General features: G+C 74.4%; 112 protein-coding genes, 3 pseudogenes and 2 riboswitches (1 of these 117 cut by a window edge). Of the genes and pseudogenes, 53 read left to right on the top strand and 62 right to left on the bottom strand.

Going from position 1 to position 110200, the window contains the following annotated elements; genetic code table 11:
- Nucleotides 1-625 carry the 3' portion of a class I SAM-dependent methyltransferase gene (locus FXF50_RS24530; RefSeq protein WP_148431225.1) on the top strand. 167 nt of this gene lie to the left of the window's left edge, so 625 of the gene's 792 nt are visible here — the last part of the coding sequence; its start codon lies off the left edge, out of view; it ends in the stop codon at nucleotides 623-625.
- 9 nt (nucleotides 626-634) lie between these two features.
- Here FXF50_RS24530 and FXF50_RS24525 read toward each other — a convergent pair whose 3' ends face one another.
- Nucleotides 635-1726, bottom strand: a complete 1092-nt coding sequence (locus tag FXF50_RS24525) for a UDP-N-acetylmuramate dehydrogenase (RefSeq protein ID WP_148431224.1) — start codon at nucleotides 1724-1726, stop codon at nucleotides 635-637.
- 70 nt (nucleotides 1727-1796) lie between these two features.
- On the opposite strand from FXF50_RS24525, the gene FXF50_RS24520 reads away from it, so the two are divergent.
- The 8 genes from FXF50_RS24520 to FXF50_RS24485 all read left to right on the top strand — a co-directional run bounded on the left by FXF50_RS24520 (nucleotide 1797) and on the right by FXF50_RS24485 (nucleotide 9767).
- Complete coding sequence (locus tag FXF50_RS24520; protein WP_148431223.1) at nucleotides 1797-2552, top strand: maleylpyruvate isomerase family mycothiol-dependent enzyme; 756 nt, start codon at nucleotides 1797-1799, stop codon at nucleotides 2550-2552.
- Between the two features lie 197 nt (nucleotides 2553-2749).
- Complete coding sequence (locus FXF50_RS24515) at nucleotides 2750-4060, top strand: ABC transporter substrate-binding protein (RefSeq protein ID WP_148431222.1); 1311 nt, start codon at nucleotides 2750-2752, stop codon at nucleotides 4058-4060.
- A gap of 69 nt (nucleotides 4061-4129) precedes the next feature.
- A complete protein-coding gene (locus tag FXF50_RS24510; protein WP_148431221.1) occupies nucleotides 4130-5119 on the top strand; it encodes a carbohydrate ABC transporter permease in 990 nt (329 codons plus the stop codon).
- Nucleotides 5116-5949 carry a carbohydrate ABC transporter permease gene (locus tag FXF50_RS24505; protein WP_148431220.1) on the top strand — a complete coding sequence of 278 codons (834 nt, stop codon included), beginning with the start codon at nucleotides 5116-5118 and terminating at the stop codon, nucleotides 5947-5949. Before FXF50_RS24510 ends, FXF50_RS24505 begins: the two co-directional genes overlap by 4 nt.
- The gene (locus FXF50_RS24500; RefSeq protein WP_148431219.1) at nucleotides 5946-7313 is read left to right on the top strand and encodes a GH1 family beta-glucosidase; all 1368 of its coding nucleotides are present in this window, start codon (nucleotides 5946-5948) and stop codon (nucleotides 7311-7313) included. The genes FXF50_RS24505 and FXF50_RS24500 overlap by 4 nt, the downstream gene beginning before the upstream one ends.
- Before the next feature lie 19 nt (nucleotides 7314-7332).
- A complete protein-coding gene (locus FXF50_RS24495) occupies nucleotides 7333-8340 on the top strand; it encodes a LacI family DNA-binding transcriptional regulator (protein ID WP_148431218.1) in 1008 nt (335 codons plus the stop codon).
- A 48-nt stretch (nucleotides 8341-8388) separates the two neighbouring features.
- Nucleotides 8389-8820 (top strand): RidA family protein, encoded by a 432-nt coding sequence (locus tag FXF50_RS24490; RefSeq protein ID WP_148431217.1) that lies wholly within the window; start codon nucleotides 8389-8391, stop codon nucleotides 8818-8820.
- A gap of 41 nt (nucleotides 8821-8861) precedes the next feature.
- Complete coding sequence (locus tag FXF50_RS24485; RefSeq protein WP_148431216.1) at nucleotides 8862-9767, top strand: GNAT family N-acetyltransferase; 906 nt, start codon at nucleotides 8862-8864, stop codon at nucleotides 9765-9767.
- Here FXF50_RS24485 and FXF50_RS24480 read toward each other — a convergent pair.
- Both FXF50_RS24480 and FXF50_RS24475 read right to left on the bottom strand, forming a co-directional pair.
- Nucleotides 9764-10279: an O-acetyl-ADP-ribose deacetylase gene (locus FXF50_RS24480; RefSeq protein WP_148431215.1), complete on the bottom strand. Its 516-nt coding sequence runs from the start codon at nucleotides 10277-10279 to the stop codon at nucleotides 9764-9766. The genes FXF50_RS24485 and FXF50_RS24480 overlap by 4 nt on opposite strands.
- A 1-nt stretch (nucleotide 10280) precedes the next feature.
- Nucleotides 10281-11075, bottom strand: a complete 795-nt coding sequence (locus FXF50_RS24475; protein ID WP_148431214.1) for an EI24 domain-containing protein — start codon at nucleotides 11073-11075, stop codon at nucleotides 10281-10283.
- Nucleotides 11076-11112: 37 nt separating this feature from the next.
- Between FXF50_RS24475 and FXF50_RS24470 the strand changes: the two genes are divergently transcribed.
- Nucleotides 11113-12132 (top strand): YafY family protein, encoded by a 1020-nt coding sequence (locus FXF50_RS24470; RefSeq protein ID WP_148431213.1) that lies wholly within the window; start codon nucleotides 11113-11115, stop codon nucleotides 12130-12132.
- On the opposite strand, the gene FXF50_RS24465 is transcribed toward FXF50_RS24470, so the two are convergent.
- On the bottom strand, nucleotides 12123-13037 hold the full coding sequence (locus FXF50_RS24465) for an SDR family oxidoreductase (RefSeq protein WP_148431212.1): 915 nt from the start codon (nucleotides 13035-13037) through the stop codon (nucleotides 12123-12125). The two genes, FXF50_RS24470 and FXF50_RS24465, sit on opposite strands and share 10 nt — an antisense overlap.
- A gap of 76 nt (nucleotides 13038-13113) precedes the next feature.
- Here FXF50_RS24465 and FXF50_RS24460 point away from each other — a divergent pair, with 76 nt between their 5' ends.
- Nucleotides 13114-13785 carry a DNA polymerase beta superfamily protein gene (locus tag FXF50_RS24460; protein WP_148431240.1) on the top strand — a complete coding sequence of 224 codons (672 nt, stop codon included), beginning with the start codon at nucleotides 13114-13116 and terminating at the stop codon, nucleotides 13783-13785.
- Between the two features lie 32 nt (nucleotides 13786-13817).
- Here FXF50_RS24460 and FXF50_RS24455 read toward each other — a convergent pair whose 3' ends face one another.
- The 5 genes from FXF50_RS24455 to FXF50_RS24435 all read right to left on the bottom strand — a co-directional run bounded on the left by FXF50_RS24455 (nucleotide 13818) and on the right by FXF50_RS24435 (nucleotide 17168).
- Nucleotides 13818-14555, bottom strand: a complete 738-nt coding sequence (locus FXF50_RS24455) for an alanyl-tRNA editing protein (RefSeq protein ID WP_148431211.1) — start codon at nucleotides 14553-14555, stop codon at nucleotides 13818-13820.
- A gap of 11 nt (nucleotides 14556-14566) precedes the next feature.
- Complete coding sequence (locus FXF50_RS24450; protein ID WP_148431210.1) at nucleotides 14567-15454, bottom strand: alpha/beta fold hydrolase; 888 nt, start codon at nucleotides 15452-15454, stop codon at nucleotides 14567-14569.
- Nucleotides 15451-15771: a DUF2516 family protein gene (locus FXF50_RS24445; RefSeq protein ID WP_148431209.1), complete on the bottom strand. Its 321-nt coding sequence runs from the start codon at nucleotides 15769-15771 to the stop codon at nucleotides 15451-15453. Before FXF50_RS24445 ends, FXF50_RS24450 begins: the two co-directional genes overlap by 4 nt.
- Nucleotides 15772-15843: 72 nt before the next feature.
- Nucleotides 15844-16557, bottom strand: coding sequence for a hypothetical protein (locus FXF50_RS24440; RefSeq protein ID WP_148431208.1), 714 nt, complete (start codon nucleotides 16555-16557; stop codon nucleotides 15844-15846).
- The gene (locus tag FXF50_RS24435) at nucleotides 16554-17168 is read right to left on the bottom strand and encodes a helix-turn-helix domain-containing protein (RefSeq protein ID WP_148431207.1); all 615 of its coding nucleotides are present in this window, start codon (nucleotides 17166-17168) and stop codon (nucleotides 16554-16556) included. Before FXF50_RS24435 ends, FXF50_RS24440 begins: the two co-directional genes overlap by 4 nt.
- 111 nt (nucleotides 17169-17279) lie before the next feature.
- Between FXF50_RS24435 and FXF50_RS24430 the strand changes: the two genes are divergently transcribed.
- Complete coding sequence (locus tag FXF50_RS24430; protein ID WP_255510174.1) at nucleotides 17280-18077, top strand: alpha/beta fold hydrolase; 798 nt, start codon at nucleotides 17280-17282, stop codon at nucleotides 18075-18077.
- A 14-nt stretch (nucleotides 18078-18091) separates the two neighbouring features.
- Here FXF50_RS24430 and FXF50_RS24425 read toward each other — a convergent pair whose 3' ends face one another.
- From FXF50_RS24425 to FXF50_RS24410, 4 genes are all read right to left on the bottom strand, one after another.
- A complete protein-coding gene (locus FXF50_RS24425) occupies nucleotides 18092-19051 on the bottom strand; it encodes an asparaginase (protein ID WP_148431205.1) in 960 nt (319 codons plus the stop codon).
- Between the two features lie 94 nt (nucleotides 19052-19145).
- On the bottom strand, nucleotides 19146-19973 hold the full coding sequence (locus FXF50_RS24420) for a 3-keto-5-aminohexanoate cleavage protein (protein ID WP_148431204.1): 828 nt from the start codon (nucleotides 19971-19973) through the stop codon (nucleotides 19146-19148).
- A 118-nt stretch (nucleotides 19974-20091) separates the two neighbouring features.
- Entirely contained in the window at nucleotides 20092-21204 is a 1113-nt protein-coding gene (locus FXF50_RS24415; protein WP_148431203.1) for a folate-binding protein YgfZ, read from the bottom strand.
- On the bottom strand, nucleotides 21201-21629 hold the full coding sequence (locus FXF50_RS24410; RefSeq protein ID WP_091317473.1) for a Fur family transcriptional regulator: 429 nt from the start codon (nucleotides 21627-21629) through the stop codon (nucleotides 21201-21203). Before FXF50_RS24410 ends, FXF50_RS24415 begins: the two co-directional genes overlap by 4 nt.
- Before the next feature lie 67 nt (nucleotides 21630-21696).
- Between FXF50_RS24410 and FXF50_RS24405 the strand changes: the two genes are divergently transcribed.
- Nucleotides 21697-22545, top strand: a complete 849-nt coding sequence (locus tag FXF50_RS24405; RefSeq protein WP_148431202.1) for an aminotransferase class IV — start codon at nucleotides 21697-21699, stop codon at nucleotides 22543-22545.
- Between the two features lie 103 nt (nucleotides 22546-22648).
- Here the strand turns inward: FXF50_RS24405 and FXF50_RS24400 are convergent, their stop codons facing one another.
- Nucleotides 22649-23239, bottom strand: coding sequence for an FABP family protein (locus FXF50_RS24400; protein ID WP_091317468.1), 591 nt, complete (start codon nucleotides 23237-23239; stop codon nucleotides 22649-22651).
- Entirely contained in the window at nucleotides 23233-23337 is a 105-nt protein-coding gene (gene mtfM / locus FXF50_RS30155; RefSeq protein WP_046570768.1) for a small membrane protein MtfM, read from the bottom strand. Before mtfM ends, FXF50_RS24400 begins: the two co-directional genes overlap by 7 nt.
- A gap of 12 nt (nucleotides 23338-23349) precedes the next feature.
- Here mtfM and FXF50_RS24395 point away from each other — a divergent pair, with 12 nt between their 5' ends.
- From FXF50_RS24395 to FXF50_RS24385, 3 genes are all read left to right on the top strand, one after another.
- Nucleotides 23350-23724: a DsrE family protein gene (locus FXF50_RS24395; protein ID WP_148431201.1), complete on the top strand. Its 375-nt coding sequence runs from the start codon at nucleotides 23350-23352 to the stop codon at nucleotides 23722-23724.
- Between the two features lie 85 nt (nucleotides 23725-23809).
- On the top strand, nucleotides 23810-24190 hold the full coding sequence (locus FXF50_RS24390; protein WP_148431200.1) for an SCP2 sterol-binding domain-containing protein: 381 nt from the start codon (nucleotides 23810-23812) through the stop codon (nucleotides 24188-24190).
- Nucleotides 24187-26241, top strand: a complete 2055-nt coding sequence (locus tag FXF50_RS24385) for a glycogen debranching N-terminal domain-containing protein (RefSeq protein WP_148431199.1) — start codon at nucleotides 24187-24189, stop codon at nucleotides 26239-26241. The genes FXF50_RS24390 and FXF50_RS24385 overlap by 4 nt, the downstream gene beginning before the upstream one ends.
- A gap of 55 nt (nucleotides 26242-26296) precedes the next feature.
- Here the strand turns inward: FXF50_RS24385 and FXF50_RS24380 are convergent, their stop codons facing one another.
- The 7 genes from FXF50_RS24380 to FXF50_RS24360 form a co-directional block, all read right to left on the bottom strand.
- Nucleotides 26297-27076 carry a hypothetical protein gene (locus tag FXF50_RS24380; protein ID WP_255510177.1) on the bottom strand — a complete coding sequence of 260 codons (780 nt, stop codon included), beginning with the start codon at nucleotides 27074-27076 and terminating at the stop codon, nucleotides 26297-26299.
- 84 nt (nucleotides 27077-27160) lie between these two features.
- On the bottom strand, nucleotides 27161-27298 hold the full coding sequence (locus tag FXF50_RS29425) for a hypothetical protein (protein WP_187399798.1): 138 nt from the start codon (nucleotides 27296-27298) through the stop codon (nucleotides 27161-27163).
- A 14-nt stretch (nucleotides 27299-27312) separates the two neighbouring features.
- Entirely contained in the window at nucleotides 27313-27636 is a 324-nt protein-coding gene (locus FXF50_RS24375; protein ID WP_148431197.1) for a DUF1416 domain-containing protein, read from the bottom strand.
- A gap of 5 nt (nucleotides 27637-27641) precedes the next feature.
- Nucleotides 27642-28490, bottom strand: coding sequence for a sulfurtransferase (locus FXF50_RS24370; RefSeq protein ID WP_091317455.1), 849 nt, complete (start codon nucleotides 28488-28490; stop codon nucleotides 27642-27644).
- 204 nt (nucleotides 28491-28694) lie between these two features.
- Nucleotides 28695-28772, bottom strand: a complete 78-nt coding sequence (locus FXF50_RS30310; RefSeq protein ID WP_311202345.1) for an Ms5788A family Cys-rich leader peptide — start codon at nucleotides 28770-28772, stop codon at nucleotides 28695-28697.
- An 83-nt stretch (nucleotides 28773-28855) separates the two neighbouring features.
- Entirely contained in the window at nucleotides 28856-29641 is a 786-nt protein-coding gene (locus FXF50_RS24365) for a DUF2993 domain-containing protein (protein ID WP_148431196.1), read from the bottom strand.
- Nucleotides 29642-29724: 83 nt separating this feature from the next.
- Nucleotides 29725-30777 carry a hypothetical protein gene (locus FXF50_RS24360; RefSeq protein WP_148431195.1) on the bottom strand — a complete coding sequence of 351 codons (1053 nt, stop codon included), beginning with the start codon at nucleotides 30775-30777 and terminating at the stop codon, nucleotides 29725-29727.
- A 251-nt stretch (nucleotides 30778-31028) separates the two neighbouring features.
- Here FXF50_RS24360 and FXF50_RS24355 point away from each other — a divergent pair, with 251 nt between their 5' ends.
- The 7 genes from FXF50_RS24355 (at nucleotide 31029) to pstB (ending at nucleotide 38184) form a co-directional block, all read left to right on the top strand.
- Nucleotides 31029-31742, top strand: coding sequence for a response regulator transcription factor (locus tag FXF50_RS24355; RefSeq protein WP_091267462.1), 714 nt, complete (start codon nucleotides 31029-31031; stop codon nucleotides 31740-31742).
- A 165-nt stretch (nucleotides 31743-31907) separates the two neighbouring features.
- On the top strand, nucleotides 31908-32777 hold the full coding sequence (locus FXF50_RS24350; RefSeq protein WP_148431194.1) for a polysaccharide deacetylase family protein: 870 nt from the start codon (nucleotides 31908-31910) through the stop codon (nucleotides 32775-32777).
- Nucleotides 32778-32843: 66 nt separating this feature from the next.
- Nucleotides 32844-33770, top strand: coding sequence for a mycothiol synthase (gene mshD / locus FXF50_RS24345; protein ID WP_148431193.1), 927 nt, complete (start codon nucleotides 32844-32846; stop codon nucleotides 33768-33770).
- 298 nt (nucleotides 33771-34068) lie between these two features.
- Nucleotides 34069-35172, top strand: a complete 1104-nt coding sequence (gene pstS, locus FXF50_RS24340) for a phosphate ABC transporter substrate-binding protein PstS (protein ID WP_148431192.1) — start codon at nucleotides 34069-34071, stop codon at nucleotides 35170-35172.
- A 44-nt stretch (nucleotides 35173-35216) separates the two neighbouring features.
- A complete protein-coding gene (pstC, locus tag FXF50_RS24335; protein WP_148431191.1) occupies nucleotides 35217-36302 on the top strand; it encodes a phosphate ABC transporter permease subunit PstC in 1086 nt (361 codons plus the stop codon).
- On the top strand, nucleotides 36299-37387 hold the full coding sequence (pstA, locus tag FXF50_RS24330) for a phosphate ABC transporter permease PstA (RefSeq protein WP_148431190.1): 1089 nt from the start codon (nucleotides 36299-36301) through the stop codon (nucleotides 37385-37387). The genes pstC and pstA overlap by 4 nt, the downstream gene beginning before the upstream one ends.
- 20 nt (nucleotides 37388-37407) lie before the next feature.
- Nucleotides 37408-38184 (top strand): phosphate ABC transporter ATP-binding protein PstB, encoded by a 777-nt coding sequence (pstB, locus tag FXF50_RS24325; protein ID WP_091317434.1) that lies wholly within the window; start codon nucleotides 37408-37410, stop codon nucleotides 38182-38184.
- 107 nt (nucleotides 38185-38291) lie between these two features.
- On the opposite strand, the gene FXF50_RS24320 is transcribed toward pstB, so the two are convergent.
- Nucleotides 38292-39119 carry an NUDIX domain-containing protein gene (locus FXF50_RS24320; protein ID WP_148431189.1) on the bottom strand — a complete coding sequence of 276 codons (828 nt, stop codon included), beginning with the start codon at nucleotides 39117-39119 and terminating at the stop codon, nucleotides 38292-38294.
- Nucleotides 39120-39242: 123 nt separating this feature from the next.
- Between FXF50_RS24320 and FXF50_RS24315 the strand changes: the two genes are divergently transcribed.
- Nucleotides 39243-40211, top strand: a complete 969-nt coding sequence (locus FXF50_RS24315; RefSeq protein ID WP_148431188.1) for a Gfo/Idh/MocA family protein — start codon at nucleotides 39243-39245, stop codon at nucleotides 40209-40211.
- A gap of 43 nt (nucleotides 40212-40254) precedes the next feature.
- Here FXF50_RS24315 and FXF50_RS24310 read toward each other — a convergent pair whose 3' ends face one another.
- The 3 genes from FXF50_RS24310 to FXF50_RS24300 all read right to left on the bottom strand — a co-directional run bounded on the left by FXF50_RS24310 (nucleotide 40255) and on the right by FXF50_RS24300 (nucleotide 43000).
- A complete protein-coding gene (locus FXF50_RS24310) occupies nucleotides 40255-41259 on the bottom strand; it encodes an inorganic phosphate transporter (protein ID WP_148431187.1) in 1005 nt (334 codons plus the stop codon).
- Nucleotides 41260-41263: 4 nt separating this feature from the next.
- Nucleotides 41264-41890: a DUF47 domain-containing protein gene (locus FXF50_RS24305; RefSeq protein WP_148431186.1), complete on the bottom strand. Its 627-nt coding sequence runs from the start codon at nucleotides 41888-41890 to the stop codon at nucleotides 41264-41266.
- Nucleotides 41891-42010: 120 nt separating this feature from the next.
- Nucleotides 42011-43000, bottom strand: coding sequence for a PPK2 family polyphosphate kinase (locus FXF50_RS24300; RefSeq protein ID WP_148431185.1), 990 nt, complete (start codon nucleotides 42998-43000; stop codon nucleotides 42011-42013).
- 117 nt (nucleotides 43001-43117) lie between these two features.
- Here FXF50_RS24300 and sigJ point away from each other — a divergent pair, with 117 nt between their 5' ends.
- The gene (gene sigJ / locus FXF50_RS24295; protein WP_148431184.1) at nucleotides 43118-44071 is read left to right on the top strand and encodes an RNA polymerase sigma factor SigJ; all 954 of its coding nucleotides are present in this window, start codon (nucleotides 43118-43120) and stop codon (nucleotides 44069-44071) included.
- Nucleotides 44072-44078: 7 nt separating this feature from the next.
- On the opposite strand, the gene FXF50_RS24290 is transcribed toward sigJ, so the two are convergent.
- A complete protein-coding gene (locus tag FXF50_RS24290; protein WP_148431183.1) occupies nucleotides 44079-44585 on the bottom strand; it encodes a DUF402 domain-containing protein in 507 nt (168 codons plus the stop codon).
- A gap of 97 nt (nucleotides 44586-44682) precedes the next feature.
- Here FXF50_RS24290 and FXF50_RS24285 point away from each other — a divergent pair.
- A pseudogene (locus FXF50_RS24285) lies at nucleotides 44683-46851 on the top strand (ATP-dependent DNA helicase); the annotation flags it as partial.
- Nucleotides 46852-46904: 53 nt separating this feature from the next.
- Here the strand turns inward: FXF50_RS24285 and FXF50_RS24280 are convergent.
- A complete protein-coding gene (locus tag FXF50_RS24280; RefSeq protein WP_148431239.1) occupies nucleotides 46905-48185 on the bottom strand; it encodes an AI-2E family transporter in 1281 nt (426 codons plus the stop codon).
- A 172-nt stretch (nucleotides 48186-48357) separates the two neighbouring features.
- Here FXF50_RS24280 and FXF50_RS24275 point away from each other — a divergent pair, with 172 nt between their 5' ends.
- On the top strand, nucleotides 48358-48705 hold the full coding sequence (locus FXF50_RS24275) for a co-chaperone GroES (protein WP_148431181.1): 348 nt from the start codon (nucleotides 48358-48360) through the stop codon (nucleotides 48703-48705).
- A 79-nt stretch (nucleotides 48706-48784) separates the two neighbouring features.
- Nucleotides 48785-48952 carry a hypothetical protein gene (locus FXF50_RS29420; protein WP_187399797.1) on the top strand — a complete coding sequence of 56 codons (168 nt, stop codon included), beginning with the start codon at nucleotides 48785-48787 and terminating at the stop codon, nucleotides 48950-48952.
- A 24-nt stretch (nucleotides 48953-48976) separates the two neighbouring features.
- Here FXF50_RS29420 and FXF50_RS24270 read toward each other — a convergent pair whose 3' ends face one another.
- A complete protein-coding gene (locus tag FXF50_RS24270) occupies nucleotides 48977-50461 on the bottom strand; it encodes a PrsW family intramembrane metalloprotease (RefSeq protein ID WP_148431180.1) in 1485 nt (494 codons plus the stop codon).
- Between the two features lie 23 nt (nucleotides 50462-50484).
- A riboswitch (SAM riboswitch) is annotated at nucleotides 50485-50605 on the top strand.
- Between the two features lie 51 nt (nucleotides 50606-50656).
- Between FXF50_RS24270 and FXF50_RS24265 the strand changes: the two genes are divergently transcribed.
- A complete protein-coding gene (locus FXF50_RS24265) occupies nucleotides 50657-51919 on the top strand; it encodes an aminotransferase class V-fold PLP-dependent enzyme (protein ID WP_148431179.1) in 1263 nt (420 codons plus the stop codon).
- Between the two features lie 126 nt (nucleotides 51920-52045).
- Here the strand turns inward: FXF50_RS24265 and FXF50_RS24260 are convergent, their stop codons facing one another.
- The gene (locus tag FXF50_RS24260) at nucleotides 52046-53311 is read right to left on the bottom strand and encodes an aromatic acid exporter family protein (protein ID WP_148431238.1); all 1266 of its coding nucleotides are present in this window, start codon (nucleotides 53309-53311) and stop codon (nucleotides 52046-52048) included.
- A gap of 67 nt (nucleotides 53312-53378) precedes the next feature.
- Between FXF50_RS24260 and FXF50_RS24255 the strand changes: the two genes are divergently transcribed.
- Nucleotides 53379-54014, top strand: coding sequence for a metal-dependent phosphohydrolase (locus FXF50_RS24255; RefSeq protein WP_148431178.1), 636 nt, complete (start codon nucleotides 53379-53381; stop codon nucleotides 54012-54014).
- Here the strand turns inward: FXF50_RS24255 and FXF50_RS24250 are convergent.
- The gene (locus FXF50_RS24250) at nucleotides 53986-54303 is read right to left on the bottom strand and encodes a DUF4031 domain-containing protein (RefSeq protein WP_187399796.1); all 318 of its coding nucleotides are present in this window, start codon (nucleotides 54301-54303) and stop codon (nucleotides 53986-53988) included. The genes FXF50_RS24255 and FXF50_RS24250 overlap by 29 nt on opposite strands.
- 58 nt (nucleotides 54304-54361) lie before the next feature.
- Between FXF50_RS24250 and FXF50_RS24245 the strand changes: the two genes are divergently transcribed.
- On the top strand, nucleotides 54362-55762 hold the full coding sequence (locus FXF50_RS24245) for an FAD-binding oxidoreductase (RefSeq protein WP_148431177.1): 1401 nt from the start codon (nucleotides 54362-54364) through the stop codon (nucleotides 55760-55762).
- Nucleotides 55763-55765: 3 nt separating this feature from the next.
- On the opposite strand, the gene FXF50_RS24240 is transcribed toward FXF50_RS24245, so the two are convergent.
- Both FXF50_RS24240 and FXF50_RS24235 read right to left on the bottom strand, forming a co-directional pair.
- Nucleotides 55766-56242 carry a hypothetical protein gene (locus FXF50_RS24240; protein ID WP_255510173.1) on the bottom strand — a complete coding sequence of 159 codons (477 nt, stop codon included), beginning with the start codon at nucleotides 56240-56242 and terminating at the stop codon, nucleotides 55766-55768.
- Between the two features lie 95 nt (nucleotides 56243-56337).
- Nucleotides 56338-58152, bottom strand: a complete 1815-nt coding sequence (locus tag FXF50_RS24235) for a glycerol-3-phosphate dehydrogenase/oxidase (protein ID WP_148431237.1) — start codon at nucleotides 58150-58152, stop codon at nucleotides 56338-56340.
- Between the two features lie 79 nt (nucleotides 58153-58231).
- Between FXF50_RS24235 and FXF50_RS24230 the strand changes: the two genes are divergently transcribed.
- The 3 genes from FXF50_RS24230 (at nucleotide 58232) to FXF50_RS24220 (ending at nucleotide 62074) form a co-directional block, all read left to right on the top strand.
- Nucleotides 58232-60775 carry a S8 family serine peptidase gene (locus FXF50_RS24230; RefSeq protein ID WP_148431175.1) on the top strand — a complete coding sequence of 848 codons (2544 nt, stop codon included), beginning with the start codon at nucleotides 58232-58234 and terminating at the stop codon, nucleotides 60773-60775.
- A gap of 43 nt (nucleotides 60776-60818) precedes the next feature.
- A complete protein-coding gene (locus FXF50_RS24225; protein ID WP_148431174.1) occupies nucleotides 60819-61748 on the top strand; it encodes a GNAT family N-acetyltransferase in 930 nt (309 codons plus the stop codon).
- Nucleotides 61749-61831: 83 nt separating this feature from the next.
- A complete protein-coding gene (locus FXF50_RS24220) occupies nucleotides 61832-62074 on the top strand; it encodes a hypothetical protein (protein ID WP_148431173.1) in 243 nt (80 codons plus the stop codon).
- A gap of 66 nt (nucleotides 62075-62140) precedes the next feature.
- On the opposite strand, the gene groL is transcribed toward FXF50_RS24220, so the two are convergent.
- From groL to FXF50_RS24205, 3 genes are all read right to left on the bottom strand, one after another.
- Complete coding sequence (gene groL, locus FXF50_RS24215; protein WP_091317388.1) at nucleotides 62141-63763, bottom strand: chaperonin GroEL; 1623 nt, start codon at nucleotides 63761-63763, stop codon at nucleotides 62141-62143.
- Between the two features lie 275 nt (nucleotides 63764-64038).
- The gene (locus FXF50_RS24210) at nucleotides 64039-65325 is read right to left on the bottom strand and encodes a hypothetical protein (protein ID WP_148431172.1); all 1287 of its coding nucleotides are present in this window, start codon (nucleotides 65323-65325) and stop codon (nucleotides 64039-64041) included.
- 116 nt (nucleotides 65326-65441) lie between these two features.
- On the bottom strand, nucleotides 65442-65645 hold the full coding sequence (locus FXF50_RS24205) for a cold-shock protein (RefSeq protein ID WP_067305333.1): 204 nt from the start codon (nucleotides 65643-65645) through the stop codon (nucleotides 65442-65444).
- A gap of 224 nt (nucleotides 65646-65869) precedes the next feature.
- Between FXF50_RS24205 and FXF50_RS24200 the strand changes: the two genes are divergently transcribed.
- Nucleotides 65870-66388 (top strand): GNAT family N-acetyltransferase, encoded by a 519-nt coding sequence (locus tag FXF50_RS24200; protein ID WP_148431171.1) that lies wholly within the window; start codon nucleotides 65870-65872, stop codon nucleotides 66386-66388.
- Nucleotides 66389-66446: 58 nt separating this feature from the next.
- Here FXF50_RS24200 and paaN read toward each other — a convergent pair whose 3' ends face one another.
- The 4 genes from paaN to FXF50_RS24180 form a co-directional block, all read right to left on the bottom strand.
- Nucleotides 66447-68120, bottom strand: a complete 1674-nt coding sequence (gene paaN, locus FXF50_RS24195) for a phenylacetic acid degradation protein PaaN (RefSeq protein ID WP_187399795.1) — start codon at nucleotides 68118-68120, stop codon at nucleotides 66447-66449.
- A gap of 52 nt (nucleotides 68121-68172) precedes the next feature.
- Nucleotides 68173-69192 (bottom strand): GNAT family N-acetyltransferase, encoded by a 1020-nt coding sequence (locus FXF50_RS24190; RefSeq protein ID WP_148431169.1) that lies wholly within the window; start codon nucleotides 69190-69192, stop codon nucleotides 68173-68175.
- Nucleotides 69193-69486: 294 nt separating this feature from the next.
- Nucleotides 69487-70776 carry a threonine synthase gene (gene thrC / locus FXF50_RS24185; protein WP_148431168.1) on the bottom strand — a complete coding sequence of 430 codons (1290 nt, stop codon included), beginning with the start codon at nucleotides 70774-70776 and terminating at the stop codon, nucleotides 69487-69489.
- A 12-nt stretch (nucleotides 70777-70788) separates the two neighbouring features.
- A riboswitch (SAM riboswitch) is annotated at nucleotides 70789-70921 on the bottom strand.
- A 93-nt stretch (nucleotides 70922-71014) separates the two neighbouring features.
- On the bottom strand, nucleotides 71015-71980 hold the full coding sequence (locus FXF50_RS24180) for a DMT family transporter (protein ID WP_148431167.1): 966 nt from the start codon (nucleotides 71978-71980) through the stop codon (nucleotides 71015-71017).
- A 90-nt stretch (nucleotides 71981-72070) separates the two neighbouring features.
- On the opposite strand from FXF50_RS24180, the gene FXF50_RS24175 reads away from it, so the two are divergent.
- A complete protein-coding gene (locus FXF50_RS24175; protein WP_148431166.1) occupies nucleotides 72071-72376 on the top strand; it encodes a helix-turn-helix transcriptional regulator in 306 nt (101 codons plus the stop codon).
- 51 nt (nucleotides 72377-72427) lie between these two features.
- On the top strand, nucleotides 72428-73066 hold the full coding sequence (locus tag FXF50_RS24170; protein ID WP_148431165.1) for a DUF4232 domain-containing protein: 639 nt from the start codon (nucleotides 72428-72430) through the stop codon (nucleotides 73064-73066).
- 80 nt (nucleotides 73067-73146) lie between these two features.
- Here the strand turns inward: FXF50_RS24170 and FXF50_RS24165 are convergent, their stop codons facing one another.
- From FXF50_RS24165 to FXF50_RS24155, 3 genes are all read right to left on the bottom strand, one after another.
- Nucleotides 73147-73590: a DoxX family protein gene (locus tag FXF50_RS24165; protein ID WP_148431164.1), complete on the bottom strand. Its 444-nt coding sequence runs from the start codon at nucleotides 73588-73590 to the stop codon at nucleotides 73147-73149.
- Nucleotides 73591-73707: 117 nt separating this feature from the next.
- Nucleotides 73708-74586 (bottom strand): ABC transporter permease, encoded by an 879-nt coding sequence (locus FXF50_RS24160; protein WP_148431163.1) that lies wholly within the window; start codon nucleotides 74584-74586, stop codon nucleotides 73708-73710.
- Nucleotides 74586-77456, bottom strand: a complete 2871-nt coding sequence (locus tag FXF50_RS24155; RefSeq protein WP_148431162.1) for an alpha/beta fold hydrolase — start codon at nucleotides 77454-77456, stop codon at nucleotides 74586-74588. Before FXF50_RS24155 ends, FXF50_RS24160 begins: the two co-directional genes overlap by 1 nt.
- Nucleotides 77457-77831: 375 nt before the next feature.
- Here FXF50_RS24155 and FXF50_RS24150 point away from each other — a divergent pair, with 375 nt between their 5' ends.
- Genes FXF50_RS24150 through FXF50_RS24120 form a run of 7 tightly spaced genes read left to right on the top strand, consistent with a single transcriptional unit; the run spans nucleotide 77832 to nucleotide 86171 of the window.
- Entirely contained in the window at nucleotides 77832-79001 is a 1170-nt protein-coding gene (locus FXF50_RS24150) for a hypothetical protein (protein WP_148431161.1), read from the top strand.
- Complete coding sequence (locus FXF50_RS24145; RefSeq protein WP_148431160.1) at nucleotides 78988-81705, top strand: ATP-binding protein; 2718 nt, start codon at nucleotides 78988-78990, stop codon at nucleotides 81703-81705. The genes FXF50_RS24150 and FXF50_RS24145 overlap by 14 nt, the downstream gene beginning before the upstream one ends.
- Entirely contained in the window at nucleotides 81702-82166 is a 465-nt protein-coding gene (locus FXF50_RS24140) for a roadblock/LC7 domain-containing protein (protein ID WP_091317354.1), read from the top strand. The genes FXF50_RS24145 and FXF50_RS24140 overlap by 4 nt, the downstream gene beginning before the upstream one ends.
- Nucleotides 82163-82606, top strand: a complete 444-nt coding sequence (locus FXF50_RS24135) for a DUF742 domain-containing protein (RefSeq protein WP_148431159.1) — start codon at nucleotides 82163-82165, stop codon at nucleotides 82604-82606. Before FXF50_RS24140 ends, FXF50_RS24135 begins: the two co-directional genes overlap by 4 nt.
- Nucleotides 82584-83348, top strand: a complete 765-nt coding sequence (locus FXF50_RS24130) for an ATP/GTP-binding protein (RefSeq protein ID WP_187399794.1) — start codon at nucleotides 82584-82586, stop codon at nucleotides 83346-83348. The genes FXF50_RS24135 and FXF50_RS24130 overlap by 23 nt, the downstream gene beginning before the upstream one ends.
- Before the next feature lie 45 nt (nucleotides 83349-83393).
- The gene (locus FXF50_RS24125) at nucleotides 83394-83879 is read left to right on the top strand and encodes a hypothetical protein (RefSeq protein ID WP_148431158.1); all 486 of its coding nucleotides are present in this window, start codon (nucleotides 83394-83396) and stop codon (nucleotides 83877-83879) included.
- Nucleotides 83880-83924: 45 nt separating this feature from the next.
- Nucleotides 83925-86171, top strand: coding sequence for an AAA family ATPase (locus FXF50_RS24120; protein ID WP_148431157.1), 2247 nt, complete (start codon nucleotides 83925-83927; stop codon nucleotides 86169-86171).
- 10 nt (nucleotides 86172-86181) lie between these two features.
- On the opposite strand, the gene FXF50_RS24115 is transcribed toward FXF50_RS24120, so the two are convergent.
- The 16 genes and pseudogenes from FXF50_RS24115 to FXF50_RS24040 form a co-directional block, all read right to left on the bottom strand.
- Nucleotides 86182-86535: a gas vesicle protein K gene (locus FXF50_RS24115; protein WP_222866099.1), complete on the bottom strand. Its 354-nt coding sequence runs from the start codon at nucleotides 86533-86535 to the stop codon at nucleotides 86182-86184.
- The gene (locus tag FXF50_RS24110) at nucleotides 86532-86753 is read right to left on the bottom strand and encodes a gas vesicle protein (RefSeq protein WP_148431156.1); all 222 of its coding nucleotides are present in this window, start codon (nucleotides 86751-86753) and stop codon (nucleotides 86532-86534) included. Before FXF50_RS24110 ends, FXF50_RS24115 begins: the two co-directional genes overlap by 4 nt.
- Entirely contained in the window at nucleotides 86744-87544 is an 801-nt protein-coding gene (locus FXF50_RS24105; protein ID WP_148431155.1) for a GvpL/GvpF family gas vesicle protein, read from the bottom strand. Before FXF50_RS24105 ends, FXF50_RS24110 begins: the two co-directional genes overlap by 10 nt.
- A 152-nt stretch (nucleotides 87545-87696) precedes the next feature.
- A pseudogene (gene gvpJ, locus FXF50_RS30305) lies at nucleotides 87697-87852 on the bottom strand (gas vesicle protein GvpJ); the annotation flags it as partial.
- Nucleotides 87853-87898: 46 nt separating this feature from the next.
- Nucleotides 87899-88246, bottom strand: coding sequence for a gas vesicle protein (locus tag FXF50_RS24095; protein ID WP_148431153.1), 348 nt, complete (start codon nucleotides 88244-88246; stop codon nucleotides 87899-87901).
- Nucleotides 88243-88590, bottom strand: coding sequence for a gas vesicle protein GvpG (locus tag FXF50_RS24090; protein ID WP_148431152.1), 348 nt, complete (start codon nucleotides 88588-88590; stop codon nucleotides 88243-88245). Before FXF50_RS24090 ends, FXF50_RS24095 begins: the two co-directional genes overlap by 4 nt.
- Nucleotides 88591-88594: 4 nt before the next feature.
- The gene (locus FXF50_RS24085) at nucleotides 88595-89350 is read right to left on the bottom strand and encodes a GvpL/GvpF family gas vesicle protein (protein ID WP_148431151.1); all 756 of its coding nucleotides are present in this window, start codon (nucleotides 89348-89350) and stop codon (nucleotides 88595-88597) included.
- A gap of 214 nt (nucleotides 89351-89564) precedes the next feature.
- Nucleotides 89565-89786: pseudogene (gene gvpJ, locus FXF50_RS30300) on the bottom strand (gas vesicle protein GvpJ); the annotation flags it as partial.
- Nucleotides 89783-91027 (bottom strand): SRPBCC family protein, encoded by a 1245-nt coding sequence (locus FXF50_RS24075; protein ID WP_148431149.1) that lies wholly within the window; start codon nucleotides 91025-91027, stop codon nucleotides 89783-89785. The gene FXF50_RS24075 and the pseudogene gvpJ (FXF50_RS30300), both read right to left, overlap by 4 nt.
- A gap of 2 nt (nucleotides 91028-91029) precedes the next feature.
- On the bottom strand, nucleotides 91030-91500 hold the full coding sequence (locus FXF50_RS24070) for a hypothetical protein (protein ID WP_255510172.1): 471 nt from the start codon (nucleotides 91498-91500) through the stop codon (nucleotides 91030-91032).
- A gap of 290 nt (nucleotides 91501-91790) precedes the next feature.
- Nucleotides 91791-92300 carry a GNAT family N-acetyltransferase gene (locus FXF50_RS24065; RefSeq protein ID WP_148431148.1) on the bottom strand — a complete coding sequence of 170 codons (510 nt, stop codon included), beginning with the start codon at nucleotides 92298-92300 and terminating at the stop codon, nucleotides 91791-91793.
- A gap of 151 nt (nucleotides 92301-92451) precedes the next feature.
- A complete protein-coding gene (locus tag FXF50_RS24060) occupies nucleotides 92452-93354 on the bottom strand; it encodes a hypothetical protein (RefSeq protein WP_148431147.1) in 903 nt (300 codons plus the stop codon).
- Between the two features lie 88 nt (nucleotides 93355-93442).
- Complete coding sequence (locus FXF50_RS24055; RefSeq protein WP_148431146.1) at nucleotides 93443-93877, bottom strand: DUF3263 domain-containing protein; 435 nt, start codon at nucleotides 93875-93877, stop codon at nucleotides 93443-93445.
- A 100-nt stretch (nucleotides 93878-93977) separates the two neighbouring features.
- Nucleotides 93978-94994, bottom strand: coding sequence for an ABC transporter permease subunit (locus FXF50_RS24050; RefSeq protein WP_148431145.1), 1017 nt, complete (start codon nucleotides 94992-94994; stop codon nucleotides 93978-93980).
- Complete coding sequence (locus FXF50_RS24045) at nucleotides 94991-95911, bottom strand: ATP-binding cassette domain-containing protein (RefSeq protein WP_187399801.1); 921 nt, start codon at nucleotides 95909-95911, stop codon at nucleotides 94991-94993. The genes FXF50_RS24050 and FXF50_RS24045 overlap by 4 nt, the downstream gene beginning before the upstream one ends.
- Before the next feature lie 228 nt (nucleotides 95912-96139).
- Nucleotides 96140-96925, bottom strand: a complete 786-nt coding sequence (locus FXF50_RS24040; RefSeq protein WP_148431144.1) for a DeoR/GlpR family DNA-binding transcription regulator — start codon at nucleotides 96923-96925, stop codon at nucleotides 96140-96142.
- Nucleotides 96926-97125: 200 nt separating this feature from the next.
- On the opposite strand from FXF50_RS24040, the gene FXF50_RS24035 reads away from it, so the two are divergent.
- The 3 genes from FXF50_RS24035 to nagA are packed head-to-tail and all read left to right on the top strand — an operon-like array spanning nucleotide 97126 to nucleotide 100090.
- Nucleotides 97126-98055 (top strand): SIS domain-containing protein, encoded by a 930-nt coding sequence (locus tag FXF50_RS24035; RefSeq protein WP_148431143.1) that lies wholly within the window; start codon nucleotides 97126-97128, stop codon nucleotides 98053-98055.
- Complete coding sequence (locus FXF50_RS24030) at nucleotides 98052-98984, top strand: ROK family protein (protein ID WP_148431142.1); 933 nt, start codon at nucleotides 98052-98054, stop codon at nucleotides 98982-98984. Before FXF50_RS24035 ends, FXF50_RS24030 begins: the two co-directional genes overlap by 4 nt.
- Nucleotides 98981-100090: an N-acetylglucosamine-6-phosphate deacetylase gene (gene nagA, locus FXF50_RS24025; RefSeq protein WP_148431141.1), complete on the top strand. Its 1110-nt coding sequence runs from the start codon at nucleotides 98981-98983 to the stop codon at nucleotides 100088-100090. The genes FXF50_RS24030 and nagA overlap by 4 nt, the downstream gene beginning before the upstream one ends.
- Before the next feature lie 15 nt (nucleotides 100091-100105).
- On the opposite strand, the gene FXF50_RS24020 is transcribed toward nagA, so the two are convergent.
- Entirely contained in the window at nucleotides 100106-101317 is a 1212-nt protein-coding gene (locus tag FXF50_RS24020; protein WP_148431140.1) for a DUF4032 domain-containing protein, read from the bottom strand.
- Nucleotides 101318-101454: 137 nt separating this feature from the next.
- On the opposite strand from FXF50_RS24020, the gene FXF50_RS24015 reads away from it, so the two are divergent.
- Together FXF50_RS24015 and FXF50_RS24010 are read left to right on the top strand one after the other, a co-directional pair.
- Entirely contained in the window at nucleotides 101455-102189 is a 735-nt protein-coding gene (locus FXF50_RS24015; RefSeq protein WP_187399800.1) for a phosphatase PAP2 family protein, read from the top strand.
- Nucleotides 102190-102198: 9 nt separating this feature from the next.
- Complete coding sequence (locus tag FXF50_RS24010; protein ID WP_148431138.1) at nucleotides 102199-103440, top strand: APC family permease; 1242 nt, start codon at nucleotides 102199-102201, stop codon at nucleotides 103438-103440.
- Between the two features lie 6 nt (nucleotides 103441-103446).
- Here FXF50_RS24010 and FXF50_RS24005 read toward each other — a convergent pair whose 3' ends face one another.
- Entirely contained in the window at nucleotides 103447-105231 is a 1785-nt protein-coding gene (locus FXF50_RS24005) for an NAD-binding protein (protein WP_255510171.1), read from the bottom strand.
- An 87-nt stretch (nucleotides 105232-105318) separates the two neighbouring features.
- On the opposite strand from FXF50_RS24005, the gene FXF50_RS24000 reads away from it, so the two are divergent.
- The 4 genes from FXF50_RS24000 to FXF50_RS23985 all read left to right on the top strand — a co-directional run bounded on the left by FXF50_RS24000 (nucleotide 105319) and on the right by FXF50_RS23985 (nucleotide 109248).
- The gene (locus FXF50_RS24000) at nucleotides 105319-105810 is read left to right on the top strand and encodes an MSMEG_6728 family protein (protein ID WP_148431137.1); all 492 of its coding nucleotides are present in this window, start codon (nucleotides 105319-105321) and stop codon (nucleotides 105808-105810) included.
- Nucleotides 105811-105848: 38 nt separating this feature from the next.
- Entirely contained in the window at nucleotides 105849-107378 is a 1530-nt protein-coding gene (locus tag FXF50_RS23995; protein ID WP_148431136.1) for an FAD-dependent oxidoreductase, read from the top strand.
- 72 nt (nucleotides 107379-107450) lie between these two features.
- Complete coding sequence (locus FXF50_RS23990; protein ID WP_148431135.1) at nucleotides 107451-108593, top strand: hypothetical protein; 1143 nt, start codon at nucleotides 107451-107453, stop codon at nucleotides 108591-108593.
- Nucleotides 108594-108807: 214 nt separating this feature from the next.
- Nucleotides 108808-109248, top strand: coding sequence for an HNH endonuclease (locus FXF50_RS23985; protein ID WP_148431134.1), 441 nt, complete (start codon nucleotides 108808-108810; stop codon nucleotides 109246-109248).
- A 70-nt stretch (nucleotides 109249-109318) separates the two neighbouring features.
- Here the strand turns inward: FXF50_RS23985 and FXF50_RS23980 are convergent, their stop codons facing one another.
- A complete protein-coding gene (locus tag FXF50_RS23980; RefSeq protein ID WP_148431133.1) occupies nucleotides 109319-110086 on the bottom strand; it encodes an enoyl-CoA hydratase/isomerase family protein in 768 nt (255 codons plus the stop codon).
- Between the last annotated feature and the right edge of the window lie 114 nt (nucleotides 110087-110200).

Raw genomic sequence — 110200 nt, 5'->3', positions numbered from 1 at the left:
GCGCGCCCGGCTGGCCGCCGCGGTCCGCGCCGACGTCCGGGTGGTCGGGCTGGAGATCGATCCGGTACGCGTGGCCGCCGCCCAGCCGGCCGCCGACCCGCCCGGGCTCACCTTCGCCCGGGGCGGCTTCGAGCTGGCCGGGCTGCGCCCCGCCCTGGTCCGCGCGTTCAACGTGCTGCGCCAGTACGACGAGGGTGAGGTGGCCGACGCCTGGCGTACGGTCACCGGGCGGCTCGTGCCGGGCGGGCTGCTGGTCGAGGGAACCTGCGACGAGCTGGGGCGGCTGGGCGCCTGGGTGCTGCTCGACGCCACCGGCCCGCGCACGCTGACCCTGGCCGCGAAGCTCACCACCCTGGCCAGCCCGGCCCAGTTCGCCGAGCGGCTGCCCAAGGCGCTCATCCACCGCAACGTCCCCGGCGAGCCGGTCCACGACCTGATCCAGGCCCTGGAGGCCGCCTGGCAGTCCACCGCCGGCTACGCCCCCTTCGGCCCCCGCGACCGCTGGACAAGAACCGTCGCCGCCGTGAAGGCGGCAGGCTGGCCCGTCCTGGATCGCCCGACCCGCTGGCGCCGAGGCGAGGTGACCCTCCCCTGGGCCAGCGTCGCCCCCACCACACCCAGTTGACCCGAGGGGTCAGATGGTGCAGTTGATCAGGACGGGTTCGGGGTGGAGGGTCACCCCGAAGCGGGTCTGGACGCCGTCGCGGATTTCTCGGGCCAGGGCGACCAGGGCGGCCGTGCTTGCCGTGCCGGTGTGGTTCGTGAGGGCCAGGGTGTGCTTGGTGGAGATGGCGACGCCCTCGGGGCCGGTGTAGCCCTTGCCGAAGCCGGCCTTGTCGATCAGCCAGGCGGCGCTCACCTTGACCGTGTCTCCCGGGCACGGCCAGGACGGCGCCTCACCCAGGTCGGCGGCGCGCTCCCGGAGCAGCTCGTACGCCTCCCGCTCCAGCACGGGGTTGGTGAAGAACGAGCCCACCGACCACGTGTCCGGGTCCTGCGCGTCGAGCACCATGCCCTTGCCGGCGCGCAGCCGCCGCACGGTGGCCCGGGCGTCGGCCAGCGGCACCCGGTCGCCCACCTCGACGCCGAGCGCGCGGGCCAGTTCGGCGTAGCGCACCGGGCCGGAGAGCGGGGAGCGGCTGAGCCGGAAGTCGACCGAGAGCACCACCCAGCGGTCGCTGTACTTGAAGATGCTGCCCCGGTAGGCGAACCCGCAGTCCGCCGCCGCGATCCGGACCACCTTCCCCTCGGTCCGGTCGTACGCCGCCACGGCCACGATCGTCTCGGCGACCTCCTGGCCGTACGCGCCGACGTTCTGGATGGGGGTGGCGCCGGCCGAGCCGGGGATGCCGGAGAGGCACTCCAGGCCCGACCAGCCGCGCTCGACGGTGGCGGCGACCAGGTCGTCCCAGGGCTCGCCGGCCTCGACCCGTACGGTGACCGTGTCGGCGTCCTCGGTGACCACCCGGAACCCCCGGGAGCGGATGAGCACGACGGCGCCGGGGAAGCCCTGGTCGCCGATCACCACGTTGCTGCCGCCGGCCAGCAGGAGGACGGCCTGTTCCCGCGCCTCCGCCTCGCGCACCCGCCGGACGATGTCGTCGGCGCTGGTGGCGATCTCCAGCCGGCCGGCGGGGCCGCCCAGGCGCAGCGTGGTGTAGCGCGCCAGGGTGGCGGGGTCGGTCGGGTCGGCTCCGGTCGTCGGTTCGGCGTAGACGTCTGACACGCCTTTCACCCTAGGCTGAGGGGTAGCCGCGGCACCCACTGGTGGCCCGGTCACCCCCGGGAGGATGGCGATGAGCAGACTGCACGGCACGAAGGACTTCTGGATCGGCGCGTTGCGGACGGAGGGTCCCGCCTTCGCCGCCGCCGTCGCGGAGGCGCCCCCCGAGACACCGGTGCTGTCCTGTCCCGGCTGGACGGTCTCCGATCTCGCCCACCACCTCGCCCGGGTCTACGTGTGGGTCCGCACCGTGGTGACCGCCGGCACGGCCAGCCGCCCGGAGCGGCACGACCCGGAGCCGCCGGCCGGCCTGACCCCGGCGCAGTGGTACAGGCAGGAGTACGAGCGGCTGCTCACGCTCTTCGAGGCGCTGGACCCGGAGGCCCCGGCCTGGAACTTCGCCCCGCAGCCGAAGAAGGCGGCCTTCTGGCCGCGCCGGATGGCGCACGAGACCGCGGTGCACCGCTGGGACGCCCAGCTCGCCATCGGCGCGGGTGAGCCGATCGAGGCCAAGCTCGCGGCCGACGGGGTGAGCGAGGTGCTGGACACCTGGCTGCCGGCGGGCCGGCGGATCCAGCCCGGCCAGTGGCACGGGGTGGTCCAGCTGACCGCCATCGACGCCGCCCAGGAGTGGTACCTGCGGCTGCGGGGCGAGGGGATGGCCCTGCTGGACACCGCGACGATCCTCGACCACGACGACCACCACGCCCGCGCGCAGGTCACCGGCACGGCCAGCGACCTGCTGCTGGCGGTGATGGGCCGGATCAGCTTCGACGCTCTCGGGGTGGCCGGCGACCGCCGCCTGCTCGACGGGCTGCGGGTGGGCTGACCCGCCGGAGGGTCTACCGGGAGATCAGGCGGAGAGCGGCGTTTCCCACCGGAGCGCCACTCTCCGCCTTTTTCCGGACGCTCTGAGAGCGCTCTCTTGACAGGGTCGGAGGCAACCACCACCCTGTCGTGAGAGCGCTCTCTGAGTACCGGAACCACCCGCCACCACCCGATACACCTAGAGGGGTCAGATAAGAGATGGTCACCTTCACGCGTCGCCGCCTGGCCGCGGTGGCTCTGGTCGCCACCACCGCGCTGCTGGGCGCCACCGCCTGCGGGGGCGGTGACGACGAGGCCGCCGCCGACGGCCCGGTCACGCTCACCGTCGACGTCTTCGGCCAGTTCGGCTACGACGAGCTCTACAAGGAGTACATGGCCAGCCACCCCAACGTGAAGATCGTTGAGCGGGGCACCGGCAGCAACCTGGACGAGTACTCGCCGAAGCTCACCCAGTGGCTCGCCGCGGGCAAGGGCGCGGGCGACATCGTCGCCATCGAGGAGGGGCTGCTCGTCGAGTACAAGGCCAACCCCCAGAACTTCGTCAACCTGCTCGACCACGGCGCCGCCGACCTGAAGGGCAACTTCCTGGACTGGAAGTGGAACCAGGGGCTCACCGCCGACGGCAAGCAGCTCATCGGCCTCGGCACCGACGTCGGCGGCATGGCCATGTGCTACCGCAAGGACCTGTTCGCCAAGGCCGGCCTGCCCACCGACCGCGAGGCGGTCTCGAAGCTCTGGCCCACCTGGGCGGACTACATCAAGGTCGGCGAGCAGTTCAAGGCGAAGAACACCGGCGCCTCGTTCCTCGACGCCGCGACCAACACGTTCAACACCATCCTGCTCCAGACCGCCGGCAACACCACCGGCTACAGCTACTACGACACCAGCAACAACCTGGTCGTCGACAGCAACCCGGCGGTCCGGCAGGCGTACGACACCACCATGGACATCATCGACTCGGGCCTGTCCGGCAAGTACGGGTCGTGGTCGGAGGAGTGGGTCTCCGCGTTCAAGCAGTCGAAGTTCGCCACCATCGCCTGCCCGGCCTGGATGACCGGGGTCATCGAGGGCAACGCCGGTCCGGGCGCCAAGGGCAGGTGGGACATCGCCCAGGTCCCCGGCAACGGCGGCAACTGGGGCGGCTCCTTCCTCGCGGTGCCGAAGCAGGGCAAGCACCAGGCCGAGGCGATCGAGCTGGCGAAGTTCCTGACCAGCGCCAAGGGCCAGATCGGCGCGTTCAAGGCGAAGGGCCCGCTGCCCTCCTCGCCGCAGGCGCTGGCCGACCCGGCCATCGTCGACTCGACGAACGCGTACTTCTCGGCGGCCCCGGTCGGCAAGATCTTCGCCGAGGGCGCCAAGAGCCTGAAGCCGGTCTACATGGGCCCGAAGAACCAGGCCGTGCGCACCGAGGTGGAGAACGCCGTCCGCACCGTGGAGCTGGGCAAGCGCAGCCCGGAGCAGGGCTGGACCGACGCGGTCGGGAACGCCAAGAAGGCCGCTGCCAAGTAACCCGAGCCAGGCGTGCGGGCGGTCCCCGGTGACGGGTGCCGCCCGCACGGCGGAAAGGAGTCCCGGGCCATGGCAGTCCAGCTCGACGCCCGCCCGCCGGTCCAGCCGGCGCACCGTGTCCCCCGCCCCTCCCGGGGCGTCCGGCTCAGCCGGTTCGACACGAAGTACTCGCCCTACCTGTACGTCGCCCCGTTCTTCCTGCTCTTCGGGGTCTTCGGGATCTACCCGCTGGTCTACACCTTCTGGGTCTCGCTGCACGACTGGGACCTGCTCGGCGCCGAGCACCCGTTCGTCGGCCTCGACAACTACAGCCAGCTGCTGGGCGACCCCGACTTCTGGCACTCGGTGGTCAACACCCTCGGCATCTTCGTCATCTCCACGGTCCCGCAGCTGCTGCTGGCGCTCTGGCTGGCCAACCTGCTCAACCGGCAGCTCCGGGCCCGGACCACCTGGCGGATGGCGGTGCTCATCCCGAACGTCACGTCGACCGCCGCCGTGGCGATCGTCTTCGCGGTGCTCTTCGGCCGCGAGTTCGGCATGATCAACTGGCTGCTCGACCACGTCGGTGTCGACGCGATCGACTGGAAGGCCAACCGGCTCGCCTCCTGGGTGGCCATCTCCACGATGGTCGACTGGCGGTGGACCGGCTACAACGCGCTGATCTTCCTGGCCGCCATGCAGGCCATCCCGCGCGACCTCTACGAGTCCGCCTCGATCGACGGTGCGAGCCGATCGCGGCAGTTCTGGTCGATCACCGTGCCGCTGCTCAAGCCGACGATCATCTTCGCGGTCATCATCTCCACCATCGGCGGCCTCCAGCTCTTCACCGAGCCCCGGCTGTTCAACTCGGGCACCAACGCGATCCGCGGCGGCCCGCTGCGCGAGTCGCAGACCGTGACCATGTACATGTTCGAGAACGCCTTCGCGCCGCACTACAACTTCGGCTACGGCTCGGCGATCGCCTGGCTGCTCTTCGCGCTCATCGCGGTGGTCGCGGCCATCAACGTCCTGCTCCTCCGCCGGCTCGGCGGCGGCGCGCGCAAGGAGGACTCCCGATGACCCGCCTCTGGTCGGCCGGCCGGCTCACCTACCTGGCGCTGGGCGTCACGGCCCTGATGTCGATCTTCCCGATCTACTGGATGTTCGTGGTCGCCAGCCGGACCAGCGACGCCATGGGCCAGGTCCCGCCCCCGCTCACCCCGGGCGGCAACCTCGGCGCCAACATCGCCCGGCTGTTCGACAACGCCGACGCGTACTTCCTCACCGGCCTCGTCAACTCGGCGATCGTGGCCGGCACGGTCACCGTCTCCGTGGTCTTCTTCTCCACGCTGGCCGGGTTCGCCTTCGCCAAGCTGCGCTTCCGCGGGCGCAACGCGCTGCTGCTGGTCATCGTGGCCACCATGATGGTGCCCACCCAGCTCGGCGTGATCCCGCTCTACCTGCTGATGACCAAGCTGAACTGGAACGACCGGCTGCCCGCGGTCATCGTGCCGGCCCTGGTCACCGGCTTCGGCGTGTTCATGATGCGCCAGTACGCCGGCCAGGCCGTCAGCACCGAACTGATCGAGGCCGCCCGGATGGACGGCTGCAACACCGCGCGGATCTACTGGAACGTGGTGCTGCCCGCGCTGCGCCCGGCCGCCGCCGTGCTCGGCCTGCTCACCTTCATGACCACCTGGAACGACTTCCTCTGGCCGTACGCGGTGCTCAACGACCCGGAGAACCCGACCGTGCAACTGTCGCTGCGGGCCCTGTCCGACGGCTACTACCAGGACATGTCGCAGGTGTTCACGGGGACCGCCATCGCCACCCTGCCGCTGCTGCTCGTGTTCGTCGTGTTCGGCCGCCAGATCATCGGCGGGATCATGGAAGGTGCGGTGAAGGCATGACGGAGCTGCGGTTCCCCGAGGGCTTCGTCTGGGGGGCGGCCACCGCCGCGTACCAGATCGAGGGCGCGGTCGCCGAGGACGGGCGCGCCCCGTCCATCTGGGACACCTTCAGCCGTACGCCCGGCAAGGTGTTCCAGGGGCACACCGGCGACGTGGCCTGCGACCACTACCACCGGTACGCCGAGGACGTGGCGCTCATGGCGGACCTCGGGCTGCGGGCGTACCGCTTCTCGGTGGCCTGGCCCCGGATCCGGCCCGACGGCACCGGCCCGGTCAACCCGCGCGGCCTCGACTTCTACGACCGGCTCGTGGACGCCCTGCTGCACCGGGGCATCGACCCGATCGTCACGCTCTACCACTGGGACCTGCCGCAGGCGCTGGAGGACCGGGGCGGCTGGACCGCCCGGGAGACCGCCGAGCACTTCGCCGACTACGCCCTCGCCGTGCACCAGCGCCTCGGCGACCGGGTCCGCACCTGGACCACGCTGAACGAGCCGTGGTGCTCGGCGTACCTCGGCTACGGCAACGGCGTGCACGCGCCCGGCGGGCGGGACGCCGGGGCGGCCTTCCGGGCCGTACACCATCTGCTGCTCGGCCACGGCCTGGCGGCCCGGGCGCTGCGCGCGGCCGGCGCGGAGGTCGTCGGGATCACCCTCAACCTCGCCGACGTGCAGCCGGCCGACGCCGGCAGCGCGGCCGACGCCGCCGCGGTGCGGCTGGTCGACGGCCTCCAGAACCGGATCTTCCTGGACCCGCTGACCGGCGCCGGCTACCCGGACGACGTGCTCGCCCACGTCGCCCGGTTCGTCGAGCCGGACTTCGTCCGGGACGGGGACGAGAAGGTGATCGCCGCGCCGCTCGACCTGCTCGGGCTCAACTACTACGCGCCCACCTACGTGGCCGGCCGGGCGGGCGGGGCCGGGAGCAGCGCGTACCCGGGCACCGAGGGCGGCGTCGAGTTCCTGCCGCCGGTCGGGCCGCTCACCGACATGGGCTGGATGATCGAGCCGGCCGGCCTCACCCGGCTGCTGGAGCGGGTGGCCGCCGACTACCCGGGCCTGCCGCTGATCATCACGGAGAACGGTGGGGCCTTCCCCGACCGGAACACCGAGGGGACCGGCTGGGTGGCGGACACCGACCGGGTCGCCTACCTCGACGGGCACCTGCGCGCCGTGCACGAGGCCATCGCCCGCGGCGTCGACCTGCGCGGTTATCTCGTATGGTCGTTGCTGGACAACTTCGAATGGGCCGAGGGCTACCGGAAGCGGTTCGGGATCGTCCACGTCGACTACCTGACCCAGCGGCGCACACCGAAGGAAAGTGCCCGTTGGTACCAGGAGGTGATCTCCCGGAACGGGCTGTGACGAGGTGGTGGTGACGGGGATGACAACGGCACAGCGGCCGACCCTGGAGGCGGTGGCCAGACGGGCGGGCGTGTCCCGGGCCACGGTCTCCCGGGTCGTCAACGGCTCCACCACGGTCGCCGAGTCGATCCAGCAGGCGGTCCGCCGGGCGGTCGAGGAACTGGGCTACGTCCCGAACCTCGCCGCCCGCAGCCTGGTCACCCAGCGCACCGACTCGGTGGCGCTGGTCATGCCCGAGGCGGCCACCCGGGTCTTCTCCGACGACCAGGTGTTCCCGGGGATCATCCGGGGCGCGGCCCAGGAGCTGGAGGCGGCGGACAAGCAGCTCGTGCTCATGCTGGCCGGCTCGCCGGCCGGGCACGAACGGGTCGAGCGGTACACCACCGGGCGGCACGTCGACGGGGTGCTCTTCGCCTCGCTGCACGGCGAGGACCCGCTCCCCGGGCGGCTGGCCCGGCTCGGCATCCCGGTGGTGTGCAGCGGCCGCCCCCTCGACGGCGCCGAGGTCCCCTACGTCGACGTGGACCACGTCGGCGGCGTGGCCGAGGCGGTCCGCCACCTGATCGGGAACGGTCGGCGGCGGATCGCCACCATCGCCGGGCCGCAGGACATGGTCGCCGGCATCGAACGGCTCATCGGCTACCGGGAGACGGTCGCCGCGGCCGGCCTGCCGGAGCTGGTCGCGTACGGCGACTTCACCCGGGAGTCCGGCACGGCCGCCATGCGGCAGCTGCTCGCCGCCGACCCGGAGCTGGACGCGGTGTTCGCGGCGTCCGACCTCATGGCGCACGCCGCGCTGCGCACCCTGCGGGAGGCCGGCCGGCGGGTGCCGGACGACGTGGCGGTGATCGGGTTCGACGACATCGAGACGGCGGCGTACACCGAGCCGCCGCTGACCACCGTGAAGCAGCCGATAGTGGAGCTGGGGCGGGCCATGACCCGGCAACTGCTCCGGATCGCCGCGGGCGAGCAGGTCGAGCAGGCGCTCATGCTCCCCACCGAGCTGGTGGTGCGCGAGTCGGCCTAGCCGGGTTATCGCGTCGCGGGCCGGGGCGGCCGGCGCTAGGGTCGCGCCGTGACCGACACCGTGCGCCTGATCCGTGCGCCCCAGCTCTCCGACGTCGCGGAGTACGCGTACGCGGCCGAGGTCGCGCCGCCCGCGCGGCTGATCTTCACGGCCGGGGCCTGCCCGCTGGACGCCGAGGGACGGACCGTCGCGCCCGGGAAGCCCGCCGCCCAGGCCCGGCAGGTGATGGCCAACCTGGAGACGGCACTGGCCGCCGCCGGCGCCGGGCTCGCCGATGTCGTCAAGACCACCGTCTACGTGGCCAGCGGCGACCGCGCCGACCTGGTGTCCGTCTGGCAGATCGTCCGGGACGCGTTCGGCGACCACGATGCACCCAGCACCCTGCTCGGCGTGGCCGTGCTCGGCTACCCGGACCAGCTCGTCGAGGTCGAGGCGGTCGCCGCGGTCCGCGCCGAGGTGGGCGAGCCCCCGCCCCGATAATCCCGTCGCCGGTGGCGGGCGACAGCTCTAGGGTCGGCCGAATGACCGACGAGCTGATCCGACCCGCCCGCCCCGACGACGCGCCCGGCGTCGTGGCGCTGCGCACCGTCGTCCACCCGTACCTGGTGCGCGGCGTCGAGTCGACCCGACGCATGATCGCCCAGCCGCCCCCCGGTGAGGACTGGGCGGCCTGGGTGGCCGAGGCGGACGGGCAGGTGGTCGGCTGGGTGTCGGCGTACCGCAACATCCAGACCTCCGCGGCGGACGTCGGGGAGATCTCGACCCTGCACGTCCACCCGGCGCACCGGCTCCGGGGAGTCGGCACGGCCCTCGTGGACGCCGCGCTCGCCCACCTGCGCCTGCTCGGCGCGAAGCGGCTGCTCACCTGGTCCCAGCCCGGGTCCCTGCCGTTCGCCCGCCGGCACGGCTTCACACCCAGCCGGGAGCTGCGCTACTCCGCGCTCGACCTCCGGCCCGCGCCGCCGATGCCCGAGCCGCCGCCCGGCGTACGGCTGGTGCCGGCCGCCGAGGTGGACCCGCGGGAGGTCCACCGGGTGGACGCCGAGTCGTCGCTGGACGAGCCGGGCGACGTACCGACCGACGCGCTCGGCTACGACACCTGGCACCACGAGGTCTGGGACAACCTGGGGCTGGACCGGCACGCCAGCACGCTGGCCGAGGTGGACGGCAGGCTGGTCGCCGTCAGCCTGGTCAAGCGGGACGGCGACCGGATGTGGTCGGACTTCACCGGCACCGTCCCGGAGCACCGGGGCCGGGGGCTGGCCCGGCTGGCGAAGCAGGCCGCGCTGCACCGGGCGGCGGCTTCCGGGGTACGCACCGCGTACACCTCGAACGACGAGGCGAACGGGCCGATGCTGGCGGTCAACGCCCGGCTCGGCTACCGGCCGGTGGCCAGCCAGTGGTCCTGCCTGCGCGACCTCGACTAGCGCCCGGCGGCGACCCGGACGGCGGTCGCGTAGGTGTCGGCGCCGAAGAGCACCAGCCGGGCCTCGGTGACGTTGACCGGAGTGGCCGCGTGCAGCACGGCCAGCGCCTGGGCCACCGCGTCCTCGACCGGCCAGCCGTAGACGCCCGCGGAGATCAGCGGGAAGGCGACGCTCAGCGCGCCCAGGTCGTCGGCGATCCGGAGGCTGTTGGCGTAGCAGTCGCGCAGCAGCACCCACCGGTCCTCGCGCGGGGAGAAGACCGGCCCGACGGTGTGCACCACCCAGCGGGCCGGCAGGTGGCCGCCGGTGGTGGCGACCGCCTGACCGGTGGGCAGGCCGTCCGGGTAGCGGGTCGCACGCAGCGCCCGGCACTCCTCCAGGATGGCCGGCCCGCCCGCGCGGTGGATGGCGCCGTCCACTCCCCCGCCGCCGAGCAGCGAGGAGTTGGCCGCGTTGACGATGGCGTCGACCTGCTGCGCGGTGATGTCCCCCTCGATCAGGACCGTCTCCATGTCACGCCTCCTCGACGACGGACTGCCCGAGCGACCGGCGGGCCAGCAGGGTGGCGCCGGCGACGGCGGCCGGCATGACCAGCACCGCGCCGAGCGGGATCAGGAAGCAGAGGAAGACCGCCACCCCGAAGCCCAGGGTGGTCGGTCGGTCCGCCTTGAGCAACGACCGCCGCTCCGGCAGGCGCATGCCGCGCCGGTAGAACGGCGCGCCGACCAGCTCCAGCGCGAGGAACCAGCCGCCCACCAGGGCGCCGACCACCGGGACCACCGTCTGCCCGACCAGCGGGATGAAACCGGCCACGAAGAGGGGTACGCCCACCAGCGCGGAGATGGCCACCAGGCGCAGCGAGTCCAGGATGCTGCGCCGCAGCGAGGCCCAGAACGGCACGTCGACGGCGCCGGGCGTGCCGCCGAGGCGCTCCTCGACCCGCTCGGAGATCTTCTCGTAGAACGGGTCGCCGACGGCCAGCGTGACCGCCGTGAAGGTGAGCACCCCGAGCAGGCCGGCCAGCCCCACGACGGCCAGCCCGGCCGTCACCCGGACCAGGCTGCGCCAGGTCGCCGACCAGTCGTCCGCGAACGGGGTGACCAGCGCGGCCAGGTCGTCCACGAAGTACAGCAGGGTGGCGAACAGGGCCACGAAGAGCACGCCGGAGATCAGCGCCGGCACGATCCCGAGCAGCATCAGCCCCGGGCTGCGGACGTAGAGGCCGAGGCCGCGCAGCAGCAGGCCGGCGCCGGCGAGGAAACGGGTGACGGCGCCGGTCACGGGCGCGGCGAGGCGGGGTGCGTCCACGATCAGGGAGCCTAGTGGCCGCGCGCACAATGGGCGGGTGCGTGCGTCCCGGCTGATCTCGTTGGTGCTGCTGCTCCAGGCGCGGGAGACGATGACCGCGGCCGAGCTGGCCCGCGAGCTGGAGGTCTCCGAGCGCACCGTCTACCGGGACGTGCTGGCGCTCTCGGCGGCCGGGGTGCCGGTGTACGCCGACCGGGGCCGCGCCGGCGGCTACCGCCTGCTCGGCGGCTACCGGACCCGGCTGACCGGGCTGACCCGGGACGAGGCGGAGGCGCTCTTCCTGGCCGGGCTGCCCGGGCCGGCCGGCGACATGGGGCTGGCCGACGCGGTCGCCGCCGCCGAGCTGAAGGTGCTCGCCGCGCTGCCCCCGAGCCTGCGGGACGCTCCCGCCCGGACCGGCCAGCGGTTCCACCTGGACGTGCCGGGCTGGTTCCGGGAGGCCGGCCCGCCCCCGCGCCTGGCCGAGCTGGCCCGGGCCGTGTGGCGGGACCGGCTGGTCGAGCTGCGCTACCGGCGCGGTGACCGCGAGGTGACCCGCGCCGTCGCGCCGTACGGGCTGGTGCTGAAGAACGGCGTCTGGTACCTGGTCGGGCGGGTCGGCGACGGGTGGCGGACGTACCGGGTGGACCGGGTGGTCGGCGTGGCGGTGGGCGGGGAGAGCTTCGCGCGGGACGAGGGCTTCGACCTCGGGGCGTACTGGCGGGAGCAGGCCGAGGCGTTCCTGCGGGACATGCTCCGGGCCGAGGTCACCGTCCGGCTCAGCCCGGCCGGTCTGCGCGCGCTGCGGCACCTCGTCGACGCGCCGTTCGTCCACGCCGAGGCGGTCGCCGCCGCCGGCCGGCCCGACGGGCAGGGCCGCGTGGTGCTCCGGCTGCCCGTCGAGTCGGTCGAGGTGGCGTACGCCCAACTGCTGGCGCTCGGCCCCGAGGTGGAGGTGCTCGACCCGCCCGAGTTGCGGGCCCGCTGCGCCGTGGCGGCCCGCCGCGCGGCCGCGCTCTACGCCCACGACCCGGACGCTGGCGACGGGCCGGCCCCGCCGGACACCGGTCAGCGGTAGCCGGTGTCGTTCGCCGGCTTGCCGGGCCGGACCACCTCCTCGTAGTAGCGCGCCCAGTGCGGGCGGGTGCCGTCGAGGTCGGTGAAGCCGTACACCTGGGCCAGCCCGCCGCTGTCCAGGGACTTCCCGTTCCAGCGGGCCCGGTCCGGGTCGGCGGCCAGGGCGGCCACCGCGCGCCCCACGAGGGCCGGCGTCTCCGACATGACGAAGTGCGGGTCCTTCGCCGCGCCGTCGCGCCAGTTGGCCTCGGTGACGCCGAAGTGCTCCAGCATCGCCTCCGAGCGCAGCCAGCCGGGGGTGAGCGCGACCGCCGTGGCGCCGTGCGGCGCGAGTTCGTGCGCCTGGCTGAAGGCGAGCCGGTTCACCGAGACCTTGGCCAGGTCGTAGAAGACCGAGAGCCGGTACTCGGTGTCGTTGTACTCCTTGGTCCCGTCGCCGATCTCCACGACCAGGCCCCCGGGGTTGCGGATCAGCAGCGGCAACGCGAAGTGGCTGGTGATGATGTGGGTGTCGACGGCCAGCCGGAGGGTGCGGAAGCCGGCGTCGAGGGGCTGCTCCCAGACCGGCTTCTCCCAGGTGATCAGCGGGTCGGCCCCCCAGATGTCGTTGACCAGCACGTCCAGGCGGCCCTGTTCGGCGTCGATCCGCGCCACGAGGCCGCGGACCTGCTCGGGGTGGAGGTGGTCGACGGCGACGGCGATGCCGGTGCCGCCCGCGGCGGTCACCAGCTCGGCGGTCTCCTCGATGGTCTCCGGCCGGTCCATCTCGGAGCGGCGGGCGCGGGTGGAGCGGCCGGTGGCGTAGACGGTGGCACCGGCGGCGCCGAGCTGGACGGCGATCTGCCGGCCGGCGCCCCGGGTCGCGCCGGCGACGAGCGCGATCTTCCCTGTCAGCGGTGTGGTCATGCCACCACCGTGACACCGATACCTGACAGCCGAAGTCCGGTTTCCGGAGCGATCCGGATCGGCCATCATGGCCCGCATGCACCTGCTGCTCTCCGGGATCGTCGGCTCGGTCGCGTACGGGCTGGCCGGGCCGGACTCGGACGTGGACCGGATCGGCGTCTTCGCCGCGCCCACGGTCGCCTTCCACGGCCTGCACCCACCGCGCGAGTCCGTGGTGACGACCGGTCCGGACGTGACCCTGCACGAGTGCGCGAAGTACGCCCGCCTCGCGCTGAGCGGCAACCCGACCGCCACCGAGCTGATGTGGCTGCCCGAGGAGTGCTACGAGACCCGAACGGAGTTCGGCGAGCGGCTGATCGGCATCCGCGCGGCGTTCCTCAGCGCGCCCCGGGTGCGGGACGCCTACCTCGGCTACGCGAGCCAGCAGTTCCGCAAGCTGACCACCCGCGACTCCTCTGTCGGGGGTCGGCGCCGGTCGGCGAAGCACGCCCGGCACCTGGCCCGGCTGCTGCACCAGGGCCGGGTGCTCTACGCGACCGGCGTGCTGGAGATCCGGCTGGCCGACCCGGAGTGGTTCCGGGCGTTTGGCGAGCGGGTGGCCGGTGGCGCGCTGGCCGAGGCGGAGGAGCTGGTGGCGGCGGCCGAGCGGGACTTCGCCCGGATCCGCACCCCGCTGCCGGAGCGCCCGGACGAGGAGACCGTGGAGCGGTGGCTGCTCGACGTGCGGGCGGCGCACCTGCCGCGCTGAACCGGCCTCAGTCGACCAGGCGGCTCCGCTGCCTAGTCCGCTAGGCGGACGCGTACCCGGCGGTTGGCGCGGCCCTTGCTCTCCACCTTGACCACCTGCACCTTGCCGATCTGGGCGGTGGAGGCCACGTGGGTGCCGCCGTCGGCCTGCACGTCCAGCCCGACGATGTCGACGATCCGCACCTCCTGCTCCTCCGGCGGGATCAGGTTGGACTGGGTACGGATGATGTCCGGCAGGGCCAGCGCCTCCGCCCGGGGCAGCACCCGGACGGCGACCGACCGGTCGGCGGCCACCTCGGCGTTGACCAGGTCCTCGATGCGGGCCTTGAAGTCCGGCGGCACCTCGGGGAGGTTGAAGTCCATCCGCGCCTCGCCCGGTTCCATGTTGCCGCCGGTTACCAGGGCGCCGAAGTCGCGGAACACCACGCCGCAGAGCACGTGCAGCCCGGAGTGGGTACGCATCAGCATGGTCCGCCGGGTGTCCTCGACCGCGCCGGTGACGGCGGTGCCGACCGGGGGCACCGGGTCACCCTCGGCCGGGACGAGCCAGAGGTCGTCGCCCTTGCGAGTGCCCACGATCCGGGTCTGCACCCCCTGCCAGAGCAGCACCCCGTGGTCCGGCGGCTGCCCGCCGCCGCCCGGGTAGAAGGCCGACCGGTCCAGCACGATGCCCTGCTCGGGATCGGCCGCCAGCACCGTGCACTGCCACTCCCGCAGGGTGGGGTCGGCGAGGTCGAGTCGGTGCGTACGGCCGTGGTGTGTGACGCCCATGACCGCCGACGTTACCCGTTGAGGAACGTCGAGATCCGCTCCCGCAGGTCGGCGCGTTCCGTCCAGAGCACGCCGGGCCGGTCGTACACGTGCAGGGTGGCCGCGGGCAGCGCGGCGGCCAACTGCTCGGCGACGGCCACCGGGTGCAGGTCGTCGCCCGCGCAGCCGATCACCAGGGCCGGCGCGGTGACCGCGGCGAGCGCACCGGCGTCGCGCACCGGAGCCTGGTCGGGCAGGCTGGCCAGGCCCGGCGCGAGCCCGTCGCGGAGCAGCTGGTCGAGCCGCTGTCGCAGGTAGGCCCAGCCGGCCGGGGTGTTGCGGACCGAGGGCGGCAGCTCCAGCGACACCACGTCGGCCAGCGCGGAGGCGTCCCCGTCGGCCACGGCGTCGAGCAGGTCGGTGAGCCGGGTGCGGGCCACCTCGCCGCGCGGGGTGTCCAGCACGGCCGGCAGGAAGAACACCAGCTTCTCGAAGCGTTCCGGGCTCTCGACGAGCAGCCGGCAGAGCGCGCCGGCGCCGAGGCTGGCCCCGAAGGCCCGGGTGGCGCCGCCGAGGTCGGCGACGGCCCGCAGGTCACGGGCCAGGTCGAGGTAGCTCCACGGGCCGGGCGGCGAGTCGGAGCGGCCGTGCCCGCGGAACTGGAAGAAGAGCCGCCGGCCGGTGACGCCGCTGCCGAACGGGCGGGTGGTGGCGATGCCGTTGCCCAGCCCGTGCGCGAACACGGTGACCGGGTCACCGGTGCCGGTGACCAGCCGCTCCAGGCGTACGCCGTGCGGGGTGGTGACCAGCTCGGTCTCCGGCTCGGGCAGGGCCGGGCGGCCGGTGCGGGGCGCGCCGGGGCCCGGGCCCCAGGTGCGGGGCCCGCCGTCCGGCGGTGGTGGCCAGCGGAAACCTCTCACCAGGAGCCCCGGCCGTCGTGCAGGTCACGGAGGCCGACCCGGACGTCCAGTAGGTAGATCAGCGCCGCGGCGACACCGATGAGACCGAAGATGCTGAGCACGCCACCGCCGACGCCGAGCAGGGTGAGCACCATGCAGACGGCCAGGATGGCGATCCAGCCACCCTTGGGGAGGGTGCCGATGGCCGCGAAGGCGTCGGATCGCTGGGTGATCGCGTGCACCAGGGAGACGGCCTCGATGACCAGGGCGAAGACGAGCAGGATCAGCTCGATCACGTAGCGGACTTCGAGGTAGAAGAGCGGCGCGGCGTAGGCCATGTCGGCAAGCTTATGCCGAGACCCCGGAAACGTCCGACAGGACGCCGTCCGGGGTCTCGGTCCAGGCTCGACTCACTCGGCGGCCGGGCGGGTCCGCTTCGTGGTCTTCGGCAGCTTCGCCGAGGGGGTGGCCTTGGTGGCGGTCGCCTTGGCGGTGGTGGCCTTCGCCCGGGTCCGCTTCACGGCGGCGGGCTGGGCCTCGACGACCTCGGCCACCTCGGCCGGGGTGGGCACCTCGGCCGGGGCGGGGGTGGCCGGAGCGGCCGGGGTGGTGTCCGCCTCGGTCGCCTCGATGTCGGCGTTCACCGTGTCGGCGGCCTCCAGCACGCCCGCGCCGACGACCCGCTCACCGCGGGCGACCAGCTCGGCGTACGCGGCCAGGGCCCGCTCCTGCGCGGCCTGGGCGCCGGCCAGCACGGCGGCGGCGTTGCGGCCGGCGGCCTCGCGCAGCTTGTCGAGGTTGGCGGCCTCCCGGAGCTTGTCCAGGTTGGCGGCCTCGCGCAGCTTGTCCAGGTTGGCGGCCTCGCGCAGCTTGTCGAGGTCGCCCGAGCCGGCCTTCTCCCGCAGCCCGGTGGCGGTCAGGTTGGCGGTCTTCAGCGTCTCGGTGGCCTTCTGGCGCAGCTCGAAGCCGGTGACGACCGCCTTGCCACCGAGGTCGGCGACGACCCGGGTGCCGAGGTCGCTGACCACGGTGGGCAGCTTGCGCAGCTGCTGGAGGGCCAGCTCGCCGGCGCCGGCGGCGGCGTAGACGGGGGCGGGGATGCGGTTGGTCTTCGGCTGGGTCATGACTGCTCCTCTTCGGCCGCACCGGCGGCCTTCCGGACCACCCTGCGGGCGGTCTTCTTCTGGGGGACGGCGGTGGTCGGGGCGGGCGCCGTGCCCGCCTCCGTGACGGCGACCGACTCGAGGACCGCCTCGGTCGGGGTGCCGTCCGGCGTCGTGGGGCCGGTCGCGGCCGGCGCGACGGTGGCCGGGGCCTCCGGCGCGGTGGCCGGCGCGGTGGCCGGGGCCTCCGGTTCGGTGGCCGCCTGGGCCGCGGCCGTCGCCTCGGCGAGGCGCGCGTTCTCCCGGCGGAACGTCTCGTAGATCTGGGTGAGCGACTGCTTCTGGGCCATGGTCAGCTCGGGGTCGACGGCGATCGCCGCGAGCACGCCCTGCCCCTCCTTGTCGTCCAGCAGCCCGGCCCGCAGGTACATGGCCGGGGTGGAGACGCGCAGGGCGCTGGCGAGCTGCTGGAGCACCTCGGCGCTCGGCTTGCGCAGGCCGCGCTCGATCTGGCTCAGGTACGGGTTGCTGACGCCGGCCTGCTCGGCGAGCTGGCGCAGCGAGATCTTCGCGTTGCGGCGCAGGTCGCGAATGAACCCGCCGACGTCGGGAAGGTCCTTGCTGGTGGCCATGACTCCACGCTAGCTCGCGGTGCTAGCTGCTGCAAGCAAAGTGCTAGCCAGAGTTAGCGAGGTCACGGATAGCCGGTTGCGCGCCGGGTGTCGCGTCCGTACGGTTCCCCCGTGGTCAAGATCGAGATCAACGCCGCCCAGCTCGCGTACGACGAGGCCGGTAGCGGCACCCCGGTGGTGCTGCTGCACGCCGGCATCGCCGACCGGCGAATGTGGCGGCACCAGCTGCCCGCGCTCGCCGCCCGGCACCGGGTCATCGCCGTCGACCTGCGGGGCTACGGCGACTCCGAGCTGCCACCCGCCCCGTTCGCGCACCACGACGACGTGATCGGGCTGCTCGACGCGCTGGGCCTCGCGCAGGCCGCCCTGGTGGGCTGCTCGTTCGGCGGCAAGGTGGCGGTGGACACCGCGCTGGCGTACCCGGACCGGGTGGCCGCGCTGGCCCTCTTCGGCGCCCCCGTCTCCGGCAACGAGTGGACCGAGGAGACCGAGCGGCTCTGGGAGGAGCTGGTCGGCGACGTGGACCCGGAGGACTTCGCCGCGACCGCGGCCGGCGAGGTGCGGTTCTGGGTGGTCGGCCCGACCCGCCAGCCCGCCGACGTCGACCCGGAGCTGATCCGGTTCGCCGAGGAGATGGACCGCCGGGCGCTCGCCGCCGAGCAGGCGCTCAGCGCGGTCGAGGCCGGCGAGCTCGACCCGCCGGCGATCGACCGGCTGGCCGAGCTGCGGATGCCGGTGCTGGCGGCCGCGGGCGCGGACGACCTGGCCGACATCCGCCGGCTGGCCGACCGGATCGCCGCCGAGGCCCCGCAGGGCACGCGACTCCCGGACGTCCCCGACGCGGCCCACCTGCTCCCCCTGGAGGGCCCCGAGCCGGTCAACGCCGCACTGCTCGACTTCCTCCCCTGACCCGCCGCCGAGGGCTACCAGACCGGGCGGACCGCGCCTACCGGGAGGCCGCCGCCGAGTAGCGGGATCTCGGCGTACTCGGTCAGGACCGGGGCCTCTACGCCCAGGCGGCGCAGCGCGGAGACCAGCACGGGCATCCGGGGGCGGCCGGCGCCGTCGTCGATCTTGAGGGCGACCGCGCCGACGCCCGGCACCGCCGCCGCGATCACGCCCTCCGCGCCGACCTTGGCCAGCAGCCCGGGTACGCCCCGCATCAGCCGGGTGTCGTCGGCCTGGGTGCCCCCGACCAGCTCCGGGTACGCCCGCATCGCGTCGGCCACGGTCCGCTCGACGGTGTCCGGCTCGGCGGAGACCAGCCGCAGGAAGGCGCGCGCCAGCCCGGTCAGCGAGACGGCGAGCACCGGCGCGCCGCAGCCGTCCACCCCGACGGCCGCCGCCGTCTCCCCGGTGAACTCCTCGATCGCGGCGGTGAGCCGCTGCTGGAGCGGGTGCTCGGGGCGCCAGTAGCCGTCCAGCGGCCACCCGGCGGCCAGGCAGGTGAGCAGCATCGCGGTGTGCTTGCCGGAGCAGTTCATGAGGGTCCGGGTCGGCCCGCCCCCGGCGCGCAGCACCGCCTCCCGGGCCGCCTCGCCGACCGGCAGGTCCGGCGGGCAGTGCAGCGCCTCCTCGGTCAGGCCGGCGCCGCGCAGCAGGGCGGTGACCCGCTCGACGTGGAACTCCTCGCCGGCGTGGCTCGCCGAGGCCAGCGCCACGTCGGCCGGGTCGGTCAGCGGCAGGCCGGCCCGGAGCATCCCGATCGCCTGCATCGGCTTGTTGGACGACCGGGGGAAGATCGGCGAGGCGACGTCACCCGCCCCGGACACCGGCGCGCCGGCGGCGTCGAGCACCACCACGGAACCACGGTGGACGCCCTCCACGAACCCGGACCGGACCACCTCGGCGAGCGGCACGCCGCCCTCGTACGTCTTTCCCACGGAGTGGACGGTACCGAGGGCCCCGGAGGGCCCGGCACCGGGGTGACCAGCGGCGTCGGCCGCCCGCGTACAGGGGTGCCGGGCGGACCGTCGCTTACAGGCCGAGCAGCGCCCGGGCCTCGGCGGTGGTGAGCGGCGGACGCTGGGCGAGCTGGGCGAAGCCGACCGCGCGGGCGACCAGTTGCATGTTCGACTCGACCGGGCGGCCCTTGGCGTACGTGACGGTGTCCTCCATGCCGACCCGGAGGTGACCACCGGCCGAGAGCGAGGCCAGCATCACGGGGATGGTGCTGCGGCCGATGCCGGTGGCCGAGAACGTGGTGCCCTCGGGCAGGTCGCGCAGCATCTGCTGGGCGGCGACCAGGGTGGCCGTGGTGCCCGGCATGCCGCCCGGCACGCCCATGACGAAGTCGACGTGCACGTGCCCGCCGTGCGGCAGGCCGTACTTGCCGAGCAGGCGCTGGAGCGCGGTGAGGTGGCCGAGGTCGAAGATCTCGTACTCGGGGACGACGCCCCGCTCCTGCATCCGGGTGTGCAGGTCGACGATGAACTCCCAGCGGTTGAGGAACACGTCGTCGCCGAAGTTGACCGTGCCCATGGTGCAGGAGGCCATGTCCGGGCCGGCGTCGAGCACGGCCAGCCGCGCGGACTCCGGGTCGGTCACCGCGCCGCCGGAGGAGAGCTGCACGATCAGGTCGGTGCTCTGGCGCAGCGCCGCCACGGTCTCCCGCAGCCGGCCCTGGTCGAGGGTGGGCTTCGCCTCGTCGTCGCGGATGTGGACGTGGATCACGGCGGCGCCGAGCGCCTCGCACTCCTTGGCGGTCAGCAGCAGCTCGTCCAGGGTCACCGGCAGCGCCGGCACCTCCGCCTTGGCCGACTCCGCGCCGGTCGGGGCAACCGTGATCAACGTCCCTGTGGTCATGCCCGGATCCTAAACCGCCGGCTGCCCTCCGGTCGACAGCCGGATCGCAGCAGAATCAGGCGCACCCGCCACCGGATGCGGAAGATTTTCCGCTTCATGGCCGCCGGGACGACAGCCCTTACGCCGGATCGATGGCCGCGGCCGTCTCCCCCACCATCAGGCGGGCGTCGTCGGCCACGTTCCGCTTGACCACGGCCAGGGCGATCTGACCCAGCTCGAAGTGGTGCACGGCGGTGCCCACGAAGCCGACCGTCCGGCCGTCGAGGGTCACCGGCGTGCCGGCGGCCGGGGGCTGGTCGGTGGTCACCCCGTCCAGGTGCAGCAGGGCGAGCCGGCGCGGCGGCTTGCCCAGGTTGTGCACCCGGGCCACCGTCTCCTGCCCGCGGTAGCAGCCCTTGTCGAGGTGTACGGCCGAGCCGATCAGGCCCACCTCGGCGGGGATGGTCCGGTGGTCGGTGTCCACCCCGGCCCGGGCCTGCCGGGCGGCCACCCGCACCGCCTCGTACGCCCACAGCCCGGCCACCGGCACGCCGGCGCCGCGCAGCTCCTCGACCACCTCGGCCATGGCCGGGCGGGGCACCAGCAGGTCGACGCCGAGCGCCACCCGCCGGGCCCAGCCGCCGACGGCCAGCGGCTTCACGTCGTACACGACGGAGGGCCGGGACGGCAGCTCGCCGGAGCGGAACTTCGGACCCGGCACCGCGACCACGTCCGGCGCGGCCAGCCCGGTGACCCCGAGGGTGTCGAGCGCGCCGGTGGCCTCCGGCCCGACCAGCGAGAGCAGCGCGTGGTCGGCCGTGGCGTCCCGCGGGTCGACCCTGCTGAAGAACCGCATCTTCTCCAGGTAGGACAGCAGGCCGCCGGTCATCCCGGGCTCGGTGTCCAGCCACGTGGTCTCGCCGTCCTCGGCGACCATGGCGTGCTGCTCGACGTGCCCGTGCGGGGAGAGCACCAGCAGCTCGGTGCCCTGCCACGGGCGCAGCGCCGCGAGGTGCTGGCTGGTCAGCGTGTGCAGCCAGGTCATCCGCTCCTCGCCGGGCACCGCGATGACGCCCCGGTGCGAGCGGTCGACCAGCCCGACGCCGGTGGCCAGGGTGCGCTGCTCGCGCATCGGGTCGCCGTAGTGGGCGGCCACCGGGCCGACCCCGGCCGCCCGGTGGACCGGCTCGGGCTGGTCCCGCGTCTCCTCGTCGATGGCCTCGGCGGCCACCGCTCCCGCGATGTCGATCATTGGCGCTCCCCGTCCTCGCACTGGCCGCAGACGCCGAAGAGCGCCACGTGCCCGATGTCGACCTGGAATCCCCGCTGCGCGGCCAGCTGCTCGGCGAGCGGCCGGAGCAGCTCGGGGTCGATCTCGTCGATCGCACCGCACTCCCGGCAGACCAGGTGCACGTGCTGGTGCTCACCCGCCGCGTGGTAGGTCGGCGACCCGTGCGACAGGTGGGTGTGGGTCACCAGACCCAGCCGTTCCAGCAGCTCCAACGTGCGGTAGATGGTGGTGATGTTGACCCCGGCGGCCACCTCGCGCACCGCAGTGTGCACCTGCTCCGGCGTGGCGTGCCCCAGGTCCAGGACAGCCTGGAGGACCAGCTGCCGCTGCGCCGTCAGCCGCAGCCCACGGGAGCGGAGCAGTTCCGCCAGGGAGGGTTCGGACACCGTCCGATCATAGTTCGGCCGCCGCGCCGGTCCGCCCGCCGCCGGGGTACGCCACTACGCTGCGCTCGTGGTGGCGACGCGGGTGGCCGTGCCGGGCCGGGGTGTGGTGCCGGCCGGCGAGGCGGTGCTGCGCGGCGACGACCGGGGCGTGCTGCACGGGGACGGCCTCTTCGAGACCCTGCACCTGCGCGGCGGGCAGCCCTGGCTGCGCGACGCCCACCTGGCCCGGCTGCGGGCCGGCGCCGACGCCGTCGGGCTGGCCCTGCCTCCCACCGCGGTGCTGGTCGAGCTGCTCGACACAATCCGCGCGGGCTGGCCGCCCGAGGTCGAGGGCGCGCTGCGGCTGGTCTGCACCCGGGGACCGGAGGGCGGCGGACCCACCACGGTCTACGCGACGCTGGGCGAGGTGCCGGCGGCCGCGCGCCGGGCCCGGCGGGACGGGGTGACAGTCGCCACCCTGCCACTCGGAGTGGCCGCCCGCTCCCGCCCGGAGCTGGGCTGGCTGCCGGCCGGGGTGAAGTCCACCTCGTACGCGGTGAGCACCGCGGCCCGCCGCTGGGCGGAGCGGACCGGGGTGGACGACGTGCTGTGGGTCTCCACCGACGGCTACGTCCTGGAGGCGCCGACCGCGAACGTGGTCTGGCTGACCGGCACGACGCTGTGCACGGTGCCGACGGCCGAAACCGGCGTCCTGCCCGGCGTGACCGCCCACTGGCTCCTCGACCACGCGGCCGACCTGGGCCTCACGGCGGACGAACGCCTACCCACCCCCGCCGACCTGCAGATGGCTGACGCCATCTGGCTGACGTCATCCCTCCGCGGCCTGGCCGAGGTGACCGCCCTGGACAAAACCCCCCGCCCGCACTCCCCCCTGACCCCCGCCCTCCTCACCCTCCTGGGCTTCTCGGTCCGTTGATCATGAAGTTAGCGGCGTTCTACGCCCGATTTGTCGCCGCTAACTTCATGATCGCCGGGCCGGAGGCGGGGTGGGGCGGGTGGGCCGGGTAGGGGGCGGGGGGTCAGCCGGCTACTCGGGTCAGGCGGGCCGAGAGGTGGGGGCTCAGGGGGTGGCCTACCGCGGCCATTTCCTGGGCGTACAGGAGGGCGCCCTCGACGATGCCGAAGAGGCGGGCGCCCGCCGTGACCTCCTTGGCCGTGGCCGTGCGGACCACCGCGTCGGTGGCGAACTCGATCTGGGTGCCCTTGCGCTTGCCGATGTGCAGCTCCATCACGCCGGTGGGCGTGGTCATCAGCGCTTCCAGTTCGTCGGTGACCCGGTCGCCGTCCATGACCGGACGCCACCAGCCCACCTCACGCCCGGCCGGGCGGACCGGGCGGCTCTGCTCGTCCAGGATCCAGGCGCGGGACTCGTAGAACAGGAACGGCCGGCCGTCGTGGCTGATCCGGATCTCCTGCGCGAAGTCGAAGTCCTCGATCGTGGGGAACCCGCCGCGACCCCGCCCGCGCCACACCCCGATGTACGGGAGCAGACCGTCCAGACTCCGGTGCAGCTTCGGGCCGACGCGCAGGTCGTGGCTCTCCTCGTACGGGTACGGGTCGACCGGCGGCGCGTTCAGCCACGGCGGCTGGAGCGGGTTCTCGCTCACCATTTTCCTCTCGAGATGCGAACAGCGAGGTAGACGAGGCCACCGGCGAGCGCGCCCAGGCCGGCGACCAGCAGGCTGACGAACCCGATCTCGGTAACCATCCCGGTCATCCTATGCTGGGCGTCATGGCCCGCACTCTCGTCGTCAAGGCCACCGCCGGCGCGGACGCCCCGGAGCGCTGCGCACAGGCCTTCACCGTCGCCGCCACCGCGGCCGCCGCCGGGGTCGACGTGTCGCTCTGGCTCACCGGCGAATCGACCTGGTTCGCGCTGCCCGGGCGGGCGCAGGGCTTCGAACTCCCGCACTCCGCGCCGCTGGCCGAGCTGCTGCACGTCATCCTGACCACCGGCAAGGTGACCGCCTGCACCCAGTGCGCGGCCCGCCGGGACATCGGTCAGGACGACGTCATCCCCGGCGTACGGATCGCCGGGGCGGCGGTCTTCGTCGAGGAGGCGATGACCGAGGGCGCCCAGGCCCTGGTCTACTGACCCACCGGGCCGCGCGGCTGATGTCCGTTCCGCGTGGACTGCCGTTCCTGGCCCGACATGTCCGACCGCTGCCTACGATTCGGTTGTGGGTGAGGTGATCGAGCGGTTCTTCGGGTCCCTGCCGGCGCGGGCCCCGGGGGTGCTGCGCGGCCCGACGCGTGGCCGCCTCCAGATCGACCTGACCACCGGCAACCGCACCGAGCATTGGTACCTGGAACTGGCGCCCGGCGCGATCCAGGTGACCCGGGAGCAACTGCCCGCCGACGCCGTCTTCACGGTCAGCGCCGAGCTGTTCGAGGAACTGGTCACCGGCCGGCAGGCCGGCATGGCGGCGGTGCTGCGCAACGAGGCCACGTTCAGCGGCAACGTGGTGCTGTTCCTGGTGTTCCGCCGGTTCTTTCCCGACCCGCCCGGCGTCCGGGACCCCCGGGAGACCGCCCGCGAACACGTCCGGCGGCCGGGATGAAGGAACGCATCAGCATCCTGGACGGCAACACCTTCCTGGTCAGCGACCGGCGCGGCGACATCGAGCCGTCGTTCGACTTCCCCACGGGGCTCTTCTCCTTCGACACCCGGTTCATCTCGACCTGGTTGCTCACCCTCAACGGGCAGCGGCTGCACCCGCTCTCGATCGACGACTCGATGTCGTACCGGACCCGGTTCTTCCTGGTCCCCGGCGAGCCGACGCACTACCTGGACGCGACGGTGTCGGTGATCCGCAGCCGGTCGATCGGCGGCAGCTTCGACGAGGAGCTGACCCTGCTCAACCACTCCGGCCAGGAGGTGGAGTTCACCCTGCGGGTGGACATCGGCTCGGACTTCGCCGACCTGTTCGAGATCAAGCACCAGCGGCAGAAGAAGGGGCGCGCCACGCCCGCGGTCAGCGGGGACTCGCTGCGGCTCACCTACCGGCGGGAGGGGTTCCACCGCGAGGTGGTGGTGACCAGCACCGCGCCCGGCGACTTCGACCAGGAGGGGCTGACCTACCGGCTCCGGGTCGGGCCGCACGGCGAGTGGACCACCCAGCTGCGCGTGGAGACCTCCATCTTCGGGGCCCGGGGGGAGGACATCCGGGCCACCCTGCCGCTCGGCGGGCACCGCACGGTCGCGGCCATCCACGCCGAGCAGAACGAGCTGATCGAGCGGGCTCCGAAGCTGGGCTGCGACTGCCAGCCGCTGGCCGGGGCATACCGGCGCAGCCTGAACGACCTGGCCGCCCTCCGGTACGAGTCGATCGCGCTGGGCGTACGCCTGCTCGCCGCCGGCCTGCCCTGGTTCATGACCCTGTTCGGGCGGGACAGCATCTTCACCTCGCTCCAGGTGCTGCCGTTCCTGCCCGAGCTGGTCCCGCCGACCATCCTCATGCTGGCCGCCCTCCAGGGCAGCCGGCTGGACGACTTCCGGGACGAGGAGCCCGGCAAGATCCTGCACGAGCTGCGCTACGGCGAGACCGCCGGTTTCCAGGAGCAGCCGCACTCCCCGTACTACGGCGCGGCGGACACCACCGCGCTCTTCGTGATCCTGCTCGACGAGTACGAGCGGTGGACCGGGGACACGAAGCTGGTCCGGCAGCTGGAGCAGGAGGCCCGGGGGGCGCTGAACTGGCTCGACTCCTACGGCGACCTGCTCGGCACCGGCTACGTCTGGTACATGACCCGAAACCCGGAGACCGGCCTGGCCAACCAGTGCTGGAAGGACTCCTGGGACTCGATCTCCTACTCCGACGGCCGGCTGCCGCCGTTCCCCCGGGCCACCTGCGAACTCCAGGGCTACGCGTACGACGCCAAGCTGCGCGGCGCCCGGCTGGCCCGCAAGCACTGGAACGACCCGGCGTACGCCGACCGGCTGGAGCGCGAGGCGGCGGCGCTGAAGGAGCGGTTCAACCGGGACTTCTGGATCCCGGAGCGGGAGTACTACGCGCTCGCGCTGGACCCGGACGGGCGGCACGTGGACGGGCTCTCCTCCAACATCGGGCACCTGCTCTGGAGCGGCATCGTCGACGAGTCCCGGGCGGCGGCCGTCGCCGGGCAGCTGCTCGGGCCGCGGCTCTTCTCCGGCTGGGGGGTGCGGACCCTCGCCGACGACCAGGGCCGGTACAACCCGGTCGGCTACCACGTCGGCACGGTCTGGCCGTTCGACAACTCGATCATCGCCTGGGGCCTGTGGAAGTACGGCTTCCGGGACGAGGCCGGGCAGATCTGCGAGGGGCTGCTGAGCGCGTCCCGCTACTTCGACGGGCGGCTGCCCGAGGCTTTCGCCGGCTACGAGCGGGGTCTCACCGACTATCCGGTGGAGTACCCCACCGCGTGCAGCCCGCAGGCCTGGTCGGCCGGCACCCCGCTGCTGCTGCTGCGGGTGATGCTGGGCCTGGAGCCGCAGGGCGAGCACCTGATCATCGATCCCGCCGTCCCCGGCGGGATGGGCCGGGTGGAGCTGCTGGACATCCCCGGCCGGTGGGGCCGGGTGGACGCCCTGGGCCGCAGCCGCACGCCGCACGACCACCAGCGCGGGCACTGACCGTCGACCCGGTCCGCCCCACGACGCGGCGGTCGCCCGGCCGGCCGCCGGGACGTCAGCCGGCGCAGCCGGTGGAGGCCGCGAGTCGGAGCTGGTCGCCGGTGGCGTCGGCCAGCACGACCACGGATCCGCTGCGGTAGGCGTACTCCTCGGGGCGGTCGACCACGGCGGCGCCGAGCGGCTTCAGCGCGGCCAGCGACACCGGCTCCGCGCCGGCGGCGACGCGGACCGTGCGGGCGACCCCGCCCGCGGGGCACGGGGCGACGACCTGTTCGGGGTCCGGAGGGGCCGGCCGGCCCAGGGCCCGCAGCGCCCCGTCGAGTTCCGACCCCAGGGGGTACCCCGGGAGCAGGTGGGCGTCGACGGCCGTGGTGTCGAGCGGGCGGCAGCCGGTGTCCACCGAGAAGCGGACCCGGCCGTCGGCCACGACCCGGCCGTCGACCGCCACGAACTCCCCCGCGTCGGCGCGCAGCCGGGGGCCGCCGGCCTCCGGGGCCACCCCGGCCCGCCAGTCGGCGGGCAGCCGCCGCGCCACGCGGTCCAGCACCTCGCGCTCCCCACCGGCGGGCACCAGCACGTCCACCCCCCGGCTGAGCGACGCGCCGTCGGCCAGCGGGGTGACGCGGCAGCCCCGCTCGACGACGGGCGGCGTGAACGCCCAGGCGGCGTCGCCGACGGCGGCCACCACCTGGCCGGCCGCACGGGTCAGCACGGGCAGCGCCTGGCCCAGGGTGCGCTGCTCCTTCACCGTCGGCGGGTCGTGCCGCACCGACCACCAGGTCAGCCCGGCGAGCAGCACCGCCCACGCCGCCGTGGCGGCCACCAGCCAGCGCAGCCGACGCCGGCCCCGGGTCGGCTGGTCAGGACGGGTCGGCGGGGCGTATCCCGCCTGGACGGCACCACTCACCGGGCCATCGTGTCACGCGCCGGCGACCGGCCCGGCCGCGCCCGTCGCCCCGGCTCCCGGAACGTCCGTGGCCCGCCGTTCCCGGCGTACCGGCACGGCGGGCACCGGAACGGCCGTGGCCCGCCGTTCCCGGTGGGGACGGCGGGCCACGATCAGAGCGTGGGTCAGGCGGCGACCGTGACGGTGACCTCGTTGATCCCGCGGGCGGCGGCCACGGCGGTGTCGCCGTTGCCGTGCCGGGAGAGCGCCCGCAAAGTCCAGTTGCCGGGCGCGGCGAAGAACCGGAACTGGCCGGCCGGGGAGGTCACCACCTCGGCGGTGAACTCGCCCGTCGAGTCGAGCAGCCGGACGTACGCGCCCGGCACGACCTCGCCGGACTCGGCCGTGACCAGGCCGGTGATGACGGTTTCCTTCTCCAGGTCCAGGCTGGCCGGGAGGGGGGCGGCCTGGTCCGGGGCGGCGCAGCCGGCGGCGGTGGGAGCAGTCATGGTGATCAGGCCTCCCCGGGCTCGTCGCCGAGCGCGACCGGCACGCCGACCAGCGAGCCGTACTCGGTCCAGGAACCGTCGTAGTTCTTCACGTTGCGGTGGCCGAGCAGCTCCTGGAGCACGAACCAGGTGTGCGAGGAGCGCTCGCCGATCCGGCAGTAGGCGATGGTCTCGCGGCTGTCGTCCAGCCCGGCGTCGGCGTAGATCTTGCGCAGCTCGTCGTCGGACTTGAAGGTGCCGTCCTCGTTGGCCGCCTTGGACCACGGGACGCTGATCGCGGTCGGCACGTGGCCGGCGCGCTGGGCCTGCTCCTGCGGGAGGTGGGCCGGGGCGAGCAGCCGGCCGGCGTACTCGTCGGGGCTGCGCACGTCGACGAGGTTCTTGGTGCCGATCGCGTCGACGACCTCGTCGCGGAAGGCCCGGATCGAGGTGTCCGGCGCCTGCGCGACGTACTGCGTGGCCGGGCGCTCCACCGTGTCGGTGACCAGCGGGCGGGCGTCCAGCTCCCACTTCTTGCGGCCGCCGTCGAGCAGCTTCACGTCACGGTGGCCGTAGAGCTTGAAGTACCAGTACGCGTACGCGGCGAACCAGTTGTTGTTGCCGCCGTAGAGGATCACGGTGTCGTCGTTGCCGATGCCCCGCGCCGAGAGCAGCTCGGAGAACTGGGCCTGGTTGACGAAGTCCCGGCGCACCGGGTCCTGGAGGTCGGTGCGCCAGTCGAGCTTGACGGCGCCCGCGATGTGGCCGGTGTCGTAGGCCGAGGTGTCCTCGTCGACCTCGACGAAGACGACGCCCGGGGCGTCGATGTTCTTCTCGGCCCACTCGGCCGAGACGAGTGCGGTGTCGCGACTCATCAGATCACTCCCTGTGAGGATGGATGGTGAGCCAGCGCGTGGAGATCGAAGTCGGTGATTGTCGCACCACGCGCGGGACCCAGAGCTAGGAACGGATCACGGGTACGTGCGACGGCGCCGCTGCCGGGCGATCAGGGGGAGAGCCGGAGGGTACGCGGACCCTGCGTGCCGGTGGCCGCTAGGCGGCCGAGGACAGCCCCGCCGTCAGATGACGGGGCGACACAGGCAGGTGGCCACGCGGCACAGGTCGACCGCGCGCCGTTTGGTGAGGAGCGTCCCCATGGAGAGGGAGACTACCAGCCGACCCGATCGGCGCCACCGGGCCGACCAGCATCCGGGACACCGGCCGGGAGTGCGGGCCGGCCTCAGCCGGCGGAGTTGATCGGCACGTTCCGCGCGTCGGCGGTGACCACCAGGCCCTCCGGCCTGGGCTCCACCTTGCGCACGTTGAGCTGGAACGGCAGTTCCGGAAGGGGCACGTCGATCGAGATGCCCCTGGCGTAGTTGGCCAGCAGCGTCTTCGCGAGCGGCAGGTTGGGCAGGCCCTGGGCGGTCAGGTCGTTGAAGCGCAGCGCCACCTTGCCGTTGGCGACGGTCACGTCGGCGGTGCCGTTGACGGTGAGCTTGGCGCCGAGGATGTCCACCGGCGCGGTGACCGCGAGCTTGCCGTTCCGCTCGCCCAGGGTGAGCCCGGGCCGGTCGAGCAGCTTGGCCAGGCTGTCGTAGGTCACGGTGCCCCGGCCGTCGACGGTCTCGGCCACCACGTCGCCCCGACCGGAGCGGAGGGTGTCCAGCGACGCCTTGACGTCCCGGGCGTCCACGTCCAGCCGCGGCACGCTGACCGCGTCGCCCTGCACGTTGCCCTGCACGTCGGTCAGCACGATGGAGATGTGCTCGTACTTCCCGGCGAGCACCTGGGTGAGGAACGGGAATCCGCCCACCTCGACCTGGGGCGCCGCGGACTGCGCGTCCTGCTTGGCGACCTCCTTCTTGACCTGGTCGGCGATGGCGCGCTCGGCGACGCCGGCGGCCACCCGGTCGGCGACGACCAGGAGCCCGGCCAGGACCAGCAGCAGGACGACGAAACCGACCAGCACCTTCCGGCCCCGCCGTCGGGGCCGGCCCTCGTTCGCCGGGTACGCCTCTGCCACGCCGCCTCCTGCCCTCGCCGCATCACCGCGTCTCGCGGCGCAACCGTACTTACCCGAGGCGCCGTTTCCCCAACCGCGCGGCTTTAGAGGAAGAGCACGCACATGGCGTACGCGGCCGGCGCGGCGAGCGCGAAGCCGCCCAGGGGGCCCTGCATGTGCCGGGCGACCCACATGGTGGGCGGCTCACCGGCCATGAGCCGGCCCGCCTCGGCGTACCCGACGGCGAGGTCGGCCAGCACGGCCGTGCCCGCCGTCACCAGGCCGACCAGCGCGGCGCTGGTCGGGGTGAAGCCGACCAGGTAGCTGCCGAGGAGGGCGCTGGTCAGGGTGCCGAGCATGGCGCCGGCGACCACGCCGGCGGCGCCCCGGGGCACCTGCGGGGCGAGCCGGGGCCAGGGGGCCACGGCGTCGGTGAGCCGGGCCACCAGCAGGGCCACGCCGGTGGCCGTGAGGCAGACGGTGATCGCCTGGGTGCCCTTCGGGATACGGCTCAGCACGATCAGCGTGGCGAACGCGACCACCCCCACCACGATCAGCAGGGTGCTGCCCAGGGAGTCGGTGACCCGGACCCGGTCCACCCGGCGGACGAGCTGGCCGAGCACGCCGAGCAGGAAGCCGGCGGCCGCGGCGTAGCCGAGGGGGGCCAGGCCGGCGATCTCCGACTGCACGGCGGCGGCGTCGGCGATCGCGGCCGCGCCGGCGCTGACCAGCGCGACGACCAGCAGCGCGGGCGGGCGCATGGCCATCGTCCAGGCCAGCACGAAGAGCAGCTGGACGCCGAAGATGATGAACGCGAACGGCAGCCGGTGCCCCGGGCCGGCGGTCTGCGCGCCGAGCACCAGGCCCACGCCGAGCAGCGCGGCGAAGCCCGCGACGGTCAGCGCGAGCGGACGGCGCACCGGGACCGGCGGCACCTCCTCCTCGGGCGCCTCGTCGGGCTCGTCGTCCGGGCGCCGGCCCGGCCCGCTCTTGCGGAGCCGGCGGGGACCCTTCCGCTCCCGCCCGTCGTCGTCGGCCGGGCCGGTTCGCGGGGCCGGCGGGTAGCCACGGGCGGGGCCGGCGGGGCCGGCGGGCCCGGGAGCCGGGCCGTCGGACCACGGATCGCGGCCGGTGTCGGGCGAGGTCGAGGGAAACACGCCCCGATCGTGCCAGACCGGCCCGGCCCGGCGGAGTCACGGTTTCGGCAACGTTAAAACCTGCGCCGCGATAGGGGGCAGATCCGACAAACAGGAAAGGGCACAGAGGTGACGGCCGGACCATCGGTTACGCTCAAGCCGTTACCCGCCCGTCAGCGACGCCGGGACCCACGCAAATTCTCAGCGCCACACCCCTCGGGAGTGCCGCTGGTCGCGCGCGGCCGGAGAGCCGCCGGGACGGAGGTGATCGTGTGGAGCTCCTGCTGCTGGTGACCGCGCGCGCAGGTGAACCATCCGCCGTGCTGCCGGCACTCGACCTGCTGCCGCACTCGGTCCGCACCGCGCCGCGCGACGTGCGCACGCTGGTCTCCGGCCCGACGCCGGACGCCGTCCTGGTCGACGCGCGCGCCGAGCTGAGCGAGGCCCGCGCGACCTGCCGGATGCTGCACGCCACCGGGCTGGGCGTCCCGCTCGTCGCGGTCGTCACCGAGGCCGGGCTGATCGCGCTGAACGCCGACTGGGGCGTGGACGACGTGATCCTGGCCGGCGCGGGCCCGGCGGAGGTGGAGGCCCGGCTGCGGCTCGCGGTCGGCCGGCTGAGCAACGCCACGGCGGGCGCCGGCGGCTCGATCCGGGCCGGCGAGCTGACCATCGACCCGGACACCTACGCGGCCAAGCTGAAGGGCCGCCCGCTCGACCTCACCTACAAGGAGTTCGAGCTGCTCAAGTTCCTGGCCCAGCACCCGGGCCGGGTGTTCACCCGGGACCAGTTGCTGCGCGAGGTCTGGGGCTACGACTACTTCGGCGGCACCCGGACGGTCGACGTGCACGTCCGGCGGCTGCGCGCCAAGCTCGGCTCCGAGTACGAGTCGATGATCGGCACGGTGCGCCAGGTGGGCTACAAGTTCGTCGTGCCGCCGTCGCGTTCGCTGCCGGAGTCGGAGCCCGCCCCGCTGCCGGTCTGACCCGAGACCTCCGCGTCGTCCCCCATTGGGGAAACTTTCTCCGGTTCGCCCTTTTTGCCCGCTAAGTCGGACCTACTCTGACTGCCGGATCTGCCAGATCCGCCGGGCGAAGGGGGCGACGGTGCGTGTGGTGACCACGGGGGCGACGAACGGTCGGGTCTGCTGATGTCGGCGTCGACGCTGCGGGCGGCGGGGATGGTGACGCTGGTGGTGGCCGCGCTGCTCGGCTCCGCGTACGCGCTGGGGCGCAGCCTGGTGCCCGACCACCCCCACCAGGGCAGCGGCGTGGCCGCCAGCGTCCACACCCCGCGCTACGGCGACCAGCCACCCAGCACCGAGTTCCCCGGCCCTCCCGGCGGCGGCTACGGCGGGCCGAGCCCCGACGCCAGCCCGAGCGCGCCGGACGACGCCCGCCGGCCGGACGACAGCGAGGGCCCGTACGGCGCGCGGACCTCCACCGGCTCGACCCGGGTCGCGCTGACCTTCGACGACGGCCCCGACCCACAGTGGACTCCGCAGGTGCTCGCCCTGCTCAAGGAGTACGGCGTGAAGGCCACCTTCTGCGTGGTCGGCGAGAACGCGGAGAGCCACCCGGACCTGGTGCGGTCGATCGTGGCCGACGGGCACACCATCTGCAACCACTCGTGGAACCACGACATCACGCTGGGCAAGCGCTCGCCCGGGGCGATCCGCGACGACCTGATCCGCACCAACGACGCGATCCGGGCTGCGGCGCCGGACGCGCGGATCGCGTACTTCCGGCAGCCGGGCGGGGCGTGGACCTACCCGGTGGTGTCGACCTGCGAGGAGTTGGGCATGACGCCGCTGCACTGGGCGGTGGACCCGACGGACTGGCAGGCGCCCGGCGCCGAAAGGATCACCGACCGGGTGCTGGCACAGACCGGTCCCGGCTCGATCGTGCTGATGCACGACGCGGGCGGCGATCGCTCCGGCACCGTCGAGGCGTTGCAGCACCTGCTCCCCACACTGCTCGACCACTTCCAGTTGGAGGCGCTGCCCACCGGCACCACGTGACCACCGCCACCGTCCGGCGCCCGCGTCCGGCATGATCGGCGGCCCGCCGGCCACTACGGTGGCGGAATGAGCAGCACCGCGCCGACCGCCGACCGTGTCGCCCGCGCCGACCGGCTGGCGCCGGTCGAGGTCGCCGAGGTGCTGGCGCTGGCCCGCGTCGCCGGCGACGCGGACGGCGCCGACCCGCTCGACGAGCACGTGCTGCTCCGGCTGCGCGACCCGGAGGCGCCCGCCGTGCACCTCACGGCCCGGGCCACCGACAACACCCTGACCGGGTACGCGCACCTCGACACCACCACGCCCGCGGACGGGATCGGGGTGGAACTGGTGGTGCATCCGGCGTACCGGCGGCGGGGCACCGGCCGGGCCCTCGCGCGGGGCGTGCTGGCCGCCGCGGCCGGACCGCTGCGGGCGTGGGCGCACGGCGACCACCCGTCGGCCGCCGCGCTCGCGGTCGACCTGGGCTTCGCCCGCGCCCGGGTGCTGTGGCAGTTGCGCCGCCCGCTGACCGCCGCGCTGCCCGAGCCCACGCTGCCCGACGGGGTGCGGCTGCGCGCGTTCCGTCCCGGCGAGGACGACGACGCCTGGCTGGCGGTCAACAACGCCGCCTTCGCCCAGCACCCCGAGCAGGGCCGGTGGACCGCCGCCGACCTGCGCGTACGCCTCGCCGAGCCCTGGTTCGACCCGGCCGGTTTCCTGATCGCCGAGGACACGGCCACCGGCCGCCTGCTCGGCTTCCACTGGACCAAGGTGCACGAGCGTCCGGGTTCGGCCCGGATCGGCGAGGTCTACGTGCTCGGCGTGGACCCGGGCGCACACGGCGGCGGCCTCGGCCGGGCGCTCACCACCGCCGGCCTGGCCTACCTGCGGGACCGGCGCGGGCTGGACCGGGTGATGCTCTACGTGGACGAGTCGAACGCGGCCGCGGTGGCCCTCTACGAGCGGCTCGGCTTCGCCCGCTGGTCCGCCCACGTGAACTACCACCTCGGCTGAGGGATCACGCCACCTTTCCCGTCCCGGCACGCGGTCACGGCCGCGTCACGCTGTGGACTCAGCCGGATAACGGGTGCCCGGAAAAATCGTATTATTAGTGATAGTGGGCCGCCAGTTCACGAAACGGACAACCGGCCCTCAGGCTATGGCCACCCGGTCGGTCGCGCCTGTTCATCTTCCGTTCACTTCCGACCGGCGAACCGTCTACCTGGCACTTCTACCTTTCGTGTCAGCCGGTCAGCGCCGGCACCCGGGAGACCGGGCGACCTGACCAAAGACGTGAAGGGAAACCCCTCAGGTGAAGCTCCAGCGGCACGGCGCCATTGCCTGCCTCGCTCTTACCGCGGTGCTCGGTCTCAGCGCCTGCGGCTCGGACAACAACGAGTCGACCGGCACCTCCGCCTCCGGCTCGGCCGCCGCGGTCGACTGCGGCAAGGGCACGCTGAACGCGCAGGGTTCCTCCGCCCAGAAGAACGCCATGGCCGAGTGGATCAAGGCGTACCAGCAGAAGTGCGCTGGCACCACGATCAACTACGAGCCCACCGGCTCGGGCGCCGGCATCCAGGCCTTCATCGCCGGCACCGCCGACTTCGCCGGCTCCGACTCCGCGCTCAAGCCGGAGGAGCAGCCGCAGGCGGACGCCAAGTGCAGCGGCGGCCAGGCCCTCAACCTGCCGATGGTCATCGGCCCGGTCGCCGTCGTCTACAACGTCACCGGCGCGGACAACCTGCAGTTCACCCCGGCCACCCTGGCGAAGATCTTCGCCGGCAAGGTGACCAGGTGGGACGACCCGGCCATCAAGGCCGACAACCCCGACGCCAAGCTGCCGTCCACGGCCATCCAGGCGGTGCACCGCTCCGACGAGTCGGGCACCACCGACAACTTCACCAAGTACCTGTCGAAGAGCGCCGAGTCCGACTGGACCTTCGGCAACGCCAAGGCCTGGAAGGCCCCGGGCGGCGTCGGCGCGGCCAAGTCCGACGGTGTGGCCAGCAAGGTCAAGAGCACCGACGGCACCATCAGCTACGTCGAGTGGTCGTACGCCGAGAACGGCGGCCTGAAGAAGGCCAAGATCAAGAACGGCGCCGGTGAGTTCACCGAGCTGACCGCCGAGTCGGCCGGCAAGACCATCGCCGGGGCCAAGATCGAGGGCCAGGGCAACGACCTCAAGATGTCGATCGACTACAAGACCACGGAGGCCGGGGCGTACCCGATCGTCCTGGTGACCTACGAGATCGTCTGCAGCAAGGGCCTCGCGGCCGACAAGCTGCCGCTGGTCAAGGGCCTGCTGGGCCACGCCGCCAGCGCCGAGGGCCAGCAGGACCTGGTCGAGCTGGGCTACGCCCCGCTGCCCGACTCGGTCCGTGCCAAGGTCGAGACCGCGGTCAAGAGCCTCTCCTGACGCACTGACCGAGACACCTCCTCTACCCCGAAGCGAGCGAGCAGATGGGTGACACCCCTCACCGCTCGGCGCACGCCGGCACCGGCGGGACCCGCGTGGCCACGAGCCACGAGTGGCCCGCCGGTGCCTCGGCGCGTGTGACCGAGCCCTCCGGTATCCCGGGCATGCCCGACAACGGCCTCGGCGGCGGCGGCGGACTGCCCCGCGCCCGGGCCTTCGGCGCGGAACGCGCCTTCCACGGCGTGACGCTGGCCGCCGGCACCTTCGTGCTGGTGATCATCGCGGCCATCGCGATCTTCCTGATCGCCAAGGCCGTGCCGGCCCTGCGGGCCAACAGCGAGTCCTTCTGGACCTTTGAGGGCTGGTTCCCGAACGACGACCCGCCGAAGTTCGGCATCGGCGCGCTCGCTTTCGGCACGGTGCTGAGCTCCGTGCTGGCACTGCTCATGGCGGTGCCGGTCGCGCTCGGCATCGCCCTGTACCTCACGCACTACGCCCCGCGCCGGCTCGGCACCAGCCTCGGCTTCCTCATCGACCTGCTGGCGGCCGTGCCGAGCGTGGTCTTCGGCCTCTGGGGCCGGGAGTACTTCAACAAGCCGGTGGCCGAGGCCTCGGCCTGGCTGCACGAATACTTCGGCTGGATCCCGATCTTCGGAGAGGGGCCGTTCGGCAGCTCCGTGCTGCTCGGCTCGGTGGTGCTGGCGATCATGGTGCTGCCGATCATCACCTCGCTCTCCCGCGAGGTTTTCCGGCAGACCCCGACCGCCAACGAGGAGGCCGCCCTCGCGCTGGGCGCCACCCGGTGGGAGATGATCCGCACCGCCGTCCTGCCCTACGGTCGCCCGGGTGTGATCGCCGCCGTGATGCTCGGCCTGGGCCGGGCGCTCGGCGAGACCATCGCCCTGGCGCTGACCCTCAGCTCGACGTACGTCATCTCGTTCAACATCCTCCAGAGCGGTGGCAACTCGATCGCCGCGAACATCGCGAACCGGTTCGCCGAGGCGAACGACACCGGCCGGGGCGCGCTCATCGCCTCCGGCCTGGTCCTCTTCGCGATCACGCTGATCGTCAACATCACCGCGCGGGCGATCATCTACCGCCGCCGCGAGTTCACGGAGTCAGCCGCATGACCGCCACCGTCACCTCCCACCGCCCGCAGCCGCCGGCCCAGCCGGTCTCGCTGCGGGCCCGGCGGCTTCCGGCGTACGCCGCGCCCGCCATCGCCGTCGTGGCCCTCCTGGCCTCGGCCGGCATCGTGTACGGCGCCGGCATCGGCGGCCCGGTCCTGGTCGTGGTCGTCGGCGCGTTGCTCTACCTCGCCGGCCTCTACACCGCCGCGAACGCGGTGGAGGGCCGCCGGGCCGCCCGCAACCGGACCTGGAGCGCGCTGATCCACTCCGCGTTCGTGCTGGCGGTGCTGCCGCTGGCCTCGGTGGTCTGGACTCTGGTCAGCAAGGGCGCCGAGCGGCTGGACGGCAACTTCTTCGGCACCTCGATGAACAACATCGGGGCCCGGGACGCCAACGGCGGCGCGTACCACGCCATCGTCGGCACCCTGGAGCAGGTCGGCATCGCCACGCTGATCACCGTCCCGCTCGGCGTGCTCTGCGCGATCTACGTGGTCGAGTACGGCCGGGGCCGGTTCGCCTTCACCATCCGCTTCTTCGTGGACGTGATGACCGGCATCCCGTCGATCGTCACGGGCCTGTTCGTGCTGGCCTTCTGGGTGCTGATCGTCTCGCCGTGGTTCAACGACGGCCGGCCGGGCTTCTCCGGCTTCGCCGCCGCGCTGGCGCTGAGCGTGCTCATGCTGCCGACCGTGGTCCGCTCCACCGAGGAGATGCTCCGCCTCGTGCCGGCCCCGCTGCGCGAGGGCGCGTACGCCCTCGGGGTGCCGAAGTGGAAGACCATCCTGCGGGTCGTGCTGCCGACCGCGCTGCCCGGCATCGTCACCGGCATCATGCTCGCCATCGCGCGGGCCGCCGGCGAGACCGCGCCGGTGCTGCTCGTGGCCGGCGGCGGCGCCGCGATCAACTTCAACCCGTTCGAGAACAACCAGTCGTCGCTGGCTCTCTTCGTCTACCAGCAGGCCGGCGAGGCCTCGAAGTACTCGCCGGCGCGGGCGTGGACCGCGGCACTGACCCTGGTCGCCCTCGTCCTCCTCCTGACCGTCGCGGCGAAGTTGCTGGCCCGTCGCAACCGGCTCGGCCGATGAACCCCGGAGGTACCACCACCATGGCCAAGCGCATCGAAGCCACCGACGTCACCGCCTACTACGGCGGGTTCAAGGCGATCGAGAACATCAGCCTGACCGTCGAGCCCAAGACCGTCACCGCCCTGATCGGGCCGTCCGGCTGCGGCAAGTCCACCTTCCTGCGGTCGATCAACCGGATGCACGAGGTGCTCCCGGGCGCCCGCGTCGAGGGCAGCCTGACCATCGACAACCAGGACATCTACGACCGGGACGTGGACGTCACCGCGGTCCGCCGGATGATCGGCATGGTCTTCCAGCGGCCGAACCCGTTCCCCACCATGAGCATCTTCGAGAACGTGGTGGCCGGCCTGCGGCTCAACGGCGTCCGGCGCAAGTCGATCCTGGAGGAGGCGGCCGAGAAGGCGCTCCGCTCGGCGAACCTGTGGGACGAGGTGAAGGACCGACTCGGCAAGCCCGGCGCCGGCCTCTCCGGCGGTCAGCAGCAGCGGCTCTGCATCGCCCGCACCATCGCGGTCGAGCCGCAGGTGGTGCTCATGGACGAGCCCTGCTCGGCGCTGGACCCGATCTCGACGCTGGCCATCGAGGACCTGATGTTCCAGCTCAAGGACAAGTTCACCATCATCATCGTCACGCACAACATGCAGCAGGCCGCCCGGGTGTCGGACCGGACCGCCTTCTTCTCCATCGAGAAGACCGGCGACCCGGGCCGGCTCATCGAGTACGACAACACCCAGAAGATCTTCAGCAACCCGAGCCAGAAGAAGACCGAGGACTACATCACCGGCCGCTTCGGCTGAGCCAGGCCCCCGCCCCGCCCGCGATCTTGCACTTTCGGCCCTCGGCCCGCACCGATACGCCCCATTTGCCGGGGCACCAAGTGCAAGATCGCGGGGGTCGGGAGGGGTCAGGACAGGATGAAGCGGGGTTCGCCGTCTTCGGGCAGGTCCAGGCTGGGGGTGACCGGGGTTGCCGCGTCGCGGTTTGCCGCCGCTTCCGCCACGCCGCGCAGGTCGCCGGCCGCGGCGACCTGGGCCAGGGTGACCATCGTGGGCGGGAGCATGGTCAGCTCGCCGGCCTCCGCCCGGGCCAGGGCGTCCGCCGGGCGCAGCCACAGCGTGTGGTCGGCCTCGCCGGAGACGTCCCGGGGCCGCTGCCCCTCGGGCAGCAGGGCCACGAAGAAGTACGTGTCGAAGCGGCGCGGCTCGAACTCCGGGGTGATCCAGCGGCTCCACGGCAGCAGCAGGTCGGAGCGGAGGGTCAGGCCCTGCCCGGCCAGCAGGTCGGCGAAGCCGGTCCGCCGGGCCACCAGGTCCTGCCGGGCCGACTCCCAGTCGTCACCGCTCACGTCGCCCACCACGGTCCCGGCGTCCGGGCCCGCCAGCAGCACGCCCGCCTCCTCGAAGACCTCCCGCGCGGCGGCGCAGACCACCGCCTGCGCGGCCGCCGGGTCGAGGCGGAGCCGCTCGCCCCAGCCGGCCGGCGTCGGGCCGGCCCAGTCGAGGTGGGCCTGCGAGTCGGAGCGGTCCACGCCGCCGCCGGGGAAGGCGTACATCCCGCCGAAGGCCATCGCGGCCACCCGGCGGATCAGGTACACCTCGAAGTTGGCGCCGGCCGGGCGGAGCAGCAGCACGGTGGCGGCGACCCGGGGCACGGCCGGCACACCGCCCTCGGCGCGGAACCGGCGGGCGTGCTCCACCAGGGCGGGGGGTGCGGCGAAGCCGTCGATCGTCATGACCCGAGCCTAGTTCCCGCCCAGTCGATCACCATTCCGGCAGCGGTCCCCCTGGTCGGTCCTGATGTCCCGGCGGGTGGCTCTTCTGCCCGGCGGTGGGACGGCCCGGGATAGCGTGCCGGCATGACGCGTTGGGGAATCCTGGCCACCGGCCACATCGCCGCCCGCTTCGCCGAGGACCTGCGGCTGGCGCCGGGGGCCGAGCTGGTGGCGGTCGGTTCGCGTACCCGGGAGAGCGCCGAGCTGTTCGCCCAGCGGCACGACGTGCCCCGGGCGTACGCCTCCTGGGCGGAACTGGCCGCGGACCCGGACGTGGACGTCATCTACGTCGCCACCCCGCACGCCGCCCACCACGAGGCGGCCCTGACCTGCCTGGCGGGCGACAAGGCGGTGCTGGTGGAGAAGCCGTGCACGCTCGACCTGGCCACCACCACGGAGCTGGTCGAGATGGCGCGCGCCCGCGGTCTGTTCCTCATGGAGGCCATGTGGATGCGGACCAACCCGCTGATCCTGCGGGTGCTGGAGCTGATCCGGGACGGTGCGATCGGTGCGGTCACCCACGTCCGGGCCGACTTCGGCGCGGCCGGCCCGTTCCCGCCGGAGCACCGGATGCGCGCACGGACGCTCGGCGGCGGCGCCCTGCTCGATCTCGGGGTCTATCCGCTGAGCCTGGCGCACCTCCTGCTCGGCGTCCCTCAGCACGTGCACGCCTGGGCCAAGCTGAGCCCGGAGGCGGTGGACGAGAACACCGGCATGGTCCTGGGCTGGGACTCGGGGGCGGTGGCGACGCTGAGCTGCGGGATGGTCGGCGCCACGGCGATCACCGCCGCGATCACCGGCACCACCGGCCGGATCGACCTGCCGGAGCCGTTCTACCGGCCCGGCGCCGCGGTGCTGCACCGGGCCGGCGCGGAGCCGGAGACCATCCCGGCCGACCTCACCGGGGGTGGCTACCAGTACGAGGCGATCGAGGTGCAGCGCTGCCTGGAGGCGGGGCTGATCGAGAGCCCGCTGGTGCCGCACGACACCACCCTCGAGGTGATGGGCCTGCTCGACGACATCAAGGCCCGGATCGGCGTCTCCTACGCGTGAGGGGTCCCCCGCCACGGCGGGGAACCCCTCACGCGTCAGGTGCTCAGAAGAGCGGGCGGACGAGCAGGTACGCCAGGCAGGCGATGGCCGCGGCCGCCGGGAAGGTGATGATCCAGGCGATCACGATGTTGCCGGCCACGTTCCAGCGGACCGCGGAGAGCCGCTTGGTCGCGCCGACACCCATGATCGCCGAGGTGATCGTGTGGGTGGTGGAGATCGGGGCCTTCAGCACCAGGGCGTTGAAGTAGAGCACGGCGCTGGCAACGGTCTCGGCCGCGAAGCCCTCGGGCGGGCCCAGGTCGATGATCTTCCGGCCCAGGGTGCGGATGATCCGCCAGCCGCCCGCGTAGGTGCCGGCCGCCAACATGGCCGCGGAGGTCCAGAACACCCAGCCGGGGATGTGCGTCTTGGAATCCTGGAAGCCGCCGGTGTAGAGGGCCAGCACGATGATGCCCATGGTCTTGGCGGCGTCCTGCATACCGTGGCCGACGGACATGGCGGCCGCCGAGGCGGTCTGTGCCCAGCGGAAGCCGCGGTTGAGCCTGCCGGGCTGGCCCTTCCGGAACAGCCACAGGATGGCCAGCATCACCAGGAAGCCGAGCACCAGGCCGACAACCGGCGAGAGCACCATCGGGATGATGACCTTCTCGAGGATGTTGCCCCACTGCACGACGCCGTCGTTGGCGAACAGGGTCGCGCCGACCAGGCCGCCGAAGAGGGCGTGCGAGGACGACGACGGGAGGCCGAAGTACCAGGTGATCAGGTTCCAGGCGATCGCGCCGAGCACCCCGGCGAAGACCACCCCCAGGCTCTCGATCCCGGTGGGCAGGGTGACCAGCCCGTCGCCGACCGTCTTGGCCACCCCGGCGCCGAAGTGCGCGCCGACGAAGTTGCCGACGGCGGCCAGCGCGAGGGCGACCCGGGGTGTCAGCGCCCGGGTGGACACGCTGGTGGCGATCGCGTTGGCCGCGTCATGGAAGCCGTTCGTGTAGTCGAACGCCATGGCGACCACGATCACCGCCAGCACGGCGATGAGTTCGGGACTCACAGGATCAGGACTCCTTGACCGCGATGGTCTCGACGGTGTTGGCCACGTGCTCGAAGGCGTCGCAGGCGGCCTCCAGTTCGTCGGCCACCTCCTTCATCTTCAGCACCGTGAGCGCGTCGTACTCACCGCTGAAGAGGCGGACCAGCAGCATCCGGTACGCCTGGTCACCGTCGTTCTCGAGACGGTTGCACTCGATCCAGTAGTCCTCGAGATCCTTCATCGACTTCAGCCGGGGCATCGCCTCGGCGGTCAGCTTGGCCTGCTGGTCGAGGACGTTCACCAGCTCGTGCATCTCGCGCGGCAGCGACGGCAGCTTGGTCAGGCCGTAGAGGTAGAGCAGGTTGCCGACCGCCTCCAGGTGGTCCATCACGTCGTCGAGCAGCGAGCCCAGACGGTAGATGTCCTCCCGGTCGAACGGGGTGATGAAGGTGGAGTTGATCTTCTTGTAGAGCTCGTGGGTGATCTGGTCGCTGTCGTGCTCGACCTCGGTGAGCCGCTCGCTCACCGACTGGACCTCAACATCCGGCAGGCCCAGCTCGTTGAGCAGCTCGGTTCCCTTCACCAGGTTCTGCGCGGCCCTGGTGAAGAGCTCGTAGAAGGCGCCCTCGGTGGGGCGGAAGGAAAACTTCACAGCACGGACCTCGTCGTGTCGGTGGAAGGGTGGCCGTCGCCCCGGAAGGCGTCTGCTCTGCGCATGCTAGGTACCCCGTGGAACCGGGCTACGCCCGGCCCACCCCTGGTCAGGCCCGATTCACCGCTCGTTCACCTGCTGTTCACCTTGCCCCGTGCTGCCCTCGCTCCGCAGCCGGTCCCGCTCCCGCGCGATGTCGAAATCGGCAGGCGGATACCCCAGATCCAACCCGTCGAACGTCTCCCTGAGCAGGTGCGCCACCGCCCAGTCGCGGTACCACTTCCGGTCCGCCGGCACCACGAACCAGGGGGCGTCGTCCGGGCCGCAGCGCTCGATCGCCTCGGCGTACGCGTCCTGGTAATCGTCCCAACGTGCCCGGGTGTCCAGGTCGCTCGGGTTGTACTTCCAGTACTTCGTCGGGTCGGTGAGCCGCTCCATCAGCCGCTCGCCCTGCTCGGCGTACGAGATGTGCAGCATGACCTTCACCACGGTGACCGCGTTGTCGGCCAGTTCCCGCTCGAAGTCGTTGATCAGGTCGTAGCGGCCCCGCCAGGTGTCCTCGTTCACCAGGCCCTCGACCCGGGCGATCAGCACGTCCTCGTAGTGCGAGCGGTTGAAGACGCCCACGTAGCCGGGGGGCGGGAGGGCCCGGCGGATGCGCCACAGGAAGTCGTGCCGCCGCTCCTCCTCGGTCGGCGGGCCGAACGAGCGGATGTGCAGGCCGAGCGGGTTCATGGCGCCGGCCACCCGCTTGACCGTGCCGTCCTTGCCGCCGCAGTCCATGGCTTGGAGCACCAGCAGCACCCGGCGCGGGCGGTCCCCGGCCAGGTGGGCGCCGGCCTGGGTGGGTGCGCTGGTCGCGCTCCCCGGGCCGGCGGCGCCCTTCGCGGAGGCGTACAGCATCTCCTGCTGCCGGCCGAGGTTCGCGCCGAGCAACTCGACCTGCCCGCGCGCCCATTCCTTGCGCCCCTTGCCGCGCCCGGCCGCCGCGGGCAGCCCGGGTGTCGACCGGGGATCCACCGCCGCCAGGTCCACCGGGCCCGGGCCGGCCCGGAGCAGCTCCCGCATCGACCCGCCCTCGGGCCGCACCACCTCGTCGCCACCGCTCATCCCCCGATCCTCACCCACCCCGCCCGACCCCGCCTCCCGAGCGGTGTCACGCCGGGGGGGCCGCGGCGCATCCAGGGGTACGGGGAGAATGGGAACTCCGGGCGGGAGGAGCGCGACGTGCAGGAGCTGGCGGCGGAGTTCGAGGCGGAACGCGGGCACCTGCTGGCGGTGGCGCAGCGGATGCTGGGCAGCCGGAGCGAGGCCGAGGACGCCGTCCAGGAGACCTGGCTGCGCTACGCGGGCGCGCTCGCCGACCCGGCCGCCCGGGCACAGGTCCGCGACCTGCGCGGCTGGCTCACCACCACCTGCTCGCGGATCTGCCTCGACGTGCTGCGCTCCGCCCGGGTTCGCCGCGAGGCGTACCCCGGTCAGTGGCTGCCGGAGCCGGTGGTGAGCGCGGCCCCCACGGCGGACGGGTTCGCCCCCGACCCGGCCGAGCGGGCGGTCCGGGCCGACCAGCTCGGCACCGCCCTGCTGGTGGTGCTGGAGCGGCTCACCCCGGAGCAGCGGGTGGCGTTCGTGCTGCACGACGTCTTCGCGGTGCCGTTCGCCACGGTCGCCGACGTGCTCGGCACCACACCGGCGGCCGCCCGGCAGCTCGCCTCGCGGGGACGCCGCGCCGTCACCGCGCCGGACGTCCCCCGGCACACCGCCGACCTGGCCGAGCAGCACAAGGTGCTCGCCGCGTTCGTGGCGGCGGTCGAGTCCGGGGAGCTGGACCGGCTGGTCGAGGTGCTCGCCCCGGACGTGGTGGTGATCGGCGACAGCGGCGGGCACTTCCCGGCCGCCCGCCGGCCGGTGGTCGGCGCCGAGCCGGCCGGCCGCTTCATCCTCGGCCTCTTCGGCCAGGCCGACCGGCACGGCCCCCTGCGCGCCCGGCCGGTGCTGGTCGACGGCGCGCTGGGCTGGCAGGCGGAGACGGTGTTCCGGGACGGGCGGCCGCTGCGGATGGTCACCTCGTTCGCCGTGCACGAGGGGCGGATCACCGGCGTGTTCAACCAGCTCAACCCGGAGAAGGTGGCCCGCCTGGGCGGCGTCGGGGCCGACGAGGACTGGCCGCCGCGGATCTGAGGCCGGCTCAGACCACCAGGGCCAGCCACTTCCGGTAGGAGGTGGCGAACGGCTCGGTGCCGTCACCGAGCGCGCCGAGCAGCCAGCGGGCCGCGGCCTCCGCCTCGGCCACCACGTCGTCGGGGTAGGACCAGCGGGCCCGGTGCTCGGCGAACTCGTCCTCGTCGCGCAGCTCGACCAGGCCGGTCTCCCGACGGCGGACCACGTCCAGGTCGAGGTCGACCAGGTGGACCGTCTCCTCCCCCTCCCAGCGGGCCGGGGTGGCGATGTCGCAGTAGACCTCGCTGGTGCGCGGCGGCGGGTTGAACATGCCGGTCCACCAGCCGTGCCGGGGCACCAGCAGGACGAACGGGATCTGCTCCACGGACGGACGGCCGTGGTAGACCGACTCGGTGCCGGCCGGCACGCCGAGCCAGACACCGAGGTCGTCCTCGGCGAGCCGGCGGGCCGGGTAGTCGCGGTGGGCGCTGCCGTCGTACTTGCGGTAGATCACGCGGACCACGTCGCTCGGCATGATTGGCACCCTAACCGATTCCGGCCACGCGACGCGATCGGCAGGTAACGGGACGCGACCCGCCGGCCACGCCACGCGGTGGAGCGACCCACCCCCTGTCGGCGGCGGCGGGTACGGTCGCACGGTGACCCCGCCCCGCACCGCCACCGGCCCCGCCGTTCCCAAGAAGCGCCGGGGCGGCCGGCCCGGCGGCGGCGAGCTGCTGGCCGCCGCGGTCGGCGCGGTCCCCGGCGGTGCCGCCCGCCCCGGCCAGCAGCAGATGGCCGAGGCGATCGAGCGCAGCATCGCCTCCGGCGAGCACCTGCTCGTGCAGGCCGGCACCGGCACCGGCAAGTCGCTGGCCTACCTGGCCCCGGCGCTGACCGTGGACGGCCCCGTGGTGGTCTCCACGGCCACCCTGGCGTTGCAGTCCCAGCTGGTCGACCACGACCTGCCCCGGCTCGCCGACGCGGTCGAGCCGGTGCTCGGCCGCCGCCCCACCTTCGCCGTGCTCAAGGGGCGGCACCACTACCTCTGCCTGGCCCGGCTCGACAACTCGGTCGAGGAGGAGCCGGAGGACACCCTCTTCGACGCCCCGCGCCCCGGCGGCGGCGGCAGGTGGCTCGGCGAGGCGGGCCGGCTGGGCAAGCAGATGCAGCGGCTGCGCGACTGGGCGGAGAAGACCGCCACGGGCGACCGCGACGAGCTGGACCCGGGCGTCGACGACCAGGTGTGGCGGAGCGCCTCGATGCCGGCCCGGGAGTGCGTGGGCGCCACCCGCTGCCCGTTCGGGCAGGAGTGCTTCGCGGAGGCGTCCCGGGCCCGGGCGCGCGAGGCGGACATCGTGGTGACCAACCACAGCCTGCTGGCCGTCGACATGCTCGCGGGCCGGCACATCGTGCCGCCGCACAAGCTGCTCGTGGTGGACGAGGCGCACGAGCTGGCCGACCGGGTCTCCTCGGCGGCCCAGGCCGAGCTGGAGCCGCAGCTCATCGACCGGTCCGCCCGCCGGGCCCGGCCGCTGCTCCGCCCCGAGCTGGCCGAGCGGCTCACCGAGGCCGGCGACGCGCTCGCCGTGGGGCTGGCCGAGGCGCCGGCCGGGCGACTCACCGCCGGCCTGCCGCCCGCGCTGCGCGAGGCGTGCACCCTGCTGGACGCGGCCACCCGGGCCGCGCTGGAGTCGATCGGCGACATCAAGGCCGACGACCCGGACCCGGTGCGCAAGCAGCAGGCCAAGGCAGTGCTGGACGAACTCTCCACCACCGCGCAGCGGCTGCTGGAGGAGGCCGACCACGACGTGGCCTGGGTGGAGAAGCCGGAGAACGGCAGCCGCCGGGCGCTCGTGGTGGCGCCGCTGTCGGTCGCCGGCACCCTCGCCACCCACCTCTACGACGAGCGCACCGTGGTCGCCACCTCGGCCACCCTGGCGCTGGGCGGCCGGTTCGACACGGTGGCCCGGGCGCTGGGGCTGGACGCGCCGCCGCCCGCCCCGCCCTCCCCGGCCGCCGCCGCGCTGGCCACCGCGGCCGCCGCCGGCCGCACCGGCACCACGCCCCCGGTGGCGAGCACCGACGGCAGCCGGGCGGCCACCGGCACGGTGCCGGCCACCGAGGGGCCCGGCTGGACGTCGCTCGACGTCGGCTCACCCTTCGACTACGCCCGGCAGGGCATCCTGTACGTCGCCGCGCACCTGCCCCGGCCCAGCGTCTCGGGGCTGCCCGAGGCGGCCGGCGAGGAGCTGCTGGCGCTGGTCGGGGCGCTCGGTGGGCGTACCCTCGGGCTCTTCTCCTCCCGGCGGGCCGCGCAGCAGGCGGCGGAGCTGCTCCGCGCGCGCACCGACCTGCCGGTGCTGCTCCAGGGCGAGGAGGCGCTGCCGCTGCTGGTCCGCCGGTTCCGCGAGGAGCGGGAGAGCTGCCTGTTCGGGGTGATGTCGCTCTGGCAGGGGGTCGACGTGCCGGGCGACTCCTGCCAGCTCGTGGTGATCGACCGGCTGCCCTTCCCGCGGCCCGACGAGCCGCTCGCCGCGGCCCGGGCGGCGGCGGTCGACGCCGGCGGCGGCTCCGGTTTCGCGGCGGTGAGCGTGCCGATCGCGGCGGTGCGGCTGGCCCAGGGCGTCGGCCGGCTGATCCGGGCCACCGGCGACCGGGGCGTGGTGGCGGTGCTCGACTCCCGGCTGGAGACCGCCCGGGGCTACGGCCCGTTCCTGCGCCGCTCGCTGCCCCCGTTCTGGTACACCACCCGCCCGGACGTGGCCCGGGGCGCGCTGGAGCGGCTCGCCAAGAGCTGACGCCCGCGCCTCCCCCGGGCGGGGGCGACGCGGGCGTCGACGGGTCGGTCGGGTCAGGGCGCCTGGGAGGCGACGACCACGGCGTCCGGCGGGGTGTCCGGCACGGTGCGCGCGGCGAGCCGGCGGACCGCGGTGTTGAGCACGGCGATCAGCGGCACCGCGACGAGCGCGCCGGCGATGCCGGCCAGCACCACGCCGGCGGCGATGCCGATGATCACGGCGAGCGGGTGGATGGCCACCGCGCGGCCCATGATCAGCGGCTGGAGCACGTGCCCCTCGACCTGCTGCACACCGATCACCGCGCCCAGGATGATCAGCGCGGTCACCGGGCCGCTGTCGACCAGCGCCACCAGGACGGCCACCACGCCGGACAGGAAGGCGCCGACGATCGGGATGAACGCGCCCAGGAAGACCAGCGCGGCCAGCGGGAACGCGAACGGGACGTCGAAGATGACCAGGAAGATGCCGATGCCCAGGGCGTCGATGACGGCGACCAGCACGGTGGCCCGTACGTAGGCGCCGAGCGTCGACCAGGAGGCCCGGCCGGCGTCGTCCACCTTCCAGCGGGCGTTCACGGGCAGCAGCCGGACCAGGAACCGCCAGATCTTGCTGCCGTCCCGGAGGAAGAAGAACGTCGCGAAGAGCACCAGAACGGTGCCCGTGAGCACCTCGGCCAGGGTGGCCGCCGTGTTGAGCGCCCCACTGGTGAACTTCTCCGTGTTGCCGTTGATCCAGCTCTGCGCCTCGTCGATGTAGCGGTTGAGCTGGCCGTCGGAGAGGTGCAGCGGCCCGGTCTTGAGCCAGTCCTGGATCTGCCGGACGCCCTGGGACGACTTCTCGCTCAGCTCCGGCACGCCCTGGATGAACTCGTTCACCACCAGGGTCAGCGTGCCGATCACCGCGGCCAGGCCGCCGACCAGCACCACGCCGGTGGCCAGCGACCGGGGCAGGCGCGCCCTGAGCAGCCAGCCGACCGCCGGGGCGAGCAGCGCGGACAGCAGCAGCGCGACGGCCAGCGGGATGATCACGATGCGGATCGTCCCGACGATCTTGAGCAGCGACCAGGTGACGATGCCCACCACGATGAGCCGCCAGCACCAGGCCGCGGCGATCCGCAGCGCGTGCGGCACCTCCACGTCGTCCTGGCTGGTGGTCGAGGCGTGCACGGGGGCCGGCGGCTCCGCGCCCACCACGGTCGCCGTCGGGGGCGCGGCCGGGCCCGGCGAGGAGGGCGAGGCCAGGCCCGACTCCTCCGCCGACCGGTCCGGATCGGGCCGGCGGGCCCGCGCCGACTCGCGGCCGGACTCGTACGCGCGTCGGAGCCGTCCACGCATCCGCTCGAAGCGGCTCAAGCGCACCTCCCGCAAACTGGTCCGCCCCCGAAAGGCAAGGGGACAGGATACGTCCGTCCGCCCCACCCTAGGGCGACTGCGCCACACATTGCCCCTCTGCCGCCCCGCCCAACCACGCCGGGACCCGTCACCGGGCACGCGGTAGCGTCTTCGCGTGACCGCCGACCAGGACCTCGACACCGGCCTTCCGATCCGCCTGCTGCACGACCGCGTGCTGGTGCGTACCGAGAACGGCGAGGGGGAACGCCGCTCCACCGCCGGCATCGTCATCCCGGCCACCGCTGCAGTCGGCAAGCGGCTGGCCTGGGCCACCGCGGTGGGCGTCGGCCCGAACGTCCGCTCCATCGTCTCCGGCGACCGGGTGCTGTTCGACCCGGACGACCGCTCCGAGGTCGAGCTGCACGGCCGGGCGTACGTCCTGCTGCGCGAGCGGGACGTGCACGCCGTGGCGGCCGAGCGGGTGGAGAACGAGCCGACCGGCTCGACCGGCCTCTACCTGTAGGCGCCGCCCCGTCGCGGGCGCCGTTTGCACCGCTGCCCGGCGGGAAGCCCCAGGCACGACAGCGCCCTGGGGAGGGATCATGCCGGTAGTCATCAAGAAGATACTCGCCTGGGGATTCCTCGCGTTCCTGATCTACTTCATGGCGTTCCGGCCGGACGGCGCGGCCCAGATGTTCAAGGGGATCGGGGCCGCCCTCATGGCCATCGCCCAGGGCCTCGGCGACTTCCTCACCGGCCTGATGACCTGACGGGACGGGCCCGGGGCGGCCTGCTCAGGCGTGCGGGCCCCAGGGGGCGGCGGGGCGGTGGCCGTAGCCGCCGGGCGGGCCGTAGGGGTGCGGGAAGGGTGGCGGCGGCGGGGCCAGCACCACCGGGATCGGCACCACCGGCTCGTCCGGGGCCTCGACCGCGCGCTGCGAGCCGTCCGGGAACCGCAGGTGGTAGTGCTGCCCGTCCCAGACCCCGACCGGCGCCTGCGGGTCACGCCCCACGAAGAACGCCCGGTACGCCCCGATCGCGTCCAGCAGCTCCCGTTCCTCCCGCGCCGTCCGGTCCCGTTCGGCGGGTTTGCGGTCCAGCCCCCGGCGCATCCCGTCGCGCAGCAGCGCCAGCCGCGTGGCGGCGAACTGGTAGCCGCGCATCGCCCGCACCCCGCCGTCGCCGGCCACCCGCCGCGCCCAGGTGCGGGCGGCGTGCCGCCGGCCGAGGCTGCCCAGCGCCGCCACCTCGGGCGGGGTGAGCCAGCCGGCCCGGACGTAGTCGGGCAGGGTGCGCTCGGTGAGCCGCCCCTCCCAGGCGCGCAGCCACACGGCCAGCCCCACCATGCCGAAGAAGATCGGCACCATCACCCCGATGTAGCCGTAGAGCGCGATCAGCGGCTGCCCGGTGGCCGCGGCCAGCGAGGGCAGCAGGTTCCACGTGCCGTGCAGCATCATGGCCAGCAGCAGGCCGGCGATCGGCGCCAGGAAGCGCACCCGCCGGTCGGCGGCACGCGCGGCGACGCCCAGCCCCACGCCGGTCATCGAGGTGAACAGCGGGTGGGCGAACCCGAAGAGCAGGATCCGCACGATGAAGATGGCGATGACCTGACGCGCGCCGGTGGCCGGCCCGTACTCCTCGACGCCGGTGCGGTAGCCGTAACCGCCCAGGTAGAGGATGTTCTCCACCATGGCGAAGCCGACCGCGGAGAGCCCGCAGTAGACCAGGCCGTCGGTGACCCCGGAGAACTCCCGGCGGCGGAAGATCAGCAGCAGCAGCGGGCCGGCCGCCTTGGTCAGTTCCTCGATGAACGGGGCGACCAGCACGGCGGTCAGCGCCGCCGGCAGCCCCCAGTCCTTGAACAGCCGGGCACCGGTCTCGTTGACCAGCAGCGAGATGGCGGTGGAGACGAACGCGCCCCAGGCGAAACAGAAGATCAGGTACTTCAGCGGCTCGGGCTCATAGCGGTCGAGCCACAGGAAGCAGGAGACCAGCACCGGCACCGGCAGGATCGCCGCGATCACACCCACCAGCAGGGCCTCCGCGCCGAGGCTCTCGCCCAGGGTGAAGACCATGAAGACCGCGCCGCCGGCGATCAGCAGCACCACCCCGGCCAGCGCCAGGAACCGCCGCCAGCCGAGCCGGCGCAGCGGCATCCGGGGAGCCGGCGACCCCGGCGGGACGGCGGGCGCGGTCGGCGGCGGCGGCAGGGCTCCGCCGGGCGGGGTGACGGCCATGCGGTCAGCGTAGTCACCCGCGACCCACTGGTCCGGCCGCATCGCGGCCGCTATGCTCCGGGACAGGTCACGAGCGCCAGCGTCAAGCCCCGGCTTGCTGGCCGGCAACCCTCGTCGAGTTCGCGGTGGGGTGCCCCGGGTGATGACCGGGCCCAGCCCGAACCGCGTGCTGGGCAAGCGCGGACCCCGTCCCGGTGCCCACCCACCCGGGGTCCCCTGGACCCGGGAGGCTCCGGCATGACCGTCACCCTCGTACCCTCGCTGCCCACGCTGTCGACTCCGAGCCGGCCGGACCCGCTCGGCGTGCTCGGCGTACCGGGGGAGATCAACCTGGACCACGCGGCCAGCGCGCCGTGCGCGCGGGCCGCGGCCGACGCGGTGACCGAACTGCTGCCCTGGTACGCGAGCGTGCACCGCGGCGCCGGCGCGCTGTCGCGGCGCTGCACGCTGGCCTACGAGCGGGCCCGGCAGACGGTGGCCGACTTCCTCGGCGCCCGCCCCGACGACCACGTGATCTTCACCCGGAACACCACCGACGCGCTGAACCTGCTGGCCCGGGCGCTGCCCGCCGGCACCACGGTGGTCACGTTCGCCGGCGAGCACCACGCCAACCTGCTCCCCTGGCCGCGCGGCTCGGTCCGGCTCCCGGTGCCGGACAGCCCGAGCGGCGCGGTCCGCTCCCTCGACGCGGCGCTGGCCGAACTGTCCCGCGACGCCCGGCCGGGGCTGCCGGTGCTCGTCGCGGTGACCGGCGCGAGCAACGTGACCGGGGAGTGCTGGCCGGTGGCCGAGCTGGCCCGGGTGGCCCGCCGGCACGGCGCCCGCATCCTGGTGGACGCCGCCCAGCTCGCCCCGCACGCCCCGGTGGACCTGGCCGCGCTGGACGTCGACTACCTGGCCCTCTCCGGCCACAAGCTGTACGCCCCGTTCGGCGCGGGCGTGCTGGTCGGACGGGCGGACTGGCTGGACGCGGCGCCGCCCTACCTGGCCGGCGGCGGGGCCACCAGCCACGTCGGGGCGGGCACCCACGAGGTGCGCTGGGCCACCGGCCCGGCACGGCACGAAGGGGGAACCCCGAACCTGCTCGGCGCGGTGGCCCTGGCGGCGGTCTGCGCGGCGCTGGCCGCCGCGGACCGGGACGCGCTGCACGCCCGCGAGCAGGCGCTGCTGACGCGGCTCCGGGCGGGCCTCGCCGCCCTGCCGCACGTGGTGGAACTGCGCACCTTCGGGCCGGACGCTCCCCGGGTGGGCATCGTCAGCTTCGTGGTCGCCGGGCGGGAGTCCGCCGACGTGGCCGCCCACCTGGCGACCGCGCACCGGATCGGCGTCCGGGACGGCCTGTTCTGCGCCCACCCGCTCGCCCGCCGCCTGCTCACCGAGGCGGCCACCCGCAGCGGCCGCACCGACCTGCCCCCCACCGCCCTTCGCGCCAGCCTGGGCCTGGGCACCACCGAAACCGACGTCGACGTCCTCCTGACCGCCCTGGCCACCCTCCCCTGACCACCCGCCCCCGCCCTCTCTCTCCCCCCGCCTCTCCGCGTTGATCATGAAGTTAGCGCCCTTGGAATGCGCTTTCCACTGCGGCTAACTTCATGATCACCGGGGCGGGGGCCCGGGCGGGCGCGGTCAGCCGACCGGGGGCGCCGTGGGGGGCTTGGGGGCGGGGCTCTGTTCGGTCGTTTCGCCGGAGCGCTGCTCGCGGTCGCCGAACGCCTGGCGGACCAGGCGGTTCGCCTCCTCCTGCTCGATGCCGGAGGCCACCAGGAGGTCGCTCGCCGTGGTCCGCACCTGGGCGATCACCACGCTGCCGGAGAAACCCACCCCCTCGGCGTACGCCCGCCCGGCCTCGCTGACCGCGCGCAGCGACCGCTCCCGGGCCTTCTGCGGCTCCTCCCCGACGGCGAACTCGTGGCGCAGCAGGCGTACCGACTCGGCCAGGTGGGCGATCGAGTCGGGCATCGTCTCGGGGACGGGCTCCTCGTCCTCGACGATGGTGACCGAGCGGCGGATCAGCGTGCCGCTGTTGCGCATCGCCCGGTCGATCGGGTCGGCCGCCTCGGCGTAGTGGGTCAGCTCGTCCCGCCGGTGCCAACGGGCCGGGGAGATGGTGATGGTCTCCTTGGCCCCCTCGATGGCCTCCGACAGCGCGGCCAGCTCGTCCTTGTTCTCCCGCAGCCGGAACAACGCCTGCTGCGCCAACCCACGGTCCCGCTTGCGCAGCGCCTCCGCGCAGGCGTCGAGCTGCCCGGCGAGCAGGTCCAGCGCGGGCCGGGCCGCCCGGTTGATCACGCGGAGCGGGTTGAGCGGCAGCAGGAGCGCGGTGACCAGCAGCGCGATGCCGCCGCCGAGGAACGCGTCCACGAACCGGGGTATCTCCAGGTTCTGCGTCGACGGGCTGAGCGTGACGATCAGCACGGCGGTGGCCGCCGCCTGGATCACGATGGCGACGCTCGCCCCGGCGAAGACGGTCAGCAGGATCGCCGCGGTGACCACCAGGCCGAGCTGCCAGGCGCCGGTGCCCAGCAGGTAGACCAGCAGGTCGCCGACGGCGACCCCGACCGCCACACCGATGATCAGTTCGACGGTCCGGCGGAACCGCTGGCCCACCGACGCGGCCAGGGTGCCGACCGCCGAGATGGGCGCGAACACCGGCTGCGGGTTTTTCAGCAGCCGGTGGGAGATCAGGTAGGCCAGCCCGGCCGCGAGGCCCGCCTGGACCGCCAGGCCGGCCGCCGTACGCACCCGGTGCAGCCGGTCGTGCAGGGTGGCCTTGCTCCGGTGCCGGAGCTGCTCCATGGCCTCCGCGATCCGCGGCCCGTCGAGGTCGACCAGTCCCTCGCGCAACGCCTTACGTCGCAAGAACGGCGGTCGTCGGTCCCGGGCCCCGGCCATGGCCGGGACTACCCGTCCCGCCACCGGTGAATCCTCCCGACCGCCGCGGTGCGGCAGACTCCACCGGGTGGACGAGCTGATGCAACGGTGGCGGGACGCGGCCCGGGCGGCGGGCGCGACCGACCCGGCCGGCGTCGAACGGGGCGGGGCCCGGCTGCTGGCCGGCTGGCGGGAGCCGCACCGGCACTACCACACGGCAACCCACCTGCGGGCGGTGCTCGACGTGGTCGACGCGTACGCCGGGTCGGCCCGCCGCCCGGACCTGGTCCGGCTGGCGGCGTGGTGCCACGACGCGGTCTACGACCCCCGGGCCGGCGGCGACGCCAACGAGCGGGCCAGCGCCGAGCTGGCCGGGGACCTGCTCACCGCCGCGGGGCTGCCGGTCGCGGCGGTGACCGGGGTACGCCGCCTGGTGCTGCTCACCGCCGGCCACGCGGTCGGGCCGGACGACCCGGACGGCGCCCTGCTGTGCGACGCCGACCTGGCGGTCCTGGCCGCCCCGCCCGCCGACTACGACCGCTACGCCGCCGCCGTCCGCCGCGAGTACGCGCACGTCCCCGACCCGGCGTTCCGGGCCGGCCGCGCCGCCGTCCTGGCGAATCTGCTGGCCCTGCCCACCCTCTACCGGCTCCCCGAGCCGCACGCCTGCTGGGAGTCCCCCGCCCGCGCCAACCTCACCCGGGAACTCGCGGCCCTGCGCTGATCCCGGCCTCCCGTGCCGCCGGCACCGGGACCGCGCGGGGTTTGGGCCGGCGCAGGCCGGCGGCGCGGAGCAGGAGGACGATCTCGCGGGAGGGCACCAGCCGGGCGCCCAGCCACACGGCCATGGGGACCCGTTCGGCCGGGACGTCGTAGTGGTCGCGGTCGAACCCGCGCCGGGGCACGCCCAGTGCCTCGGCGAAGGCGTGCAGCTCCGCGTACGAGAGGTCGCTGATCAGGTGCGACCACAGCCGCCCCCGCGAGGGCACCGCGGGCGGGTCCAGGTAGAGCATGGCGACCAACGGTACGCCCGGTTGGTCAACCCCGCCGGCACGACCTAGCCTTCCCGGCATGGCCGCCCATCCCCTCCTCGACGAGCTGCGGACCGCCCTCGGCGACGCCGCCGTGCTGACCGACCCCGACCTGCTGGCGACGCACGCGCGGGACGAGGCCGACCTGTGCGCGGCGGGCATCCCGCTGGTCGTGGTCCGCCCGCGCGACACGGCAGAGGTCGTGGCGGTGGTCCGCGCGGCCGGCCGGCACGGCGTACCCGTGGTGCCGCAGGGTGCGCGGACCGGGCTGGCGGGCGCGGCGAACGCGGTGGACGGCGCGCTGGTGCTGAGCACCGTGGCGATGGACCGGATCCTGGAGGTCGACCCGGTCAGCCGGATCGCCGTGGCGCAGCCCGGCGTGGTCAACGCGACGCTCGGCGCGGCGGTCCGCGAGCACGGCCTCTGGTATCCGCCGGACCCCGGCTCCTGGGAGTCGTCCACCATCGGCGGCAACGTGGCCACCAACGCCGGCGGCATGTGCTGCGTGAAGTACGGCGTGACCACGGAGTACGTGCTCGGGCTGGAGGTGGTGCTCGCCTCCGGCGAGGTGCTGCGGACCGGCCGGCGCACCGCCAAGGGCGTCGCCGGGTACGACCTGACCCGCCTCTTCGTCGGCTCGGAGGGCACCCTCGGGGTGATCACCGAGGTGACCGTGGCGCTGCGGCCGGCGCCGGAGGAGTCGCTGACCCTGGTCGCGGTCTTCCCCACCACGGCGGCGGCCGGCACCGCGGTCGCCGGGATCGCCGAACGCGGGCTCACCCCGAGCCTGCTGGAACTGCTGGACCGGACCCACCTGCGGGCCATCGAGGCGTACCGGCCCATGGGGCTACGCACGGACGCGCAGGCGCTGCTGCTGGCGGCCGTGGACACCGGCTCCCGGGCGGCCGACGACCTGGCCCGGCTCGCCGAGGTGTGCGCGGCGGCCGGGGCCGACGAGGTCTACGCGGCCACCGACGCGGCCGAGGCGGCCGCCCTGCTCCAGGCCCGGCGGCTGGCCCATCCGGCCATGGAGAGGTTCGCCGCGGAGTCCTTCCCCGGCGGCAACGGCGGCCTGGTCATCGACGACGTGGCGGTGCCGCGGGGCGCGCTGGCGGCGCTGCTCGACGGGGTGGCCCGGATCGCCGAGGAGTGCGCCGTGCCGATCGGCGTCGTGGGGCACGCCGGGGACGGCAACATGCACCCGAACATCGTGGTCGACCGGGCCGACCCGGCCAGCCTGGAACGCGGGCGGCGGGCCTTCGACGAGATCATGCGGCTCGGGCTGGACCTCGGCGGCACCTGCACCGGCGAGCACGGCGTCGGCCTGCTCAAGCGGGACTGGCTGGCCCGGGAGATCGGCCCCGTGGGCGTGCGGGTGCACCAGGCGATCCGGGCCGCGCTGGACCCGGCGGGGCTGTTCAACCCCGGCAAGGTGTGCTGACGCTCAGCCCCTGTCCTCGGCCGGGGTGGCCTGGGTGATCAGCAGCAGCACCTGGTAGGCCACCGGCGGCTTCGGCTCGCCCGGGCAGTCCTGCGTGGTGATGGTCAGGCCCGGCGGGATCAGCAGCGTCGAGGTCAGCGCGTCGATGCAGCCCTGCTTGTAGTGCCGGGCCTCGTCGGTCTCCTTCGCCAGGGCCGGGTCGGCGAGCATCTGCTGCAACCGCTGCGTCTGCTCGGGGGTGAGCGCCCCCGTCGAGTCCACCCCGTCGCCCGCGCAGTCGCGGCACTGCCAGCGCCCGGTCGGGTCGACCTCCAGCGTGCGCGGCGGGCTGTCCGGGCCGAGTTGCTGCACCAGGGAGACCCGCCGGCCGACCGGGGTCGGCGAGACGGCGCCCGCTTCGTCCGGTGTGGTGGCGCCCTCGGCCCGGCCGAAGAGCGAGCAGCCGGTGAGCGCGGTCGCCAGTAGGACGCCGACGGACAAGGCAGGGACGCGCGACCAGGATGGGCGAACCACGCGGGGAAACCTACACTTCCGTAGGTAAGGCCGGTATCCTCCGGAACGACGTTACCGACCGGTCACCGCGAAGACGGAAGTTCGGCGTTGTCGCCGTCGGCGCCCCGGTCCGCCGCGAACCCGCGGACGTCCGGCGCCCCCAGCCGGGCCGCATCGGCCGCGACGTCGTCCGCCATCAGCTGCGACTGCCGCTCCGCCTCCACGCGGGCCCGGTAGTGGGCCACCTCGCGGGCGCGGGTCGCCTCGTCCCAGCCGAGCACCGCACCCATCAGCTCCGCGGCGTGCTCCGCCGACTCCAGGCCGCGGTGGCTGGTCTCGATGGAGATCCGGGTGCGCCGGGTGAGCACGTCCTCCAGGTGCAGCGCACCTTCGGCGCGGGCCGCGTACGCCACCTCGGCCGCCAGGTATTCCGGGGCGCCGGCCAGCGGGGAGCCGAGCAGCGGGTCGGCGTCGACCAGGGCGAGCAGGTCGAGGGTGAGCGTGCCGTAGCGCTCCAGCAGGTGCTCGACCACCCCGACCGGCACCCCGTGCCGGCGGGCCAGGTCGGCCCGGTCCCGCCACATGGCCGCGTACCCGTCGGCGCCGAGCAGCGGCAGGTCGGCGGTGCGCGACGGCCGGGTCCAGCCGAGCCGGTGCACCGCCCGGTCGACCACGTCCGAGGCCATCACCCGGTACGTCGTGTACTTGCCGCCGGCCACCAGGAGCAGCCCGAGCATCGGCTCGATGACGGCGTGTTCCCGGGAGAGTTTGGAGGTGGAGTCCGCCTCGCCGGCCAGCAGCGGGCGCAGCCCCGCGTAGACGCCCTCGATGTCGTCGGTGGTGAGCGGGCGGTCCAGCACCGTGTTGACCTGCTCCAGCAGGTAGTCGATGTCCTTGGCGGTGGCCGCCGGGTGGGACCGGTCCAGCCGCCAGTCGGTGTCGGTGGTGCCGATGATCCAGTGACCGCCCCACGGGATGACGAAGAGCACGCTGCTGGGGGTGCGCAGGATCAGGCCGGTCTCGCCGGTGATCGCCGAGCGCGGCACCACGAGGTGCACGCCCTTGGAGGCCCGGACCCGGAAGCCGGGGCGCAGCCCGACGTCGTTGAGCATCCGGGACATGTCGTCGCTCCACACGCCGGTCGCGGCGATCACCGTGCGGGCACGCACCTCGAACTCGGCGTCCGGCGAGCCGGCGGGCGCCTCCAGGTCGCGGACCCGGACCCCGGTGACCTCCCGGGCCTGCCGGATCAGGCCGACCGCGCGGGCGCTGGTCACCACGGTCGCACCGAGGCTGGCCGCCGTGCGGGCCAGGGTCACCACGAGGCGGGCGTCGTCGACCTGCCCGTCGTAGTAGCGGATCGCACCGGCCAGCTTGTCCGGACGCAGGCTCGGGAAGATCCGGCGCGTGCCCTCCCGGCTCAGGTGCCGGTGCAGCGGCATGCCGCGCCCGCCGCCGAACACGCCGGCGAAGACGTCGTACGCGGCCACCCCGGCGCCGTAGTAGGAGCGGCGGAAGAACCGGCCGGCCAGGTCGCGCACCCCGCCCTCGGCGGGGAGCGGCACGAGGATCGGCACCGGGCGCACCAGGTGCGGGGCGAGCCGGGTGGCGAGCAGCCCCCGCTCGGTCAGCGCCTCGTGCACCAGGTGGAACTCCAACTGCTCCAGGTAGCGCAGGCCGCCGTGGATCAGCTTGCTGGACCGGCTGGAGGTGCCGGCGGCGTAGTCGCGCGCCTCCACGAGGGCCACCTTCAGGCCACGGGACGCGGCGTCGAGCGCGGCGCCCGCCCCGGTCACGCCACCGCCGATGACCAGCACGTCGAACCGCTCGGCGCGGAGTCGGCGCAGGTCGTCGGCGCGGCGCTCCACGGAGAGCTGACCGGCCACGGATCGGGACACGTTGGGGTCGCGCACGTGTCCACCGTAACCGGCCCCGCACTCCGGCGGCACGCCCCTGCCGGGCCGTACGGTGAGTGCCATGCAGGTCGGCCCGCCCACCGCTCCCGTCCCCCCGCCCCGTCCCGCCCGCCGCGACACCGGTCCGTGGCCGGTCGTCGCCGCCGTGGTCACCGGCGTCTGGGCCGTGCTGGTCGCGGTGCCGGGCCAGCTCGCCGGCTGGGTGGTCGACCAGCTCGTGCTGGTCGCCGGCCTCGACCGCGCGGTGGCCGTCTGGCCGGTGGTCGCGCTGGTCACCGTGCTGCTGGTGGGCACGCCCACGCTGACGCTCGCGCTGATCCCCCGCTCCCCCGCGATCCGGGTGACCGGCCGCGCCTGGCTGGCCGGCACGCTCGCGCTCGGCGCGCTGACCCTGCTCCGGGCGCTGCCGCCGGTGCACCACGAGGCGTACCTGGCCGCGCTGGCCGCGACCGCCGTGGTGCTCGCCCTGGCCCTCGACCGGATCGCCCGCCGCCGGTCCGCCCCGCCGGCCCCGGCCGGCGCGGAGGGCAGTCCCAGCGACGGTACGGCCAGCCCCGGTGGCGTCCCGGGCGGTCCGAGCGACGGTACGGCCGGCCCTGGCGGCGAGCCGGGCGGGTTGAGCGGCGGTGCAGCCGGTGGCCGGGGTGGGCGGTTCGGGGCGGTGACGCTGCTGGCGGTCGCCGCCGGGCTGGCCTCGCTGCTGCCCTGGGTCTGGGTGGGCGCGCTGGGCGGGGCGTTGGAGACCCTGCTCGCCGGGCTGGCCGCCGCCGCGCTCGGCGCGCTGGCCGGGGTGCTCCTCGGCCCCGCGTTCTGGTCCGCGTTCGCGGTGGGCACGCCGCCCCGGCCGGCCCGGCTGGTGCTGGTCGGCGGGCTGGTCGCCGGGGTGACCCTGGCGCTGCTGGGCGCCGGGGCCGGCCAGTCCGGGGCGCAGCTGCCGGCACTGCTCCTGCTGCCGCCGCTCGGCTTCGTGCTGGGCGCGCTGGAGGCCGCGGCCCGGCACGGCGGCCGGCCGGCCGGGCGCGGGCCGGTGCGCTGGCTGGTCGGCCTCGCGCTGGTCGGGCCGCTGGCGTTCACCGACCCGGAGGAGGTCACCGTCCTGCTGGCGACCACCCGCGACGTCCCGTTCTGGGTCGCGGTCGCGACCGGCGCCGCGTTCGCCGTCGCGGTCCTGCTCGCCGTCGGGTACGGCGTGCTGCTCGCCCGGCGCCGTGCCCGCGCGCCGCGGCGCGGCCTGGCCGGCCTGACCGCCGCGGCCCTGCTCGCCGCGGTGGTGGTGGTCTACGCGGTCCCCGGCCAGCCCGGCCTGCACGGGGAACGGCTGCTGGTGGTGCTCCGCGAGCAGGCCGACCTGACCGGCATCCCGGCCGGGGCGCCGGGTCGGGCCGGCCGGGACGCCCGGGCCGCCGAGGTCTACCGGCGGCTGGTGGCCACGGCCGAGCGGACCCAGGGCGACCTGCGCCGCGAGCTGGGCCGGCTGCGCCTGCACCCGACGCCGTACTACCTGGTCAACGCCATCGAGACGGACGGCGGGCCGGCGGGCCGGGCCTGGCTCGCCGGTCGGCCGGAGGTGGCCCGGGTGCTGGTCAGCCAGCGGCTGCGCCCGCTGCCCGCGGCGGCGCCCCCGGCCCGGGGCACCGTGCCGGCGCCGACCGGTCCCACGTGGAACGTCTCGCTGATCGGCGCGGACCGGGTCTGGTCGGAGCTGGGCGTCACGGGCGCCGGTGTGGTGGTGGGCAGCTCGGACTCCGGGGTGGACGGTCGGCACCCGGCCCTGGCCGCGGGTTTCCGGGGCGGCGACGACTCCTGGTACGACCCCTGGGAGCACCGCCGGACGCCGGCCGACCGGGGTGGCCACGGCACCCACACGGTGGGCAGCGCGGTGGGCCGGAACGGGATCGGGGTGGCCCCCGGCGCGAGCTGGGTCGGCTGCGTCAACCTGGACCGCAACCTGGGCAGCCCGGCGCGCTACCTGGACTGCCTCCAGTTCATGCTGGCCCCGTTCCCGCCCGGCGGGGACCCGCTCACCGACGGGCGGCCGCAACGGGCGCCGGACGTGCTGACCAACTCGTGGGGCTGCCCGCCGGTGGAGGGCTGCGACCCGCGGGCCTTGCGTCCGGCCACCGCCGCGCTGGCCGCGGCCGGCATCCTGGTGGTGGCCGCCGCCGGCAACACCGGCCCGTACTGCGGCTCGATCGCCGACCCGCCGGCGCCCTACCCGGACGTGCTCACGGTCGGGGCGGTCGACCGGGCCCGCCGGCTCACCCGGTTCTCCAGCCGGGGGCCGGCGGCCGGGGGCGTCGCGAAGCCGGACGTGGTCGCGCCGGGCGCCGGGGTGCCGTCGGCGTTCCCCGGGGGCGGCTACGCGACCCTGGACGGCACCTCGATGGCGACCCCGCAGGTGGCCGGGGTGGTGGCGCTCATGTGGTCGGCCAACCCGGCGCTCGTCGGCGACCTGGAGCGCACCCGCCGCATCCTGGCCGAGACGGCCACCCCGGCCGGGTCTCCCGCCGACGCGCCCTGCGGCGGCGCGCGGAACCTGGTCGGCGCCGGCCTGGTCGACGCGTACGCGGCGGTCCGCGCGGCGCGGGCCGCGGACCTCGGTTAACAACCCTGTCCATTGGCCGGCGGATGGCCTAGGGTCGGCGTCCATGGACGCGGAGATCATCGAGCTGGGTGCTGACCGCCTGCCCGAGGTCGTCGACCTCTGCGGGCGCGCCCTCGACCTGCCGGAGGACGCCGCCGAGGCGCCGTCGATCGTGGCCACCCTCGCCGACCGCGCGGCGGCCGACCGGCCGGTGCTGCGCCTCGGCGCGGTACGCGGCGGCGCGCTGGTCGGGGTGCTGGTCGGCTCGCTGTCCGCGCGGGATCCGCGGCTCGGTCACGTCGACCTGCTGGCGGTGGCGCCGGAGGAACGCCGCCAGGGGATCGGCGGCGGGCTGCTGGTCGAGGCGGAGTCCCGGCTCGCCGGGCTCGGCGCGGCCGAGCTGCTGCTGGCCGGGAACCCGCCGCAGTACGCCTGGCCGGGCATCGACGTGCGCTACACCCCGGCGGTCTGCGCCGCGCTGCGGCTCGGCTACCGGCAGGACCGCACCGCCTGGAACATGACCGCCGACCTGAGCGCGGGCTCGCCGGCGCTGCGCTCCACCGAGGCCGCCGAGCAGCGGCTGGCCGGGCGCGGCGTGACGGTACGCCGGGCCGAGCCGGCGGACCTGCCGGCGCTGGCCGGTTTCGCCCGCGCCACCTTCGGCGGGGCCTGGGACGGCGAGCTGGCCGGCTCGGTGGGCCGGCCGGACGCGGGCGCGCACCTGGCCGAGCGGAACGGCGAGATCCTCGGCTTCGCCGCGTACGGGTCGTCGCGGCCGAGCTGGTTCGGGCCGATGGGGACCGCCCCGGCGGCCGAGGGCTCGGGCATCGGCGGCGTGCTGCTCCGGCGCTGCCTGCGCGACCAGGCGGCGGCCGGGGTCGAGGCGGCGCAGATCGGCTGGGTGGGCCCGGTGCCGTTCTACTCGGGTGCGGCGGGCGCGCGGATCGAGCGGGTGTTCTTCCTCTTCCGGAAAGCACTTAACGGACAGAAGTAACTAAAGTTACATAGACGGTAATAACCCCGTTCGGCCTCCTCGGCATCGACCGGCCCCTACGGTCGGAACCAGAGGAGGCGGGCATGACCACGGACGACGAACGGACCGACGACCAGCCGGCGAGCTGGCGCCCGGTCGGCGAGCTTCCCGGGCAGCTGCCGTTCGACCGGCTCGACTTCGGCGACGCCGAGCAGCTGGCGGAGATGACCGGCGGCACCGGACCGGACACCGGCGAGCCGCGGCAACCGGTGGACGAACCGACCCGGATCACACCGCCGTACGACCGGGCGCACAAGCGACGCAACCAACGCCGACTGCCGACCTGAGACACATGGAAGGGGGCGGACCGCCGACGCGGCCCGCCCCCTTCGGCGTGCTGGGTGGAGCTGGACTCAGAAGTCCATCTCCCCGCCACCCGGGCCAGCCGGGGCGGCCGGGGTCTTCTCCGGCTTGTCCGCCACGACGGCCTCGGTGGTGAGGAACAGCGCGGCGATCGAGGCGGCGTTCTGCAGGGCGGAACGGGTCACCTTGGCCGGGTCGATGATGCCCGCGGCCAGCAGGTCGACGTACTCGCCGGTCGCGGCGTTGAGGCCGTGACCCGGGTCGAGGTTGCGGACCCGCTCGACGACGACGCCACCCTCGAGGCCGGCGTTGACGGCGATCTGCCGCAGCGGGGCGTCCAGCGCGATCTTGACGATCTGCGCGCCGGTCGCCTCGTCGCCGGCCAGGTCCAGCTTGTCGAAGGCGGTCTTGCCGGCCTGCACCAGCGCGACGCCACCACCCGGGACGATGCCCTCCTCGACGGCGGCCTTCGCGTTGCGGACGGCGTCCTCGATGCGGTGCTTGCGCTCCTTCAGCTCGACCTCGGTGGCCGCGCCGACCTTGATCACCGCAACACCGCCGGCCAGCTTGGCCAGGCGCTCCTGCAGCTTCTCGCGGTCGTAGTCGGAGTCGCTCTTCTCGATCTCGGCCCGGATCTGGTTGACCCGGCCCTGGATCTGGTCGGCGTCGCCGGCACCGTCGACGATGGTGGTCTCGTCCTTGGTCACCACGACCTTGCGGGCGCGGCCCAGCATGTCGAGGCTGACGGCGTCGAGCTTGAGGCCGACCTCCTCGCTGATGACCTGACCACCGGTGAGGATGGCGATGTCGGCCAGCATGGCCTTGCGGCGGTCACCGAAGCCCGGCGCCTTGACGGCGACCGACTTGAAGGTGCCGCGGACCTTGTTGACGACCAGGGTGGCCAGGGCCTCGCCCTCGATGTCCTCGGAGATGATCAGCAGCGGCTTGCCCGACTGCATGACCTTCTCGAGGATCGGGAGCAGGTCCTTCACCGACGAGATCTTGCTGTTGACGATCAGGAGGTACGGGTCGTCGAAGACGGCCTCCATACGCTCCGGGTCGGTCATGAAGTAGGCGGAGATGTAGCCCTTGTCGAAGCGCATGCCCTCGGTGAGCTCGAGCTCGAGGCCGAAGGTGTTGCTCTCCTCGACGGTGATGACGCCTTCCTTGCCGACCTTGTCCATCGCCTCGGCGATGATCTCGCCGACGCTGGGGTCAGCCGCGGAGATGGAGGCGGTGGAGGCGATCTGCTCCTTGGTCTCCACGTCCTTGGCGAGCTTCAGCAGCTCCTCCGAGACGTTGGCCACGGCGGCCTCGATGCCCCGCTTCAGGGCCATCGGGTTGGCGCCGGCGGCCACGTTGCGCAGACCCTCACGAACCAGGGCCTGGGCCAGGACGGTCGCCGTCGTCGTGCCGTCACCGGCGACGTCGTCGGTCTTCTTCGCGACCTCCTTGACCAGCTCGGCGCCGATCTTCTCGTAGGGGTCCTCGAGCTCGATCTCCTTGGCGATGCTCACACCATCGTTGGTGATGGTGGGGGCACCCCACTTCTTCTCGAGCACGACGTTGCGGCCCTTGGGGCCGAGGGTCACCTTCACGGCGTCGGCGAGCTGGTTCATGCCCCGCTCGAGGCCGCGGCGCGCCTCTTCGTCGAACGCGATCATCTTGGCCATACGGCGTTGTCCTCCTGGACACTCACGGGCCACCCGAGGGTTCCCGGATGGGCCGTCTGGTGTACGCACCTTGGGGACGTCGCCACCTGGCGACGACGACGTCCTCCTCGGTCGGGCCGGACAGCCCGCGACGACCGGCCCCGTGCCACTCCGGCGCCATCTCGACACCGGCGCGGCCGTGGCCCTACCGCCCCGACCATTGGCACTCACCGTATGCGAGTGCCAATGACTTGTTTAGCACTCTCCCTAGCCGAGTGCAAGCACGATGTCCCCGCTCAGCCGAGTTCCGCGGCCAGTCGGGCGGCGTTCACCGGGCCTTCCTGCGCGCGCTGTTCCGCGTACGCGGCGACCAGCCCCACGAGCTGCGCCAGGTAGGCCGGGGTGGCCAGCACCGCGCCCACCACGGCCACCGCCGCGGCACCGGCTGCCGTGCTCGGGGCGGCCATCGGGTCCACCCCGAAGGCGAGCTGGTTGACCGCCCCCAGCACGCCGTCCAGCACCGCCGCGGCGATCAGCGCGCACAGGACCAGCGCGACCCGGCCCAGCACCATGCCGAACCGCTGGTGGAACATCCGCCAGGCACGGCCGATCGGCTCCTGCCGCTCGAACAGGTAGATCGGGCCGAACAGGGCGAAGGCGCAGGCCGCGTAGAGGCCGGGCAGCAGGCAGAAGCAGGCGCCGACCGTGATCAGCAGCGAGAACACGAGGGTCCAGCCCCAGAGGCCGAGGGCGCGGCGCAGCCCGTAGCGGAGGGCGGCCCCGACGCCGACCGGCTCGCCGGCCGCCTGGCGGGCGACCACCCAGGTGCCCGCGGCCCAGCCGGTGCTCTGCAACGGGCCGAAGATCAGGGCGGCGAGGAGCACCACTCCGTAGAAGGCGAAGACGTGCTCGAAGTAGCCGTCGGGCAGCACCGGGGCGCCGTCCGGGCCGGTGACCGGCTGGTCGGTCGGGGCGAAGGCGAGGGAGAGCACCGCGATCACCGCCGCCGGGACCGTCTGGGTCAGCAGCATGATCGGCAGGAGCTGCCGCCAGCCCCGCCGCAGCGCGCCCCCGCACCGGCTGAACCAGCCGCCGACGCCCGCGTGCGGCGGGGTGACGAGCGGGTCCTGCGGGTCGAGGCCCGGGTGCCAGCCGTACGCCTGACCGGGCAGCGCGTAGCCCGGGTAGGCCGCGCCGGGCAGCGGAGCGGCACCGGCCGGCCAGGTCCAGCCCTGCGGCGGCCCGGCCGGGTCCGTCCGGTACGGGTCCCAGGGCTGCGGCCCACCGGCTGCGGGCTGCTCGGGGGCGGCGAACCCGCCGGAGCCGGCCGGCCATCCCTGTTGCGCGGGCACGGCGGGCGACCCGGGCGGGCCGGGTTGCGCCGGCACGGCGGGATCGGCCACGGTGGCGGGCCGGCCCGGATCGGTCGGGGTGGGCGACCCGGGCGCGGTGGGGTCGGCCGCGTGCCCCGACGCCGGAGCCGGCACGGCGGCCGGCGGCGTGGACCGGGTCGGGTCGGCCGGGACACCGGGCGACGCCGGGGACACCGGCTCGGTGGCACCCGACGGGGGCAGGTCGGACATGAGCCCTCCTCAGCAGCGACAGCTGGAACGGCTCATGATCTTCCACGGCGCGGGCGCGCACCGCAGCCCCCTCGTCGGGGTGGAGCGGCCGCCGATCGGGCGGCGGCCAGGAAAGATCAGGCGATGACGCGGACCCGCTCGGCCTGCGGGCCCTTCTGGCCCTGGGCGATCTCGAACTCGACCCGCTGGCCGTCGTCCAACGCCTTGTAGCCGTCCATCTCGATCGCGGAGAAGTGGACGAAGACGTCCTGCCCGCCGTCGACGGCGATGAAGCCGTAGCCCTTTTCGGAGTTGAACCACTTCACGGTGCCCTGTGCCACGGTGCACTTCCTCACTCTGCGCGGCGTTCCACAACCCCGGCGACCGGCGGACCGGCACCGGTGAGCCACCGGTTTCAGCGATCGGCGACGGCCGCTGAATCGAGTGACCGAAATCGCACGCTACACGAGGCGTGACGACCGCGCACGACCACAAATCGGGCATATTTCGGCCACGGTCCGCGCCCGGTCGGCGCGGGTGCCGCCCCTTCCGGTATGCATGCGAGATGACCAGCGCGCCCACCACGACGACCACGGTCCGCCGGGTCCGCCCGTCGGACGCCGCCCGGATGCGGGCGCTCCGGCTGGAGATGCTGGCCGACTCCCCGCTGGCGTTCCTGGAGACCGTCGCCGAGGCCGCCGCCCGGCCGCACGCCGACTACGCGGCCCGGATCGCCGCCGTCTCGCACGGTGAGCAGAACGCCCAGTTCGTCGCCGACCCCGGCGGTCGCCTGGTCGGCCACGCGGGCGGCACGGCCGCGCCGGACGAGCCCGGGCTGACCCTGATCTACGCCGTCTACATCACGCCGGCCTGGCGGGGCCGGGGTCTGCTCGGCGCGCTCGTGGAGGAGGTGGCCGCCTGGTCCCGGGCCTGCGGCCGGCCGGAGCTCATGCTGGAGGTGGTGGTCGGCAACGACCGCGCGTGCCGGGCGTACGAGAAGCTGGGTTTCGTGGACACCGGCGTGCGCGTCCCGCACCCCCGGATCCCCGCCCTCCACGAACTCCAGATGCGCCGCCCCGCCTGACGGGTCCGGGTGCGCCTGTTGCTGCCGAAGCGACGACAGACGCACCCCGACCGCAGGATCAGACGTGCCGGCGGCTCTGCACGATCCGGAACCGGTTCGCCACGTACGCCCCGTCCGTCAGCGCCGAGTTCGCCGCCGGGTTCGCGCCCGAACCGTGGAAGTCGGAGAACGCCGCCGACTGGTTGACGAACACCCCGCCGGTCAGGTTGCAGGACAGGTGCACGCCGGCGTCGATGGCCGCCGCCTCGGCCGCGTCCAGCACCGCCTCGTCCGTGGAGTAGACGCCGGCGGTCAGGGCGCCCTTCTCCCCGACGGTGGAGCGCAGGATCTCCAGGCTGTGCGCGGTCGAGTCGGTCGCGATGGCGAACGAGATCGGGCCGAACCACTCGCGGGAGTAGGTGGCGGTGTCGCCCGCGTCCAGCTTCACCACGGTCGGCGTCCGCACCACCGCGTCCGGGAAGGACGGGTGCGCCACGGCCCGCGACTCCAGCACGGGCTCGCCGACCTTGGTGACCTCCTCCAGCCGCTCCAGCACGCCGTCGTTGACGATGGCGCCGGTCAGCTCGACACCCCGGACCGGGTCGGCGGTGAGCTTGGCGACCGCGCCGGCGATGCCGGCGGCCACCTCGTCGAAGCTCTTGTGCCCCTGGTCGGTCTCGATGCCGTCCCGGGGGATCAGCAGGTTCTGCGAGGTGGTGCACATCTGGCCGCTGTACAGGGTCAGCGTGAAGCCCAGGTTGCGGCACATCCCGGCGAAGTCGTCGGTGGAGTCGATCACCACCGTGTTCAGGCCGGCCTTCTCCGTGTAGACGGCGGCCTGCCGGGCGTTCGCCTCCAGCCAGTCGCCGTACTCGGTGGAGCCGGTGAAGTCGACGATCCTGACGGCCGGGTGCAGGGCCAGGGTCGAGGCGAGCTTCTCGCCGGCCGCCTCGGGGGCGAGCTGCACCAGGTTGGGGTCGAAGCCGGCCTCGGCGAGCACCTGGCGGGCGTACTTCACGGTGATGGCGAGCGGCAGCACGGCACGCGGGTGCGGCTTCACGACCACCGGGTTGCCGGTGGCCAGCGAGGCGAACAGCCCGGGGTACGAGTTCCACGTCGGGAAGGTGTTGCAGCCGATCACCAGCGCCACACCGCGGGGCACCACGTGGAACGTCTTGCTCATCCGCAGCGGGTCGCCCTTGCCGGCGGCCTTCTCCCAGCCGGCCGTGCCCGGGTGCCGGGTCATCTCGGCGTACGCGTAGGCGACCGCCTCCAGCGCCCGGTCCAGCGCGTGCGCGCCGCCGGCCTGGAAGGCCATCACGAAGGCCTGGCCGCTGGTGAACTGCACCGCGTTGGCCAGCTCGAAGACGTTCTTGTGCAGCCGGTCGAGGATCTCCAGGCAGACACCCACCCGGGCCTGCGGGCCGGCGTCGCGCCAGGCCGGCAGGGCGGCGGTGGCGGCGGCCACGAGCTGGTCGGCGCCGGCGTGCGGGTAGCGCACGTCGAGCGCCACGCCGAACGGGCTGACCTCGGTGGCGACCGTGTCGCCGTCGCCCGGCTGGTCGAGCGGGAAGTCGCGGCCCAGGTACGCCTCGAAGGCGGCCTTGCCGTCGGCGGCGGCGGTCTCGCCGTAGACCCGGGGGCTGGGGGACTCGGGATAGGCGGACCAGTACCCGCGCTCCGTGATCGCGGTCAGCGCCCGGTTGAGGGTCTCGGCGTGCCTGTCGTACAGGGGGTGCGGGGTCTCCGTCATGCCCGCCATCATGCAACAGCATGACCCCAGATCAGTAGTGGCGTGTCACAAGTCAGATCGTCAGCTGCCAGTCGGTCGAACCGGCCGCCGGCCGGTAGCCGAGCTGCTCGTTGATCGCGATCATGTGGGTGTTCGCCGCCGCGTTGAAGGTGTCGATCACGCGCAGCTCCGGTTCGTGTGCCAGCACGTGGTCGAGGTTCTCGATCTTCGTGAGCAGCCCGAGCCGGTGGCCCCGGTGTGCCGGGTCGACGATGGTGGTCTGCTGCCAGGCGTGCCAGGTGGTGTTGGCGGCCAGGCTGACCATGCTCCAGGCGACCAGCCGGCCGGACGCCTCGTGCACCGCCCCGACGCTGTACCGGCGGACCCCGCGCGCGTCGAGCGCCCGCTCCGTGCCGCGGATCCGCTCGGCGTCGACCTTCTCCTGCTCCCATTCGAGGTCACCGAGGGGCGCGTCCACGAGGAGCCGCCCCTCCAGGTAGGCGACGTCGGCGACGTACTCCTCGGGGGTGTGGTCCGACCAGCGGACCGTGCGGTAGCCGGCGGCGGCCGTGCGGGCCCCGGCGAGCAGGTCGGCCAGGTGCGGCCGGTCGAGCGCGGTGACGTCCAGCCGGCGGCGGACGTCGGCGAGCGCCGGCTTCGCGCCGACAGCGGCGGCGAAGGCGGCCCCGGGCAGCTCCCGGCCCTCCTCCCCCGGCAGCGCGGTGACGGTCGCACCGATCAGCCGCTTGCCCCCACGCTCGCGCAGCAGCCGCAGCCCGTGCTCGTGCAGTGCGCGCCCCACCCCGCGCCGCCGGTACGCCGGATCCACCACCAGCTCGACGCCGGCGTTGTCGGTGTTGTCGAGCGTGTGCAGGTGGATGCGGAGCCAGCCGGCGGGCGCCCCGTCGAGGCGCGCGACCCACCAGCGGGTGTCGACGCCCGGCATCGGATGTCGCAGCGGAGCCTCGAACCGCCGCCGGCACAGCGGGGGAAGGTCCGGTTCGTCCACGGCCTGAGCCGCGACCGCCGTCCGGTACACCGCGTCGAGGGTCGCCTGGTCGGCGGGATCGAGGGGGGAGACCGAAATGCCCATGTCTGTGAGCGTGGCCCACCGGACAGCGAAGGGGCCAGCGGTTTTCCGCCGGCCCCTTCGGACGTTGGTCGGGAGGGACGTCCGCACAACGCCTCCGGCGTTGGGTCGCAAGAACTTGAAAAGTCTCCGGCGGATGCCCTCCCGCACGGAGCATCTTGCGCCGTCCAATTCCTGCCGTCAAGTGCTTGTCGGCGCGTTTTCCACACTCACAGCGAAAAGTCAGTTACCCAGCGGATCACCCCAATCCCCCGACCGGGCGATCCGCCCTCCCCCGCCCGGCCGAGCCGGGGCGGGTCAGGAGAGGAGGCCGGCGTCGCGGGCGGCGCGGAGGCTGGGCTTGATGCGGTGGGTGGGGCCCACCTCGGCGGCGACCGCGTCGAGGGTCTTCAGGCCCTCGCCGGTGTTGAACACGACGGTCTCCGCCGCGGGGTCGAGCCGGCCGGACTCGACCAGCTTGCGCAGCACCGCCACGGTGACGCCGCCGGCCGTCTCGGCGAAGACGCCGGTGGTCCGGGCGAGCAGCCGGATGCCGGCGCGGATCTCGTCGTCGTCGGCGTACTCCATCCAGCCGCCGGTGCGGCGGACCGCCTCGAGCGCGTAGAGGCCGGCGGCCGGGTCGCCGATGTTCAGGGACTTGGCGATGCCGGTGGGCTTCACCGGGACGATGGTGTCGGTGTCGGCGTGCAGCGCGGTGGCGATCGGGTTGCAGCCGGCGGACTGCGCGCCGAACACCTTCCAGCCGCCGGCCGGCGCCTCGACCAGCCCGATCTCGACCAGCTCGGCGAACGCCTTGTCGATCTTGGTGAGCAGCTCGCCGCTGGCCATCGGGATGACCACCTGGGCCGGGATCCGCCAGCCGAGCTGCTCAGCCACCTCGTAGCCGAGGGTCTTCGAGCCCTCCGCGTAGTAGGGCCGCACGTTCACGTTGACGAACGCGGTGTCCTCGAACTCGTCGGTCTCGACCAGCTCGCCGCAGAGCCGGTTCACGTCGTCATACGAGCCGTCGATGGCCACCAGGTCGCCGCCGTAGACGGCGGTGGTCACCACCTTGCCCTGCTCCAGGTCGCTGGGGATGAAGACCACCGAGGGCACCCCGGCCCGGGCCGCGTGGGCGGCCACCGAGTTGGCCAGGTTTCCGGTGGAGGCGCAGGCGTAGCGGGTGAACCCGAGCGCCCGGGCGGCGGTCAGCGCCACCGAGACCACCCGGTCCTTGAAGGAGTGGGTCGGGTTGCCGCTGTCGTCCTTGACCCAGAGCGGGGCGGTGATGCCCAGCTCGGCGGCGAGGTGCGGGGCGGCGACCAGCGGGGTCAGGCCCGGGTCGAGGGTGACCCGGGTGGCCGGGTCCTGGCCGGCGGGGAGCAGGGCGGCGTACCGCCAGAGGTTGTCCGGGCCGGCCTCGATCTGCTCGCGGGTGACGGCGGCCAGTGCCGTCGTGTCGTAGTCGACCTCCAGCGGGCCGAAGCACTCGTAGCAGGCGTGCTGGGCAGCCAGAGGGTAGCGCGCGGAGCAGGCGCGACAGACCAGGGCGCGGGCCGGGCTGAGGCTGGTGTCGATGCCGGAGGCGGCGGGAAGCGTCGACGTCATGTCGAGGAGTTCCTCTCATCTTTCCCCGCATCGCCGGGTGCGGCGGGGACGGAATTGGCACCTGCCCGCCGTCGCTCGTCGTCGAGCGCGCGGGTGGTTGCCGGGGCGTCATCGGGCCGTATCCCTCAGCCCCTCTGGATGAGGTATGCAGTTGTGCCGCCGAGTCTATGCGGGCGCCGGGGCGCGGCGGAGCCGGGATCCCACGGTGTGAGCCCCCGGGCCCCGCCGGCCCCTCGGGTCAGCGCGCGACGACCGCGACCGGCTCGATCACCGCGACACGGTCGGTCACCGCGACCGCCGCCGGCGCCGCGGGCGCCTTCCGGGTACGGGTGGCCAGGTTCGCGGCCACCAGGGCGGCGATGGTCAGCGCCGCGCCGACCAGCTCCACCGCGCCGGGCCGGTAGCCGCGCAGGATCTGCACCGCGAACGTGGTCACCGGGACCAGGTTCATGAACAGCGCCGCGTCGGCCACGCCGAGCCGCCGGATGCCGGTGTTCCAGGCCAGCACGGCGAGGACGGCGGCGACCACCACGGCGTACGCCAGTTGCGGGGTGACCGCGACGAGGTCGGCGGCGGCCGGCAGGTGCTGGAGGCCGGTGAGGTCGGCCACGGCGCTGACGGCGAGCATGGCGAGGAGGCCGGCCACGGAGGTCAGGGCGGTGTAGCGCAACGGCGACCACTGGGTGAACCGGCTCGCGCCGTGCGTGTAGACGGCCCAGCCGAGCACCGCGCCGACCATGAGCAGCGCGCCGACGCCGAACTGGTCCAGCCCGTCGAGCCGGCCCCGGGTGATCACCAGTCCGACGCCGAGCAGGGCGACCAGGGAGAGGCCGAGCAGTGCCGGCCGGGGGCGTACGCCGTCGCGCGCCCAGCGGACGAGCTGGGTGACCAGCGGGGTGCTGGAGGCGAAGAGGGCGATCTGCTGCGGGGTGGCGTGGCCGAGGGCGAGGTTGGTCAGCACGTTGAAGCCGGCGAACCCCAGCACGCCGAGCAGCACCACCTCGGTGGTCCGCCCCCGTGTCCGGAGGGCGCCCCGTCCCTCGCGGGCCAGCAGCAGGGCGAGCAGCACGGCGGTGGCGAGCAGGTACCGGGCGGTGGTGAGGTTGAGCGCGTCCACCCGGGTGAGCGCGCTGGCCAGCACCGGGAACATGACGCCCCAGCTCACCACGGCGAAGAGCGGGAAGGCGGCCGAACGGAAACGCATCGCGGCTCCAATGTTCGAGTATCGTCGAACCAACGGAGCCGACTCTAGGAGGTTGTTCGACGGATGTCGAACATGGGTTACGCTGGTCACATGGAGCTGCACGAACCCGAACTGCGCGAGATCCCGGTCACCGCCGTGCTGGCCGCCCTGGCCGACGACGTCCGGCTGCAGATCGTGCGCACCCTCGCCGAGGGCGGCGAGTACGCGTGCGGCACCTTCGAGTTCGGGGTCTCCAAGGCGACCCGCAGCCACCACCTGAAGGTGCTGCGCGAGGCCGGCCTGACCCGGACCCGGGTGGCCGGCACCAGCCGCTACGTGCGGCTGCGCCGCGACGAACTGGACCGCCTCTACCCGGGCCTGCTCGACGCGGTCCTCACCACGCCCGCCCGAGCCTGACCCCCGCCCCGGGGGCAACGCGGGACGGCCGCCGGCTGGGATGATCGCCGGATGCGAACGGCGGCGGCGCGGATCGGAGTCCTCGCGGGCATCGGGGTGCTGGCCGCCTGCGCTCCCGCGCCGGCGCCCGACCGTGCGAGCGAACCGGCCCCGCCGACCCCCGCCACCAGCATCTCGCCGACCCCGCCGGCCTGCTCGCCGGAGGGGATCCGCATCACCGAGCTCGGGGTGGACGCCGCCATGGGCCTGCGGGCCATGGGCCTGGAGCTGGTCAACTGCGGCGACCGGCCGTACGTGCTGGAGGGTTACCCGGCACCGAGCCTCCGGGACGCCGACGGGGACCCGCTGACCGTCCAGGTCATCCCCGGCGGGCGCCCGATCACCGCCGGCTTCGACCAGCCGCCCACCCGGATCGTCCTGCGCCCCGGTGAGCGGGCCAGCGCCGCGCTGCTCTGGCGCAACCTGGTCACCGACGCCACGGTGGTGGCGAGCAACGGCGCCCACCTCGACGTCGCCCCACTGCCGGGCCGGCCCGCGCAGCCGGTCGAGCTGGACGGGCCGATCGACCTCGGCAACACCGGCCGCCTCGGCGTCAGCGCCTGGAAGCGGTACGACCGCCCGTCCTCGCCCCGGCCACCCGCACCCAGCGACCTTCCCTCCTTGGCGCCAACCCACGACAGCCGCCTCTGAGCTCAACCCCCATCGAGGATCTTGGTTGGAAACGGCCCCTTGAGGGGCCACTTCCTACCAAGATCTCGGGGAACGGTTGGTCAGGCCGGGACCGAGGGACGGGCGGCGGGCTCGGTGACCACTCCGCGACGGCGGGAGATGAGGGCGTCCAGGGCCCAGCTGCCCGGACCGAGCACCGCCACGAGCAGGAACGACCAGCAGAAGAGGGCCGCCAGCTCGCCGCCGTTGTGCAGCGGCAGCGGGTGGTCCGGCTGGTGCACCACGAAGTACGCGTACGCCATCGAGCCGGAGGCGAGCAGCGCGGCGGGCCGGGTGAACAGGCCGGCGAGCACCAGCGAGCCGCAGACGAGCTGGATCAGGGCCGCCCACCAGCCGGGCCACTGGGCGAAGGGGACCGCCTTGCCGGTCATCGGATTGCCTCCGAGAACGCCGAAGAGCGACGCCACGCCGTGACAGAGGAAGAGCACCCCGGTGACCATGCGGAAGAGCGCGAGTATTGGACCGTTCAGCCGTGCCGGAACCATCGTGACCTCCTGAAACGTGGTGGACGTAGCCCCAGGATGACCGACGACTTCATCGAACTTAATAAATTCTTTGTTAACGGGACGGGAGTGTGGGAACGCTCCCAAGACGTGAGCCGCTCAGCTTGTTACGTCCTTGCGGGTGAACCGCCAGAAGGCCAGCCCCCAGAAGAGCGTGGCGTAGGCGATCGCCGAGATGGCGCCGCGCACCACGTCGTCGGTCTGCACCGGTGTGGACAGCAGTCCCAGCCACGCGCTGCTGAAGTGGGTGGGCAGGAACGCGCGCAGGGCGCCCAGCGCGGTGATCTGGTCCAGGATGCTGGAGAGGATCCACAGCAGCACCGCCCCGCCGACCGCGCCCAGCGCCGCGTCCGTGGTCACCGAGAGCAGGAACGCGAGGCCGGCCACCACGAGCAGGACGACCGCCAGGTAGCCGAGCACGGCGAGCAGGCGGACCAGCCCGTCGGCCGGGGCCAGCTCGGCGGAGACCTGGCTGCGCAGCGGGGACCAGCCGTACCGCAGGGTGCCGGCGAGCAGCGCGGTCCCGGCGAGCAGCACCAGCGCCAGCGCCGAGTACGCGAGCGCCACCAGCAGCTTCACCGTGAGCAGCCGGGCCCGGGGCACCGGGATGGCCAGCAGGTAGCGCAGGCTGCCCCAGCTCGCCTCGCTGGCCACCGTGTCACCACAGAACAGCGCCACCACGACGACCAGCAGGAAGGACGACGACACGAAGATCGAGAAGAGGGTGAAGTTCAGCCCGCCCGAGGTGGCCAGGTCGACCAGGCTGGCGAACTCGTTCCGGCCGTTCCGGTCGTCGTCGCCGGAGTCGAACTGGAACGCGACCAGGATGATCAGCGGCAGCAGCACCATGAAACCCAGCGCCAGCTGGGTGCGCCGGCGCGACGCCTGCCGGCGGAACTCCGCCCGGAACGGCAGGGTGCCCGACGGCCGGTAACCGGTCGCCGCCCCCACCGGTCCCACGGAAGACGACTGCGCCATCACCGGTCCCCGCTTCCCCGAGAGTTCTCGCCCACCAGGGCGAGGAACGCGTCCTCCAGGCGGCGCCGCGGCACCACCCGGTCCACCCCGATGCCGGCCCGGACCAGTTCCGCCACCACCTCGCTGCGGGCGGTGCCGTTCGTGTCCACCACCAGCGCGCCGTCGCCGTCGGGCAGCACCCGTACGCCGGCCAGCCGGTCGAGCACGGTGCGGGCCGCGTCCGGGTCGCTCACCTCGAACAGCACGCTCGGCGACTCGCCGACGATCTCCTCGACCGGGCCGGACGCCACGATCCGCCCCTTGTTCACCACCACGGCGTGCGTGCAGGTCTGCTCCACCTCGGCCAGCAGGTGGCTGGAGACCAGCACGGCCCGGCCGTCGGTGGCGTACCGCTGGAGCACCCGGCGCATCTCGGCGATCTGCGGCGGGTCCAGCCCGTCCGTCGGCTCGTCGAGCACCAGCAGTTCGGGCAGGCCCAGCATGGCCTGCGCGATGGCGAGCCGCTGGCGCATGCCGTGGCTGTAGTTCTTCGTCCGCCGGTGCACCGAGTCGCCCAGACCGGCGATCTCCAGCGCCTCCTCGAAGTGCGCGTCCGCCCACGGCCGGCCGGTGGCCCGCCAGTACGCCCGCAGGTTCTCCAGCCCGGACAGGTGCGGCAGGAAGCCCGGACCCTCGACCAGCGCGCCGATCCGGGAGAGCACCGGCGAGCCCGGCACCAGGCGGTGGCCGAACACGTAAATCTCGCCGGCCGTCGGCTGGGTCAGCCCCATGAGCACCCGCAGCGTGGTGGTCTTGCCGGCGCCGTTCGGCCCGAGCAGGCCGACCACCTGGCCGGGGTGCACCTCGAAGTCCACGTCGGAGACGGCCACGAAGCCGTCCGCGTACTCCTTGCGCAGGTTGCGGACGGCGAGCGGGACGCCCGCGTACGCCGGGTGGACCGAGCTGTCCTGGCGGCGGTGCCGGCGGCGGGCGACCAGGACGACCACGACGAGGCCGACCGCGATCGCGGCGAGCAGGCCGACCAGCACCCAGCGCCAGACCGCCGCGGTGGTGGGGATGGGCGAGGCGTCGACCGTGGGCAGCACCAGCGGGCCGTCGCCGAGCGCCACGGTGTGCACGGCCGGCTCGGCCGGGGTGGCGTACGCCTGGTCGGAGGTGGCCACCACCACCCGCAGCCGGTGGCCGGCCTCGATCCGGCGGACGATCGCCGGCAGGGTGACGGTGACCGGCTGGGCCGCCTCGACGGTCCGCGGCAGGCCGGTCAGCCGGACCGGCGCGACCAGGCCGTCGGGCAGCGTCGCCGCGCCCTGCGGGTCGACGTCGTAGAGCTTCACGAAGAGCACCGCCTCGCCGGTCGCGGAGGCGGCCCGGATCCGCACGGTCGGCGCACCCACCACGTCGACCGGGTCGGCCAGCGGGGCGGACTGGAACCGGGCGTGCTGGCCGGGGATGTCGCCGGCCACCCCGTCCAGCAGCGAGCCGAGCGCACCGGCGAACGGCACCGACGAGATCGCCGCCGGGTTGCCGTTGGGCGGGTTGGCGACCGGCTGGGCCGGGCCGGCCAGCGTCACCTCGCGGCGGCCCTGCCCGGTCACCCCCGGATAGTCGGCGGTGCGGAAGCCGGTGGCCACCAGGCCCCGGTCGAGCGCGTCGAACCCCGCGATGCGGGAGAAGGTGAAGCTGTCGCCGGGCGCCTCCCCGGCACCCTTGACGTAGTGGTCGAGCCACTGCGCGGTCAGGAACTTCACCCGGTCCGAGTCGGAGGTCGGGCCGGTGCCGCCGTCGTGGCCGCCGGTGAACCAGGCGACCCGCACCGGGGTGCCGGCGGCGGCGATGCCCCGGGCGTTGGCGTCCGCCTCGGTGAGCGGGAAGAGCGTGTCCGCCTCGCCCTGCACCAGCAGGGTGGGCGCCTTGATCCGGTCGAGCACCCCGGCCGGCGAGGAGCGGCGCAGCAGGTCGACCGCCGGGCCGTCGGCCCGCCCGGAGGTGGCGATCCGCAGGTACGCGGCGCAGACGTCGGCGGCGAACCGGCCGCAGGACGGGTCGGCGGTGCCGGCCGGGCCGCGACCGGGGCCGGTGCCCGGGCCGGCGCCGGGCTGCGGGCTGGGCGCGCCGGCCGACGCCGGAGCGCCCTCCGGCTGGGCCGCGCCGGTGCCGGCCAGCCCGGCCGGGCCGGAGCCGGCGTTGCCGCCGCCACCGAAGAAGATGCCGGCCCAGCCCTTCTTGAAGACGCCCTCGGTGGGCGCCCTGCCGGTGCTCTCCGGCAGGAAGGCGCGGGACAGGTCGTTCCAGGTGATCATCGGGACGATCGCGTCGACCCGGCGGTCCTGGGCGGCCAGCAGCAGGGCCAGGCCGCCGCCGTACGAGCCGCCGACCACACCGACCCGGGGGTCCCCGGCCGCGTCGAGGCGGATGTCCGGGCGGGCGGCGAGCCGGTCGAGCAGCCGCTGGGCGTCCCGCACCTCGTAGTCGGGGCTGTCCAGGTGGATCTCGCCGCCGCTGCGGCCGAACCCGCGCGCGGTCCAGGTGAGCACCGCGTAGCCCCGGGCGACCAGGTCCTCCGCGTCGGAGCGGACCGACTCCTTGGTGCCGCCGAAGCCGTGCGCCAGCAGCACCGCCGGGACCCGGTGCCGGGCCGAGGCGTCGCCGGGCAGGTAGAGCGTGGTGTCCAGGTCGACCGGCTGGTCGCCGGCCGGTCCGGAGCGCACGGTCACCAGGGCCGCCTCGGTCCGGAAGTCGGGGCGCTGCGGGCGGGCCGCCCAGACCACGGCGGCGGCGACCAGGACGACCACCACCACCGCGGCGACGATCCGGCGGGTACGGCTGGCCAGGGCGCGCCGGATCCGCGCGACGGGCAGCGGTGATCTCATGCGGCACACGGTACGGGCCACCGGCTGAGCGTTCCCTGAGATCCGCCGTACGTCCGTCCGGCTGCGCCGTTCGTTGTCCGGGTCCCGTCGAGCGTGGAAGGTCCAGAGCGTCCCAGCGAGATGAATTCGGATCCCGTGGAATCACATCTACGCCCGCAAATCGGTTCCGATCAGACCTTCTTCCGGCCATCTCGGACACTGCGTAGCCGCAAGGTCAACCGGACGTCACGTGACTCGAAGTGACGTGAAGTCGACTCGGCGACCACGGTCACACCCGCGCCCGGTTCGACTACTTTTCCGGTCCGGTGGACGGGACTGCGTACGGCGACCTCCCGGCTCCGTAACGTCCCCCGCCGTCGCCCGAGGAGACCGACCATGACCGTCCCCGCGCCGCGGGTCCGCCGACGGCCCGCCGTACCGGGTCGCGCCCTGCCCCTGCTGCTGGTGCTGGCGCTGCTGGCCCCGCTGGGGTTCCTCTTCGTCCAGACCGACCGGCACACCGGCGCCGACCGGGACCTGGCCGCCCGGGAACGCCTCGGCGTCCGCTACCTGCGCGCGCTCGGACCGGTCACCGACGCGCTGACCGACGCGCAGAGCACGGCGGTCGCCGGCCGGCCCGTCACCCGGGCGGCACTCACCGCCGCCGTCGAGCGGGCGACGCAGGTGGACAGCGAGGTCGGCGACCAGCTCCGCACCCGGGAACGCTGGGCCGGGGTACGGGCCAAGCTGGAGGCGCTGCCGGACCGCGCGCTGGCCGACCCGCAGGCGGCCTTCCAGGCGTACGCCGAGGTCAGCGACCTGCTGCTCGCCCTGCACCGGAAGGTCCGGGAGGCATCCGGGCTGGTCCGCGACCCGCGGTCCGACTCGTTCTTCGTCCAGGACGCCATCGGCGCGGACCTGCCCGCGGCCATGGTCGCCGCCGGTCGCCTCGCCGACCTGGCCACCCTCGCCCCGGGCCGGCCCGCCGCGGACCGCCCGAGGACCGTCGCCGAGCTGGCCGAACTGCGGGTCGCCGCGCTCGGGCCGGCCGCCGACCTGGTGGAGGACCTGCGGGCCGCCGTAGACAGCTCGGAGAGCACGGACCTCGGCCCCACCGTGCTCACCCCGCTGGACACCTACCAGCGTTCGGTGGAGGCGCTGGCCGCGTTCTCGGCGCCGACCGGGGCCACCGGGCCCGACCCGATCCAGCTGGGCGCCGCCCGGCGCGTCGCGCAGTCGGCCGCCACCCAGTTGCGGCAGGTCATCCTCGACCAGCTCGACGCGCTGCTGGCGGAGCGGCTCGACCGGCTCGACCGGGACCGCTGGCTGGCCCGGGGCGCCGTCGCGGTGGCCGCCGTCCTGCTCGCCGTGCTGGCCGGGGTGCTGCTCGCCGCGCTGCGGCGGACCCGCCGCCGGCTCGCCGAGGCGGAGCGCGAGCCCGCCGGGACCGCCCCGCCGCCGGCGCCGTCCCGCACCGACCCGCGGGCGTCCCCGGCCGGCGGCGAACTCCAGCCGGTCGGCGCCGGCGAAGCCGAGCGGTGGAGGCCGTTCGATGCTGCTCGGTAGGCTCCGGATCCGGGGCAGACTCGCCCTGCTGGTGATCATCCCGCTGCTCAGCATGGTCGGGCTGGCCGTGCCGGTGGTCCTCGACCGGGTCGCCGCCGCCCAGCGGGCCGTCGACACCGCCGACACGGTCCGGGTGGCCAGCCGGATCGGCAGCCTCGTGCAGGACCTCCAGCAGGAACGGCTGCTCTCCGTGGGGTCGCTGCTCGGCCGGGTGACCCGCACCGAGCTGATCCAGAAGGCCGCCACGGTGGACGACCGGGTCGCCGACCTGCGGGCCGAGCCGCTGCCGGCGCCGGTCCGGTCGGCCCTCGACGGGGTACGCACGCTGGCCGACCTGCGTACCGCCGTGCTGGCCGGGAAGGCCACCGCGGACGAGATCATGACCGCGTTCGGCGCCGTCGACATGGCGCTGATCGAGGCGCTGCGACTGCCGTTCCAGGTGGACACCGGCACCTCGGCCGGGCGGCAGGTGCTGGCGCTGGACGCGCTGCTCCGCGCCGACGAGGGTCTGGGGGCCTGCGCCACGCTGATCGTGCTGGTCAAGGCGACGGGCGACCCGAGGGTGGCCGGCGCGTACATCGCCTGCATGGCCGCGCTCCAGGTCGACAACCAGCGGTTCCGCAAGCTGATCACGCCGGAGCAGTACCGGCTGGCCATGTTGGACGACGCCGCCGTGGCCGCCCGGACCAGCCCCACCTTCCTGGTCGACAGCGTCAAGGACCCGGTGGCGGCGATCGCCGCGGTGCCGCTGGACGCGCTCTTCCCCTCGGTCCGGTCGATGATCACTCTCGGCCAGTTCGTGGAGAAGAAGATCGTCGCCGACGTCATCGCCGAGACCCGCGACGAGCAGCGGGACGCGCTCGCCGCCGCCTGGCTGGTCGGCGGGGCGGCCGCCCTCGTCCTGCTGAGCGTGGTGCTGCTCAGCATGGCGGTGGCCCGCACCGTGGCGCGGCCGCTGACCCGGCTCACCCGCTCGGCGGACCGGGTCGCCCGGGTCGCCGAGGCCGAGCTGACCCGGGTGGTCGACGACGAGGCGGAGAGCGTCCCGCCGGTACGCCTCGACCCGGTGGACGTCGGGGCGGAGCGGCGGGACGAGATCGGCGAGCTGGCCCGGGCGTTCGAGCGGGTGCAGCACACCGCCGCCCGGCTGGTCGAACGGCAGGTGGCCGGCCGGCGCAACGTGGCGCAGATGTTCGGCCACGTCGGCCGGCGTACGCAGAACCTGGTCGGCCGGCAGATCGCGCTGATCGACCGGCTGGAACGGCAGGAGACCGACCCGGGGCGGCTGGAGCACCTGTACCGCCTCGACCACATCTCCAGCCGGCTGCGCCGCAACGCCGGCAGCCTGGTGGTGCTCTCCGGCGCCACCGGCACGGACGGGCACGTCGCGCCGGTCCCGCTGGCCGACCTGGTCCGGCTCGCGCTCGGCGAGATCGAGGACTACACCCGGGTGGACGTGCAGGTCCCGCCCGGGGTCGCGGCGGCGCCCGCGACCGCCGGTGACCTGGTGCTCGCGCTGGCCGAGCTCATGGAGAACGCGACCGCCTTCTCCCCGCCGCACGCCCGGGTGCTGGTGGCCGCCGAGCAGACCGACGGCGGCGCCCGGCTCACCGTGGTGGATCGGGGCATCGGCATGACCGCGGAGCGCCTCGCCGAGGAGAACGCCCGGCTCACCCGCCGGGAGCGGCTCGACCTGGCGCCGACCGAGGTGCTCGGGCTCTTCGTGGTGGGCCGGTTGGCCCGCCGGCACGGCTGGACGGTCCGGCTGGCCGCGACGGCCGGCGGCGGGGTGACCGCCCACCTGGACGTCCCGGCCGCCCTGCTGGTGATCCGCCGTCCCGAGCGGGCCGGCGCCACCGTGGCGCGGGCCACCGTGCCGCCCCGGAAGCGGCGGGCGCTGCCCGCCCGGACCCCGGCGGCCGACGAGCTGGCCGGGTTCGACGCGGCGCTGCTGAGCCGGGCCACCCGCAGCATCGAGACCGGTGCGTCCTGGAACGCCTTCGGCGCCCGGGCCGAGCCGATCGCACCCGCCGAGCCGGTCACCCCGGCCGGGCCGGTCGCTTTGGCTGGACCGGTCGCACCGGCCGAGCCGGTCACCCTGGCCGGGCCGGTCGCACCGGCCGGCGCCCCCACCGGCGGGCCGCCGTTCGCCTGGCCGCCCGCCGGGGCGCCCGCCACCCCGGCGCCGGCCGCCCCCCGTCCCGGCACCCCCGCCCCGCCGACACCGGTCGTCGGCCCGGCACCGGCCGCTCCCCCGGCCGCCGGGCCGACGACCGGCCTCCCGACGACTGGCTCGACCCCCGCACCCCCGACCGGCGGGCCGGACGCCGTACGGCCGCTGATCCGGCAGCGGGTGCCCGGGGCGAGCCTGCCGGCCGCCGCCCCGGCGGCCGGGATCCCGGCCGACGCTCCCGCCGACCCGGCGACGGTCCGGGCGCTCGTCGAGGCGTTCCAGGACGGGGTACGCCGGGCCGAGCACGACGCCGCCCCCACCGCGCCCACTCCGGGCCGGCCCCCGCTCAGCCAGCGGGTGCCCGGGGCGAACCTGGCCGTGACCCCGGTACGCACCGCCCCGCCCGCCAGTTCCCACCCCGGTGACCCGGCCGAGGTCCGCAACCTCATCACCGAGTTCGAGGCGGGCGTCGCCCGTGCTCTGCGCGAAGTCAGTCCCGACCGCCGCTACGAAGAGGACCCATCACGGTGACCAGCCCCTTCCTGCACGACAGCACCGACCAGAGCGCCGCCGGCGGCCTCAGCCCCGAGGCGCGCACCTTCAACTGGCTGCTCGACTCGTTCACCTCCAGCACCGCGGGGGTGATGGAGGCGATCGCGGTCTCCTCGGACGGGCTCCTGATGGCCATGTCCGCCATCAAGGACCGGTCCAACGCGGAGCGGCTCGCCGCCGTCGTGTCCGGCATGACCAGCCTCGCCGGCGGCGCCGCGAGCTGGTACGCGCTCGGCGGGTTGAACCGGGTGATCGTGGACATGGCCGAGGGCTATCTGCTGATCAGCGCCATCAGCAGTGGCTCGGTGCTCGGCGTGGTCGCCGACCGCTCGGCCAACCTGGGCACCGTGGCGTACGAGATGACGCTCTTCGCCGGCCGGGCCGGCGGCGCCCTGAGCCCGCGGTTGATCGCCGAGCTGAAGAACGCCGTCCAGCAATGATCCCGGAGGCGGCCGGCGAGGACCCGGAGCCGGAACCCGGCACCCGGATCCGGCCCTTCCTGCGCGCACCCGCCCCCGGGCCGGACGCGGGCGACGGGGAGCCGACCGGCCCTCGTCCGTTCGTGCTCACCGCCGGCCGGGTGGACGGCGATCCGGCGATCGGCCTGGAGACCCAGGTGACCGCCCGCCCGGAGAGCGGCTCGTGGGCGGTGATCGGCCGGCTGCCCACGGAACTGGCGACGATCGTGGCGCTGAGCGCCGAACCGATCTCGGTCGCGGAGATCTCCGCCCGGACGCGGATGCACTTCGGCGTGACCCGGGTGCTGGTCGGCGACCTCCGCGCCGCCGGTCACCTCGACGTGCACCTCGGGGACGCCGACGACGCCCTCGACCCCGACCTCATCCTGCGAGTGATTGATGGACTCCGTGCGATCTCCTGAATGGCCGGCCGCCGCCGCGGGCGGGCCGGTCGCGAACAGCGCCGCCGTCCGGTACGGCGCCACCGCCACGCCCGGCCCGTCGACCGGCCGGGCCGCCGCGCCGGCCGCACCGGCGGCCCCGCCGCCGCCGTACCGGCCGGCCGGGGCGAGCGCCCCGACCGTGGCCCGGGTACCCGCGCCCCGCCCGCCGATCCCGGTGAAGATCCTCATCGCCGGCGGCTTCGGGGTGGGCAAGACCACCGCGGTGGGCGCCATCTCCGAGATCGCCCCACTGACCACCGAGGCGGAGATGACCAGCGCCGGGATCGGCGTCGACGACCCGGGCGCGGTCACGGAGAAGACCACCACCACGGTGGCCATGGACTTCGGCTGCGTCACCATCGACCGCAGCCTCAAGCTCTACCTCTTCGGTACGCCCGGGCAGGCCCGCTTCGGGTTCATGTGGGACGACCTGGCCCGGGGCGCGCTCGGCGCGCTCGTGGTGGTGGACAGCGCGCGGATCGACGACTGCTACCCGGCGATCGACTACTTCGAGCGGGCCGGGCTGCCGTTCGCGGTGGGGGTGAACGCCTTCGACGGCCGGCTGGCCCTCGACCTGCCCTCGGTCCGCTGGGCGCTGGCGATCGGCGAGCACGTGCCGCTGGTGCAGTTCGACGCCCGGGACCGGCTCTCCGTACGGGACGCGCTGCTGGTCGTCCTGGACCGGGCGCTGGACCGGGCGACCCGGGAGAATGGGGCCTGAACCGGCCGTCGGTTCCGACCCGTGGTGACGGAAGGGGTGGACGCGATGAGAGGTGATCTGGACGAGACCCTGGCCCGGCTGGCCCGGCGCGAGGAGGCGCTGCGTCGGCGGGGTCCACTGCCGGGCGAGCCGGAGGAGCAGTTCGAGGCGGCCGGGCCGGGCGACGCGCCGGCGGACGGCCGGGCGGGGCACGGCGCGTACCGGCTGCGTGGGGGCAACCGGCCGGAGCGGCGGGACCCGGTCGAGGAGGTGGCCGAGGCGGTCCGCCGGGTGGTCGCCGAGCACCCGGGGCTGGCCGTCGTGCTGCGGGTGGAGCTGGGCGGGCAGGCGTACCCCCTGCGGGTCTCCTGGTCCGGCCCGGAGGTGCGGGTCGGCCCGGCGCCCGCGCCGGCGCCCCCGCCGGCCTGGCCGATGTCGGTGAAGACGGTGCCGGGCCCCGGGCAGGACGGGGTGGCCACCGACCCGGCGGCCCGGCTGGCCGACATGATCCGGCGCGATCCGTCGCTGCTGGAGGACACCGGCCCGCTCTGACGCCGCCGACCGGCACGACGTGGTGCCGGCGGCTACTGTCGGGCGGTGGCGGAACCCGACCTGACCCTGACCGCGAGCCTGCGGCCGGCGGCGCTGGACGCCCGGCGTGGCGTCGTCCGCCTGCACCCCGAGGTGCTGACCGCGCTGGCGCTGCGCCCCGGCGACCCGGTGCGGCTGGCCGGCCGCCGGGTGACCGCCGGCATCGCCGCCCCGGCCGCGTCGAGCGCGAGCAGCGCCCTGCTCTACGCCGACGACCTCCTGCTGGGCAACCTGGGCCTGCGCGACGGCGGGCAGGTCACGGTGAGCCCGCTGCCGGCGGCCCCGCTGCGCCGGGTCACCCTGGCCGGCCCGGTCGGCGTCGTGGCCGCGGTCTCCCCGGAGATGCTCCGGCTCGCGCTGCTCGGCAAGGTGGTCACCGCCGGCGACGACGTCTCGCTGCTGCCCCAGGACGTGCTTCCCGACGCCGCGCTGCGCGGCCTGGTCGAGGCCGCCCGGCGCAGCCTCGCCAGCACCGTCGGGTACGCCTGGACCAGCACCCTGCTCTCCGTGGTGGCGGCCGAGCCGGCGACCGGCGCGCTGGTCACCATGGACACCGTGGTCGGCTGGGAGCACGGCCCGGCCACCCGCGGCTCCGGTCCGGCCGGCGCGGCGGATGAGGTGGGCCCGGCGGATTCGGTGGCCCCGGCCGGACCGGCCGCGACCGCGCCGGCCGACGGACTGCTCGGCCCCGAGGACGCGCCCGACGTGGACGAGCTGCCCGGGCTGCGGGCCCAGGCCGAGGAGCTGACCGAGCTGCTCGACCTGGGCTTCCACCACGGGGAGGTGCTGGGCCGGCTCGGCACCACGGTCTCGCTCGGGGTGCTCATCGGCGGCCCGGCCGGCTCCGGCAAGTCGGCGCTGGTCCGCGCGGTCGCCGCCCGGGTCCGCGCCCGGGTCCGCCCGCTGTGGGCCCCGGAACTGGCCGCGCTGGGCAACGACGCGGCGGCCCGCCGGCTGCGGGAGGCCGCCGCGGCGGTCCGCGACAACCGTCCGGCCGTGCTGCTGGTCACCGACGTGGAGGCGATCGCCCCGGCCGACGAGCCCGGCCCGCTGGCCACGGTGTTCCGGCAGGTGGTCGCCGAGACGGTCCGTGCCGGAGCGGCGGTGGTCTGCACCACCGGGCGCCCCGAGGCGGTGGATCCGGCGCTGCGCGCCCCGGACCTGCTGTCGCTGCGGATCACCGTGCCGCTGCCCGACCCGGCGCTGCGCCGGGAGCAGCTCACCGTGCTCACCCGGCAGGTGCCGCTGGCCGACGACGTCCGGCTCGACGAGGTGGCCGCCCGTACGCCGGGGTTCGTCGCCGCCGACCTGGCCGCGCTGGTCCGGGAGGCCGGGGTGCGGGCGGCGCTGCGGCAGAAGGCGGCGGAGACGCCCACCGTGGCGATGGCCGACTTCACCACCGCGCTGGAGGTGGTCCGGCCGACCACGATGGCCGAATCCACCCTGGAGCTGGCCACGGTGACCCTGGACGACGTCGGCGGCCTGCACGAGGTCAAGCAGACGCTGACCGAGTCGGTGCTCTGGCCGCTCACCTATCCGGACACCTTCGCCCGGCTGGGCGTGACGCCGCCGCGCGGGGTGCTGCTCTACGGGCCGCCCGGCTGCGGCAAGACGTATCTGGTCACGGCGCTGGCCGGCTCGGGCCGGGCCAACGTGCTGTCGGTGAAGGGCGCTGAGCTGCTGTCCAAGTGGGTCGGTGAGAGCGAACGCGCGGTCCGCGAGCTGTTCCGCCGGGCCCGCGAGGCGGCACCCACGCTGGTCTTCCTCGACGAGGTGGACGCCCTCGCCCCGGTCCGCGGCCAGGCCACCGACGGGGGCACGACCGACCGGGTGGTCGCCGCCCTGCTCACCGAGCTGGACGGGGTGGAGGCGCTGCGCAACGTGGTGGTGGTCGGCGCCACGAACCGGCCGGAGCTGGTCGACCCGGCGCTGCTCCGCCCCGGCCGGCTGGAACGCCTCGTGTACGTGCCGCCGCCGGACGGCCCGGCCCGCGGCGAGATCCTCCGGGCGGCCGCCCGGGACGTCCCGCTGGCGCCCGACGTGGACCTGACCGCGCTCGGCGCCGAGCTGGACGGCTTCTCGGCGGCCGACTGCGCGGCCCTGATCCGCGAGGCGGCCCTCGCCGCGATGCGCGAGTCCCTGGCGGCCAGCACGGTCACCGCCGCCCACGTCGAGACGGCCCGCACGAGGGTCAATCCCTCCCTGGACCCGGTCCAGCTCGCCCACCTGGAGGCGTACGCGGCCCGGCGGTGAGCCGGTCGGGTCAGTCGGTGGGCAGCAGGGGGCCGAGCGGGCCGAGGTCCAGGTTGAGGTCCTCGGGGGCCAGGCCGAAGTACTCGCGGAGCTGGGTCATCTGCTCCTCCAGCGCCATCAGGGTGGCGCCGACCCGTTCGACCTGCTCCTCGGTCAGGTCGCCCAGGTCGACCCGGCGCAACGCCTGCCGTTCCATGAGCTGCCGCAGCAGCTCGATCACCGTGAGCACCAGGCTGGCCAGCCCGCGCTCGACCGAGTCCTGGTCGACGGCGAGCCGGCGGTCCAGCGGCCGGACGCGGGGCGCCGTCCACCCCGGCTCGCCCAGCGCCGCCGCCAGGTCGGCCGCCTCGTCCCGGCCGGTCACGGCGTGGCCTCCGGCTCGGGCGGCGCGAGCGCGCCGACCGAGGCGATCAGCGCGCGCAGCGAGATGCGCACCAGGTCGATGTCCGCGATGGCCAGGGTGATGTCCCCGGTGATCACCACGCCGGTGGCGAGCACCCGGTCGAGCAGGTCGACCAGGGCCACCGGCCGGTAGGTCAGCGGGTCGTCGGCGCTGTTCGGCGCCAGCGTGGTCACGCCCATGCCGGCTCCGCCTCCGGTTCCGCCACGAAGGAGTACGGCGGCCAGGGCCCGGTCAGCTCCAGACGCACCTCGGGGTGCCCCTCGGCCAGCTCGCGGGCCAGCGCGGCGAAGCCGTCCCAGCGGTCCCGGTCGACCAGGTACGCCCCGTTGAGCACCATGGCGGTGGGCGCGCCGGACAGCCGCCGGTCCTGCGGGGCGTGCCGGCGGGCGGCGACCGCGTACCCGGCGAGGGCGGCGTGCACGGCGGCGGCCCCGTCGGCGGCGACCCGCTGCCCCTCCTCGCGGGCGCTGAGCTGGGCCTTACGCCGCCGCAGGTAGGCCGCGCCGGCCCCGCCCCCACCGGCGGGTTCCTCGACCCGCGGGGTCGCGCCGGGCACCACGTACCCCTTGACGCCCCACTCGGCGCGGCCCGCGAGCCGGGCCAGCGTGCCGGCCAGCTCGTCGTGCCGCTCGACCAGCACCCGGGCCACCCGGTCGTCGTCGCTGTGGACGGTGGCGAGCCGCGCCGGCACCACCGCGCCGGACCGGGACAGCGCGTCCACCACCGCGTGGTGGGCGCGGGCGGCCCGCTCCAGCCAGGCCAGGTCCTCCAGGTTGCGGCGCAGCGCGGCCTCGCCGTACTCGCTGAGCGGGGCGTCGCTGACCACGGCGACCAGGCCGGCGGCGGTCACGGCCCGGACCGGCGTGCCGGCGATGCCGGGGAGCCCGGCGGGCGTGGCCGTCCCGGCGACCACGCCGTGCAGCCAGACGGCGGTCGCGGTGGTTGGGGTGGGGTCGGCTGCCGCGCTCACGGCCACTCCTCCCGCTCGGCCCGGGCAGCCACCCGCGGTCGGCGGGACGCCTCGACCTCCTCGGGGTCGCGCGGGCCGGGCTCGACCGGCGGGCGGGCCCGGGAGCTGAGCCACGGGTCGTGTTCCCACCAGTCGATGCCGATCTGCCGCGCGGTGTCCACCGAGGCGATGACCAGCCGCAGCTTCAGCGTCAGCAGCTCGATGTCGAGCAGGCTGACCCGGATGTCACCGGCGATCACGATGCCCCGGTCGAGGACCCGTTCCAGGATGTCGCCGAGGTTCGCCGGCTCGTGGCCGGCCGGCAGCACCTGACCGGAGTTCTGCACGACCGACGGAGCCCGCCCAATGGTCATCTCAGTCCCCCTTGCCGCGCTGGTAGCGGCGCGTCCGCCGGTAGCCGAGCAGGCTGCCGGTCATGTCCAGCTCGACCTCGTAGAGGCCGAGCAGGTCCGTCGACGCCGGGATGCGGTGGTCCTCGACCACCTCCACCCCGATACGCCAGCCGTCGTCGGTGGGCTGGATCGAGGTGACCCCGAGCGGATCCTTTCCGGTGAGCGCGACGATCTGCCGCAGCCCCTCCCGGGCCGCCTCGCCCGCGCTGACCGCCTCCTCGTCGTCCTCGTCGAGATACCGCTCCTCGGCCCGACCACCGCGGTCGCGCCACCGCTCCCGGTCGCCGTCGCCTCGGATCCGTGCCGTCATGGTCCTCCCCCTCGTCCGCGCCGCGCCGCACCGCGACGGCCGCCGGCCGTACCCCGCCGGGCGGGCGCCGGCCGCCGGGGCCCGGCCTCCCGCTGCGACGGGGTACGGTCCGCCCCGGCGGCCGGCCTGGTCAGCCGGTCCAGCACCTGCTGCTGCCCCCGGTCCCGCTCCTCCGGCGTGATGTCCCCCGCCGCCGCGGCCCGGTCCAGCTCCTCCAGCTCGCGCCGGATGTTGACCGGGTTGTACTGCTGCGACTCCGCCTCCCGCGCCACCACCTTGACCAGCGCGGTGAGTCCCCGCACCGGCGCGTACGGCAGGGTCAGCAGCGTCCACAGGATGTCCACGCGGTCACTCCACCAGCCGGTGCGCGCTGACGAAGTCGTACGGGGCGAGCGGACCGATCAGCCGCATCCGGATCAGATCCCGACGCCGCTCGGCGAAGTCCTCCACGGCCTGGACGAACTCGTCCTCGTCGTCGCCGTCCACCAGGAACGAGACGCGCACCGCGTCCAGCTCGTGGCTGGGTGGGAGGGCCGTGTCCGCCACCGCGTGCCCGCCGACCGCGTCGATCAGGTCGCGGTTCTCCGCCTCCCGGCGCAGCTCCACCGCCTGACTGATCATTTCGCCGAGCCGGATGCGCTGCTCCCGGCTCTCCACCTCCGGCCGGCCGCGCACCTCGTCGGCGAGGGCCGCGGCGGAGGCGTTCTCCGCCAGGAGCCCGCTGATGAACTCCTGCTCGTCGAAGCGCCCGTGCACCGTGTACTGGAGCCGGTCCTCGAACTCGTCGAGGGCGGCGGCGAACCGGTCGTGGTGCGCGGCGAGCAGGTCCTCGATTGCGTCCGCGCCGGTCACCACCGTGCCGAACCGGACCGGCAGGACCGGTGCGACCACCGCCGTCCCGTCCAGCAGCCGCTCGTACGCGGTCAGGTCGGCCGGCCGCCCCAGCGGCTCCTCCAGCCCGACCTCGCTGACCAGCGCGGCCAGCTCGCCGTGCCGGATCGCGGTCACCTCGCCGGGTGGGGAACCGACCCCCTCGGCCTCGGGGGTCGGCTCCACGTCGGACGGCACGATGCCGTAGATGAACAGTCCCTTCTCCTGGGCCATCTCAGAGCTCCCTGTCCCGCCGCCGGCGCGGCCGCTCCCGCTCCCGCTCCGGCTCGGAGCCACGGTCCCGGATCGAGTCGGCCACCGCGCCGGTGATCTCCTGGGCCGCCTTGCCGAGCCCGGAGACCGCCTTTCCCTTGGTGGCGGCGCCGGCCGCGTCACCGACCATGTCCGGCAGGCCCTTCGTGCCCTTCGGCACGATGCTCAGCCGGTCGACCGCCTCGGCGAACCGCAGGTACGTGTCGACACTGGCGATCACGATCCGTGCGTTGATCTCCAGGAGCTGGATGCCGACCACGGCGACCGACACCTGGGCGTCGATCACCACACCCTTGTCCAGCACGGTCTCCACCACGTCGGCGAGGGTGCCCCCACCGCCGCCGCTGGTGCGTTCCAGGGCGCTGCCCGACTGGCCTGTCGTGGTCGCCACGGTCATTCCTCACGCTCCTCTCGCCGGCGGCGCACCACCGGCCGTCGCGGTGCCTCGGGAGCCCGGCGGACCGGGCGCGGGCGCTCGGGGCGCGCCTCCCGCTCCTCGCGGGGCTGGGGGCGGCGGGCCCGCTCGGGCGCCCGGCGGCGCGGCGGCTCCTCCTCCTCGGGCTCCTCGGCGTACTCGTCGTCGTCGAAGTCGTCGCCCTCGTCGTAGTCCGCGTACTCCTCCTCGTCCGGAGTGGGACGGCGACGCGGCGGCGGCGGCCGGCGGCGGCCGCGGGCGGCGGGCCGGCGCTCCTCCTCGGGCTCCTCCTCGGGCTCCTCGGGCTCCTCGGGCTCCTCCTCGGGTTCCTCGGCGCGGCCCCGCTGCTCCTCGCGGCCCTCCTGCTCCTCGCGGCGCTGCTGCTCCTCGGCCTCCTGCTCCTCGCGGAGCGCGGTCTCGTGGTCCTTGACCACCTGGGAGTCCTCGATCTCGCCGCGCCAGCCCTCGACCGAGTCGGGGTCGAGCACGGTCTGGGTCATCACGTGCCGGACGAAGTGCTTCAGCTCCAGCCGGACCCGGCGGCCCTGGGCGCGCCAGAGGTTGCCGGTGTGCTCGAAGAGGCCCTGCGGGTGGTACTCCAGCACCACGAGGATCTTCGTCAGCTCCGGGCCGACCTCGTGGAAGCTGACCGTGCCGTCGACGGAGCCCTTCTCGCCCTTGGACCGCCAGTGGATGAGCCGGTCGGGGATCTGCCGGACGATCGTCGACTCCCAGGTCCGGTGCGACCAGAAGACCTGGGCCTTCCAGGTCATCTTCCCGTCCGAGTCCCAGTCCGCCTGCTCGACCTTCTTCATGAAGCTCGGAAAGTCGCCGAACTGGGTCCACTGGTTGTACGCGACCCGGACCGGCACGCCGACCTCGATGGTCTCGACGATGTTGGTGACCTTGAGCTTCTTGCCGCCGCCCTTGCCGCCCTTGCCGCCGCCGAACGCCGACATCAACTTCTCCTTACCGCCGGCCAGGCCGGCATGGAACATGGCCTTGACCGGGGACTGGCCCTCGGCGAGCTTCTGGGCGCCGGTGGCGGCGGCCACCAGGCCGGGGCCACCGCCCTGCTTGGCGTACTCGCTGAGCCGCCCGGTGGCGCCGGTGATCCGCTCGGTGACCACGTGCATCGCCCGCTCGCCGATGGCGGAGGCGAGGTTGCGCAGCTCGCCGCCGAGCTGGTCCCGGGCCTTGTCCGCGAGGTTGCTGGTCGCCATGGTCACCGCCCCCGCTGCCGTCGGGCCACGACCGGGCGCCCGCCCCGGTCCGTCTCGTCCTCCGCCGTCGGCTGCTCGTCCAGCTCCTCCTCGTCGTCGGGGGCCGAGCGCTCGTCGTCCGCCGGCTCCTCCTCGTCCGGCCGGCCCGCGTCGGACCGGCCGCCGCCGGACTTCCGGCGCAGCGCGTCGGCGCTGCCGCGGAGCTTGCCGCTGAGCGCGTCGATGCCGCTGCCCGCGGCCGCGGTCGCCGCGGCCTTGCCGGCCGTGGCCAGCGGGGCGCCCAGCTTGCCGAGGCCGCCGAGCTGGGGGACGTTCAACAGGTCCGCGCCGAGCTGCTTCAGGCCGCCCGGGCGCTGGCTGGCTCGCCCGGCCGCGACGGCGGCCGCCAGGGTCAGTGCGGTACGCATCTTCTTCCGGCGCCCGAGGAGGTAGCCGAAGCCCACCGCCAGCGCCACCCGTGCTCCGCTCTTCATCAGTTCTCCTTCGCTCCCCGGCGGAAGCGGACACCTTCGTCTGGAGCAGGCCCGGATAGCAGCTACCGGGGATCAGCGGAAAAGGGCCTGCGACCGACGTTCCGTATCTGCGGACCCGGCGGGCAGTACCCGTCACCCCAACGACAAAACATTCCGGAGGGGGGCATGGAGACGCGTTTCACTGCGGAATTGGAAACCCGGCAAGCTGTCGGTCAGACCTCGCAAAGCGGGCAGACAGGCCGTGCGGAGCAGGGAAAAGTCAAATCGCTTGACTGAGGGCAATCAGCAATTCAATGCGTCGGCAGAGCGGAATCCAGACACATTTCCGCGCGCAGCTTTCCGTCCTTCTCGCGCAATTCCGCGCCGCATTTACGAAGAACTGAGACCGCACCCTGGTTGTCCGGTGTCGTCTCGGCCACGACCGTTTGCATGCCGGCCGCCGCGGCGGCGTGGAGCAACTCCCGCAGGGCCGCCGCGCCGAGCCCCTGGCCGCGCGCCGATCGGCCGAGCCACATCCCGGTCTCCACGGTCCCCGGCTCCTCGCAGCGGGTCATCCGGACCATCCCGACCACCTCGCCGCCGGCCACGATGGCGTACATCCGGGTGCGGGTCGGGCCGTCCAGCCCGCCGAAGCTCGCCCGGTGGAACTCGCGGAACGCCTCCCGGCGGGCCAGCGACCAACCCGCCGGGGCCTCCACCGGGGGCATGACGTCCTCCGGCTCCGCCTCGGCAGCCGCTACGGAGAGCAACGGCTCCAGGTTGCGCTCGTCCACCGGTTCCAGTCGTACGGCACCCGTCACGAGCCGCAGTCTGCCGGTCGTACCGGCCCAAGTCCACCACTTTGGGCCCGGACTGCCGGTCCGGCGGAGGGGGTCGGCCGGTCGTACCCCCGGGGTGTTCCGCCTCACGCTGCGTTGTCAGCCGACCGGTTCGTTCTGGCGGTGAGGGTGCTCACTCCGCCGGGGCGAACTCGCAGAGGACGGCCGAGGCGTCGTCGGTGCGTTTGTGCCGGCGCAACCGGTCCGGGTGGTCCCGCTCGGCCGCCCGGACCCGGTCGATCAGCCCCTCCGGGCCCTCGGCCGCCGTCACGTCGAGCAGGCCGGCCCAGTCGAAGAGGCCGAACTGCTCGACCGCGCAGGAGGCGCCGTCGCTGAGCAGCGCCGCCCGCCGCACCGCCCCCGGCCCGCGCAGCGGCAGCGTCCCGGTGATCGCATGGTAGGCCGCGTCCGGGTCGGCGGCGGCCGCCCAGTAGCCGTGGGTCCGGTTCATCCGGCTCCGCTGCACCGTCACCGCCCGACGGAAGCGGGTCACCGGGTCGACGTCCCCGTCCGGCAGCTCGGCGGCGGTGGAGCGCAGGTCCGCCAGCGCGGCGTCCAGCCGGTCGTCGGAGACCACGTCGACCCGGTCCCCGGTGTCGAGCACCAGCGGACTGTCGCAGAGCACCAGGTAGTCCACCTGGTCGCCGCCCTCGCGGAGCAGGCAGACGGTGGAGGACGGGGTGCCCGGGTGGTCCAGGTCGCACTGGCCGTCGTGGTCCGCCCGCACCGCCAGGATCGCCGCCGCCAGGCTGCTCATGAGGGTGGCCGCCGGGCGGGACGCGACGGCCAGGCCGATCCGGGCGGCCAGGTGCCGCACGTACCAGGCCGGCCCGTGAACGCAGCCGGTGTCGAAGCCCTCCGGCGCGGTCGCCCCGTCGAGGACGCCCACCAGCGGGCCGAACCGGAACACCACGTCCTCGTTCTCCAGCCGCCCTGGTGCCGGGTCGGAGGCGGAGCGTACCCGCATCATCGGCGCCGTACCGACCGGTTGGGCCGGCCGGCTGCCGGTCGCGTACCGGCGATCTGGTGCCCCCATCCGTCTGCTCCCTCCGTCCCCGCCCGCCGCCTACCCGGACCGCCGGTGCCCATGCCGGGACGGGCGGACTCGCGGGGGACGCGGCCGGTCAGCGCCGCCGGTTCCGGGCCCGGGACGAGCGCAGCCGGCGGAGCCGGCCGACCAGCACCGGCTCGGCGGCGAGCGCGGCCGGCTGGTCGAGCAGGGCGTTGAGCAGTTGGTAGTAGCGGGTCGCGGAGAGCCCGAAGGTGTCCCGGATGGCCTGTTCCTTGGCGCCCGCGTGCTTCCACCACTGCTGCTCGAAGGCGAGGATCTTCCGTTCCCGCTCGGTCAGCCCGTCGGCCTCACCGGGCTCCGCCGCCGGAGCCGCCGGAGCCGCCGGAGCCGCCTCCGCGGGCACCTCGTGCGGCGGCGCGGACTCGACCGCGGGGGCGGAGCGGGGTGGCGGGACGGTGACGCCGGCCTCCCGGCGCACGACGTCGGCGGTCCCGGACGGCTCGGGCCGGTCGTCGGTGACGGCCCGCTCCGTGGCGTCGGCGGGCATGGCGCTCCTCACGAGAACGGGCGACCGGCACGACGGCGCCGGCCGGGGGGACCCCAGCGTAACCAGGGTCCGCCCGGCCCGCATCGGACGCGGCGTCCGGTCAGGAGATGTCGCGCCGGCGCATCGTCCAGAACGCGCCGATCAGCACCGCAGCGGCGCCCAGCCCGAACACCAGGGCCGACTGCTGCCAGGTGACCACGAGCTTCGCCGGTTCGCACGCGCCCTTGGCGAACTGGCAGGTGTCGTAGTCGAACAGTTCCGCCTGCTTCATGAACCAGGACTGGGCGTACGTGGAGAGCACGTACCGGTCGCCGAACGGGACGGAGAGCACGTTCACCGCGATCCGGATGCCGATCTCGCTGATCGCGAAGATCGCCACGGCCGCGCCGAGCGCCATCGCGGTGTGCCGCCCCAGCGAGGCGAGCGCGAAGGCGACCGCGCCGACCAGCAGGATGAGCCCGACCGCCCGCAACCCGTCCAGGCCGATGGAACGCCACACCCCGGCGGTCACCTTGGCGGTGGTTCCCCGGTAGCGGCCGATGAGCCAGAAGGCGAGGGTCCAGAAGGCGCCGAGCACCAGGCTCACCCCGAGCACGGTGGTGAGCAGCGCGGCCAGCTTGGTGCCCAGCACGGCGAGCCGTTTCGGCCGCCAGAGCAGCAGGTTCATCATCCCGCCGGTGCTCCACTCGGCGCCCACGTAGGAGGCGCCGACGATGAACGCGAAGAGCGCCACCGCTCCGGCGAAGACCGCGATGAACATGGGGAACTCGGCCCGGAAGTCGAACTGGTAGGGCAGGTTCCACTTCGGGTCGAACATCTCCGGCTGCGGCTGCCAGTCCCGGCCGCAGTTCGGGCCGTACCGGTCCTCGGTGTTCTGGTCGCCGCGGGCCTTGGCGGCGTCGCAGTCCGCGACCGACTTCTTCCAGTCCTCCACCGCCCGCTGGTACTGGGCGTCGGACTCGACCTGGGCGGCCGCCACCACCTCCTTGGAGAGTTGGTGGCTGGAGAAGCTGAACGCGGTGGCCACCGTGGCCAGCCCGAGCAGCAGCAGGACGAGCAGCAGCCGGGTGACCCGGCGCTTGCCGAGCCGGCGCAGTTCGGTGACGTACAGGCTCATGCGCCCCAACCTCCCGTGGTGGCGCCGCTGCCCGGCTCACCGACCTTCATGGACTGGTCGACCTGCCGGTGCTGGCCGGGAACCGGCGCGGTGGCGGTCAGTTCGAGGAAGACGCTCTCCAGGTCGACCGCGACGGGGGTCAGCTCGCTGACGTAGAGGCCCTGCTCGGCGAGGACCCGGCTGACCGCGGCCGGCTTGTCGACGCCGGCGAGCATCAGGTGGTCGGGCTCGGCGGTGACGCGGATCCCGGCCCGGGTCAGGGTCTCGGCGGCCTGCGGCAGGTCGGTGACCGCCTCCAGGCGGACCCGCACGGCGCCCTGCGAGTGCGCCGCGAGCACCTCGTCGACCGGCCCGAACGCGACCCGTCGGCCCAGCGAGATGATGGTGACCGAGTCGCAGATGAGCTGGATCTCGCCGAGGATGTGGCTGGAGAGCACCACGGTCATCCCCGCGGCGGCGAGGTCCCGCATCAGCCCGCGCATCTCCCGGATGCCGCCCGGGTCGAGGCCGTTGGCCGGCTCGTCCAGGATCAGCAGCTTCGGGTTCTTGAGCAGCGCGGAGGCGACCGCGAGCCGCTGCTTCATGCCGAGCGAGTAGGTCTTCACCCGCTCTCCGGCCCGGTCGCGCAGCCCGACCAGCTCCAGCACCTCGTCGACCCGCTGCCGGGGCAGCTCGCCGGCCTGGGCGAGCAGCCCGAGGGTGTCCCGGGCGGAGAAGTGCGGGAAGAACTGTGGGCTCTCCACGATGGCCCCGACCTGCCCGGCGACCGCGGGCAGCGCCTGCGGCAGCTCCTGGCCCAGGATGGCCATCCGGCCGCCGTTGGGCCGGATGAGCCCGAGCAGCGTGCGCAGGGTGGTGGTCTTGCCCGAGCCGTTCGGGCCGAGGAAGCCGTGCACCTGGCCGGCCTCGACCCGCATGTCGAAGCCGTCGAGCGCGTGGCGCACCCCGCGTTTCCGGCTCCGGTACGTCTTGCGGAGACCCTCGATCTCCAGGACAGCCGACAAGCTGACCTCCCCCGATGAGTAGGTGACAGCGGACACCATACGCGGTATGCAGCCGGAGACAATACCCGGTATGCATCGGGGTTTTCCCGGATTCGGGGTCAGGCGCGCAGGGAGGCGCGCCAGGCGCGTCAGGGAGGCGCGTCAGGCGCAGACGACGTGCACGCCCGCGTCGCGGAACGCCTGCACCACGGCAGGAGACGCGCCGGAGTCGGTCACCAGCGACTCGATCCGGTCCACCGGGCAGATCCGGGCGAAGGCGTGTCCGCCCAGCTTGGACGAGTCGGCGATGACCACGACGCGCTTGGCCCGGGCCACCATGAGGCTGTTCATGGCCGCCTCGCCCTCGTGGTGGGCGGCGGCGCCGAGCTGCGGGTCGATGGCGTCCACGCCGAGCAGCGCCACGTCCAACGTCACCTCGCGCAGCAGCGCCCCGCCCAGCGGGCCCACCAGCTCGAACGACTTGGGCCGGACCACGCCGCCGGCCACCACCACCTTCATCCGCGAGCGCACCAGCAGCTCGTTGGCGATGTTCAGGGCGTTGGTGACGACGGTGAGCTGCGCGCCCTCGGCGCTGGTGTTCAGGTCGGGGCGGACCGCGAGGGCCCGGGCCACCTCCGTGCTGGTGGTGCCGCCGTTCAGGCCGACCACGGTGCCCGGCGAGACGAGCGCGGCGGCAGCCGCGCCGATCCGCTGCTTCTCGGCCGAGTGCTTCGCCGTCTTGTAGCGCAGCGGCAGGTCGTAGGAGACGCCGTTGGCGACCGCGCCGCCCCGGGTCCGCGTGATCATCTGCTGCTGGGCGAGCTGGTCGAAGTCACGCCGGATGGTGGCCTGGGAGACGTCCAGGCGCTCGGCCGCCTCCTCGACGCTGACCCGGCCGCTGTCGGTCAGCATCTCGAGCAGCGCGTTCCATCGGGCGTAGCGGTCCACCGCGGGGGCCTCCACTGGCTCTTGCACGAACGGTGATTGATTGCGTGCACAGTAGTGCGCGAAACTGGTCAGGCGCAAAACCCTGTCCTGCGCGATCTGGGAGCCGGTTGCCACGGCCACCTCGAATCGCGCAGAATGACGCGCGAAAGGCGGCCATATCGCGCCGTATTGCGCAAGGTCTCCCCTGGCGAGGAGTTGTCATGGCGTACGTGCACGCGGAGATCGCGAGCCAGCCCGACTGCTGGCGGGAGGCGGCGCGGCTCGCCCCGACCGTCGCCGACCGCCTGCCGCGCCCCGGCGAGCGGGTCGCCGTCGTCGGGTGCGGCACGTCGTGGTTCATGGCGGCCGCGTACGCCGGGCTGCGCGAGCGCGCCGGCCAGGGCGAGACCGACGCCTTCCAGGCCAGCGAGTTCCCCACCGGCCGCCGCTACGACCGGCTCATCGCCATCACCCGCTCCGGCACCACCACCGAGGTGCTGGACCTGCTCGCCGCGCTGCGCGGGCAGGTGCCCACCACGGTCCTGGTGGGCGACCCCGCCTCGCCGGCCGTCGAACTGGCCGACGCGGCGGTGCCCCTGCCCTTCGCCGACGAGCGCTCGGTGGTGCAGACCCGCTTCGCCACCACCGCGCTCGCGCTGCTCCGCGCCCACCTCGGCGAGGACCTGGGCCGGCTCGCCGCCGACGCCGAGGTGGCCGTCCGGGCCCCGCTGCCCATCGACCCGGCCGCCATCGAGCAGGTCACCTTCCTCGGCCGGGGCTGGACCGTCGGGCTGGCCCAGGAGGCCGCGCTGAAGTGCCGGGAGGCGGCCACCTTCTGGGCCGAGGCGTACCCGGCCATGGACTACCGGCACGGCCCCATCTCGATCGCCGCCCCGGGCCGGCTGGTCTGGGCGTTCGGCGGGATCCCGGAGGGGCTGCCGGAGGACGTGGCCGCCACCGGCGCCGCCTTCGTGCACAGCCGCACGCACGGCTGCCACACCGTGCTGACCAGCTGGGCCGCCGGGCGCAACCCGGTCGACCCGATGGCCGACCTGATCCTCGCCCAGCGCTTCGCCGTCGCGCTGGCCACCAGCCGCGGCCTCGACCCCGACGCGCCCCGGCACCTGACCCGCTCCGTGGTGCTCGCATGACCCCAGGCGACGAGGTCGTCGTCGCGCTGGACGTGGGCGGCACCGGGATGAAGTGCGCCCTGGTCCGGCCGGACGGCACCACCGTGCACGCCGAGCGGCACGCCACCGACGCGGCGCGCGGCCCCGAGGCGGTGGTCGGCACGATCCTGGACGTGGCCGAGGGGCTGGCCGGCAAGGCCCGCGCCGACGGGCTCACCCCGGTGGCCTGCGGCATCGCCGTGCCCGGGGTGGTCGACGAGGCCCGCGGGGTCGCGGTCTGGTCGGCGAACGTGGGCTTCCGGGACGTACCCCTGCGGGACCTGGCGCGGGAGCGGCTCGGCCTGCCCACGGCGCTCGGCCACGACGTGCGGGTGGGCGGCCTGGCCGAGGCCCGGCTCGGCGCCGGGCGGGACGCCGGCCACGTGCTCTTCGTCGCGATCGGCACCGGCATCGCCGCCGCCCACGTGGTCGACGGGTCGGCCGCCGTCGGCGCGCACGGCGCCGCCGGGGAGATCGGGCACATCCTGGTACGCCCCGACGGCCCGCCCTGCGGCTGCGGCCGCCCCGGCTGCCTGGAGGCGGTGGCGTCGGCGTCGGCGATCGGCCGCCGCTACGCCGAGCTGTCCGGCGCCCCCGCCACCGCCGCCGAGGTGGCCGACCGGGCGGCGACCGGCGAGCCGCTGGCCGGCCAGGTCTGGCGGGAGGCGGTCGAGGCGCTCGCCGACGGCCTGGCCACCGGGCAGGCGCTCTTCGACGTGGCGACCATCGTGATCGGCGGCGGGCTGGCCCAGGCCGGTCCCCGGCTGTTCGACCCGCTGCGCACGGCGCTGCGCGAGCGGCTGACCTTCCACCGGGAGCCGCGCCTGGTCGCCGCGGCCCTCGGCGACGAGGCGGGCTGCCTCGGCGCCGCCCTGCTGGCCCTGGACACCCTGGCGAAGGAGAGCCGATGACCCTGCGCGTGACCGGCAAGGTGGTGACCCCGACCGGCGTGATCCGGCAGGGTTGCGTCGAGATCGCGGGCGACCGGATCCAGGCGGTCGCCGAGTACCCGACGGTGCGCGACGGGCACTGGATCGTGCCGGGCTTCGTGGACATGCACACCCACGGCGGGGGCGGGCACACCTTCACCACCGGTGACGCGGAGTCGGCCCGGCAGGCCGCCGACTTCCACCTCGGGCACGGCACCACCACGCTGCTGGCCAGCCTGGTCAGCTCCCCGTTCCCGCTGATGCGCGAGGCCACCGCCGCCTACCGGCCGCTGGTCGAGTCCGGGGTGCTGGCGGGCGTCCACTTCGAGGGGCCCTACCTGTCGGCGGCCCGCTGCGGCGCGCAGAACCCGGAGTTCCTCCGCGACCCGTCCACCGAGGAGCTGGCCGAGCTGATCGAGCTGGGCGGCGGCGCGGTCCGGATGGTCACCCTGGCCCCCGAGCGGGACGGCGCGCTGGAGGCGATCAAGCTGCTGGTCGGCCACCGTGTGGTGGCGGCGGTCGGGCACACCGACGCCACCTGGGAGCAGACCCGGGCGGCCGTGGCGGCCGGCGCGAGCGTCGGCACCCACCTGTTCAACGGGATGCGCCCGGTGCACCACCGCGAGCCGGGGCCCGTGGTGGCGCTGCTGGAGGCCCCGAACGTGGTCTGCGAGCTGGTCGCCGACGGGGTGCACCTGCACCACGGCATGCTCGGCTTCGCCACCTCGGTGGCCGGCCCGGACCGGGCCGCCCTCATCACCGACGCGATGGCCGCCGCCGGCATGCCCGACGGCGAGTACGAGCTGGGCGGCCAGGCCGTCACCGTGGCCGACGGGGTGGCCCGGCTCAGCCGGGACGGCGCGATCGCCGGCAGCACGCTGACCATGGACGCCGCCCTGCGGCACGCCGTCGGCGCGGGGATTCCCCTGCCGGACGCCTGCCGGATGGTCGCCACCACCCCGGCCCGGGCCATCGGCCTCGGCGACCGGGTGGGCGCGCTCCAGGCCGGCCTCCGGGCCGACCTGGTCGTCCTCGACGACGACCTCAACGTCCTCCGGGTGATGCGCGGCGGCGCCTGGGTGGAGTGACGCGGCGGGGGGTGTTCAGCCCGCCGTGGGCACCTCGACGCCGAGCACCGCCTGCTCGTCCGGGCGGTGCACCAGCACGTCGGCCAGGTACGACTGCACCGCCTGGCGCATGCCGACGTCCCGACCGGCCCGCTCGGAGAGCAGCCACTTGTGCTCGATGATCTGGGCGAACAGCTCCTGCGGCTCCAGCTTGCGGCGCAGGTGCGCGGGCACCGCCCGGACCACCGGCTCGAACACCTCGGTGAGCCAGCGGTGCGCGGCCTGCTGCTCGTCGGTCAGGTCGCTCTCCACCCGGTACGCGTCCAGGTCGTTGAGGAGCTTGCGCGCCTGGTTCTCCTCGGCGTCCAGGCCGGTGAGCCGGAGCAGCCGCCGGGTGTGGTAGCCGGCGTCGACCACCTTGGGCCGGACGAGGTAGCGCCCGTTGTCGACGGTCGACATGGCCACCTCGGCGACGTCGAAGCCGAGCTCGTTGAGGCGGCGGATCCGGCCCTCGATGTCGTGCCGGGCCTCCCGCTCGATCTGCTGCTCGTAGGTGATCTCGTGCCAGAGCCGCTCGTAGCGCCGTACGACCTCGTCGCACACCACCTCGGGGTCGATCGACTCGTGCAGCAGGCCGGCGGCCTGGAGGTCGAGCGCCTCGCCGAAGATGTTGACCCGGGCGATCTCCAGGTCCTCCCCGCGCTGGCCGTTGGAGAGCGACGGGTGCAGCGCCCCGGTCTCGGCGTCGACCAGGTAGGCGGCGAAGGCGCCCGCGTCCCGCCGGAACAGCGTGTTCGACAGCGAGCAGTCGCCCCAGAAGAAACCGGTCAGGTGCATCCGCACGATCAGCGCGGCCAACGCGTCCAGCAGCCGGTTCATCGTCTCCGGCCGCAACGTGTTGGAGAACAGCGCCCGGTAGGGCAGCGAGAACTGGAGGTGCCGGGTGATCAGCACCGGGTCGAGCGGCTCGCCGTCGTCGGTCTGCCGGTCGGCCACGATCGCAATCGCCTCGACCGACGGGAAGTCGATCCGCTCCAGCGCCCGGAGCAGGTCGTACTCCCGTTCGGCGACCCGCTCGCCGGTCTCCTTCACGGCGTAGACGTAGCCGCCGAGCCGGACGAACCGCACGATGTGCCGCGAGATGCCCTGTGGCAGCGCGACCAGGTGCTCGGCAGGCCACTCCGCCAGCGGGGTCGACCAGGGAAGGTCGAGCAGCGCCGGGTCGACGAGGGCCGAGGTGATCCGCACGGCCACAAGTGTGACCGCTCACCCGGCCGAACGCCTCCCTTCGTGGTTGGGCCCACAGCCGCCCCCGCCCGCGCCGGTCCGGGGCCGCGGGCGGCCGGTAGCGTGGTCGCGTGCGGGAGATCACTGGGGTACGCCGGATGCCGCGCCTCCGGCCCGTCCGGCCGGCCGGCTGGTGGTTCGACGGGCTGCTGCTCGCCGCCCTGGTGGCGCTCACCGTGGCGCTGGCCAGCGGCCACCTCCTCGGCCTAGACCGGGCCGTCGTCGACTGGGCGGACTCGCACCGGCCCGCCGCGGCGTTCTGGGTGGCCCGGGTGCTCAACCTCCTGGGCCAGGGCACCCCGCTGACCCTGCTGGCCGCCGCGGTGGGCGTGGTGGTGGGCCTGCGGCTCCGCTCGGTGCGCCCGATCCTGCCGCCGGTCGTCGCCTTCCTGCTCACCAACCTGACGATCGGGCCGCTGAAGCTCTGGACGGACCGCGCGGCGCCGAGCGCCAGCGTCAAGCCGCCCTACCTGCCCGAGGCGGACACGGTCCGGCTCTTCCACACCGAGGGCGTCTACGGAATGTCGTACCCGTCGGGGCACGTGGCCAACGCGATCGTCTGGTACGGCGTGCTCGCCCTGCTGATCCCGGCGCTGCTGCGCACGGTCGGCCGGACCGTCCCGGCCCGGCTGGTCACCGTGGTCCGGGTGCTGCCGCCGCTGATCGTTCTCTCCACCACCACGTACCTGGGCTGGCACTGGCTGACCGACTCGGTCGCCGGGCTGCTGCTCGGCCTGCTGCTGGACCGGTTGCTGCACCGGGTGCCCTGGGACGACCTGCCGTTGCCCGGCCCGCTGCGCCACCGGGACCGGCCGTTCACCTCCGCCGCGTAATCTGCGCCGATGGCAGAACTGGCGCGCCGGCTGGGCGTACCCGACGCGGTCGTCATCGGCCTGGGGTCGATGCTCGGCGCGGGCGTCTTCGTCGTCTTCGCCCCCGCCGCGGCGGCGGCCGGCGGCGCCGGCCTGCTGGTCGCCCTGGCCCTCGCCGGCTTCATCGCCTTCTGCAACGCGACCAGTTCCGCCCGGCTCGCCGCCCGCTACCCGGAGTCCGGCGGCACCTACGTCTACGGCCGGGAGCGGCTGCACCCGTTCGCCGGGTTCCTCGCCGGCTGGGGCTTCGTGATCGGCAAGACCGCGAGCTGCGCCGCCATGGCCCTGACCATCGGGGCGTACCTCTGGCCGGGGCGGGCGCGGCTCGTCGCGGTCCTCGCGGTGCTGGCCGTGACCGCCGTGAACCTGCGCGGCATCGGGAAGACCGCGGCGGCCACCCGGGTGCTGGTCGGCGTGGTGCTCACCGTGCTCGCCGTGGTGGCGGTGACCGGCGCCCCGGACGTCGCGACCGACCGGCTGGCCGGCTTCGCCGACACCGGGGTCCGGGGCGTGCTCACCGCCGCCGGCCTGCTCTTCTTCGCCTTCGCCGGTTACGCCCGGATCGCCACGCTCGGCGAGGAGGTCCGCGACCCGGAACGCACCGTCCCGCGCGCGGTGCCGCTGGCCCTCGGCGTGGTGCTGGCCATCTACCTGGTGCTGGCCGTGGTCGCGGTCGGCGTGCTGGGCCAGCAGCGGCTCGCCGACTCGACCGCGCCGCTGGCCGAGGTGGTGACCGCGGCCGGGCTGCCCGGCCTGGCCTGGCTGGTGCGGGCCGGGGCGACCGTGGCGGTGACCGGGGTGCTGCTCTCCCTGCTGGCCGGGGTGGGGCGGACCACGCTGGCGATGGCCCGCCGCCGGGATCTGCCGGGCGCGCTGGCCGCCGTGCACCCGCGCTACCGGGTGCCGCACCGCGCCGAGCTCGCCGTGGCCGCCGTGGTGATCGTCGTGGTGTCGCTGGTCGACGTCCGCGGCGCGATCGGCTTCTCCAGCTGCACGGTGCTCGTCTACTACGCGATCGCCAACGCCTCGGCGCTCACCCTGGGCCGGGACCCGGCCCGGAAGCTACCGGTGCAGCTGCTCGCCGCGCTGGGGCTGGTCGGCTGCCTGCTGCTCGCGGTCAACCTGCCGGTCGCCAGCGTGCTCACCGGCTTCGGCGTGCTCGCCCTCGGCGCCGTCTGGTACGCCCTCCGCCACACCACCCGCGCGACCTGACCCCGGTCACTCGTCGGGTTGGCGGGGGGCCGGGGCGCCGGCCGGGGCGGGCGGCGGCACGGGCGTGGTCTCGCGGAGCAGGGCGGTCAGCCCGGCCCGCCGGGCCACCACGGTCAGCCGGTCCCCCGCGTGGATCACCATGCGCGGGTCGGTGGACCACTCCGTCTTCTGCCCGGCCCGGGTGTGGGCCAGCAGGCGCACCTCGCCGGGGCGGGCCACCGCGGCGAGCGGCCGGCCGTCCAGCGGGGAGCCGGCCACCACCGGCACCTCGGTGACCAGCAGCGCGTGCCGGTCGACCGGGATGGTGGCGATCACGGCGCGGTCCAGCATGGCCGCCGCGAACGCCGGTGCGGCCAGGTACGACACGCTGCGCGAGATGCCGATGCCGAACGCCTGCTGGATCCGCTCGGCGAAGTCGCCGTCGAAGAGGCGCAGCACCACCCGCAGGTCGGGGTCGAGGGACCGGGCGTTGAGCGCGGCGCGGAGGTTGATCCCGTCGTCGGTGGAGACCACCACGAGCGCCTGGCAGGTGTCGACGGAGGCGGCCCGCAGCGTCTCCTCCTGACCGGCGTCCCCGATGATCAGCGGCACGCCGAGCCGGTGCGCCAGCGGGGCGCCGCGCGCCTCCGGGTTCTTGTCGATGACCACCACCTCGACCCCGAAGTCGTGCAGTTGCGCCATGACCCGCGTGCCGATGTTGCCGAGCCCGACCACCACCACGTGCCCGGACCGGTCGGGCTGGATCCGGCCGGCGTGCAGGGCGAGCCGGGCGTTCACGATGCCGTCGACCACGGCGGCCGTGATGAGCGGGATGAGCGCCAGCCCGGCCAGGTTGAGCACCACCTGCATGACCTGGGCGGCGAGCGGCTTGTTGACGTCCGGATCCTGCCCGCTGAGGGTGGTGACCAGGGTGAGGTAGAGCGCCTCGGACCAGGTCACGTCCGCCGCCCGGGCGTTGAGCCAGCCGAGCACGGCGATCACCGCGAGCAGCACCAGCACGGCCACGCCGATCTTGCGGGTGGCGAAGCTGCGGAGCGCCCGGAGCAGCACCGCCACGGGCTGCCGGCGACGGCGGGCGCGGACCAGCCGGCGGGCGGCCAGCTCGGTGCCGGGCGGCCGCCCGGTCGCCTCGGCCAGCACCACGTCGGCGGCGGACTCGTCGGCGGGCAGCACCCGGACCAGCTCCGGGTCGGTGGTGACGGCCAACCCGCTGACCACGTCCTGCGGGCGTACGTCGGCGCGGCGGGCCACGTAGAGGGTGCGGCCGGCGTGCCGGAAGTGGGTGGGGGCCAGCTCGCCGAGGGCGGCGGCCACGAAGGCCGGGGCGGAGATCGAGGCGTCGGAGAGCACCGCCGAGTCGGGGAAGAGCTGCCGCACGCCGTTGGCCAGGCTGGTGTTGAACATCCGGACCACCAGGCGCAGCCGGGGCTCGACCTCCTGGGCGCAGAGCGCGGCGTGCATGTTGCCCACGTCGTCCTGGTGCAGCAGGGCCAGCCCGTCCGCCCCGGCCAGCCCGGCGCTGCGGAAGGTGGCCTCGTCGAGCCGGTCGGCCCGGACGACCTGGACGCCGGGGAGATCCCGCCCGTCGGGCCCCTCGGAGCGGCGGCGCTCGGGCACCACCAGGGTGACCCGCACCCGGCCGGCGGGCGGGTCGGTGGCGAGCAGCGACCGGACCACCCAGTAGGCCAACGGGTCCGAGCCGCAGACCACGTAGTGCGGGCGCACGTCGCCGTTCATCTTCAGCCGCCATCCGGTCGCCCGGCGCGCGCGGTCGCGGAGGGGCTCGGCCATGTCCGGATCGTAGTCAGTCGCTCGCAGCGCGCGCAGCCCCCTCGATCATGAACGCATGGTGCCGGCCAGTACGGGTAGAGCACCGCCATGCAGACGTTCCTGCCGTATCCGGACTTCCTGGCCAGCGCCCGGACGCTGGACCAGAAGCGGCTGGGCAAGCAGCGCGTGGAGACCATCCAGGTGCTGCGCGGGCTGACCCGGCCGGACTACGGCTGGCGCAACCACCCGGCGGTGAAGATGTGGGCCGGGTACGAGGAGGCGCTGACCCGGTACGGCCTGGACATGTGCGCGGTGTGGTGCGAGCCGGGCCGGGCGGACACCTGCGCGGCCACCATGGCCACCGACCTCGCCACGGCCTGCGGCATCGCCGTCATCCGCACCCAGGCGGAGCTGGCCGAGGCCGGCGAGCTGCCGCCCTGGCTGGGCCGGGAGGACCTGCACCGCAGCCACCGGTCGTCGCTGCTGCGCAAGGACCCGGCGCACTACGGCCCGCAATTCGACGGCGTCCCGCCCGACCTGGAGTACGTCTGGCCGGCGTCGGACCGGCCGCGCCGCTGTCCGCTGCCGCCGGAGGCGTGAGCCGGCAGACTGGAGGCTCCCGTCGGGCGGAGGCGCAGATGGCACTGTCGCGGGTGGTCGGCCGGCTCATCGGCGTACGCCGGCATCTGGTGGACCGCGGCGGTGGTGGCGCCCCGCGCGTGCCGAGGCCGGTGCGGGCCGTGGTGGTCGGCGGCGGCATAGCCGGCATGTCGGCGGCGGTGGTGCTGGCCGAACGCGGCGTCCAGGTGACCGTGCTGGAGGCGGCGCCGCACCTGGGCGGCCGGCTCGGCGCGTGGCCGGAGGAACTGCCGCACGGCGTCCAGCGCAACGAACACGGCTTCCACGCCTTCTTCCGGCAGTACTGGAACTGGCGGAACATCCTGCGCCGGGCCGACCCGACCCTGCGCTTCCTGAAGCCGGTTCCCGGCTATCCGATCCTCTCCGCCGAGTGGCCGACCGAGGAGTTCGGCCGGCTGCCGCCCGCACCGCCGGCCAACCTGCTCGCCCTGCTGCTGCGCAGCCCCAGCGTCCGCCTGCCCGACCTGCGGGCCATGGACCGGGACGCGGCGCTGCCGCTGCTCACCTACGACCCGGAGCGCACCTACGCCGAGTTCGACACCCGGACCGCCGACGAGCTGCTCACCTCGCTGCGGCTGCCGGACCGGGCCCGGGCCATGCTCTTCGAGGTCTTCTCGCACTCGTTCTTCAACCACGAGGCGGAGATGTCGGCCGCCGAGATGATCACCCAGTTCCACTTCTACCTGCTCGGCAACCCGGAAGGGCTGGCCTTCGACTGCCCGGACCGGGACTACGCCACGGCGATCTGGGAGCCGCTCGCCCGGCACGTCGAGCGCCATGGCGCCCGGATCCGCACCGGCACGGCCGCCGCCCGGCTGGACCGGACGCCGGACGGCTGGCGGGTCACCACCGCCGGCGGCGACACCCACGAGGCCGGGCACGTGGTGCTCGCCGTCGACCCGCCGGCGCTCGCCGCGCTGGTCGCCGCCTCCCCCGGCCTGCTCGCCGCGGCGCCCGAGCTGGTGGCCCGGATGCCCGCGTTCGGCCGGCCCGGTCCGCCGTACGCGGTGGCGCGCTACTGGATGGAGGGCGACGTGCGCCCGGACCGGGCGGTGTTCAGCGGGGTGTCCCGCCAGCCCACCCTGGATTCGGTGACCCTCTACCACCGGCTGGAGGACGAGCCGCGGCGCTGGGCGGGGCGGACCGGCGGCTCGGTGGTGGAGCTGCACGCGTACGCCTGCGAGCCGGACGTGCCGGCCGAGGAGCTGGCCGAGCGGATGCGGGTGGAGCTGACCGCGCTCTGGCCGGAGGCGGCCGCCCTGCGGGTACGCGCACTGCGCGCCCGGGTCGAGGCGCAGGCGCCCGCGTTCACCCCGGGCAGCCACGCGGGGCGGCCGGGGGTGCGCACCGGGGCGCCCGGCCTCTACCTGGCCGGCGACGGCATCCGGACCGAGTTCCCGAGCGCGTTGATGGAACGGTCGGCGGCGACCGGGATCGTGGCCGCCAACCACATCCTGCGGGCGGAGGGGGCGGCGGCCGAACCGGTCAGCTCGGTCCGCCCGCGCGGCCTGCTGGCCGCCCGCCGCTGATACGAAACAGTTCATAAGCCCTCAAAAGCTGCACTAGTCTCGACAGACTCCGTCGCACGGGAGGTCGGGAGGGTGAGTACGGCGCTGCGGGTGGACGACGAGCGGGACGACGCGTACGGGCTGCTCCGCGACGAGCGGGCGTGCGTGGTCACCGCGCTGCGCCTGGGCTGGTCGATGGCGGACACCTACCACCACGCGCAGACCACCGACCTGGCCGACGACGCGGACCGGCCCGCGGCCGCCCCACCGAAGCTCTCCAACGTCACCGAGCTGCCGGGGCGGCTCCGGCTCGGGATGAACCTGGACGGGGTGGAGGTGGCGCTCGCCCAGATCGCCGCGCTCACCGCGCCCGGCCGGCCGCTGCCGTCCACCGCCGCCGCCCGGGCCGCCGCCGGGGCGGACCGGGAACCGCTGCTGCTCGCCCTCGACGAGCTGAACGTCGAGGTGCTGCGCTGGACGATGGCCACCAACCACCGGGTGGGCCTGGCCTACCGGCTCGGCCGGTCGCTCGCCGACACGGTCCGGCACGGCGACGGCCACCAGCTGGTCGGGCGGTTCGGCGGGCGGCAGGTCCAGATCAGCCGGTGGCTGGACGAGCTGGCCAGCGTGCTGCCCCCGTACTCGGCGGCGGTGGTGCGCCAATCGCTGGCCGCGTGGGCGGCGGCGGTCACCCGGGCCGCGATCGGCGACCCGGGCGAGGCGGGGCTGGCGGAGCTGGCCCGCGAGCTGCGCAACCAGGGTGAGCTGTGGCGGGGCGTGCTCACCGGCGGCCTGCACCCGCGCGACCTGCTGGACGAGGAGAACTGGGCCGTGGTGGCCCGGAACCTGATCATCCGGGACCGGAAGCTGGTCGTGCAGGCGGCCCGGGGGATCTTCTGGCCGGTGCTCGTACCCCTGCTGGTGGTGCTGCTGGCGGTGGTCGGGGTGAGCGCCGCGGCGGCGGCCGGCTCCCCCACCACCCGGGCCGCGGTGGCCCTGGTCGGCCTGGGCGCCGGGCTCACCGCGATCTGGCGGTCGGTCTCCGCGCCGGCCCTGTCGGTGGCCGCCGAGGTGAACCGGCCGCTGCTGGAGAGCGAGCTGGTGGTGCAGATGGCCACCCGGATCGGCCGCCCGCTCACCGCGGCGCGCGCCGCCGGTCGGGCCGGCCGGCAGCGGCCGGCGCCGGACGGTGGATCGAAATACGTTGCCCGCCTTTCCGGGGCGGATCTACCGTGAGCGCGCAAGGTCAACCACCGCTCAGGGAGCCGTCGATGTCGCTGCGACACGCCACCACGATGCCGTCGTGGCTGGTCAGCGACGGTTGCCGAGCCGAAGGTCCCCGCCCCGGGTGGCCCGACTGACGCGCCCGCGCGTCCCCGTCGTCGCCGCCCGGTCCCGTGGACCGGGCGGCTTTTTGCTGCCGTACCACCGATCGTGAAGGGAGAGCCCGGTGGACGCCGTCCTCGTCATCAACGCCGACCTCGGCCCGCTGCACCGGGTCACCGTCCAGCACGCGATCCGGATGCTCTGCCGGCGGGTCGCCGAGATCCACGAGGCCGAGCCGGACCAGGTCATCGGGGTCTTCCCGATGCCGCGCGTGGTCCGCCTCGTCCGGTACGTGGTGACGCGCTGGCGGTTCAGCGCCGGCCCGGCCTGGTCCCGGGGCGGGGTGCTGCGCCGCGACGGCCGGCGGTGCGCCTACTGCGACGGCCCGGCCAGCACCGTCGACCACATCCTGCCCCGCTCGCGCGGCGGCCGGAACACCTGGGGGAACACCACCGCCGCCTGCTACGCGTGCAACCAGCGCAAGGGCGACCGGACCCCGGCCGAGGCGGGCATGCCGCTGCGGCGGGAGCCGGTGACGCCGAGCTGGGCCGCCCTGGCGCGGTGACGGACGGCCGGCGGGCACAGGGGGTCGCGTCGGAGGTACGCCTCCGGCGCGGCGCCCGCCGGTCCCGGCGTCAGCCGGCGGCGCGCGGGGTCCAGCCGAAGCGCGGGGCCCGGCGTTCGGAAACCGCCGCGATCCCCTCGCGGGCCTCGCCGCTCTCCCGCACCTGCCCGTGCCACCAGGCGATCCGGTCGGCGTCGGCGCGCCCGTCGACGATCTCCTTGGCCGCGGCCACGGTGAGCCGGGAGCGCTCGGCGATGGTGGCGGTGACCGCGGCCACCCGGGCGGCGAGCGCGTCGGCCGGCAGCACCTCGTCGACCAGCCCGATCCGCAGCGCCCGCTCGGCGTCGACCAGCTCGCTGGTGAAGAGCAGGTGCTTGGCCGCGGACGGCCCGACGAGCGTGGCCAGCCGCCGGGTGGTCGGCGCGGGATAGACCAGCCCCAGCCGCGCCGGGGGTACGCCGAACCGGGCGTCCGCCGCGGCGAGGCGCAGGTCGCAGGCGACGGCGAGCTGGCAGCCGCCGCCGACGCAGGCGCCCTCGATGGCGGCCACGGTGGGCCGGCCGAACGCGGCCAACCGCTCCTCGGCGGCCACCGCGATGCTGCCGTCCCCGGCCTCCAGCAGCTCGTCCAGGTCGCCCAGGTCGGCGCCGGCGCAGAAGGTGCCGCCGGCTCCGGTGAGCACGAGCACGCGCACCGCCGGGTCGGCCTCCAGTCCGTCGAGCAGCACCGGGAGTTGCCGCCACATGGCCGGCGTCATGGCGTTGCGGCGCGCCGGGTTCCGGATCACCACGGTCGCCACCGGGCCGTCGACCGTGACGGTCAGTTCCGCGTCGGACATGGCTCCGACCGTAACGGGCGGGGCCCGGTGACCACCCGCGTGGGGTGGCCGCCGGGCCCCGGGATCGGACGGTCAGGTCAGGAGACGTTGACCGCGGTGTCGTCGACCACGAAG

The sequence above is a fragment of the Micromonospora sp. AP08 genome (assembly GCF_008085935.1).
In the GTDB taxonomy this organism is placed as follows: Bacteria; Actinomycetota; Actinomycetes; order Mycobacteriales; family Micromonosporaceae; genus Micromonospora; species Micromonospora chersina.
Note: the sequence above shows the minus strand (reverse complement) of the source record. Positions and strands in the feature narration are given on the sequence as shown.

Excerpts from the sequence above, each read along its gene's own strand:
- FXF50_RS24520 (WP_148431223.1), top strand. The coding sequence starts at position 1,797 with ATGAGCAGACTGCACGGCACGAAGGACTTCTGGATCGGCGCGTTGCGG.
- FXF50_RS24515 (WP_148431222.1), top strand. The coding sequence starts at position 2,750 with ATGGTCACCTTCACGCGTCGCCGCCTGGCCGCGGTGGCTCTGGTCGCC.
- FXF50_RS24510 (WP_148431221.1), top strand. The coding sequence starts at position 4,130 with ATGGCAGTCCAGCTCGACGCCCGCCCGCCGGTCCAGCCGGCGCACCGT.
- FXF50_RS24505 (WP_148431220.1), top strand. The coding sequence starts at position 5,116 with ATGACCCGCCTCTGGTCGGCCGGCCGGCTCACCTACCTGGCGCTGGGC.
- FXF50_RS24500 (WP_148431219.1), top strand. The coding sequence starts at position 5,946 with ATGACGGAGCTGCGGTTCCCCGAGGGCTTCGTCTGGGGGGCGGCCACC.
- FXF50_RS24495 (WP_148431218.1), top strand. The coding sequence starts at position 7,333 with ATGACAACGGCACAGCGGCCGACCCTGGAGGCGGTGGCCAGACGGGCG.
- FXF50_RS24485 (WP_148431216.1), top strand. The coding sequence starts at position 8,862 with ATGACCGACGAGCTGATCCGACCCGCCCGCCCCGACGACGCGCCCGGC.
- FXF50_RS24480 (WP_148431215.1), bottom strand. The coding sequence starts at position 10,279 with ATGGAGACGGTCCTGATCGAGGGGGACATCACCGCGCAGCAGGTCGAC.
- FXF50_RS24465 (WP_148431212.1), bottom strand. The coding sequence starts at position 13,037 with ATGACCACACCGCTGACAGGGAAGATCGCGCTCGTCGCCGGCGCGACC.
- FXF50_RS24460 (WP_148431240.1), top strand. The coding sequence starts at position 13,114 with ATGCACCTGCTGCTCTCCGGGATCGTCGGCTCGGTCGCGTACGGGCTG.
- FXF50_RS24455 (WP_148431211.1), bottom strand. The coding sequence starts at position 14,555 with ATGGGCGTCACACACCACGGCCGTACGCACCGACTCGACCTCGCCGAC.
- FXF50_RS24445 (WP_148431209.1), bottom strand. The coding sequence starts at position 15,771 with ATGGCCTACGCCGCGCCGCTCTTCTACCTCGAAGTCCGCTACGTGATC.
- FXF50_RS24440 (WP_148431208.1), bottom strand. The coding sequence starts at position 16,557 with ATGACCCAGCCGAAGACCAACCGCATCCCCGCCCCCGTCTACGCCGCC.
- FXF50_RS24435 (WP_148431207.1), bottom strand. The coding sequence starts at position 17,168 with ATGGCCACCAGCAAGGACCTTCCCGACGTCGGCGGGTTCATTCGCGAC.
- FXF50_RS24420 (WP_148431204.1), bottom strand. The coding sequence starts at position 19,973 with ATGACCACAGGGACGTTGATCACGGTTGCCCCGACCGGCGCGGAGTCG.
- FXF50_RS24415 (WP_148431203.1), bottom strand. The coding sequence starts at position 21,204 with ATGATCGACATCGCGGGAGCGGTGGCCGCCGAGGCCATCGACGAGGAG.
- FXF50_RS24400 (WP_091317468.1), bottom strand. The coding sequence starts at position 23,239 with ATGGTGAGCGAGAACCCGCTCCAGCCGCCGTGGCTGAACGCGCCGCCG.
- mtfM (WP_046570768.1), bottom strand. The coding sequence starts at position 23,337 with ATGGTTACCGAGATCGGGTTCGTCAGCCTGCTGGTCGCCGGCCTGGGC.
- FXF50_RS24395 (WP_148431201.1), top strand. The coding sequence starts at position 23,350 with ATGCTGGGCGTCATGGCCCGCACTCTCGTCGTCAAGGCCACCGCCGGC.
- FXF50_RS24385 (WP_148431199.1), top strand. The coding sequence starts at position 24,187 with ATGAAGGAACGCATCAGCATCCTGGACGGCAACACCTTCCTGGTCAGC.
- FXF50_RS24375 (WP_148431197.1), bottom strand. The coding sequence starts at position 27,636 with ATGACTGCTCCCACCGCCGCCGGCTGCGCCGCCCCGGACCAGGCCGCC.
- FXF50_RS24370 (WP_091317455.1), bottom strand. The coding sequence starts at position 28,490 with ATGAGTCGCGACACCGCACTCGTCTCGGCCGAGTGGGCCGAGAAGAAC.
- FXF50_RS30310 (WP_311202345.1), bottom strand. The coding sequence starts at position 28,772 with ATGGGGACGCTCCTCACCAAACGGCGCGCGGTCGACCTGTGCCGCGTG.
- FXF50_RS24350 (WP_148431194.1), top strand. The coding sequence starts at position 31,908 with ATGTCGGCGTCGACGCTGCGGGCGGCGGGGATGGTGACGCTGGTGGTG.
- mshD (WP_148431193.1), top strand. The coding sequence starts at position 32,844 with ATGAGCAGCACCGCGCCGACCGCCGACCGTGTCGCCCGCGCCGACCGG.
- pstC (WP_148431191.1), top strand. The coding sequence starts at position 35,217 with ATGGGTGACACCCCTCACCGCTCGGCGCACGCCGGCACCGGCGGGACC.
- pstA (WP_148431190.1), top strand. The coding sequence starts at position 36,299 with ATGACCGCCACCGTCACCTCCCACCGCCCGCAGCCGCCGGCCCAGCCG.
- pstB (WP_091317434.1), top strand. The coding sequence starts at position 37,408 with ATGGCCAAGCGCATCGAAGCCACCGACGTCACCGCCTACTACGGCGGG.
- FXF50_RS24320 (WP_148431189.1), bottom strand. The coding sequence starts at position 39,119 with ATGACGATCGACGGCTTCGCCGCACCCCCCGCCCTGGTGGAGCACGCC.
- FXF50_RS24315 (WP_148431188.1), top strand. The coding sequence starts at position 39,243 with ATGACGCGTTGGGGAATCCTGGCCACCGGCCACATCGCCGCCCGCTTC.
- FXF50_RS24300 (WP_148431185.1), bottom strand. The coding sequence starts at position 43,000 with ATGAGCGGTGGCGACGAGGTGGTGCGGCCCGAGGGCGGGTCGATGCGG.
- FXF50_RS24290 (WP_148431183.1), bottom strand. The coding sequence starts at position 44,585 with ATGCCGAGCGACGTGGTCCGCGTGATCTACCGCAAGTACGACGGCAGC.
- FXF50_RS24280 (WP_148431239.1), bottom strand. The coding sequence starts at position 48,185 with ATGCGTGGACGGCTCCGACGCGCGTACGAGTCCGGCCGCGAGTCGGCG.
- FXF50_RS29420 (WP_187399797.1), top strand. The coding sequence starts at position 48,785 with ATGCCGGTAGTCATCAAGAAGATACTCGCCTGGGGATTCCTCGCGTTC.
- FXF50_RS24270 (WP_148431180.1), bottom strand. The coding sequence starts at position 50,461 with ATGCGGCCGGACCAGTGGGTCGCGGGTGACTACGCTGACCGCATGGCC.
- FXF50_RS24265 (WP_148431179.1), top strand. The coding sequence starts at position 50,657 with ATGACCGTCACCCTCGTACCCTCGCTGCCCACGCTGTCGACTCCGAGC.
- FXF50_RS24260 (WP_148431238.1), bottom strand. The coding sequence starts at position 53,311 with ATGGCCGGGGCCCGGGACCGACGACCGCCGTTCTTGCGACGTAAGGCG.
- FXF50_RS24250 (WP_187399796.1), bottom strand. The coding sequence starts at position 54,303 with ATGCTCTACCTGGACCCGCCCGCGGTGCCCTCGCGGGGGCGGCTGTGG.
- FXF50_RS24245 (WP_148431177.1), top strand. The coding sequence starts at position 54,362 with ATGGCCGCCCATCCCCTCCTCGACGAGCTGCGGACCGCCCTCGGCGAC.
- FXF50_RS24230 (WP_148431175.1), top strand. The coding sequence starts at position 58,232 with ATGCAGGTCGGCCCGCCCACCGCTCCCGTCCCCCCGCCCCGTCCCGCC.
- FXF50_RS24225 (WP_148431174.1), top strand. The coding sequence starts at position 60,819 with ATGGACGCGGAGATCATCGAGCTGGGTGCTGACCGCCTGCCCGAGGTC.
- FXF50_RS24220 (WP_148431173.1), top strand. The coding sequence starts at position 61,832 with ATGACCACGGACGACGAACGGACCGACGACCAGCCGGCGAGCTGGCGC.
- groL (WP_091317388.1), bottom strand. The coding sequence starts at position 63,763 with ATGGCCAAGATGATCGCGTTCGACGAAGAGGCGCGCCGCGGCCTCGAG.
- FXF50_RS24210 (WP_148431172.1), bottom strand. The coding sequence starts at position 65,325 with ATGTCCGACCTGCCCCCGTCGGGTGCCACCGAGCCGGTGTCCCCGGCG.
- FXF50_RS24200 (WP_148431171.1), top strand. The coding sequence starts at position 65,870 with ATGACCAGCGCGCCCACCACGACGACCACGGTCCGCCGGGTCCGCCCG.
- paaN (WP_187399795.1), bottom strand. The coding sequence starts at position 68,120 with ATGACGGAGACCCCGCACCCCCTGTACGACAGGCACGCCGAGACCCTC.
- FXF50_RS24190 (WP_148431169.1), bottom strand. The coding sequence starts at position 69,192 with ATGGGCATTTCGGTCTCCCCCCTCGATCCCGCCGACCAGGCGACCCTC.
- thrC (WP_148431168.1), bottom strand. The coding sequence starts at position 70,776 with ATGACGTCGACGCTTCCCGCCGCCTCCGGCATCGACACCAGCCTCAGC.
- FXF50_RS24180 (WP_148431167.1), bottom strand. The coding sequence starts at position 71,980 with ATGCGTTTCCGTTCGGCCGCCTTCCCGCTCTTCGCCGTGGTGAGCTGG.
- FXF50_RS24175 (WP_148431166.1), top strand. The coding sequence starts at position 72,071 with ATGGAGCTGCACGAACCCGAACTGCGCGAGATCCCGGTCACCGCCGTG.
- FXF50_RS24170 (WP_148431165.1), top strand. The coding sequence starts at position 72,428 with ATGCGAACGGCGGCGGCGCGGATCGGAGTCCTCGCGGGCATCGGGGTG.
- FXF50_RS24165 (WP_148431164.1), bottom strand. The coding sequence starts at position 73,590 with ATGGTTCCGGCACGGCTGAACGGTCCAATACTCGCGCTCTTCCGCATG.
- FXF50_RS24160 (WP_148431163.1), bottom strand. The coding sequence starts at position 74,586 with ATGGCGCAGTCGTCTTCCGTGGGACCGGTGGGGGCGGCGACCGGTTAC.
- FXF50_RS24155 (WP_148431162.1), bottom strand. The coding sequence starts at position 77,456 with ATGAGATCACCGCTGCCCGTCGCGCGGATCCGGCGCGCCCTGGCCAGC.
- FXF50_RS24150 (WP_148431161.1), top strand. The coding sequence starts at position 77,832 with ATGACCGTCCCCGCGCCGCGGGTCCGCCGACGGCCCGCCGTACCGGGT.
- FXF50_RS24145 (WP_148431160.1), top strand. The coding sequence starts at position 78,988 with ATGCTGCTCGGTAGGCTCCGGATCCGGGGCAGACTCGCCCTGCTGGTG.
- FXF50_RS24135 (WP_148431159.1), top strand. The coding sequence starts at position 82,163 with ATGATCCCGGAGGCGGCCGGCGAGGACCCGGAGCCGGAACCCGGCACC.
- FXF50_RS24130 (WP_187399794.1), top strand. The coding sequence starts at position 82,584 with ATGGACTCCGTGCGATCTCCTGAATGGCCGGCCGCCGCCGCGGGCGGG.
- FXF50_RS24125 (WP_148431158.1), top strand. The coding sequence starts at position 83,394 with ATGAGAGGTGATCTGGACGAGACCCTGGCCCGGCTGGCCCGGCGCGAG.
- FXF50_RS24110 (WP_148431156.1), bottom strand. The coding sequence starts at position 86,753 with ATGGGCGTGACCACGCTGGCGCCGAACAGCGCCGACGACCCGCTGACC.
- FXF50_RS24095 (WP_148431153.1), bottom strand. The coding sequence starts at position 88,246 with ATGACGGCACGGATCCGAGGCGACGGCGACCGGGAGCGGTGGCGCGAC.
- FXF50_RS24085 (WP_148431151.1), bottom strand. The coding sequence starts at position 89,350 with ATGGCCCAGGAGAAGGGACTGTTCATCTACGGCATCGTGCCGTCCGAC.
- FXF50_RS24075 (WP_148431149.1), bottom strand. The coding sequence starts at position 91,027 with ATGGCGACCAGCAACCTCGCGGACAAGGCCCGGGACCAGCTCGGCGGC.
- FXF50_RS24070 (WP_255510172.1), bottom strand. The coding sequence starts at position 91,500 with ATGAAGAGCGGAGCACGGGTGGCGCTGGCGGTGGGCTTCGGCTACCTC.
- FXF50_RS24060 (WP_148431147.1), bottom strand. The coding sequence starts at position 93,354 with ATGGGGGCACCAGATCGCCGGTACGCGACCGGCAGCCGGCCGGCCCAA.
- FXF50_RS24055 (WP_148431146.1), bottom strand. The coding sequence starts at position 93,877 with ATGCCCGCCGACGCCACGGAGCGGGCCGTCACCGACGACCGGCCCGAG.
- FXF50_RS24050 (WP_148431145.1), bottom strand. The coding sequence starts at position 94,994 with ATGAGCCTGTACGTCACCGAACTGCGCCGGCTCGGCAAGCGCCGGGTC.
- FXF50_RS24045 (WP_187399801.1), bottom strand. The coding sequence starts at position 95,911 with ATGCGGGTCGAGGCCGGCCAGGTGCACGGCTTCCTCGGCCCGAACGGC.
- FXF50_RS24035 (WP_148431143.1), top strand. The coding sequence starts at position 97,126 with ATGGCGTACGTGCACGCGGAGATCGCGAGCCAGCCCGACTGCTGGCGG.
- FXF50_RS24030 (WP_148431142.1), top strand. The coding sequence starts at position 98,052 with ATGACCCCAGGCGACGAGGTCGTCGTCGCGCTGGACGTGGGCGGCACC.
- nagA (WP_148431141.1), top strand. The coding sequence starts at position 98,981 with ATGACCCTGCGCGTGACCGGCAAGGTGGTGACCCCGACCGGCGTGATC.
- FXF50_RS24015 (WP_187399800.1), top strand. The coding sequence starts at position 101,455 with ATGCCGCGCCTCCGGCCCGTCCGGCCGGCCGGCTGGTGGTTCGACGGG.
- FXF50_RS24010 (WP_148431138.1), top strand. The coding sequence starts at position 102,199 with ATGGCAGAACTGGCGCGCCGGCTGGGCGTACCCGACGCGGTCGTCATC.
- FXF50_RS24005 (WP_255510171.1), bottom strand. The coding sequence starts at position 105,231 with ATGGCCGAGCCCCTCCGCGACCGCGCGCGCCGGGCGACCGGATGGCGG.
- FXF50_RS24000 (WP_148431137.1), top strand. The coding sequence starts at position 105,319 with ATGCAGACGTTCCTGCCGTATCCGGACTTCCTGGCCAGCGCCCGGACG.
- FXF50_RS23995 (WP_148431136.1), top strand. The coding sequence starts at position 105,849 with ATGGCACTGTCGCGGGTGGTCGGCCGGCTCATCGGCGTACGCCGGCAT.
- FXF50_RS23980 (WP_148431133.1), bottom strand. The coding sequence starts at position 110,086 with ATGTCCGACGCGGAACTGACCGTCACGGTCGACGGCCCGGTGGCGACC.